A 113728-nucleotide genomic window follows, 5' to 3' on the forward strand; every position below is an offset into this window, starting at 1 on the left:
GCTGTTCCTCCCGCCATTCGCAACGCATCTGCCACAGTTTGCTATACCACCAGTCCGCGCACATCATGCGTAAAAGCGAAGGTGGGATCAGCTCATAAGGTACAGGCTTACGGCGGCGCTTCTTCCTGCGCAGCTTCTCAAATGCTGGCGGGATAACGTCAAGCCGCAAGACTTCTGCAGCCATCCTTTCCCATGCCTGGCGGATTTCTTCTGGTTTAACATCGTCGCTGACAAACAGATCACCGCATGCCGTATCAAGACACATACTCATATGTGTCGCTACCAGCGTTGAAAGGCGCTTGACCTGCTCCTGATTCATTTCAGGCAGTACCAGCAGCCCCTCCAACCCGTCGTGGCTCGCCATGAACCGGAAAGACGCAGACACCTGGCTGTCACGCACGCGCTCCAGCCGCTCAAGACAAGGCCTGATGGTTTCACGCAGGTAGCGGGAAAAGGCTTTTGCTCTGCCCAGACTATGGAAATACTTAATCCGCTCCAGCAAAGGCTTGCTGATATGGGTCGGCATGGCATTAACGTCAGCCAGAATGACCAGATCGGGATTAAAACTCTGCTGCTCGCGCGCCATTTTGGCATGACTAATCAGCCGGTCCTGCTCCATTTCACGCTGGACAGGATCACGGGATTCATTGAAGAAATAGCGTTCCCAGACCTCATCGCTCAGCGCCTCACGGCGCAGCTGCTCCTGCTCGTTATCCGCAGCGTAAAGAGCGATCAGGTTTGAAAGCGCAGACTCCGGCGCAACCTCCGCCGGGTCCAGATAGGGATTAACCGCTTTTTTAGGGTTATTCCATGAAAAGGCCACGGCGGACTCATTCGAGCCGCCGGTGGTTGGTGCATTATGTAATGTGATTTTACTCACTGCCACGCCCGCACCTCAGTTTCCACCGAGATATCTGGACCGGACGCCAGATCGACACCAAACCAGCCTGCTGATTTTGTGGCGATGATTTCAGCTGCAGATTTACTCTCACCGGCAGCCACACCCATGCTGCGCTTTGCAGTGATGCGATGGCGGGTAAAATTACGATAAAGCGAACGGGTCAGGGACGTGTCGCTGTTGGACACGATAACCGGATGACCTTCTGATGACCGGCGCTCAAGAATAGACACCAGATGATACTGATCGTCCTCTGTAAAACCGGCAGTGTGATAACCGCTAAATGTGCCATCGTATGGCGGATCACAATAAACAACATCACCAGCCTGCAGCAGCGCCAGGGTTTCATCATAACTGGCACAAATAAACGTTGCGCGTTGAGCCTTTTCTGCAAAAGCGAGTATTTCACTTTCAGGAAAATAAGGACTTTTATAGTTACCGTATGGAGCGTTAAACTGCCCTTTCTGGTTATAACGGCATAATCCACGATAACAATGGCGATTAAGATAAAGAAACATAGCTGCGCGCCATTCTGCGGGAAAGTGGCGATCACAATTAAATTCCTTACGTATACCGTAATAATCTTCTGCGGTGTTATTCTTATCAAATAACCCTTTCGCAATAGTAATTAGTAATTCACACTCGTTTTTAATGACGCTGTAAAGGCTGATTAGGTCAGGGTTAATATCTGCGACAAGATAATGAGGATAGTCTGTCGCCATCATCACAGCGCACGAACCCGCGAAAGGTTCAACCAGTCGCGGGCCAGCAGGAAGGTGCTTAATCAGTTCCGGCATGATGGCGGTTTTATTTCCCGCCCATTTCAGGATAGTGCTCATACAACACCTCCGTTGTAGTGTTTGCCTTTCCGTTCTGCGATTTCCTGACAAGTGACGCAGCACTGCACGCCCGGAATGGCGCGGCGGCGAGCTGGCGGGATCGGTGCATCGCAATCAATGCAGAGAACACGGGAAACGCCCGGCGCTTTATTGCGGGCGGTGTGGATGTGGCGCTGGCGTTCTTCTTCAACGCGCTGCTGTACGAGGTCCATTGAATCAGCCATCAGTGGATCTCCTGCGCTTCATTCTGAATCTTCACAGCTTCCTGACGCAGCAGCTCAGCCGCTTCCGTGTGGTTAAGCTGACGTGACACGATACGAGCAGCTAAAGAATCCAGACGCGCAGCCATCACATCTGCGCGTCCCCGGCGTTCTTCTTTGCGTGCCTCAGTCAGCAACAGGTTGAGTCCAGCATCATCTGGTCCGGTTTTAGTGGTACGGGTTTCAATATTTCGCATCGTTCGTTCTCCTTAATTTGGGCAAAAGAATGCCCGGCGGGTTTACGCCATTAATTTCTGTTGTGGATTAATTCGGCATGGTTAGCCGTTTGGGAAATAAGCTCACCACTGCACGAAAATGATTCATTGCTTTCACCAGTTCCCGCTTTTCGTCAGTAGTCAGATCACTAATATTGACGCCGTGACGTTCTGCCGGAATTTTTGCCATATAAAAAATGGCTGCCAGTGCCCGCTCATTCTGTTTATTATTTACGTCGCGTGGATCGCGCATATCTTTAATAAACCTTTCAAGCTCCGGCTCAATATTCAGACCAAACACTTTAGCCCTCAATTCCGCAATATGGTTCAGTCCATCCAGGCGTTTACCGGGGCTTAATGGAACAGTCGCCGTAGCGCCTTCAATAGCCATGATTTCCCCTGTTTGGTTGTGGACAGATCAGCCAGCAGTTCATCCTGAGAGCGGCACGGGTGCCAGCGTTTGCCATCCTTCCCCATGATCCAGCCATGACCGTAGTGCATTGCCGGGCTTTGCTTTAGGAGAAGTGACGCGAAAGATGGTTCTTTAGTCAGCATAACCACCTCAGATCAGACCGAACGAAGCGCCGAGGCCCGTCACGGTGTCCACCGCGCTTGCCATCGCCGGGTTAGCCTGTAAACGCGCCTGCATCGAAACTGCAGCCAGTGCCATCAGACGAGTAACAGAGTTAATACTGCTAATAACATCGCGGCGGCCTGCGGTAGTTTTCACATCACCCGATACGGCACCGGCAGCAACACGTCCGATTTCCGCAGTAGCGCTCATGACGTAATGAGGTAGCTTCTCTTTTGCTACTTCGTTCAGCGGCACGCAAGGCAGGCAATGAATTTGGGCAAGGAAGCCATCAACCAACGTGGAATCCTCAGTGATATCCGTCAGCAGCCAGATCTCCGGCGGTGTCAGTTGGTGCGGCTGGTCCGGGTTCAGCTTGTTGCGCAGCGTCTGGACATTCATTCCGGCGCGTTCTGCCAGTTTCGCCATGTTGTGACGTAGTGCGAAAGCCCGGCAGGCTTCGTCAAAGTGTGGATGTTTGGAAATCTTATAATCAAACATGTAACCCCCTTAGAAAGTTCTCATAATTGAACTTACTAACCAACAATGACGCGGAAGTTGGAGTGACCGAGGGATTCACGAACTTGGTCAGTTTTGTACATCAGGTAGCGCAGACTTACGCGACCTTTGTTTTTTTCTTTTTTGACCATGTACTTGGCAAGCTGACCATGGTGAATTTTCTGATAAACAGAGCCACGGGAGATACCTTCCCATTCAGCGAACTCTGCAGGCGTAGCCATCTCTTTTGGTACACGAATTGAAATATCAGTGCTCATAGTGCAATATCTCTCGGTTAAGGTTTGGTTTACGTCGTTTTATCTTGTTTTATTTAATTCAATAATTGATACATCGAGATACTACGATCCAATATTTGATACGTCAATAGGATTAAAAAATGATACAGGTGAAAGCTGGCGAGAATACCGGGGGAAGAGAGGCTATCCATAGGCTAATGGCCGCCTATGATTTCAAGTCCAGACAGCAACTGTGTGATCACCTGGGCGCATCAAAAAGCACTATGGCAAACAGATACTTAAGAGATAGCTTTCCGGCAGAATGGGTGATTCAGTGTGCTTTGGAGACTGGGGTTTCTTTACTGTGGCTTACTACTGGACAGGGCGAGGTAGGTTCAAATATCGAACACAAAGAAGATATTAATTTCGTGAACTCCAGCAAAGTTAAACCCCTTTCTGAGCTTGTTTCCCCCGAAATTGACAAGGCAACTCTCAACGGTGGCTTATTGATCGATGCTGGAAAAGCAATCATTGATAGCAGTCTGCTCCCCTCGGACTCAGGCAACCTATTGCTGGTGAATACTTCTGGAGATTCTTATTTAGTGGACCGCAGCCAAACGCCCCCAGTTAACGGTATGTGGTTGATAGATATCGACGGAATAAAAAGCATCGTGAAGTTAACACGGCTACCAGGAAACAGATTGGTGGTCCATCAAGACGAATCATCCTTTGAGTGCAGCCTTGATGATATCGAGGTAGTAGGCCGCGCATTAAAAATAATTAAGAGCCTTTGATATGACCATCAGAAAGCAGCCAAACGGAAAATGGTTGTGTGAATGCTACCCGAACGGGCGCGACGGCAAGCGTGTGCGTAAACAATTTGCGACGAAAGGCGAAGCCGTAGCATTCGAAAACTTCACCATGGATGAAGTAAACAAAAAACCATGGCTAGGGGAAAAGGAGGATCGGCGGCATCTGTCAGAAGTGATAGAGCAATGGCACTCACTCTACGGGCAGACGCTTGCAGACCCCAAACGCCTGATGGCGAAACTTAGAATTATCTGTAATGGCCTCGGCGATCCCATCGCCTCAGAACTGACCGCCGGTGACTTTACGAAGTACCGCGAAGCACGGCTAAAAGGTGAAGTGCGAAATGAAGATGGCGCGCTTATGTCGCCCGTTAAACCCCGCACGGTAAACCTTGAACAGCGCAACCTATCATCGGTTTTTGGCACACTGAAAAAGCTGGGCCACTGGTCAGCCCCCAACCCGCTTGCCGGGCTGCCAACATTTAAAATCGCAGAGGGCGAACTAGCGTTCCTGACCCCGGAAGAAATTAAACGCCTGCTTGATGCTTGCGCAGATTCTCATAGCTCTAGCCTGTTGATGGTTGCAAAAATATGCCTGGCCACCGGCGCGCGTTGGAGCGAAGCCGAAAACCTACAGGGCCACCAATTATCGAAATACCGGATCACCTACACAAAGACCAAAGGCAAGAAAAATCGAACCGTTCCAATATCTCAGGAGCTGTACAACGAACTACCCAAAAACAGAGGGAAGTTATTCACGCCATGCAGAAAAGCCTTTGAGCGTGCAGTAAAACGGGCAGGTATTGATCTACCCGAAGGGCAATGCACCCATGTTCTACGTCATACGTTTGCCAGTCATTTTATGATGAACGGAGGAAATATCTTGGTGCTACGCGATATTCTGGGCCATGCTGATATAAAAATGACGATGATTTACGCTCATTTTTCCCCTGACCATTTAGAAGATGCTGTGCTAAAAAATCCTTTAGCTAATTTAAGGTAGTAATTCAATGGTTATCAATACTCGAGACGACATAACATTCAATATTGAAATAAGAAAGTTATTTGATACTATTTTGAAAAAATCTTCAATTCGTCCTCCGATTGAAGTTAGTAAGAATAATGATCTCATCAGCGATTTTTCCTCTAAGTGTGAAAAATTCAAGAGCTGTTTAAAAGATTACATTGATGCTAATGATGGACTGTTAGCTCGTAGAGTTCAAAGCAGATTAAGAGTCATAGAATCAATGCAGGAAGGTATAATAAACGCTTTGGAATGTTACCTTTCAGGAGATATCAAGTCAGCTTACGATTCTTTCGAGGAAATGCTTGAGCCAGATTTCGTATCTCGGCACATTAAAAATATCTGCATCCCTTTGACACAGATATGCAGTAGTGAGAAACCGCTTTTTAGGGTAAGGAAATCCGAACGTCCGCTATCCACAAGAAAGGATATCTTTCATATCCCCTTCAAACAGCGCCATTTAGTTAAAGCACAACGCTACTCAGTTGCAGGTCTGCCGTGCCTTTATCTAGGCACCTCATTATATATATGCTGGCGTGAAATGGATAAACCCGATTTTGATAAGTTATATATATCTTCATTTATAACTGAATCCCATGACGAGAAATCACTTCTGTTAAATTTTAGTGCCGACATCCTATATCGAAGAAAATTTTTTGTTGAAGAAAAAAGTAACGGAACACCTAAAGATGAAATTTCAAGTAGGACTATGTTATCCTACCTAGCATTATGGCCTCTCATAATTGCATGCAACTATTTAAAAAAACACAGTGATGCCTCATTTATTCAAGAATATATAATACCAAACTTACTTATGCAGTGGATAAGTAGGGATAACAACAATTACAACATTGTAGGGATTGCATATCGTTCTACAAAACTTCCTGCCAATACTGATAGTGAGAGAGGTGTCAATGTCGTTCTCCCTCCAAAAGCGCGTTATGAAGATATGAAAGAAAACGACTTCTGTCCCGTGCTTTCCGATTTATTTCAATGTACCCCACCAGTTTCGTGGCAGGTTCTGAAAACTCTTGAGTATGTACCATTGCGCCAGTCCTTTTCGGATAGAGAAAAACTAAGTGATAGACTCAGGCGCAAAAAGAACTGGGATGTTATGGGCAATCTTGATGACGAAATTTTGAGCATTTATAAATTATCAGACTTTTACAAGCTAGAAGTTTGTATAGATGAAATTCAAGTTTATGATGATATTTACACGTAAAAAAGTGGCGACACTTTGGCGGCAGAGCGTTAAAAACGCATAAAACGGACAAACACTAAATAACACTAACACAATGATTTACAAAATAAATCACTGTTTTTATTATAGTAATAATAGTATGTAGGAATTTCGGACGCGGGTTCAACTCCCGCCAGCTCCACCAAATCATGATCCGGATACGTCCGATGAAGTACAGAAAGCCCGCATGGCACAAGCCCTGCGGGCTTTTTTGTGTCTGTCGTTGTCCGAGAACATCCGCCTAAATCCGGTGATTATTGGTATACGTTTAGGTATACGGTAGGATGTATACCTAAAAGCGTATACCAATTCATGTAGGAGCGGCCACAGTGGCACGGACAACACGCCCCCTGACCAACACCGAAGTTCTGCGCGCTAAAGCGTTAGAGAAGGATCTAACGCTGCATGATGGCGATGGGCTTTTCCTGATAGTGAAAACCAGCGGGAAAAAGCTCTGGCGTTTCCGTTATCAACGCCCAGCAACAAAGCAGCGAACAATGATGGGGCTCGGTGCATTGCCTGCACTTTCGCTTGCTGATGCCCGAGGGTTAAGAGCTGATTACCTTGCCTTGTTGGCCAACGGAATTGACCCACAAATTCAGGCCGAAGTTGCAGAGGAACAGCAGCAAATCGCTCTGGACAGCATTTTTTCAACGGTCGCCGCTAACTGGTTCCAGCTCAAAAGCAAAAGCGTTACCCCTGATTACGCAAAAGACATTTGGCGCTCACTGGAGAAAGATGTATTCCCTGCTATTGGTGAGATCCCCGTTCAGCAAATCAAAGCCCGGACACTGGTTGAAGTGTAAGTATCCCGGCAAAACGGCCCATTCACTTTTAGAGATCTTCCGACATACTGAGTATGTCCCCTGAGGAGATCGCCATGCGTAAAGCCCGATTCACTGAACACCAGATCATCGCCGTTCTGAAGTCCGTTGAAGCCGGACGTACCGTCAAGGATGTGTGCCGTGAGGCCGCAATTTCTGAAGCCAGCTATTACAACTGGAAAGCGAAATATGGTGGGATGGAAGCGGCCGATATTAAAAAAATCAAAATCCCCAACAAACTCAACCAGCTCCCCCATCAATTACAAGGACGCTAGCACCAAAATTCTCCATCGGTGATTATTAGAGTCATCCGATGAAGTCCTGAGAGCCCGCACGGCGCAAGCCTTGTGGGCTTTTTTGTGCCCTCAATTTGTCCCGTGAAGTCCGAAGAGAACTAATTAAATCCGAACCTTTTAGGCACCTCATAAAGCTTTATTGTTTTTGAGGTGCCTAAAACTATGGAAACCCGGCAAAAGGGACTGAACACACCCCGGTAGACGATCCTGCCAGTCTTATACTACGAATAAAACCCAGCACCATATATAAAACTCATAAAAATATTATCTAACAACTTAAAGTGAATCAATCGCTATATTTTTAAATATAGAAAGACACTATGTAAAAAATTTGCCGATACCTCTCTCGATCATATAAAACATAGTTTTATATAAGCCCAAATTATAGGTTACACCGACAAAACTCACCCGTAAAAAAACCAAAAGCCAAGAAACAAAAATTACTTGTAGAGATTCATTTGCGAATCACGATAATGTTTTTTACTATCGCCAGGTAGATATCAGGGGGCACTATGAATAATGGATTATATATTGTAATGTCGCCAGTTCAGTTGGCGGCAGTAATGTCTGATAAAACAGTGACAGAAGCGGAGACACTACAAAACAGATTGCTAGGTGGGCTCGATGTAGCAATGAGTACTGTTGAATTAGCCGGAGCTACGATTTTATGCGCGGCTCCTGACCCAACTATGTTGACCAAAGCGGCCTGTGTCGTCGTTGGCGCCCATGGACTCGATAGCCTTCATGCATCAATTGACCAAATCATCACAGGCCGCGATACCCGTACAGCGGCTTACCAGTTAGCTGTTGAAACTGCACGTCAGTTAGGCGCCGACGAAAAGACAGCAATGAGCATTGGCCTGACCGTAGATATTGCTGTCCCGGCTGCATTTGGCCTCGCTTTAGGCGCTGCTCGTGTTGCTTATGTCCGCGCAGGAAATTTTAGAATCATAGATCATGAAGCCGTACGCCCAGTAAAAATTGGCGGTCACACGCTATCCAAACACGTATCGATTTCAGAAAAAGAGTTACTGGAACGTCTGGCGCGAAGCCCTCAGATGAGGTCTGTATCATCATTTTATTCTGTACAACATGCGGAAAAGGCTATCAGTAACGCATTAAAAGCCAATAAACTCAAAGTAGTATATTGGGCAAATTCAGGCGCAGGTTCTCGTCCACTTGAATTGACCTATAAAACCGGTAGTGCAATTGGATACGGGTTCCGGCAGGGACTAAATGTCAAAGAAACCAGTTATACTGTCCGTGTAGTGTTACTGAAACAAGTTTATCAGGGGAAACCGTACTATGTTCTCACGTCTTACCCATATATGGGATAAAAAACCGGGTCGTAAGTACCCTGCCATACAGGATATGCTCACTATTTATTTTAGTAACGAGCACGATGATTTTGGCAATTCGATTAATGAGATTATCGACAGATATCGTGACTATAGTATTTCATCAATTGAAGATGCTAAATTAGAAATTTCCTCTTTATTAGAAATCGAAGATGAAGAAGCGCTTAGCTCCATTATGAAGAAAATTGCGAATGACAGGTTCCATCCCGAACCGTGGGGTGAAACATGGCGTAGCTTCCTGGAAAAAATCCTTTTTTTATTAAAACATTAGCATCAAAAAGATCTTATTCAGTAAGTTCTAATCTGCATTAAGAAGATCGCTTACTGTTAATATTATTTCAGAGTATCGAGTTATTTATATTCAGGCCAGATATTTTTGCCTTGTAAGTCCGGTGCTATTTCTGACTATCGTTTATCCAGATATCTGACATACACTGTAGCATCGGGCCATTGGGTATTGCCGGCCACAGGGGAGAAACTAATATGCAACTAACAGAAGCTCAACTGATGACCCGAGTTCCTGTCTGGCACGCATTATCGGAGCTGTTTACCGGACGCGAACTCCAGGACTACGACTACCGATGGATGGCGCAGAAGTTAAAGGAGTCTGGTTTAAGTCGGGAAGAGATCTTTGTGATTCTGGATGAGGAGGTTGCCCCTGCCCTCCAGTCAAATCTTCTCTACAACCCAACGCCGGTGATGGACGGTTGGTCAGAGGAAGATATTAAACAGCTCGTTACAGAGTATGTATATAAGAAGCCGACAATTATCGAGCGCATCATTCCAACCCGCTTACTGCTGAAACAGCGACGTAAACACATTCAGGATGAACTCAACAAGCTTTCCGATGAGCTGGGTAAGTGCTCCTGAAAGAGTTTTAAGCGAGGCAATTGGCATACGTTTAGGTATACACCCAAAAGCCAGGCTCATGCAGTACAGGAAATAAGACGTTGTGAAATTAGAGATGCCGTGAATATATTCACTTTCACCTGATAAACGGACACCCCTCACGGAAGTGTCCGTTTTGTCTTTCAAACGTCAGCTGCGGGTTACGCGCCTACCGGCACATCGTGCGCGGTGTTTTTCAACGCCGGTCCGGTGTACTTCTCGATCTGCAGCTGCGACATCTGGCCACAGTTCCCCTGCGCCAGGCTGGAGGAGCCGACGTCAAAGGTCAGACAGTTGACGTTACCGTTTTTACACAGCGATCCCGGCTGCGACGGATCGGCCGGATCAAACCATGCCCCTTCACTGATGCGCACCACGCCTTCGCGAACGTTATCGGTAATCACCGCTCCGACCAGGATCTGCCCGCGATCGTTAAAGGCGCGAACCAGATCGCCTTCGCTGATGCCGCGTGCGCTCGCATCTTTCGGATGGATCCAGATAGCTTCACGATCGGCCACCGCATATTTCTTGCGCAGAGGCGTATTATCGAGCTGAGAGTGCAGACGGTTAATCGGGTGACCGGTATTGAGCGACAGCGGATATTTCTCGGCCTCTGGTCCGCGATACCACTCGTGCGGCGGCATCCAGGTTGGAATCGCTTTACAGTCCTCGTAGCCCATTTTGGCGATGGCGTCAGAGTAGATCTCGATTTTCCCTGACGGCGTCCCCAGCGGGTTGAGCAGCGGGTTCTCGCGGAAATCGGCGAAACGCACCCATTGGGTGTTCTCTTGCGGGATCGGGAAGCGAATGTAATTGTTGGAAGCCCAGAACATATCAAACGGCGGCAGCGCCACGCGGGCGTTGCGCGCCTGGGCTTTCATCTCGTCATACATGCCCTTCAACCACAGCATCTCATCTTTGCCTTCGGTAAAGGCCTCGTGCACCCCAAGGATCTCGGCAATCCCCGCAAAAACATCAAAGTCGTTTTTCGCTTCGTTCTGCGGCGGTACGCACTGGCGCAGCGGGAAGACATAAAGCTGTGAATAGTCGCCGCCCATGTCCATATCGTTACGCTCGTAGGTGGTGGTCACCGGCAGTACGATGTCGGCGTGTTTCGCCGTCGCCGTCCAGTACGGTTCGTTCACCACCACGGTTTCCGGATGCTGCCAGGCTTTCACCAGGTTGTTGGTATCCTGATGCTGGTGGAAGGTATTACCGCCCGCCACGTACACCATTTTAATATCCGGATAGGTGACTTTCGTGCCGTTATAGTCGATGGTCTTACCTGGGTTCGCCAGCGCATCGGCGATGCGCGCCACCGGGAACGGCGTAATATCTTTCGCCGCCGGCGACGTTGGGCTACCGGCGGAGATCCCCGCCAGAATGCCGCCGCGCGCGGTTGGGCTACCGCCGGAAGAGTAGTGATAACTGAAGCCGAAACCGCCGCCGGGCAGGCCAATCTGCCCCAGCATCGCCGCCAGCGTCACCATCATCCAGTGGGCCTGTTCGCCATGATGCTGACGCTGAATGCCCCAGCCGCCCATGATCATGGTGCGATGCTTCGCCATATCTCGCGCCAGCTGCTTGATGGTCTCAGCATCAACGCCGCTGATATCCGCAGCCCAGTTGGCATCTTTGACGACGCCATCTTCTTTACCGTTCAGGTAGGCTTCAAATTTATCGAACCCTACGGTGTAGGTTTTCAGGAAATCTGGGTTATGTAGATTTTCTGCCAGCAGCGTATGGGCTACCCCCGCCATCAGCGCGCAGTCGGTGTAGCTGCGCGGGGCGATCCACTCGGCGCCTAACTCACGCGCGCTGTCGCTGCGCACCGGGTCGATACAGATCATCCGGGTGCCCTTTTTCTTCAGCGCTTCAAAACCCGTCTGGCCGACGTGATCCGGCAGGTTCCAGCTGTTTTTCAACGTGATCATTGGGTTACAACCGATCATCACCACCAGCTCGCTGTTATCAATCACGTTTGGCCACGCGGTCTGCTGTTCGTAAACTTCAACAGAGCCGACCACGTGCGGCATAATCACCTGCGCCGCGCCGGTGGAGTAGTCGCCGGAATAGCCGACAAAGCCGCCCGCCAGGTTCATCATGCGCTGCAGCAGCGTTCTCGGGTTGTGGAACATCCCGACGCTTTTCCAGCCGTAAGAACCGGCATAAATAGATGATGGGCCATGCTCTTTTTGCAGACGGCTGATTTCACCCGCCACCAGATGCAGGGCTTTATCCCAGCTGACGCGGACCCACTCATCGCGGCCACGCAGCTCCGGCTTACAGTTTTTCGCCCCGCCTTCTAACCAGCTTTTACGCACCATCGGATATTTAATCCGGTTTTCGGCGTGAACCTGATACGGCGCCATGGTAATCAGTTCGTTGGGATACGGATCGTCTTTGATCGGGCGAACGTCAACCATTTTGCCGTCGCGGACGATGGCTTCAAACGCGCCCCAGTGAGCGCCGGTGAGAATCCCACTTTCCGCCTGGCGCAATGCAATAAACTGCGGCATCGCCTGGCTGATGGCCTCCGCCAGCGCCGAACGCGGCCACAGCCCCGCCAGCAGCGGCGCCGCCATCAGGGCGCTGGCGCCAGCCAGAAAACGGCGACGCGTCAGATTCATACCGGATTCCTGGCTCTGATCCGCCATGTCATAATCGTTATTCTTTTTCATCATGGCTCCTTATTGTTTGTCCTGATTGGCCGCTGCTGGCATGTCGCTCGCATGTTTTTGTACGTACTGGGTCAGGAGACGAACCTGTTCCTGAGTCAGTGAAGTACGGCCGGACATACCTTTAACCACCCCAATCCACTGGTTGGCGTTAAAGCGATTCAACTCGGTCAGGCCATGACAGCCGGTACAGTTGTTAGCCATTAATTCAGAAGCGTAACTCCAGATTTTTTGCTGATCGCCAATCAGATTTTTCGCAGGCAGCCAGACCTGCAGATCGACTTCATGCCAGACCTGTTTAGTCTCTTCATCGGTAACGGAGCCAGACACTTTTAACGCTTTGCGAGCTTCTTCGCCCAGCAGCGCGCTCATGATGCGTTTACCGCGCGCGGCGTAGAAGGCTTCGGTAACGCCATCCTGTTGCCAGCCATGAACATCCGCCAGCACCATGTCGCCTTCACGTTTCACCACTTTCACTTCAGTGGAGGCCATCAGGTTACCGTCGTTATGGTCACCCGCTTTCTCGCTCAGCCAGAACGGCTGGGTCTGAATGGTGTAAAGAGTGGTCGCGGTCGCCGGGGTTTTCGCCGCCGCGTTAGCGAGCTCGCTCGCCCCTGCCGCCGCCAGGCCGCTCATGTTCGGCAGAATATGCGCCACGCCTTTATGGCAGTCGATGCAGGTTTCGCCCTCTTTGATCGCGACCGGGTGCTGCTTACGGGCTTCAGGAGTCTGCGCCAGAATATCCATCGCTTTATAGTCGTGGCAGGAACGGCAGGTCGCCGAATCGCTCTTCTTCAACCCATCCCAGACGCTCTGGGCCATCGCCAGTTTATGCGCCTCGTATTTTTCCGGGGTGTCGATTTTGCCGGTCATTTCACCCCAGACATCTTTCAGGGCGCCAATTTTGGTTAGCATATAATCGATCGGCTGATGAGGAACGTGGCAATCGGCGCACTCGGCGCGAATACCTTTATCGTTCTGGAAATGCACGCTGCCCTGATATTCCGCCAGAGGCTGCTGCATGGTATGACACGACACACAAAATTCGGTATCGCTGGTTTTATGCATAATAGTCGCAGTGCCGGCCAGCAACACCACGCCAATAATGATCCCAACCAGCAAGGCGATAAATATAATTTTTCGCCTACCAGAGCGTTCCAGTGAAAGTTTACTCATCTTATTATTTAACCCTTTTCCTAAATGAAAGACGCAAAAGTCCCTGCCAGATGGCAATCGTTATATAAATAAATCTATAACGATTGCACTCACCTTCTAATCCAACTGTGTTTTTGGAGATTTTCGGAGCCAGGATAATCAGCCGGGGATGATTATCCTGTGATTTCAGAGCGATAACCCATTGCAAATCCAATATGCCTTCGAGCAATACTCACGTTATTTTAATTATTTCAGTGTAGCGGCTTGTTCTTTTTTCGCCCGGTCAATACTACGAATGATAATTTCACGTTGAGTATCATCCGCCGGTAACAGTTGCAGCATCAGCTGCCACGCCGCGATCGCTTTGTCATACTGCTGATGTTCAAAGGCGTTAAACGCCGCGAGGCTAAGCACCCGCACATCGTTATGATTATTCTTCAGCAACGTATCGAGCAGTTGCTGGGCTTCACGGCTATCGTTGGGATCCGTAGAGTGAAGTAACGCTTCGGTGTATCCCAGCTGCGCATCGGCGTTGCCTGGCGCCAGCTGTCGTGCCTTATCAAACGCCTGTAACGCGGCGCCTGGATTATTGAGCACCAGTTGCAGCCTGCCGAGCATCGTCCAGCTCAGCTGGTCGGCCGGGTATTGCTGCAGGCGGGTACGTAACCCCAGCGCCAGTCGAAACAGCTCTTCTTCCGACAACGGTTTGCCCTGCGGATCCATCACCCGCTGCATCAGCTGCGGCGTTTGCTGGACAACTTGCTGCCACTCAACCACGCGGGTCATGTAACTCGTTCGGATAAAAACCCCTACGCATAAAGAGGTTAGTATAATAACCCCAAGAATATACACCCAATAACTACTATTTTTGTGATTCGTTTCGGCAGATTCAGGCAAATCTTCCAATAAATTCAAGCGTAAATCGTCAACCAGCTGCTGTTGCTGCGCCGCGTTCACCGCTGAAAGATCCTCATCAAGCTCCTGCAGGCGCGCCCGATAAATCATATGGTTCATGGTATTGCGGTCAACGCGCTGCCTGCCGCTCCACGGAATAAACAGCAGCGCCGCGGTTCCCAGCAGTAACACCAACATGATGAGCAAAGCGACAATCATTTCAGGGTCCTTTTATTGTCATCAAGCAGCGCCTTTAAGCGTTCCTGTTCCTGCGCGCTCAGCTCGCTGATGCGTTCAGCCCGTGAGCGACGGCTTAAACGGAAAATCACCAGCGCGCCGCCCACAACGAAACAAGCCGGCAGCAGCCAGAGGATAATCGTCGCGGGGGTCACCGGCGGTTCGTAGGTCACGAAGTTGCCGTAGCGCGCCACCATGTAATCGGTGATTTGCTGATTGCTTTGTCCCTGCTCCATCAATTGCCAGACCTTTTTGCGCATGTCGGCGGCAATCATCGAGTTCGAATCGGCAATACTGTTGTTCTGGCATTTCGGGCAGCGTAGCTGTTCGGTCAACTGGCGGAACTGCTGCTCCTGGGCTTCATCTTTAAATGGATAGGTATCAATCGCCGCCAGCGCCTGAAACGAGAGCAGCGCCGTCAGTAAAGTGATGAGCAGATATTTCACGCGCCCCCCTGCTGGCTATATTTATTCCACAGCGGCAGAATCTCCTGCTGCCAGACCCGCTCGTTCACATCGCCGGCATGGCGGTAGCGGATAATGCCTTTGCCGTCGATGAGGAAAGTTTCCGGCGCGCCATACACGCCAAGATCCAGCCCCAGCATACCGTCGCCGTCAAACACCCCCAGCGCATACGGGTTGCCCAATTCGTGCAGCCAGTTCACCGCTTTCTGGCGATCGTCTTTATAGTTGATGCCAACGATGCGAATACCCTGCGCCGCCAGGGAGCGTAAATACTGATGCTCCGCCCGACAGGTGGGGCACCAGGTGGCCCAGACGTTAATCAGCACCGGCTTACCATTGATAATGTTAGAGGGATCCAGCATGACATCCGGTTTTTCCAGTGACGCCAGGCGGAAATCCGGCAGAGGCTTACCCACCAGCGCCGATTCAAGCACGGTAGGATCGTCGCCGTCGCTGTTGCGCATTAGTTGCCACATCAGCGCCGCCGCCAGAATCAGAAAGATAGCCAGCGGTAAATATAAGACTTTGCGGTTCATGACGCGTTCTCCGGCAGTGATTTACGTAAGCGGTAACGTGGGTCCAGAATGCACAGCACGCCGCCAAACGCCATTAACATCCCGCCGAACCAGATCCAGCGAACAAAAGGTTTATAGTACAAGCGCACCGCCCAGCTACCGTCGGCCAGCTCTTCACCCAGCGCAGCGTACAGGTCGCGTACCAGCCCGCCGTCGATGGCGGCTTCGGTCATTTCCATCCGGCTGCTGCTGTAAATGCGTTTTTCCGCCCGCAGCGTACTCACGTGACGGCCATTTTGAGAAACTTCGATCACCCCTTCACCGCCGAAGTAGTTCGGCCCGGTGATATCCCGCACGTCACGGAACACAAAGTGATACTGGTGGATATCGACGCTATCGCCCGGCTTCATCCGCACGTCACGTTCGATGCTGTAATTCTGACTGAAGGCGATGCCAATGACGGTGACCACCAGCCCTACGTGGCCGGCGACCATTCCCCAGTGACTGCGTCCGAGGCGGGTCAACCCGCGCCAGAAGGGATGGCGGTCGGTGGCGCGCTCCACCACTTCCATCACGGTAAGCACGAATGCCCATAGCGACATCAGCAGGCCAACCACGGTCATGGCTTTAATACGATCCTGCATCAGCCACGGCAGTGCGATGGCCAGTACGATGGCAACCACCGCGGCAATCAGCAGTCGCTTACGCAGCTTGTGGAATTCATCGCGACGCCAGCGCACCAGCGGCCCGATACCAAGCAGCAGCGAGAACGGGATCATCAGCGCAATAAAGAGGGAATTAAAGAACGGCTCGCCGATAGAAATGCTGCCCAGGCCTAGTAGCTTGTGTATCAGCGGCAGCAGCGTTCCCAGCAGTACCACCAGCATGGCGGCAATCAGCAGCACATTGTTGCCCAGCAGCAGCGACTCGCGCGACCACAGTTCGTGACGCACCCGGGAGCGTACCTTGCCGCCTTTGATGGCGAATAACAGCAGCGAACCGCCGATAGTGATCACCAGCAGCGCCAGAATAAACATGCCGCGCGTAGGATCAGAAGCGAAGGAGTGTACGGAAATCAGTACCCCGGAACGCACCAGGAAAGTGCCCAGCAGGCACAGCGAGAACGCCAGAATCGCCAGCAGCACGGTCCAGGATTTAAAGCTGCCGCGCTTTTCGGTGACCGATAGCGAGTGGATCAGCGCGGTTCCCGCCAGCCACGGCATCAGGGAGGCGTTTTCTACCGGATCCCAGAACCACCAGCCGCCCCAGCCGAGCTCATAATAGGCCCACGCCGACCCCAGCACGATACCGACCGTCAGAAAGCTCCACGCCGCCAGCGTCCACGGGCGTGACCAGCGCGCCCACGCGCTATCAAGACGCCCGGTCATCAGCGACGCAATGGCGAAAGCGAAAGCCACGGAGAAGCCCACGTAGCCCATGTACAGCATAGGCGGGTGGAAGATCAGCCCGATATCCTGCAGCATCGGGTTCAGATCGCGCCCTTCGATGGGGAAATCAGGTAGCGTGCGCACGAACGGATTTGAGGTCAGCAGGATAAACGCCAGGAAGCAGAAGGAGATCATCCCCATCACCGCCAGCACCCGTGAAGAGGCCTCCAGCGGAATATTACGGCTCAGGGCCGCGACCGCGCAGGTCCAGCCGCTCATCAGCAATACCCACAGCAACAACGATCCCTCGTGCGCCCCCCAGGTCGCCGCGACGCGATACCACACCGGCAGCAGCGTATTCGAGTTACTGACGACATACAGAACGGTGAAGTCATTCACCACAAAGGCGTACACCAGAATGAGAAACGCCCCGAGGATGGCGGCAAACATCGCTACCGACAGCGGCTTCGCCAGCGCCATCATCCGCGCATCCTGCCGCATCGCGCCCCAGGAGGGAAATAGCGCCAGCAGGCAGGAAATGCCCAATGCCAGGCACAGCAGGAAGAGGCCGATTTCAGGGATCATTGCGCGGCTCCCTGCGGCTTCTCAGCCGGATGATGATTCTCTTCCATCGCTTCTTTCACTTCCGGAGGGGTGTAATTTTCATCGTGTTTCGCCAGCACTTCTTTCGCGCGGATATGCGTCCCGTCCTGCAGCGTCCCCTGGGCTACGACCCCCTGCCCTTCGCGGAACAACGCCGGCAGGATCCCGGTATAGCTCACCTCGACGACGCCGCGGGCATCATAGAGTTTGAAGGTCACATCGAGGGTTTTATCGTCACGCTTCACGCTGCCGGGCATCACCATGCCGCCGATACGTAGACGCTGCCCCGGCTCTGGCTTCTGGCCATTTTCCCGTTTGCCGTATATCACTTCGCCCGGTGTATAGAAGAGATCGATATTGGAGCTTAATGCATACATCACCAGACCAACGGTCAGCGCCAGCCCCCCAATCACTCCGCAGGCGAGCCAGAGACGTACTTTACGCCGAGGATTCACAACGCATCTCCCTTCATTGACCTTTGCTTACGCGCCGCCGATACCCGGCGCTCGCGCGCCATCTGCCGGCGTATATCCGCCAGTAGCGCCCGGCGCTGCCAGCGGGTGTGGATGAACAAAATCAGCAGCGCGATGACCGTCACTGCAACCGCCAGCCAGACATAAAAGGCGTAGCCGCCCATCTGCCAGAAATCGCTCCAGGAGTGAAAAGCGCTGGTCATGAGTTCTCCTCACGCTTACTTGCGCCAGCCAGCGCCACGACCCACGGGCGGCGGCGCTCCTGCAACAGAATTAAATTACGCATACGCATTAATGTCAGAGTAATAAAGAGGAATAAGAAACCGAAAATGGTTAAACGCAACGGCATGCGCATCGACGGGTCGATGGTTTTCTGCATATTGGTCGAGCCCTGATGCAGGGTGTTCCACCACTCCACGGAATAATGAATAATCGGCAGGTTGACCACCCCGACCAGCACCAGTATCCCGGCGGCGCGCCCGGCCAGCCGGCGATCGTCAAAAGCGTGATACAGGCCAATCACCCCGACGTATAAAAACAGCAGGACCAGTTCGGATGTCAGACGCGCATCCCACACCCACCAGGTTCCCCACATCGGTTTTCCCCACGCGGAACCGGTCACCAGCGCAATAAAGGTATAAACCGCGCCTGGCAGCGCCATCGCCATCACCGCTTTATCCGCCATTTTCATCTGCCAGACCAGGCCGACAAAAGCGGTGACGGCCATTGAGCCGTAAATCCCCATCGACCACATCGCCGCCGGGACGTGCAGATACATGATGCGATAGCTTTCACCCTGTTGATAATCTGCCGGGGCGTAGACAAATCCCCAGACGCAGCCCACCACCAGAAACAGCGCGCTGAGGATAGCCATCAGCGGAATGCATCGTCCGCATACGCTATACAGGCGCTCTGGAATGGCGAGTTGATGTAACACTTTCCACATTTTTTTTGCCTCATTGCCCCGAGGGAACGGGAATTATTGCACGCTAATTCTGAGTGCCGCCGCGGTAGCAAACGGACTTAAAGTGGCGCTTCCTGCCAGAAAGGCGCCAAGGATGGCCATATAGCCGTCAACCGGTAACTGCATCTGCGCCGCGCCCACGGCGGCGGTGGCGAAAATCAGTAACGGAATCATCAGCGGCAGCACCAGCAGGCTCAGCAATACGCCGCCGCGCCGAAGGCCGACGGTCAGCCCCACGCCGATGGCGCCAATAAAGCTCAGCGTTGGCGTGCCCATCAATAGCGTCAGGGCCAGCACCTGCCACTCCGCCGTCGAAAGTCCAAATAACATGGCGATCAGCGGAGAGATTATCAGCAGCGGCAGCCCGGAGACCACCCAATGCGCCGCAATCTTTGCCAGCACCACCAGCGACAGCGGTACCGGCATCAGCATCATTTGCTGCAGCGAGCCATCCAGCCAGTCATCGCGAAACAGCCGGTCCATTGCCAGCAGCGAAGAGAGCAGCGCCGCCACCCACACAATGCCCGGCGCAATCTGCCGGAGCAGCTGCGGTTCAGGGCCGATACTGAGGGGGAACAGGGTGATAATAATCAGGAAAAACCACAGCGGGTTGATAATTTCGGCGTAATTGCGAAAGGCAAGGCGCAGGTCGCGCCAGAATATCTGCTTGATCATGCCGCGATCGCCTCATCGTCGCTCAACATAATCGTGCGTAAGGGAACGCAGAGCGGGCGCAGGGGTTGATGGGTGGTCAGGATGACCGCACCGCCCTGGCCGACGTGCTGCTCCAGCCGGGTGGTCAGCGTTTGTACGCCAGCCGCATCGAGCGCGGTGAAGGGTTCATCTAAAATCCAGAACGTCGCCCGGCTGAGCCATAGTCTCGCCAGCGCGACGCGCCGCTGTTGCCCGGCGGAGAGTTGCGCTACCTGAACATCTTCAAAGCCCACCAGCTCAACCTGCGCCAGCGCCTGCCAGCGCGCCTCAATGGTCGCCTCGGGATGGTAAAAGCGCAGATTTTCGTCCGCCGTGAGCGCCCCTTTCACACCAACCTGATGACCGAGCCATAAGAGCTGCGCGTGCCAGCTATCGCGAGTACGCCGCAGCGGTTTTCCCTGCCAGAGAATTTCCCCTTCTTCTGGCGTCGATAACCCGGTTAAGAGATGTAATAACGAGGTTTTTCCCGCGCCGTTGGGGCCTGAAATTTGAATAATCTCGCCTGGCTGTACCGAAAACGATAAGTGGGTAAAAAGGGTTCGTTCATCCCGCAGGCAGGCGATATTTTGTATGTCCAGCATCAGAAAGCAGGTCCAGTCCGGGCGTCAGCGCATTCAAGTGCCTTATTATAACGAAAGAAAACAATCTGTTTTGCTGAATGTATTAAAAATTTTATACCGGAGCTAAGCGGGTAAAAATGCTAAAAACACATAATCGAACATGCCAGTAGCGGTTGCATTTTCACCACTACCGGCATTCCCTTCTTTAGCGATGCAAGCGTAAGGTGCTGGCAATAGAGGATATTGCCGCAATAGCGCAGGCGAAGCCAAACACATAAACGGCAAACTGTGCGCCGCCTGGGCCGGTTAAGCCGTTCAACAGCGCAATGACCATCGCCACCAGCGCCGCACCGATGGACTGCCCTGTCGTCCTGGCCGTTGATAGTACGCCGGAGGCCGTTACCGTGCGATTTGCTGAAACATTGGCAAACATCTCCTTGTTGTTTGGCGGCAGGAATAAGCCATACCCCACCCCGCAAACGGCAACGCGCCACAAGAAATCATTCACCGTCGCGGCGTGCGGCAATAGCGCCAACGACCCTAAGCCAAGACAAAAGATAACCACCCCGACGGTAGAAATTTGCGTCGGATTAAAACGGTTTGACAGTCTTCCCGCTACCGGGGCGCAGAAGGCGACAGCCACCGGCCACGGCGTAAAGATAAACGCCGATTCAAGCACTGAATAGTGATAGCTATGTTGCAACACAAACGGTAAGCCGACCAGCGCCATTCCCTGAGCCACGAACATAGAGACGGATGAAAGCACCGCAAAGCTATATTGCCGTGAACGAAATATATCAAGCGGCAATAAGGGGTGCTTTGCTCGTGTCTGGACGATAATAAAGAAAGCAAATAACGCCACTGACGCCGCCGCGCAATAGATAAGCGTCAGGCTCTCCCAGCGGCCAATTTGATCGACTGCCACCACCATCAAGCCCAATGCTGCTGCCGAACTCAGAGCCCCTGCCCAATCAAAGCCCTTCTCCTTTTCGTTATCCGCCCCTAATGAAATCAGGGAGAAAATAATCGCAGCGCCGCCAAGCGGGATATTGATATAGAAAAGCCACGGCCAGGAAAGATACGAAATGATAAGTCCGCCCAACGCCGGACCGATTGCCGTGCCAACCGCAAAGGCCAGCGCATTCAGCCCGAATATCGTTCCTAGCGCGCGAGGTGGAAAAATAACCCGATATAATCCCAGCCCCACGCTTATCATGACCGCATAACTTACCCCTTGTAGTATCCGCATGGTAACCAGTACGCCAAAGGTCGGCGCAAGGCTACAGCCCAGCGAAGAGAGCGTAAATAACACCATTCCCGCCGTGTAAAAACGCTTCTCACCGATTCTGCTGCCCAGGGACGCGCAAATCAGCATCGTCGCCGCGCTGGCTACCTGATAGCCGTTGGTGATCCAGATACTGGACGCCGAATCGACCTGTAACGCACTGGCAATGGTGGGCAATGCGATATTGACAATAGAGCTATCCAGCGCCGCCATCAGCACGCCAATTAATATGGCCGCGGCGGCTAAATAGCGCCTCGGCGCCTCAAAACCTTGATCAAGAGTACTACTACTTACCAACGACATATCCGCAGGTCCTTTATTAGAATGAAATTACGCGCACAGACTTTCGCTCGCGACGCTCGCCCCTTCGAGATAGGTCAGCATCCCAAGCATAAGTACCTCCTCAGGCCGGGCGATAACCGGAGAGCGCGGCGTTTTCCACGGCTGCTTGCTGCCATTAATACGGATGCTCCTGAGGAAGCAGTAAGCGGTGAGGACATAAAAGCGATGACGCATATTCTCGCCCATTATCGGCAGCAGCCCGGAAATACCGCCAATTTCCGGAATTTCGCTGAGAATATTGCCGTAATCCTGTTTCGCCAGAACAAACATGAGTGCGTCAGACATCGGTACCATTTTCACTGCGTCTTCAACCTCGGCTGCCAGCTCATGCCAGAACGAAAAAGCAAAGCGCGAAAAGCCGAAAAGGGGATCGAGGCCACTGACGGAAAAATCAGGATCGATGAAATGAGTCAATGAACGTTCTTCGTCATAAAGCACGTTGCCAAAGTGAAAATTGAAATGAGCCTTTTCTACCGATCGAAATTCTTCACCACGCGCCATCTCGATCGCTTTTTCGATAACCTCTCTGGCGGTAATGCTAAAACGGACGCCATTCAGTAAAACCGGTTTATCAAACAGATCGTGCGCAAATCGCGTAGCTTCCCACTCCTCCTGCAACCTGGCAGGCATATCGCTGACCCGTGCAGGTTGGTTTTCTATCTCCAGTCCAATCGCGGTTTGGATGTTCTCCAGGGCATTCAGAACTATTTTGCGCCGCGCCGCGAGCGTCCTTTGTTCATCAAGCACGATAGCCGATAGCGGAAGTGAGGCTTTCTTTTCCAGAACATAAAACTGACGTCCGGCGGCAACTCCCTCGTGTAACACCGGCACCATCAGTTCCGGATAAAGAGCATGTAACGCGCGGATTTGCTCAACCTCAGCCTTTAGCTTGCTATTAAAATCAGGAGACATGGCGGTTTTCACCACAAAACCAGAATTTAAAAAATCAACGGTATGGGAACGTGTCATTTTTCAATCTCCTGAAAGGTTGCCACCGGTAGACCTTGGGCAATATTGCGCGCAACGGCGCGAACAACTGCGGTATACCCTACCGAATTGTTAACAAAGGACTGGATAATCACTTCGCTCAGATTCTGCTTCGCCAGATATGCGGGTCGAAGAATGAGTAAATGGTTAGCGTCAGAGAGAATTGTCGAACAGCGGCGCTCATAAGCATAAGCGCGTCCCCCAAGAGGCGACCGCGAGGCCATCACTACATGAGGATGCAGCTTGTTCACGCGCTCAATAGCGGCTTCAATTAAACCAGTCGTTAAAGCACCGTTATCTTCGACGATAAAGCGGTTAATCTGATAGCCAGGGGCATGAACTGGCGCGCGAAGCGACACCGTATTCACCAACGGCGCCCACGGCATAACTTTTTTCTGGCTCATGGCAATTTGCGAGAAGCTGGGACGCAGATTGTCGCGAGCATCCTGCATACGGCCTTCAAAGGAGCGAGTGCCAAGTACGCCATTCGGCGTATCTGGATGCACAATATCGGTTTCAACCGACACAATTTGCGAAGCGTTGCCATGGATAGCATTTAGTGCCTCAACCACAACACGTAATGAAGCATGCATCCCATTGGTCTGGCAGGAACCCAGACAGTACATACCAGAACTTACTACCTTACGCTGAATCGTACTGATATCGTCACTCGTCAGATCGCCAAGGCAGCCATAAATACTTTTTAGGCTATCAGCCTCAGCGACACCCAGCACTACATTAGCCAGCTCCTGCATGTTGCGAGCCACAGGACTGTGCTGATCCATATCCTGTTTGCTGGTGGCAATAAAACCGATATCAAAGCGCCCGTTAACGGGTGGGCACACTTTGGCTAAATCGCCAAAGAAGAAATGAATTTCACGACCGTCAATTTGCAGCGTATCGTCATTTATTATCTCGACCCGGGATTGAATGCCAGGTTGCGCCATCGCCAGACGCGCCACAATGCCATCAATCGGACGTAACTCCGGATAGTGTTTATCAGTAGCAGGCGGATTCGTTACTACGGTCTGCACCACGAAACCATCATTCTGCGGATCGTTTTGAATCAACAGATTTGCGCCAATCTCTGCACCACAGCCAACCAGTATTGCCTTTTTCACTTCATTCACCTTTAGCGTTATAAATTTATGTCAATGATTCAGAAATGGATTAATGCCAGGAAAAAAGTTTCAGGAACTCATTAACAGACATAGTCTCAAGCGCCGGGCCAGTGGTCAGGATATCGGCCAGTCTGTCCGCCCGATCGCGGAGCGGGCTGTCTGAAAGATTCAGATGGAATTTGGTTAACAGTGCGTCAAAACACTCCTCACGACGGCGGACGTGACCAAGCGGATATTCAATAAGCTCGGCAATCTCCTCCGTCATTCCACGACATTTAATGTACAGCGCATTCGGGATCGCGCGTTTTTCTGGGTCGTAGTAGCTTTCGGTAAAAGAAGGACGTTCAGTGCAGGTAATTTTGTGGCGTAAGGCTTCCAGTTGCGGATCGCAGGCCAATGGCTCATGGAAATCCCTAATCGTCAGATTTCCAGTTTGTAGCCCTACCGCTACCATATATTGCAGGCAGTGGTCGCGATCGGCTGAGTTATTCAGCACACCTGATTTATCAATAATTTGAATCGCCGGACGCGTCGTTTCTACGCGAACATATTCGATTGATTCAGGTGAATAACCGGCGGCAAGTATTTTTCCACGCAGGTTAATTGCCGCCTCGACCGCGGTCTGAGCATGATATTCAGCAGGATTGGGAACTTTAAACAATATATTATTGATGACGAAGTCTGAGAGATCTCGCGTCAGGTTGAACGACTGACCGCGTAGCACCGCGTCATCAAATCCCCAGCGTTTAGCCGTTAACGCCGTCGGATACCCCATTTCATCTGCCTGGGCAAACAGCGCCAATTGCAGTCCGCGAGCTGTGGCATCGCCGGCGGCCCATGATTTACGGGTGCCTGCATTAGGTGCATGTCGGTAAGTTCTGAGCGCATGGCCATCAATAATCACGTTGGAAAGCGCACTCAGCGCCTGATCCTTCGATAATCCCATGATCTGTGCGGCTGCAATCGCCGAAGCCACCTTGACCAGCACGACATGATCAATACCTAGCGCATTAAAACAGTTCGACAGGCACAGTACGCCATGAATTTCATACGCCCTGATCATGGTGTTCAGAACCGCCGCCATACTTACCTCTGGCTGGGCGCTATCGGAGAGGCTCCGCCACGCGGCAGCGGCCAGGATTGCCCCAAGGTTATCGGACGGATGTCCCCACTCTTGCGCCAGCCAGGTATCGTTAAACTCAAGCCAGCGGATCATCGAACCAATTTGAAAAGCCGCTTCGATTGGCCCTAACCGCAATGGCGTCCCCATGACCGGGACCCCCTGAGGGTTGCGACTGAATTGCGCGCTGCGCATGAGTCTGGAACAGTCGGCATCTGTAGAGGCGGCTATCGCGCAGCCAATTGAATCCAGCAGACAAAAACGCGCCATCCGGAGCGTCTCATTATTAAAGGCTGTTTGCTCGTAGGCATAATCAACCAGATCGATCATTATTTTATCAAACTCAGCGTGCGCCATGTTTTATCCCATAAACGAAATGAAGGTTTCATCAATACGAGTAATAAAGGCCAGAAAAGCGAGATGACTGAATACAAGAGGATGCGTAACCACTTGATTATAAAATGAATAATTGGCCTTACTGAATAAATCGTAATTGGCGCAGCAATAAAAAACCAGCGAATAAAATCGAGGTATTCATCGAAAAGATTGATACCTTAATGATATTCAACAGAGCATGGCTCATTGCAATGGAGATTCAGGGCATACGAATTGATATACGAATAAGCTTATTGATGTCGAACGTCTTCGCTGTGACGCTCTCTTGCCAGCACTACCAACACTGGCAATTAGAAACATGATGACAAAACAAACGTCACAAATTATAAATACCATTGCAACATTAAACTAACCTTTAGCATGAGGTCTCAAATGAAGCTAAGTGAACTTCTTGCGTTCGTGACGGTGGTGGAGACAGGGAATATAACCCAAGCCGCAGAGCGCCTGAATCGAGTGCAATCAAGCATTTCCCACCGAATACGAAGTCTCGAGGACAACCTGGATGTCACCCTGTTAGACAGGAAAACCGAAGGATGCACTCCCACAGCGCAAGGCCAGATACTTTATGAGTATGCACTCAAAATTCTGAACCTGGCGGACGATTGCAAAAACAACATTTCCTACTCTAAAAGCAGTCAGTTGACGATAAGAGTTGGAATAATTGAATGTTTACCCCCCTATATTATTAGTTCCTTGATTGATTTAGGCCAGGAGCTGGGCTGGAACATCGACATATCAATCGGCAACACAATTAGTTTGCTCAGCGCCTTTGATAAAAACGAATTTGATGCGGTAATTATTGGCGCCGGATTTTCCAATACACAACATGCACGTTCCATATTGCTCTCAAGCGAGCTGGTAATTATCACCGACAAAAATCAACCTCCCATTACTGATATCTCCAGTCTGGATGGCGAAGTCTTTTTGCTCAGTAGTAAAAAATGTGCAACGTCTACGCGCAACTTCAATGTGCTGTTCAATGAAGGCAATATCACGCCAAAACGTGTCGTTGAATGCGGATCTTATCCAGTGCTGTTCTCAAGCATTGCCGCGGGTAAAGGGGTATCGTTGGTGTTGCGCTGTTCTATTAGTAGTGAAGTTAAGAGCAAGATTAAGATTCATCAGCTCTCCGGGCAGTTCAATGACTTCAAAATAGAGTTGGTGTACCGAACAGACTGTGCCTATCTGGATATCGCCAAATTCACCGGTATGATGACCTCTGTGTTCCAGGATCCTCGGCTGCGCGATATCGGTTATTAACTAACTCATATGAACTGCATAAATTATGCTCGCACCACATTATAAAATACACCTACCTATTGAAGACGATCGGTAAAGGTGATTAGCGGGGATATGTTGTCATTCAAGGAAAATCTTGTAGAAAGCTGCGGCTTTCATACTGATTAAGCAGTAAAGCGTGGGAGTGCATCTCATTGACGCATGCCTCCCACCAGAAATGCTGAATATTCAATCTGTTATCATGAGGGTTCGCGCAGGCTGACCAACCTTCTTTCCCGAAACTTTGCCAGAATCGTTTTCATCATCGGTACTTCGAAGTATTTGTATAAAAAAGCGGCGAAAGCAATTGACAGAACCAGAGCAACAGCGATAAGCCCAATCCCTTCAGCTAAATCAAACTTTCTCCCTGCCGTTAAATTCAAAAAATAAAACAGTACTAAGAAATGAACCATATAGAATGCATAAGAGATCTCTCCTAACCAAACCGAGGTTGGCGAATTCAATGCAGTTTTCCTGGTTTTCAAGTCATCGCCGGCAAAAGAGGTAATTAACAAGCAAACAGGAATGATAAATACGACACTCATACTAAATTGGTATGGAATATACATAGAAGCAATATACGTTGCCACCAGTAAGGCAAGTGATACCGTTTTCGACAACATAATTGCCCGGCCATTGATGAGTAGTCGTGCAGCAAACATACCGGCCAGAAACTCAAAAATACGTGCCGGAGGGAAAATATACGAAATCCAGAAATGATGTTGAGAAATAGGGAATGCTCCCATCATTTTATTCGGTTCAGCCCACAGATAGATCGCAACCTGGACTGCTAACGATGCCATTGTGACCAACAACAGAGCAAATAAATCATGCTTTGTCGGGATCGTCTTCATAATCCGGTAAAGGAATGGAAAAGAGAGATAAAACATAGCTTCGATGCATAAAGACCAACTCGGCCGGTTACCAACGAAAAAGTAATGTACATCGTTAAACCAGGTATTCACCAACAGCAGATTGGTCGACCATAATTTATATTGATAAATACTGACTGCACCAATTAAAAATGCAACCAACCATGTCAGGAAATGTGTTGGATAAATTTTAGCAAAACGCCGCAGATAAAAATCACCAACGGTATCCGTATCTTTCGCGGACCATACCATGATAAACCCGCTCAAAATAAAGAAGTATGACACTCCCAGCCAACCAGCTTTACCGACAATAACGGTATAGATATGTTGAATCGTCGGATTGGCGAATGGGGCGAGATCGCTGGGCAGTGATGCATGAAATAAAAAAACTAAAAAAGCAGCCCAAAACCTGCTTCCGGTGATGGAAGGAAGCTTAGGCCGCACTGAAAATGCTCCTGCCGCTATTGATTGCATCCCTGGCGTGATATGTGCTTCACCGTAAAGCTTATCACTACTCATTTCTTTTGTTATTACAGAACTCATTACACTCCTCCACAGATGGTATTTTTATATCACCAAGTTATTCTGAAATAGAAAGATGATTACTGGTATAAAAATTAATAACGGCAAAGCAGCATCGACTCAGATTAATGTCTATTACTCATCGGTAATAATGCAATATCCTGTGTTAAGCTTTTTAATATAACCAAAACCCTGCTGACCAAAATGCATACCGCCAACAAGAACTTGATCGGAGCTGGCCATCTCAAGGATGCGCGCACGCGTCTCCGCTGCCAACTGTGGATCATAATCAAAGGCGATAGTGACATCCGGCTTTAATAGCTGAATATGTGGGAAATGCACAATATCCCCCCAAATCAATAGGCTGTTATGACTCCCGACAATGCTATAGCCGGTATGTCCAGGTGTATGGCCTTTCAAGGGAATAGCATGTATGCCGGCAAGCACTTCACCATCATCAATTAACTGAAGCCGATCTTGATACTGTTTAAAAACGCTGCGCGCCAACAGGAAATTACCTTTAACGCGATCGCTGACCGTCGCAAACTGGTTATCGTCTTGCAGATAATCATATTCATCACGACTGATGAATAGCTCCGCGCGAGGAAATATAGCTTCTCCCTGAGCATTAACCAGGCCACCAATATGATCGGGATGAGCATGAGTGAGTAGAACGGCATCAATATCATCTGGTTGCAAGCCCAGTTTAGCTAAATTCTTAACTAAACCGCCCCCCCAACCTTTAATGCCACCAGCACCGCTATCAATGAGGATATTCTTCCCCTGCTGTTGCACTAAAAAGGTATTGATATGAACTGAATTTGGTTCCTCAGGACAGGATTTTTGCTGAATGGCCCTGCACTCCGTTTCATCTACATTTGCCAGTAGCCCGAAGTCAACCTGCAAGTAGCCATCGCTAACCGCAGTCACTAAGACATCCCCAAGGTCCTTCATTGGCAATTTTTCATTCATATTTTATCCTTTAATTTTTAGCGAAAATATTATTGGCTTGATAAAGGAAACAGCGAATTCTCGCCACAACGCCGATCCTCTCTTTAATTAACAAATCTACCTGATGTAAAAATTCATTCATCACCGGCTCGCTACGAAATATTTCTTGTCTGAGTTTTGCCTCGACATAAACCGGCGTACCATAGCCGATTTCAGCAGTGAGATAAGTAATGTGGATATTATTGTCTTTAGCTTGCAGTATCTCTTTGGCTAAATTTGCCAAGGCAATCGAAAATTCAGCAAAGGCGGCGGAATCCAACCGATATCTTGCTGATGTAGATACAGTAATACTGGGCATTTAGAAACTACTCCTGCAACAGGTATTTTAGCAACGTGGAACTACACGGTATGGGTAGTCACCAGACGCATGCGTTTAATCACATCCGGATTAACCACCGTGCCCAACTCGGCATCACCACGGCGGAGTTTATCCACCCATTCCATTCCTTTGGTAACCTGACCAAAGACGGTATAGTTTTGATCTAAATATCGAGCGCGGGTTGAGGTGATAAAAAATTGATGGCAAGCACTGTGCGGATTTCGCGATCTGGCCATGCCAATAGTGCCGCGTTCAAACGGCAAATGATTAATCTCCGCAGCCAGTTTTGGCATTACGCGGGGATCAAACCGTGTATTTTGTAGCGGCTCACCAGTTTGCGCCATAAACCCATCAATAACCCTGGAAAAAGGCATACCATCATAAAATTTAGACTGTACGAGTGTCTTAATCCGCGCCACATGATTAGGGGCAATATCAGAAAATAACTTTATCGTGACGATGCCACTATCCAACTCCATCTCAATAGTATCATCTGCAGAACCTAGCCATTTTAACGCGGCAGGCAACGCGACGGCGCCCGCACATAATCCCAGGCAGCCGCCAATAAATAACCGACGATTCATATCATTTACTCCATTCTGGCGACAGAAATTAACGCCTGTCGCTGCATTTGCTCATTAGCCGCGCTGATTGGCCCCTTATCGCGGCATTGATCTATTAATGTGTTTGCGTTTTCTCAATAAATGTAATGATCTCATCGGTAAGCGCATCCGGTTTTTCTAAATTAGGTAAATGTGAAGCGCCGGGGATAACATGTAATTCGGCATTACGCTTTTTCGCCAGACGTTGCGCGTAGTCTTGCGGAGTCAGCTTATCTTCCGCTCCCCTGACTATAACCGCACTAACCCCATGGATATCCATATTAGTCAAATCAGTATCGGCAATAGCTAAAGAACACCCGGAGAAAGCTTCGACCGTTGTATTGCGCAGCATTTTCCTCAGACCGTCAGCCTCAGGCGAGTCGATAAATTGCGGCGTGACCCAATTACTGATAATTCCTCTCTCAAGGTGCTCAAGACCATGCTGGAAAACATCCTCCGCCCTTGCGCGCCATAGCGAGGGCGGAGCGGCATTCACCAGCGAAGTATCAATAATCACCATTCCCTGTACGCGTTGCGGTAATTTGAAGCCAATCCATTGTGCTATCGTGCCGCCAATTGAAACACCGACGACATAGAACTTATTGATGTTCAGATGATCGACGACAGCAATAACATCATCGGCAAGATCTTCCATTGAAAAAGGCAACGCGTCGACGGCACTGAGTCCATGTCCGCGAATATCCAGGCGGACTACTCGATAACGCTCGGTTAATCGCGGCATTTGCAGATCCCAAAGATGCATATCCGTTCCTAACGAGTGAAGAAGAATCACTGTCGTCACATTTTCTGGGCCCTGTACATCGACGTGCTGAGTTAATTTCAGTGGTCGGATAAACATTTAAAATCTCCGTATGCTTATTTTTACTTTTATCATTGACTCCGGATGCCGGTACACAGGCTCAGACGCACGGTTATACCAAAGGAATGTTTATCTGTTTAAGCTATCCCGCAAGCGCACTCATCAGGAAAAACGTGAGGTTATTTCCCGCATTAACATCGGATAAATGTTCTTATCTTGTTAGTACTGCTAGTATTATTAGAGTAATTTAATCCTGTGCTCTAACGGATAATTTCGATATCGCTATCGAATTTGTTGATGTGGTAAAGCCCCCCAATTCCCACCTGCTACGCTTACTACTCCATTCCATAAAAAAGGCTCAACCATGAATATTGATTTATCGGGGAAAGTCGCGCTGGTGACGGCGTCCACGGCCGGTATTGGTTACGCCATTGCGAAGGGGCTGGCGGCCAGCGGCGCGGAAGTGATTATCAACGGCCGCAGCGAACATAGCGTTAATGCGGCGATGGCGCGGCTGCAACAGGAGGTGCCGGGATTCAGGCCCTATCCCGCAGTGGCCGATCTCAGTGACGCCGCCGGGGTTAGTCAACTGCTGCAGGCGGTGAATGAAGTCGATATCCTGGTGAATAACGCCGGTATTTACGGCCCGCAGGATTTTTACGCCACCGATGACGCCACCTGGGAAAACTACTGGCAAACCAACGTGATGTCCGGCGTTCGCCTGTCACGCGCGCTGTTGCCCGCCATGGTGCGTAAAGGCTGGGGACGGGTGGTCTTTATCTCCTCCGAATCGGCACGCAATATTCCCGCCGACATGATCCACTACGGCGTGACCAAAACCGCGCAGCTGTCGCTGGCCCGCGGGCTGGCGAAATACGTCGCCGGCAGCGGCGTCACCGTAAACAGCGTGCTACCCGGCCCGACCCTCTCAGACGGTTTTGCCGAAATGATGAAAGAGGAAGTCGCCCGCACCGGTAAGCCGCTGGAACAACTGGCGAAAGAGTTTGTTATGGCGCAGCGCCCCGCTTCCGTTATTCAGCGTGCGGCCTCGGTGGACGAGGTGGCCAATATGGTGGTCTACGTCTGTTCGCCGCAGGCTTCTGCCACCTCCGGCGCCGCGCTGCGGGTCGATGGCGGCGTGGTCGATGATATTGTCTGAATTACCCGCTAAGCAGGGGGAGAAAGCTCCCCTGAGATTGATGACAAACCTCATGCAACCGTTGGACTTACAGATTGCAAGAGACAAATAACAAGGAAAATCAATTTATTGGTTTTCGGCTGATAACCACAAAGAAGGAAAAAACACGCTTTTTCCTTCTTTGTCAGCAGTCTGGGGGGAGCAAAGCTCCCCTTTCTCACCTGCAGTTGCGCTATTTAGCGCTAAATAGCTCAAAAGGTTTAAAACACGCCGCGATGTCGCACAAAGTGAACAGGAAGTAGCATTCATGATACTTATCATTGCTGTTTTGAACATAAATAGTGGTGTTAATGTCTGTCATCAGAAGCTTACTTTTCTTTCTCGGCGCGGCGGTGGCTTCCGCCATCGCGGTACTTTGTTTGTGGGTGGATATCCGGGTATTTGGCAACGATATCCCGGAGGTTTCGCTTACCGAAATAGTGCAGGAGGGCGTGCTGGCGATAATCGTGCTGATTCACTTCCTGCTGGCGAAAAAATATGAGCTCCTGCGCTACTGTAATATCCTCGTTGGCGGCTTCTTCCTGGCGATGCTGATCCGCGAACTGGACGCGCTTTTTGACCTTATTTCTCACGGTAGCTGGGTATGGTTCGCGCTGGCAACGACGATAGCCGCGCTAATCGTTCCACTGCGCCACTCTCGTCAAACGCTGTCGCAACTGGCGCAATACACCCGCACGCCATACTACGGCATGATGATAAGCGGCCTGCTGGCGATTCTGGTCTTCTCACGGCTGTTCGGAATGCATGGCTTATGGTACGCCGTACTTGATGAGAACTACGCGCGGGTGGTGAAAAACACCGTTGAAGAGGGTAGCGAGTCGTTCGGCTACATGCTTTGCCTGACCGCCTCGATTGGCTACTACTGCTACTTCCGCTATCAGGCGCGACAGAAAAGCTAATCCACTGCGCCGCCAGAATCTGATGCTCTGGCGGCAGCGCGAATCATGAATTACCCCTGAATTTTCCACTTCCGCTTGAGCACATTTTTGTCCTGGCTGTCCAGCCAGTGGTTCACTTTCTCAAGCAGCGCCGGATTATCCTTATTCATCATATAGACCTTATAGCTGGCGGTACCGGGAAACGGCGTCTCATTCGCTACGCAGAACACGCCGGGCTCCTTGCTCTGGTAATACTCCCCTTCAATCAGGTCGGTCACCATCATATCGGCCGTTTTTTGCCGTAGCGCCTGCAGATTATCGACATTGTTCTGCACGCGAATGATCTGCGCATGCTTGATGTGCTCATCAACGAAACTTTGGTTAGTGCCGCCGGGGTTCACAATCACCTTCACATTCGGCTGGTCGATTTTTTCAAGGCTGCCGAGCGCTGGCGCGGCGCTGCAGTTAGCGAGGGCGATTTTGCCATTGGCCACCACCGGATGGCTCAGGGAGAAATCTTTCGCCCGTGCCGCCGTCTCCGTTACGCCGCCCATGGCGATATCAAACTTATCGGCTTTTAAATCAGTCGATAACGTTGGCCAACTGGTGATGATAAACGTCACCTTCACCCCCAGCGTTTTACCCAGATCGTGCGCCATATCGACGTCGTAGCCGATAAGTTCGCCAGCGCCGTTATGAAACGCCAACGGCGCGTAGTCCCCCGGTACGCCGACTTTTAACTCGCCGCTTTGTTGAATCGACTGCATGTCGCGCGCATGGCCCGCCAGTGCGGCCAGGGATAGCGTCAGGGCAAGCACCGCCTTCACTTTCATTTTATGATCCTTTTTTAATCATCAGTTTTTTGGTTATCACTCTGTCTGTCGCTGACGGCAAGCAAAATTATCTCTCTACCGCTCCGGCCCACAACCACGTTGTTAACAATATGTTTTATTTTTGTGATGCACAACCAGGATTCATTGCACCTGATTTGTGCAATGAATAACCAAACCCTACGCTCAGGATCCGCTCACCTCCCAATAGATTAGCGATATTGCTGGAAATACTATTTCCCGCAATAGCTGGCACACATCGTGCTTTGTTAATTGAGTATCAGAATTCTGTTAAATGAGAGCGAACTATCATTAAGGGCAGAGATGAACGATAGCAACGGCTTGTTTCACATTATTGAATCCACTTTCAGCCAGCTCACGCCGAGCGAAAAACGTATTGGCAGTTGGCTGTTAAGCCATCGGGAGCATATCCCGTTTGAGACCGCCGACAGCATTGCGCAGGCCACCGGCACCAGCGGGATAACCGTAGGCCGCTATCTGCGCAAGCTGGGCTATCGCAATCTCGATGACGTGAAGCACAGCCTGAAAGAGCCCGCATCAACGCCCTATCGCCAGTGGGGAGTGATTGACCGGCTTGACTCCTGGTCACAGCAGCAGACGCAGCCGGATCGCGCCAGCCTGTCGTTGCAGATGGAGCTGGATGCCATTCGCTATGTCTACCAACTGGCGCAGGAACCGACCTTCGCCCGCGTCAGTCAACGCATCGCCGAGGCCGACGCGGTTATCATCATTGGCATTCAGTCGACTCGCGGCATCGCCAACACGTTCTTCAGCCATCTGGAATACCTGCGCCCGCGCGTGACCTACGCCGACGGCAGCTCTGGTAGCTGGCTGGAATCATTGAATTCTGAATACCAGCACCCCTATGTGGTGCTGACCGATACCCGCGCTTACTCCGTCGCCGCGCGCCAGTTTTGCCGGGTCGCCTGCGAACGCGGAGTTGCCACCGCGCTGGTCACCGATATCTGGTGCCCGTGGGCGCGCGACTATCCGGTTGATTTACTACAGGTGAAAACCGATACCGGCCACTTCTGGGATTCGCTGGCGCCGATCGGTTGTCTTTTTAATCTGCTGCTCTCCGCGGTGGTGGAACGGCTGGGGCCGAGCCTCTCCAACCGCCTTGCCGCGAACCGCGCGCTGCAGCAGGAATTTGGTCAGTTTGAACGTTAAGGAAATTTTCGATGAGCCATCTTTCCCTGGTGGATATCGCCGCGCGTTTTCCCACGCTGCCTGTCGACCTGAAATACGCCACCGCCGATAACATTACCGGCCAACCGATTTATCGCGAAGCCCGCTGCCTGCTGCACCCCGATGCGGCCGTCGCGCTGGAGAAATCCATCGCCATCGCTGCGCTTGCGGGCTATCGCCTGCTGGTGCTTGACGCCTATCGTCCACAGCGCGCCCAGCAGCTGCTATGGAATGCCTGCCCGAACCAGGATTACGTCGTGCCGGCCGATATCGGTTCCAACCACAGCCGCGGCACCGCCATCGATGTAACGCTACTCGATGACCACAACAACCTACTCGACATGGGCACCGCCTTTGACGAAATGGACGATCGCTCGCATCCCTACCACCCGGCGGTGGCGCAGGAGGCGCAGCGTAATCGCCTGTTGCTGAACGCCATTATGTTCGGCGGCGGCTTTAAAGGCATTACCACGGAATGGTGGCACTTCGAACTACCGGGCGCGGCCGGTTATCCGCTACTCGACGATGTTTTCGCCTGTTTCTCCCCCGCTCAGATTGACGGAGTTTCACCATGAACATGACTCGCCCAGCATCCTTAGGTTTTCGCCCGTTACTGTTAGCCGCCGCGCTCTGCGCCGCCATCCCTTCCGCCTTTGCCGCGGTGCCGAAAGATATGCTGGTGATCGGCAAAGCCGCTGACCCGCAAACGCTCGACCCGGCCGTCACCATCGATAACAATGACTGGACGGTGACCTACCCGGCCTATCAGCGGCTGGTCAAATACAAAACCGATAATGGTAAAGGTTCCACCGATGTCGAAGGGGATCTCGCCGAAAACTGGCAGGCCTCCGACGACGGCAAAACCTGGACCTTCGCCCTGCGCAAAGGCGCGCAGTTTGACGACGGCTCGCCGGTGACGGCAGAGGCGGTCAAACTCTCTTTTGAACGCCTGATGCGTATTAAACAGGGGCCATCGGAGGCGTTTCCCAGCGGGCTGAAGGTAGATGTCGTCGATCCGGCCACCGTTCGTTTCACGCTGCCGGAATCTTTCGCGCCGTTCCTGCATACCCTCGCCAATGACGGCGCCTCCATCATTAACCCGGCGGTGCTGAAAGCCAACGCCGCCGATGACGCCCGCGCCTATCTGGCCGAGCACACCGCGGGCTCCGGCGCGTATAGCCTGCAGCGCTGGCAGAAAGGCCAACAGTTGGTGCTGGTGCCCAACCCGCACTTCAGCGGCAATAAGCCGGCCTTTAAGCGCGTCACGGTGAAAATCATCGGCGAAAGCGCCGCCCGTCGTCTGCAGTTGACCAAGGGCGACCTGGATATCGCCGACGCGCTGCCGGTCGATCAGTTTGCGGCGTTGAAGAAAGAGGACAAGGTGGCGGTCTACGACTACCCGGCGCTGCGCGTCACCTATCTGTATCTCAACAACAGCAAAGCGCCGATGAACCAGGCGGATCTGCGCCGCGCGGTGTCGTGGGCAACAGACTATAAAGGCATGGTCGACGGCATTCTCGGCGGTAACGGTAAGCAGATGCGCGGGCCGATCCCCGATGGCATGTGGGGCTACGACGCCAGCGCCATGCAGTATTCATTAGATCTCGACAAAGCCAAAGCGGCGCTGGATAAGGTGGCGGATAAGCCGAAAACGCTGACGTTCCTCTACTCCGATAACGATCCGAACTGGGAGCCGATTGCGCTCTCCACCCAGGCCAATCTGCAGGCGCTGGGTATCCAGGTCAAGCTGGAGAAACTGGCCAACGCCACCATGCGCGAGCGCGTGGGTAAAGGTGATTACGACATCGCTATCGGTAACTGGAGCCCGGACTTCGCCGACCCCTATATGTTTATGAACTACTGGTTCGAGTCGGACAAAAAAGGGCTGCCGGGAAACCGTGCGTTCTACGACAACCCGCAGGTTGATGCGTTGTTGAAACAGGCGGTCGCCACCACCGATCAGGCGGCGCGAACCAAAGGTTATCAGCAGGCGCAAAAGACCGTCATTGATGACGCCGCCTACGTCTATCTGTTCCAGAAAAACTATCAGGTCGCCATGAACAAAGAGGTGAAAGGCTTCGTTTTCAACCCGATGCTTGAGCAGATTTACAATATCGCCGACATGCACAAGTAGCGGGCCGTCTCTCCATCTTGTCTGGTCGGGCCGTCACAGGCCCGGCCGAGGAGCGTCATCATGAGTTTCTGGGGTTTAATACGACAGCGCTGTTGGGGGCTGATATTAGTCGTCGCCGGCGTCTGCGTGATTACGTTTATTATTTCGCACCTGATTCCCGGCGACCCGGCGCGGCTGCTGGCGGGCGATCGCGCCAGCGATGAAATCGTCCGCCATATTCGCCAGCAGCTGGGGCTGGATTTACCGCTCTGGCAGCAATTTGCCCGCTACGTTGACGCCCTGCTCCACGGCGATCTCGGCACCTCGATTCGCACCGGCCGCCCGGTACTGGAAGATTTAAAAACCTTCTTCCCGGCGACGCTGGAGCTGGCCTTTTGCGCGCTGCTGATTGCCCTGCTGGTTGGCATCCCGCTCGGCGTGCTGTCGGCGGTATACCGCAATCGCTGGACCGATCACCTGGTGCGCCTGATGGCGCTGACCGGCATCTCGACTCCGGCATTCTGGCTCGGTCTCGGAGTAATCGTCTTGTTTTACGGCAAGCTCGACTGGCTGCCCGGCAGCGGCAGGCTCGATGACTGGTTCGATCCGCCCACCCGCGTCAGCGGTTTTTATCTGCTGGATTCACTGCTGGAAGGCAATGTCGAGGTCTTCTTCAATGCCCTGCAGCACCTCATTTTACCGGCGGCCACCCTTGCCTTCGTTCATCTTGGCATCGTCGCCCGGCAGATCCGCTCGGCGATGCTCGAGCAGCTCAATGAGGACTACATTCGTACCGCGCTGGCCAGCGGCCTGCCGAAATTCACCATTGTGGTGCGCTATGCGCTACCCAACGCGCTGATCCCCTCTATCACCGTGCTCGGGCTGGCGCTGGGCGATCTGCTGTACGGCGCGGTGCTCACGGAGACGGTGTTCGCCTGGCCGGGGATGGGCGCCTACGTGGTGTCTTCGATTCAGGCGCTCGATTTCCCCGCCGTGATGGGCTTCGCCATCGTGGTCTCCTTTGCTTACGTACTGGTCAACCTGGTAGTCGACCTGCTCTATTTATGGATCGACCCGCGCATGGGTCGGGGAGAAAGCTAAGTGATGATGACTCAGGAACAACCGCTTCCACGGCCAAAGGCTGAAAAAAGCGGCCACTGGAAGCGTCGTTGGTGGTTGATCCGCCAGAGCCCGCTAACGCTGATTGGCGCGGCGATCATGCTGGTTATGCTGTTTTTAATGATCTTCTCGCCGTGGCTGACGCCGCACGATCCTAACGCCATTAATCTTGCCGCGCGTCTGCAGGCGCCGTCGTTCGCTCACTGGTTTGGTACCGACGAGGTTGGCCGCGATCTGTTCAGCCGCGTGCTGATCGGCAGCCAGCAGTCGGTGGCCGCCGGGCTGGCGGTGGTATTGATCGCCGGGATCAGCGGTTCGCTGCTGGGCTGCCTATCCGGGGTATTGGGCGGGCGCAGCGACGCGCTAATTATGCGCTTGATGGACATTATGCTGTCGATTCCGTCGCTGGTGCTGACCATGGCGCTGGCGGCGGCGTTAGGCCCGAGCCTGTTCAACGCGATGCTGGCGATCGCCATCGTGCGTATTCCATTTTACGTGCGACTGGCCCGCGGCCAGACGCTGGTCGTGCGTCAGCATACTTTCGTCGAGGCCTCGGTGACGTTTGGCGCCTCGCGCTGGCATCTGATCAGCTGGCATATTCTGCGTAACGCCCTGCCGCCGCTGGTGGTGCAGGCCTCGCTGGATATCGGCAGCGCGATCCTGATGGCCGCCACGCTCGGTTTTATTGGCCTCGGCGCCCAGCAGCCTACCGCGGAATGGGGCGCGATGGTCGCTAACGGTCGCAACTACGTGCTCGATCAGTGGTGGTACTGCGCCTTCCCCGGGGCGGCGATCCTGATCACCGCCGTCGGCTTTAACCTGTTTGGCGATGGCATCCAGGATCTGCTGGATCCCAAGGCCAGAGGGCGCAACTAATGGAAAATAGGGTCTTAACTATCGATAACGTTCGCCTGAGTTTCCCGGTCTATCAGGGCCAGGTCAACGTGCTGAATAATATCTCGCTGCACATCGATCGCGGCGAAATCGTCGGCGTGGTGGGCGAGTCGGGTTCCGGTAAATCGGTGACCGCGATGCTGGCGATGCGTCTGCTCTCCGCCGGCAGCTATCATATTCATAGCGGCGCTATCACCCTGATGGGCCACGATATGCTCACCCTGACGGAAAAAACGCTACGCGATATTCGCGGCAGCAAGGTCGCGATGATTTTTCAGGAGCCGATGACCGCGCTTAACCCCACCCGACGCATCGGTAAGCAGATGGTAGACGTCATCCGCCAGCACCGTCCCATGTCGCTGCGTGAGGCGCGCGCCCGCGCCGTCGAGCTGCTGGCGGATATGCAAATCGCCGACCCGCAAAGCGTGCTCAAGCGCTATCCTTTCGAACTCTCCGGCGGCATGCGCCAGCGGGTGATGATCGCTATCGCCTTTTCTTGCGAGCCCGACCTGCTGATTGCCGACGAACCGACCACCGCGCTGGACGTCACCGTGCAGCGTCAGGTGTTGCGCCTGCTGAAGCAAAAGGCCCAGGCGACCGGCACGGCGGTGCTGTTTATCAGCCACGATATGGCGGTGGTTTCTCAGGTGTGCGATCGGCTGTACGTCATGTACGCCGGCGCGGTCATTGAAAGCGGTAAAACCGCAGAGGTGCTGCAACATCCCCAGCATCCCTACTCTATCGGTCTGTTAAACAGCGCCCCCGATAATGGCGAACCGCGCGCGCCGCTACGTTCTATCCCCGGCACCGTACCGAATCTGGCGCGTCTTCCCGCCGGCTGCGCCTTCCGCGAACGCTGCTTCGCCGCGGGTGAAGCCTGCGGTATTACCCCTACGCTGCAGGCTCATGATAACGCCGCCGACAGACAGGCTGCCTGCTGGTATCCGCAACGGGAGAATGCCCATGTCTGAGACGCTATTAACCCTCAATGATGTGCACCTGACGTTCGCCGCGCAGAAAAACTGGCGCGGGAAAGTCATCGAACGCGTCTATGCGTTAAATGGGCTGGATATGACGGCCAGACGCGGCGAAACCTTAGGGATCGTGGGCGAATCCGGCTGTGGGAAAAGCACCCTGGCGAAGCTGCTGATGGGCATGCTAAAGCCCTCTTCCGGCCACTTCACCCGCACGTCGGCGCGCGGCGAAAACCAGAGTGGACGCATGCAGATGGTGTTCCAGGATCCGCTCTCGTCGCTGGATCCGCGGCTACCGGTCTGGCGCACCATCACCGAACCGGTGTGGATCCAGTCGCGCATGCCTGAAAAGGCGCGTCGCGATCTCGCCGAGCAGCTGGCGCTACAGGTGGGGATCCGTAGCGAATATCTCGATCGGCTGCCGCACGCTTTTTCCGGCGGCCAGCGCCAGCGTATCGCCATCGCCCGCGCGCTCTCGTCGCAGCCGGAGATTATCGTGCTCGATGAGCCGACTTCGGCGCTGGACATCTCGGTGCAGGCGCAGATCCTTAATCTGCTGGTCGAACTGCAGCAGCGGCAGAATCTCACCTACGTGCTGATTTCGCACAACGTCTCGGTGATACGTCATATGAGCGATCGGGTGGCGGTGATGTATCTCGGGCAAATCGTTGAAATGGGCGAGGCGCGGCAGGTGCTGGATAATCCTGCGCATCCTTATACCCGGCTATTGATGGAGTCGGTACCGCGCATCGGCTCACCGTTAGGCGAAGGCGTGCGCAATACCGAACTACCGGGCAACCGCCGGCTGCCGACGGGCTGCTACTTTCGGGAACGCTGTCCTCACGCCAGCCAGGGCTGCGAACGGCCTCAGCCGCTGGAGGCGCAAGCGAATGGCGCGCAGGTCCGCTGCTGGAAAGCGCAAACAATAAGATGAGACCGGGCGCCGCCCGGTGCTACTGTTATCGGTTTGCAACGGTTTTGTGTACGGAAAACATGTGCTTTGTGTTAATTCAGAGCACATTGCGCTCCCGATATTTCTTCTGCGTTATGGCTCTCATGGTGCAGGGAGCGCACAGAGGGCGGCCAGTCGCCGCCGCCCTCTGTACTCCCGGGCTCTGGCCGCCAAAATCGCCACTTCGTGGTACCTTCGACTTATCCCTGCAGGCTCCGGGTCGGGCCGAGGCTGCGTCCCTGCAAGTCACGGCCCTCAGCCCGCATCCATGCGGGCTGCCCCGGCCTTCCGGGAACGTCTCAGCGATTTTGAGGCCACCAACACCGGCAGTTTCAGCCAGCATGGTGAATAAATTAAAGGCAGGCCGCACAGACCGTAGGCCGGATAAGGCGAAGCCGCCATCCGGCGCAAAAGCGGCGCCTTATCCGCGGATATTGCCCGGCGGCGCTGCGCTTGCGCGGGCCTACAGATCCAGTGCAATGGGTGGCCCAGTGCCATAGGTAGCCCGGGGAAGGCGCTTACGTCGCCCCCGGGTCAGCCGTTATAAATGAATCAGAATAGCCCCAACGGCGCGGTGCCGTAGCTCACCAGCAGGTTTTTGGTCTGTTGATAGGCTTCCAGCGCCATCTTGTGGGTTTCCCGCCCGACGCCGGACTGCTTATAGCCGCCAAACGCGGCATGCGCCGGGTAAACGTGATAGCAGTTAGTCCACACTCGTCCGGCCTTGATGCCGCGCCCCATGCGGTACGCCAGGTTGGTATCCCGCGTCCATACCCCGGCCCCTAAACCAAACTGCGTCTGGTTAGCAATCGCCAGCGCCTCAGCCTCGTCCTTAAAGGTGGTCACGCCGATGACCGGGCCAAAGATCTCCTCCTGGAAGCTGCGCATCTCGTTGTGCCCTTTAATCAGCGTCGGCTGAATATAGAAGCCGCTATCCAGCTCGGCGGTAATGCTCGCGCGATCGCCGCCGGTGAGGATCTGCCCGCCTTCATCACGAGCGATCTTGATATACGACAGGATCTTATCGAACTGCTGGCGTGATGCCTGAGCGCCGATCATCGTTTCGGTATCAAACGGATCGCCGCGACGGATCTGCATCACTTTCGCCATTACCCGCTCCATAAACGGCTCGTAGATCGATTCGTGGATCAACGCGCGCGATGGACAGGTACAAACTTCCCCCTGATTGAAGAAGCCCAGTACCAGCCCTTCCACCGCCTTCTCGATGAACTCCTCCTCACCATCCATTACGTCGGCGAAATAGATATTCGGCGATTTGCCGCCCAGCTCAACGGTACAGGGAATAATATTCTCCGCCGCGCAGGCCATAATATGACGGCCCACCGGCGTCGAACCGGTAAAGGCAATTTTGGCGATCCGCTTGCTGGTGGCTAGCGCTTCGCCGGCCTCTTTGCCAAAGCCCTGTACCACGTTCAAGACCCCAGCCGGGAACAGATCGCCGATGATTTCCATCAGCAAAGTAATACTTAGCGGCGTCTGCTCCGCCGGTTTTAAAACCACGCAGTTGCCTGCCGCCAGCGCGGGCGCCAGTTTCCATGCCGCCATCAGCAGCGGGAAGTTCCACGGAATAATTTGCCCGACCACGCCCAACGGTTCGTGGAAATGATAAGCCACGGTGGTGTCATCAATTTCGGCGGTACTACCTTCCTGCGCGCGCAGACAACCGGCGAAATAACGGAAATGATCGACCGCCAGCGGCAGGTCGGCGTTCAGGGTTTCGCGGATCGGTTTACCGTTATCCCAGCTCTCCGCAACCGCCAGATACTCCAGATTCTCCTGAATGCGGTCGGCAACCTGCAGCAGAAGATGGGAACGCTGCTGTACCGAGGTTCGCCCCCAGGCGTCCGCCGCCCGGTGTGCCGCATCAAGGGCAAAATCAATATCTTTGGCGTCGGAGCGAGGAAACTGCGCAATGTTGCTCCCATCGACGGGAGAAGTATTCATGAAATATTCGCCGCTTAACGGCTCGACGAATTTACCGTCTATGAAGTTGCCGTAGGCCGATTTGAATGAAACCAAAGCGCCCGGTTTGCCAGGATGAACATAACGCATAGCAATCTCCTTCTGTAGGGTTAAGGCGCAGCGGCGTGGTGTTTTTTGCTATTGTCCGCTGCACGCTTTCTCCTGTAGCAGGGGTTATGCCAACTTTATGCACTCCTAATAAACTTAATAATTTTCAAATAATTAAATATATCCCCTTGCCAATTCGCGTCCTCTTTGTCGCACAGGATCCCGCTTCTGTGTTGCGAATCGCAACACCAATAAAACCAAATAGCTACAATATTGCAACACAACCCAGCCGACCACGAGGTGCGCCGTGCAAGGAAATCCGTTCACTATCACCCCCGAGGCGCAGTCCAGCACGCTGCTGAGCGACTCCTGGCAACGCAGCCAGCGCTACGGCCTGCAGCCAACGAGCGACGAGTTTCCGCGCCTGCGCGGCGGCGAACTGGCCGACGTGCTGGAAAGCAACCGCAGCCTACAGCGGCTGGCGCAACCGGTGGCGACGCCGCTGGCGCAACGTGCCGCCGGGCTGCAATCGGTAGTGATTCTTTCCGATGCCAGCGGGCTGGTGCTCCAAACCTTCGGCAATAGCGCGGCAATGAAAAAAGCGCAAAGCTTCGCGCTGGAGCCTGGCAATATCTGGAGCGAAAGCGGTCGCGGTACCAACGCTATCGGTACCGCGCTGGCGATTGACGACAGCTGCGAAGTCGAAGGCCGTCAACACTATTTAACCCGTAATCAGGATTTGTACTGCGCGGCGGTACCCCTACAAAGCCCCGATGGCCAGATTGCCGGGGCGCTGGATATTTCCGGTCCGGCGCATATCCCGCATCCCCACTCTCTGGCGTGGATTAAAGAGGCCGCCAAACAGATTGAATATCTGTGGGTGAAACAGAGCCTGCATCCGCAGCAGTGGTTAATGAGCCTGCACTCGCGGGTGCAGAAGCTCGATAGCGCTGAAGAGCTGCTGCTGGTCTTCTCCGATAACCTGCTGACCGCGGCCAATCGGCTGGCCATCCGCGAACTGGGCCTGCAGGCCGGACAGATAGGGCAAATGACCTTCCAGCAGTTGTTCCCCCGCCTGACGCAAACGGCGGTTAGCGTGCCGCTGCCGATGACCTTCCAGCAACGTGGCTACTACTACCGTCTGCGCGCGCCAACCCGCGCCAGCGTCGCCGTCCCCGCGCAACCAGCGCTCAACCTGCCGTTTTGCGCGTCCGGCGAAGGCGAGAAAATGGTCCGCTTACTCAACGCCGGTATCGCATTGTGTATCGAAGGGGAAACCGGCTGCGGTAAAGAGTTCCTCAGCCGTGAGCTGCATGCGCATAGCCGCTGGCGCAGCGGTAAATTCGTCGCCATCAACTGCGCGGCCATCCCCGAATCGCTGATTGAATCGGAGCTTTTCGGTTATCAGGCGGGGGCCTTTACCGGCGCGAATAAAAACGGCTATATCGGCAAAATTCGCGAAGCCGATGGCGGAGTGCTGTTCCTCGATGAAATCGGCGATATGCCGCTGGCTCTGCAAACCCGACTGCTGCGGGTACTACAGGAAAAAGAGGTCATGCCGCTGGGTGGGAATCGCAGCGCGCCGGTGAACTTCGCCTTGATTTGCGCCACCCACCGTCATCTCGCGCAGCGCGTCGCCGAAGGCGCGTTTCGCGAGGACCTGCTCTACCGCCTGCGCGAATACGCTTTTACCATCCCGCCGCTACGCCAATGGCCTGAACTCAAACATTTTATTCCTGCGCTGTGGCGCTCGCTTGGCGCGGCAGAACGCCATATCACGCTCTCCGATGCGCTGATTCATCAACTGACATTATGTCGTTGGCCGGGTAACGTGCGTCAGTTGCAAAGCCTGCTCAAAGTCCTGTTGGCGCTGGCGGACGATGGCGAATGCCTGGGCGTCGCGGCGCTGCCCGAGGAGTATCAAAGCGCGCAGCAAACCAGCGCTCCAGGCGGGCTTCAACAACATGACGCAAAGCTGATTGCCGATACGCTGGCCCGCTTTAACGGCAATGTGAGTAAAGCGGCGCAGGCGTTAGGCGTCGCGCGCAGCACGCTGTATCGACGGGCCGCGCGCGTACAAAGGAAGTGACTACGGCGTAAAGCGCGCCGGCAGCCAGGAGAAGAGACGGCGACTCAGCGCTTCGCACAGCGCCACCAGCGTCTGCCCCAGCCGTTGCCACACCACTTTTGCCACGCAGAGGCCCAGTGCTGAAATCAGCGCCGCGCCCAGCATATCCAGCGGGAAATGGACGCCGAGAAAAATACGCGCCCACGCTACCGGTAGCGCCGCCGCCAGCACCAGCAGCCCCATGCCGCGCAGGCGTAATGACAGCAGCGCGAAGGCGGCGCTGAACATTACGGTGCCGTGATCGCTTGGGAAAGAGTTATCCGCCGGGTGGCTTATCCAGGTATGGCCCAGCGGCATCATAAACGGCCGCGGATGGAACCACAGCGTTCCACAGGCAAACCCCAGCCCTAACGCTATCAAAATCGTCATGGCGCAAAACAGCGCCTGTCGATGCCCCTGCCGACCGCCAAGGAACCATAATCCCAGCAATATCGCCGGGACTAAAAGGATAATCCAGCTGGCGGAGAATCGCGCCAGCAGCAATAGGCTGTCCGGCGTACCAGGCCCGGCATTCAGCGCGAGGAAGGCGCTCTGGTTAAACGTTTCTAACAGGTTCATGGCGAGTTCTCGTCACAGTCATCATGCTGTCATTATCGCCAGAATACCTTAAGCCCGGATTAACCTGACGCTGAAGAATCCTCCTGGTTTTTACCACCGGCTAACTGCTGCGGCAGCCGCGCCAGCAGTTCATCTACCACTACGCGAATTTTCTGCGGCACCCATGCCGCTTCCGGCCAGACGGCGCTGATCGCAAAGCTGCCGCTGACCGACGACGGCAATATTTGCTGGAGTTCTCCCCGCGCTAGTTCGTCGGCCACCAGCCAATCCGGCAGCCAGGCGATTCCCAGCCCGCTTTTTGCCGCCGCGGCGATGGCGGCGAAATCATCCATTGCCAGTCCGGGCTGAGGGCGAAACGCGAGCACCGCTCCCTGCGCATCGCGCAAATGCCATTTCTGCATCTGCCCGGCGTAGAGATAGCCAATAGTAAGATGCTCGTGCAGTTCTTCCGGCGTCTGCGGCGCTGGCCGATGTCGTAGATATAACGGCGATGCGCAAAGAATCATGCCGTGCTGGCCTAAACGCCGGGCCTTAAGAAAGCTGGAGTCGCTCAACGCGCCGATACGTATCGCCATATCGAACCCTTCTTCAAACAGATTAACCTGGCGGTCGCTAAACGACAGCTCGAGCTTAAGCTCAGGATAACGTTGGCTAAGAGGAAACAAGATCGGCGCCACGCAGCGCTGGCCAAACAGCACCGGCAGGCTGATTCGCAGCCGCCCTTGCACCTGGGTTTTCCCGCGCTGAATTTCATTTTCCGCATCCCGCAGGTTATCCAGCGCCCGGCGGGATTGCAGATAAAAGACCTCGCCTTCTTCGGTCAACGCCTGCCGACGCGTGGTGCGCTGAAACAGCGCGACGCCAAGCCGCTGCTCCAGCCGGGAAATGGTCTTGCCGACGGCGGAGCGCGTCACGCTCAGCTTCTCGGCGGCTTGCGCAAAGTTGCCGCACTCGACGACGGCGACAAATACCGGGATCGCATTTAAATCACTGCGCATTGATTGGTTCCTGAGTGGATACAATGATAAAAAATAATGTCACTACTGGAGAAAAATAGACAGTGTTACCCTGCGGACCATCAACTTTATAAGGAGTCCGTCATGAGTAACGTATTGATTTTAAAATCCAGCATCAACGGCCCGGCGTCGCTAACCAACCAGCTAATAGATGAATATATGCAGACCCGCCGCGAGGCCGGTCATCAGGATTCGGTCGTCGAACACGATCTGACCACCCTCGCCTTGCCGAAACTCGACGGCGCGCTGTTTGCCGCGCTGCGCGGCGCGCAAGACTCGCGTCCGGCGATTCAGCAAGGGGTTGCCCTCTCTGATTCACTCATCGGCGAGTTAAAGGCCAGCGATCTGCTGGTGATCGGCGCGCCGATGTATAACCTCAACGTGCCAACCGATCTCAAAAACTGGTTCGATCTGGTGGCGCGAGCGCGGGAAACCTTCCGCTATACCGAGACCTGGCCGCAGGGGTTGGTTGAAGGCGTGCGTGCGGTGGTTATTAGTTCGCGCGGCGGCGTCCATGACGGGCAACCCAGCGATGCGGTCACCCCTTACCTGCGCGCGGTGCTGGGATTGATGGGGATTAGCGACGTCGAATTTATCTACGCCGAAGGGATGGATATTCGCCCGCACGGCCGTGATGCAGGTATCGCCCACGCCCGCCAGCATATTGCCAGGGCCGCTCAGCTGGCGTGAGATCCGCTGCTTCTGCGGGCTGGTAAAGGGTCAGCTTTTATTTTAGAATAATCTAAATTTAGAAAAGACTAAAATAAAATGACCACAGCACAACAACTGCAGGCCAGCGCCGGGGAAGCCGCTGTCCTGCTGAAAGCGATGAGTAATCCCCACCGGCTACTGATTCTGTGCATGCTCTGCGAAGCCCCGCGAACAACCGCGGGAGACCTGGCGCAAATCACCGGCCTGAGCCCTTCCGCCACCTCTCAGCATCTCGCGCGGATGCGCGATGAGGGGCTTATCGACAGCGAACGCGACGCCCAGCGCCTGCGCTATTTCATTACCCATCCCGCCGTTCAGCAGGTTATCGCCACGCTGAAAACCATTTACTGCCCGTAAGGAGTCCTTATGACTATCGCCACCGTTACAGCCAACGAAGCCCAGGCGCTTATCGCCCAGGGCGCACGGCTGATTGATATCCGCGCTGCCGACGAATACGCTCGTGAGCATATTCCAGCGGCGACGCTGCTGCCATTAGAGCAACTGACTCACGGCGCGGCGCTCAATGCGCAGCCGGGAGAAACAATCATTTTTCACTGCCAGGCCGGCTCGCGCACGCAAAATAACGCCAGCCTTCTGGCCGCCGCCGCCGCGCCCGCGCAAGTTAAGCTACTGGCTGGCGGTATTCAGGCATGGCGGGCGGCGGGATTGCCGATAGTCGAAGATAAATCCCAGCCGCTGCCGCTAATGCGCCAGGTGCAAATCGCCGCCGGCGCGCTGATTTTGCTGGGAGTAGTGCTGGGATACGCCGTCAACAGCGGCTTTTTCTTGCTGAGCGGTTTCGTTGGCGCGGGGCTCACTTTCGCTGGCCTCACCGGTTTCTGCGGCATGGCGCGCCTGCTGGCGGTCATGCCGTGGAACCGACGTTAAAACGCCTGCCAGATGAGTAGCGCAATGCCGCCGAAAAGTAGCCATTTGACGATGTAGTAAACCGTTTTATTCCATTTTTTCAAACGCTTGCCGACAATGCGGATTTGATAAATGTAGCGGAAGCTGCGGTTAATCCCGCCGGTACGGTCGCCGATATCGTTCGGCGCGGCGGCGGCGCTCATTAAATTTCGCCCCAGCCAGTGGTTCACCTTCTGCGCCCAGCGGTAACGCATGGGCCGTTCGATATCGCAAAACAGAATCAGCCGGTTCTCACCGCTGGTATTTTCCGCATAGTGAATATAGGTTTCGTCAAATAGCACGCCTTCGCCATCGCGCCAGCTATAGCGTTCGCCGTCCACTTCAATAAAACAGCGATCGTCATTCGGCGTCGCCAGCCCAAGATGAAAACGCAGCGACCCGGCATAAGGGTCACGGTGGCGAGGCAAACGGCTACCATCAGGTAACGTGGCGAACATTGCCGCTTTAACCGAAGGAATGCCGCGCAGCAGTTCAGTCGTTTTTGGACATAGCTGGCTTGCGGAGGGATGCGCGTCTTCATACCATTTCAGGTAAAACCGTTTCCAACCGGTTTTAAAAAATGAGTTAAATCCGGCATCATTATATTTTTCCGCCGCTTTTATTTGCTCCAGACGCTGCAGATTAATCCCCTCTTCACGAATAACCAGCCAGTTCTTTTGTAATATCGCAAGTTCCGGAAACGTCTCCGGACGCAGAAACGGGGTATTCGGCACACGCGAAAAGAGGTACATAAACCCGTTAAGAGGAGCGGTAAAAGTTGAATGGTCGGAAAGCTGACGCCAGAAACGATAGCGAACTTTTCCGCGATAATGGACGTAGAGCACAGCAATTATAATAATAAGTAAAATGATATACTTCATATTCGCTTATCTGACCATGTTCTGTTTTGAATCATTCTGCGCCAGCAGTCTCAGTTTCACTCACCGCAGCGCCACAAAAACCATTAACAAAGATAATACATCTACCCATAAATTGTTTTAACAAAAAGCAGCACGATCGTTGAATCCGTCAGCATCGTTGAGCTATCGTTTAGGTTCTTAGTTGTTACCAATGCTCAGGAGAGACACCATGTTTACAACAGGCGATCTGGTACAACCGCGCGTCGGCGGGCCAAAATTGAAGGTAGTGGAAGTGAATGGCGATAGCCTGATCGTTGTTCAGGCGAGTAACGAGCAGGGTGAGAAATTTACTCTGAAAGCGGTTGATGTTACGCCTTATACCGAAGAAGGCGATTTCGGCGTTTGCTAAGCAAAACGGTGGGTTTCCCCACCGTTTAAACAATCTCTGTTTAGATCAGGAAGCTCTCAAGTGATTGCCCCTGCGCGACGGCCAAAGCGATCGGCTTGGGCATACGGCCCTGGCCAGTCCAGGTTTTTTCTGCGCCGGTATGATCGGTATAACGATATTTAGCCGGGCGCGGCTGACGTTTTTTACTGCTTTTCGCCGGGGCCATTTCATGCAGCGCTAATTCATCAGGTGAAATACCGTCAGCAACCATTAATTCCAGCCAGGTATTAATTTTTTCCTGATATTCCGCCTGCTGCTGTTGCGTCTTCTGCTGCTCTTCACGTTTTTCTTCAGTGACGATCCTGAGTTTTTCCAGCATCTCTTCAAGCACGTCAGTGGAGAATTCACGCGCCATAGCACGCAGTGAGCGAATATTATTCAGTTTTTGTAACATAAAAGACATAAAGATCAAAAATCCCAAATCGAAAAAATAAAACAAGAATTACCTGGTCAGTTTAATAGATATGTATATTTATTTCCAGCCTTAGCTTATTCAAATAAATATGTACAGGATTACGCCTATGAACGCGCTGAAATTTATTGGTGGGCAATATCGAAATAGAACACAAACTCTGACTGGCGCGGATGAATAATGCATAGCGCGACATAATAATATTCATAATATTATATTTATAGCCACGTCAGTGAGTTATAAAATCATCGCCGGTAAAACAGGAACGCCAATGGCTTTGCGGTGATGAATGAAAATTCACATAATCCGAATAAAAACCTTTTTTTACATACAGCAGTAAATGCTAATGAACCGGTATTTATACGGTAAATAACGCCAAAAGCGACAGCCATCACATAACGCATTCAGATACCCGCTTTATCCACCACACTTCTCCTGCCACGCCCGATCGCCATCTGACAAAGCGAAATCATATCTATTTGATATAAAACGAAATAATCAAACAAAGGAACAAAAGTAGCGCAAGTTAAACAAAATGCCAGCTCGCAGAGTGTTTTATCGACAAAAAGGCGATAAATAAAAATTTATAGCTAGTTGTCACTTACTATGCAGAGATATACTCTACACACATCAAAACAGGCAGCCCAAAACCGCTACACCGTGCGCACTTTTCGGCGTTATTGACTTCATTTTTCGAGGAGCATACCGATGTTCTCTGCTCAATCCCGCTTGCGTCATGCGGTAGCAGACACCTTTGCAATGGTGGTCTACTGCACCGTTGTCAATATGATGATCGAAATTTTCCTCTCCGGAATGACTTTTGAGCAGTCGTTATCTTCACGACTGGTCGCGATCCCGGTCAACATTATTATTGCGGTGCCTTATGGCTTCTATCGCGACTTCGCTATGCGCCAGGCGCGCCGAATCAGCACCTCGGGATGGATGAAGAACATTGCTGATGTCGTCGCGTATGTGACTTTCCAGTCGCCGGTGTATGTATTAATTCTGCTGTCGGTAGGCGCAGACTGGCATCAAATTGCCGCCGCGGTCAGTTCAAACATTCTGGTATCAATGATGATGGGTGCAGTATACGGCTACTTTCTCGACTTCTGCCGCCGCCTGTTCCGCGTCAGCCCTTATCAGCAAGCTAAAGCCTGATCCTCATCTTTCGGCGACTGGCCGCTGCCAGTCGCCTGCTTCAAAGCAGCCCGCATTAGATTATTCAGCCGTGAGACATCTGCGGCTGCGCCTCGCCAAACAGACCGTTCAGAAAACGCTCAAGCGCCATCCGCGAACTAAAACCATGTGGAATACCGTAATGCTGCTGCGCATCACCCGCCAAATAGAGCGGGAACTGTTCATAATGGTCGCAAGTTTTAATCTCGCTGGCGGGTTCCGCCAGTGAATTACTGCGCTCTTTAAGCGCCGGATGAATAACTAAAGCGGTACGCCCCATGCGCGCTTCGCGGTTCACATAAACATAATTATCGCCACGGCGATATCCATACGCTTTTTGCGTCACAACATCCATGGTGAAGCCGGCTTTTTCAAGAACACGCGCCACCTCATCGGGTCTTAAATACATACTGATTCCTCGTTATCTTTTACCGCACATTTACCTTACCTTATTCACGAATAGCAGCGCTTTCAGAAAATTCCATAAACTCCCGCAAAAGCATAATGCAAAATCATGTCCTACACTTAATAACTCGAATGGAAAAGAGGGAGAAACCAATGGCTAACCGTGTGAACCGCAACGACATTGATGAAAGCGCCGAGGATATTCATAACGAAGTCAGCCAATTAGCGGATACGCTGGAAGAAGTGCTGAAATCATGGGGTAGCGATGCGAAAGATGAAGCAGAGAACGCGCGTAAAAAAGCGCAGTCGCTGCTGAAAGAGACGCGCGCCCGCCTGAACGGCAATACCCGCCTGCGCCAGGCGGCCTATGATACCGTTGAACGCGCCCGCGATGCCGCCGGCTGCGCCGACAGCTACGTGCGTGATAAACCCTGGCAGAGCGTTGGCGCCGCCGCCGCCGTTGGGGTGTTTATTGGCGTTTTGCTTAATTTGCGTCGATAATAGTATCGATAGACTACATGTGAAGATAACAAATACGCGTCTGACCCTGCGTCCCAATGGTGCGCAGGGTTTTTTATTATTCCACGCTGGCCAGCGCTTGCTTAAGTTCGCCTACCACTTCACGTGCCATCACCGCCGACGTGATATTGGTAAAACTCATCAATAGCCCGCCCTCACCACGGCTAAGCATGCGCCAGTCGCTCAACGCCTGCACCGCCAGCCCGGCACGTTGGCAGCGACGGGCCTGCTCGCGATCGTCCCCCTTCACCGCCATCACCAGTTGGATCCCGCCGGACTGCGGTACCACCTGAAAACCCTGCGCCTGCAGCGCCGACTCCAGCCACTGCCTGCGCAACGCGTAGCTGGCGCGCATTTTTTTTAGATGACGCCAGAAATGCCCGTCATTGATGAAGTCCGCTAACGTCTGCTGCCATAAGGTCGGCACATTACAGTGGCTCAATTCGGCCTGACAACGAAACCGCGCCGCCAACGGCTGCGGTACCACCAGCCACGCGACGCGCAGCGCGGGAAACATCGATTTACTAAATGACCCGGCGTACAGTACCCGCTGTGGCGCATCGAGGCTTTTCAGCGGCGGTAGCGGCTTCCCCTGATAGCGAAATTCACTGTCGTAGTCATCTTCAATAATCCAGCTATCGCGCTGCGCCGCCCACTGTAATATCTGTCGACGTCTCTCCAGCGACAGGGCCACGCCGAGCGGGCTTTGATGCGCTGGAGTTAACAGCGCAAAGCGCGCCTGAGGATAGTGTGTCTGCGCCCAGTCGATATTCATTCCCTGTTGGTCAACCGGTACCGGATCGATATTGACCCCCGCCGCGCTAACCACCGGGCGAATGAACGGATATCCCGGATCCTCCATCCACATATGCTGCCCCGGCTGCGCAAGGGTACGCAAAATCAACGCCATCGAGGCCGCATAGTTGCCGCTAATCACAACCTGCTCCGGCTGGCACTCGATGCTGCGCGACAGGCGCAAATAGTCGACAATCGCCTGACGGAGAACCGGTTCGCCGCAGGGATCGCCGGGCGCGAGGTCGAAGCGCGATTGCGTCCGTAGCCGCCGCCCCATCACTCGCGCCCACAGCCCGCGCGGAAAAAGATCCAGTGCCGGCAACCCCATTTGAAAAGGCAGCGGCGCGGAGGATCCCCGGCCCGTCGCCGGTCGCTGAGCCGTGACCTGCCGCGGGCTCAGCCGCTCGCTGACAAAGGTGCCCGCCTGGCCGCGGCGCTCCAGCCAGCCCTGTGCCACCAGCTCGCCCCAGGCATTTTCAATCGTCGCCCGCGATACGCCAAGCTCCTGCGCATAAACTCTGCTCGCGGGCAGACGGCTTCCCGGCGCCAGCTCGCCATTCTCAATCGCTGATTTCAGCTGGCGGGCGATACGCTGGTAGTGCGGCACTTTTTTGGCTTCCATTATGGTCTGCTTTTTTCATCACAATATGGCTATCTAATGCAGTCCATTATAGTGCTATTTTGCCCGGGTCTTAGAGAGGAGAACTGCAAGATGACCACATTACGTCAGCCGTATAGCGAACTGAGCCCGGAAATCTATAAGGGGTTGGTTCAGGCCAGCATAGCGCTGGAAAAAAGCGAATTGGGCAGCACGATGGTGGAGCTGGTCTATTTGCGGGTGTCGCAAATTAACGGCTGCGCTTTTTGCCTTGAGATGCACAGCAAAGCGCTACGCAAAGCCGGCGTTGACCAGAGCAAACTGGATGCGCTGGCAGGCTGGCGCGTAAGCGCCCACTTCAGCGCTGCGGAACGCGCGGCCCTCGCATGGGCGGAATCGGTAACCGATATCGCAGCCAGCCACGCCGAAGATGAGGTGTACCTGCCTTTAGAAGAGCATTTTACCCCACGCCAGATTAGCGATTTAACCTTCGCCATCAGCCTTATGAACGCCTTTAACCGTCTGGCGGTCGCGATGCGGATGTAATTTTCGCGTATCGACTTCCCTCCCCCGCCGGGCTAGTTGGTGGGGGATAACTTATCGAAAAACTCTATATATTGCGTGGTTGAAGTTTTAAATAACTACATCTAGTATTTCCTGAACGGTAAGCCCATAACGTTCGGCGCGATGTTTTACGCCGTCTTGTTATCTTAAATGGAAATACGAATCATGCGCATTATTATTTACACTCGAAATGACTGCGTGCAATGCCATGCCACCAAACGCGCGATGGAGAGCCGCGGTTTCGCCTTCGATATGGTCAACATCGACCAACACCCGGAAGCCATCGACATGCTGCGCGAGCAGGGATTCCAGCAATTACCGGTGGTGATAGCCGGGGAAACCCGCTGGTCGGGCTTCCGCCCCGATATGATTAATCGCCTGCGTCCCGCCGCGGCTACGGCCAGCCTATGAGCCTCATCGTCTACTTCTCCAGCAGCTCTGAAAATACGCATCGCTTTGTGCAGCGTCTGGCGCTGCCTGCCGTGCGCATCCCGCTCAACGAGCGCGAGCGAATTCAGGTAGACGAACCCTATATTCTCATCGTCCCCAGCTACGGCGGCGGCGGAACGGCAGGCGCCGTGCCGCGCCAGGCGATCCGCTTTTTAAACGACCCGCATAATCGCCGGCTGATTCGCGGCGTCATCGCCGCCGGTAACCGTAACTTCGGCGAGGCCTATGGCCGGGCGGGAGAGGTCATCGCGCAGAAATGCGGCGTGCCGTATCTGTATCGTTTTGAGCTGATGGGTACCCAGCAAGATGTCGACAACGTGCGTAAAGGAGTAAGCGAATTTTGGCAACGACAACCGCAGAACGCGTAACCGCCGGGGCGTCTGATTTCCACGCCCTCAATGCGATGCTGAACTTATACGACAGCAATGGCCGCATTCCCCTGGAAAAGGACCAACAGGCGGTCGAAGCATTTATCCATAGCCACGTGCGCCCCAACAGCGTACCGTTCGCCGGTCTGGAGGAGAAACTGCAATGGCTGAGCGACGAAGGTTATTACGATCCGGCAGTGCTGGCCCGCTATGAACGTCGTTTCGTGCTGGCCCTCTTCGCCCACGCGCATCAACACGGTTTTCGCTTCCGTACTTTCCTCGGCGCGTGGAAGTTCTACACCAGCTATGCCTTACGCACTTTCGACGGCAAACGCTACCTGGAGCATTTCGCCGACCGCGCCTGCATGGTGGCGCTAACCCTGGCCCAGGGTGATGAAACCCTGGCGCGACAGCTGGCCGATGAGATCCTCTCCGGGCGCTTTCAGCCAGCGACGCCGACCTTCCTCAACGCCGGTAAACAGCAGCGCGGCGAGCTGGTCTCCTGCTTCCTGCTGCGTATCGAAGATAATATGGAGTCGATTGGCCGGGCGGTGAACTCCGCCCTGCAGCTGTCAAAACGCGGCGGCGGCGTGGCATTTCTGCTCTCCAACTTGCGCGAAGCGGGCGCGCCGATTAAACGTATCGAAAACCAATCCTCCGGGGTGGTGCCGGTGATGAAAATGCTGGAAGACGCCTTCTCTTACGCCAATCAGTTGGGAGCGCGTCAGGGGGCCGGCGCGGTTTACCTGCATGCTCATCACCCCGATATTTTACGTTTCCTCGATACCAAGCGGGAAAACGCGGATGAGAAGATCCGCATCAAAACCCTGTCGCTGGGAGTGGTCATTCCGGATATCACCTTCCAGCTGGCGAAAGAAGACGCGCAGATGGCGCTGTTCTCGCCCTATGACGTTGAGCGGCTGTACGGCAAAGCCTTTGGCGATATCGCCGTCAGCGAGATGTATGCGCAACTGGTGGCCGATGACCGCGTTCGCAAACGCTGGATCCGCGCCCGCGATCTGTTCCAGCGGCTGGCGGAAATTCAGTTTGAATCCGGCTATCCGTACATCATGTTCGAGGATACGGTGAACCGCGCCAACCCGATCGCCGGGCGCATTAATATGAGCAACCTGTGCTCGGAGATCCTGCAGGTCAACAGCGCCTCCACCTTTGACGAAAATCTCGATTACGCCACCGTTGGCGAGGACATTTCCTGCAATCTCGGCTCGCTGAATATCGCCCACGCCATGGATTCGCCGGACTTCGCCCGCACCGTCGAAGTGGCGGTCCGCGGCCTGACGGCGGTCTCCGATATGAGCGATATCCGCTCGGTGCCATCGGTGGCGGCGGGTAATGCCGCATCGCACGCCATTGGCCTTGGGCAGATGAACCTGCACGGCTATCTGGCCCGCGAAGAGATCGCCTACGGCAGCCCGGAGGGGCTGGACTTCACTAATCTCTATTTCTACACCGTCACCTGGCACGCCCTGCGCACCTCTATGGCGATGGCGCGCGAGCGCGGAGTACGTTTTGCCGGGTTTGAGCAGTCGCGTTACGCCAGCGGCGACTATTTCCAGCAGTATTTGCAGGGTGAATGGCAGCCGAAAACCGCCAGGGTACGCGAACTGTTCGCCCGCGCGGGCATTACCCTGCCCGATCGTGAGATGTGGCGACAGCTACGCGACGACGTGATGCGCTACGGCATTTATAACCGCAATTTGCAGGCGATCCCGCCGACCGGTTCGATCTCTTATATCAATCATGCCACCTCCAGCATTCATCCGATTGTGGCGAAAATCGAGATCCGTAAAGAAGGTAAAACCGGCCGCGTGTACTATCCGGCGCCGTTTATGACTAACGACAATCTGGCGCTGTATCAGGATGCCTGGGAAATTGGCCCGCAAAAAATTATCGATACCTATGCCGAAGCCACGCGACATGTCGATCAGGGGCTGTCGCTGACGCTGTTCTTCCCGGATACCGCCACCACCCGCGATATCAACAAAGCGCAAATCTACGCGTGGAAGAAAGGTATCAAGACGCTGTATTACATTCGCCTGCGCCAGCTGGCGCTGGAAGGTACCGAAATCGAAGGCTGCGTGTCCTGCGCGCTGTAAGGAGAACAGGATGACCCACTTATCGCGCATCAGCGCCATCAACTGGAACAAAATCGAGGATGACAAAGACCTCGAGGTGTGGAACCGCCTGACCAGCAACTTCTGGTTGCCGGAGAAGGTGCCGCTGTCCAACGACATTCCACACTGGCAGACTCTGACGGCTCAGGAGCAGCAGTTGACCATCCGCGTCTTTACTGGACTGACGCTGCTCGACACCATCCAGAATACCGTCGGCGCCCCGGCGTTGATGACCGACGCCCTCACCCCACATGAAGAGGCGGTGCTGTCGAACATTAGCTTTATGGAAGCGGTGCATGCTCGCTCCTATAGTTCGATATTCTCCACCCTGTGTCAGAGCAAGGATGTCGATGCCGCCTACGCCTGGAGCGAGGAGAACGCTCCCCTACAGCGCAAAGCGCAGTTGATGCTCAATTACTACCAGGCCGATGAGCCGCTGAAGAAAAAAATCGCCAGCGTGTTCCTCGAATCTTTTCTTTTCTATTCAGGGTTCTGGCTGCCGATGCATTTTTCCAGCCGCGGCAAGCTGACCAATACCGCCGATTTAATCCGTCTGATTATTCGCGACGAAGCGGTGCATGGTTACTATATTGGCTATAAATATCAAAAAGGGTTGGAAATCGTCAGCGCCGCGAAGCGCGAAGAGTTGAAAAATTTCGCCTTTGATCTGCTGATGGATCTGTACGATAACGAACTGGCCTATACCCGCGAATTGTATGCCGACAGCCCGTGGCTCGACGACGTCAACGCGTTCCTCTGTTACAACGCCAATAAAGCATTGATGAACCTTGGCTATGAGGCGTTATTCCCGGCGGAAATGGCCGCCGTAAACCCAGCCATCCTCGCGGCGCTGTCGCCAAACGCCGATGAAAATCACGACTTTTTCTCCGGCTCCGGTTCTTCTTATGTTATGGGTAAAACCGAAGCAACCGCCGACGACGATTGGGACTTTTAACCGCGCGATCGCTGGGGAATATATCAACATATTCTCCAGTGATCTATTTCACATTATTCTTTATTATCACACAAATAATCTACTGACTATTCCCTCGTCATATTTCCTTCATTTAAGCCAATTTTCCCATTCATTATTCATGCATAATCAAAAAATATCATCAGCCGTATATGATGGCTCAGCCCTTATATCATGGGCAATTCAGCCAGAGTTCTCCTTTCAGATTTTGGCTAGCTATTCACATCGAGGGTTGTCACAGAATCTCAGTATGTTAGGGTGTAAACAGGTAATAAACTTCACCAGGTACGATATCGATATAATTAAAGACAGGAAATCATTTATTGCATGGCAATTAAATTAGAAATTAAGAATCTCTATAAGATATTTGGCGAGCACCCGCAACGCGCGTTCAAATATATTGAAAAAGGACTTAGCAAAGAGCAAATACTGGAAAAAACGGGGCTATCGCTTGGCGTTAAAGACGCCAGTCTGGCCATTGAAGAAGGCGAGATATTCGTCATCATGGGACTTTCCGGCTCAGGAAAATCCACCATGGTTCGCCTTCTCAATCGCCTGATTGAACCCACCCGCGGACAGGTGCTGATTGACGGCGTGGATATCGCCAAAATCTCAGATGCCGAGCTTCGCGAGGTGCGCAGGAAAAAGATTGCGATGGTTTTCCAGTCATTCGCCCTGATGCCGCATATGAACGTGTTGGATAACACCGCCTTCGGTATGGAGCTGGCCGGCGTTTCCGCCGAAGAGCGCCAGCAGAAAGCGGTGGATGCGCTACGTCAGGTGGGGCTGGAAAATTACGCTCACGCCTATCCCGACGAGCTTTCCGGCGGGATGCGCCAGCGCGTCGGCTTAGCCCGCGCATTAGCGATCAACCCCGATATTCTGCTCATGGATGAGGCCTTCTCAGCGCTTGATCCGTTAATTCGTACTGAAATGCAGGATGAGCTCACCAAATTACAGGCGAAGCATCAACGTACCATCGTCTTTATTTCCCACGATCTTGATGAAGCTATGCGTATTGGCGATCGTATTGCCATTATGCAAAATGGCGAAGTGGTGCAAATTGGCACCCCTGACGAAATTCTGAATAACCCGGCGAATGATTACGTTCGTACTTTCTTCCGCGGCGTGGATATTAGCCAGGTATTTAGCGCTAAGGATATTGCCCGCCGTAGCCCGGTTGGCCTGATTCGTAAAACCCCCGGTTTCGGCCCGCGTTCGGCGCTGAAATTATTGCAGGATGAAGACCGCGAATATGGTTACGTCATTGAACGCGGTAATAAGTTTGTCGGCATTGTCTCCATCGACTCTCTGAAAAGCGCGCTGAGCGAAAATCAGGGGCTTGATGCGGCGTTAATTGACTCCCCGCAGCCGGTGGAAGCACAAACGCCGCTCAGCGACCTGCTCTCCCACGTCGGCCAGGCGCCCTGCGCCGTCCCGGTGGTGGATGAAGGGCACCAGTATCTCGGCATTATTTCAAAACGCATGCTGCTACAGGCTTTAGATCGCGAGGGGGCAAACAATGGCTGATCAATCGAATCCATGGGATACCGCTGCGCCAGCGGATAACGCGGCGCAGTCCGCCGACGCCTGGGGCAACCCAACACCCGCGCCCGCTGACGGCGGCGGCGCCGACTGGCTTAATAGCGCGCCTGCGCCGCAGCCAGAACATTTTAATATTATGGATCCGTTCCATAAAACGCTGATCCCGCTTGATAGTTGGGTCACCCACGCCATCGACTGGATCGTGCTGCACTTCCGTCCGCTGTTCCAGGGGATCCGCGTGCCGGTGGATTATATTCTCAGCGCTTTCCAGCAGCTGTTGCTGGGGATGCCGGCGCCGGTGGCGATTATTCTCTTCGCCCTGATCGCCTGGCAGATCTCCAGCGTCGGCATGGGTATCGCCACTCTGGTCTCGCTGGTAGCCATCGGCGCTATTGGCGCATGGTCGCAGGCGATGGTCACTCTGGCGCTGGTGCTTACCGCGCTGCTGTTCTGCATGATAATCGGCCTGCCACTGGGGATCTGGCTGGCGCGTAGCCCGCGAGCGGCGAAAATCATCCGCCCGTTACTTGACGCGATGCAGACCACACCGGCGTTCGTCTACCTGGTACCGATCGTCATGCTGTTCGGTATCGGCAACGTTCCGGGCGTGGTGGTGACCATTATCTTCGCCCTGCCGCCAATTGTCCGCCTGACCATCCTCGGGATTAACCAGGTACCGGCAGACCTCATTGAAGCTTCACGCTCCTTCGGCGCCAGCCCGCGCCAGCTGCTGTTTAAAGTCCAGCTGCCGCTGGCGATGCCGACCATCATGGCCGGCGTCAACCAGACGCTGATGCTGGCCCTGTCGATGGTCGTTATTGCCTCGATGATCGCCGTCGGCGGCCTCGGTCAAATGGTGCTGCGCGGTATTGGCCGCCTGGATATGGGGCTGGCGAGCGTCGGCGGGGTCGGGATCGTTATCCTCGCGATTATCCTCGACCGCCTGACCCAAGCCGTCGGCCGTGATTCCCGTAGCCGCGGTAATCGCCGCTGGTACGCCACCGGACCTCTGGGGCTGATTACCCGCCCTTTCTGTAAATAAGAGAAGGAATAACGATGCGACATACTACACTCCTTGCCACAGCGTTTACCGCCCTCGTCACGACCAGCACGTTTGCTGCCGAGCTGCCGGGTAAAGGCATCACCGTGAAACCGGCGCAGAGCACCATTTCGGAAGAAACCTTCCAGACGCTGCTGGTCAGCCGCGCGCTGGAAAAACTGGGCTATACCGTCGAAAAGCCGAGCGAAGTCGACTATAACGTCGCCTACACCTCCATCGCCTCTGGCGATGCCACCTTTATCGCCACCAACTGGCAACCGCTGCACGATGATATGTACACGGCGGCGGGCGGCGATAAAAAATTCTACCGTGAAGGAACCTTCGTTACCGGCGCGGCACAGGGCTACCTGATCGATAAGAAAACCGCCGAGCAGTACCATATTAAGTCCATCGACCAGTTGAAAGATCCGAAGATCGCCAAACTGTTCGATACCAACGGCGATGGCAAAGCCGACCTCACCGGTTGTACCCCAGGCTGGGGCTGCGAGGCGGTCATCAACCATCAGATTGATGCCTACGGGCTGAACAATAAAGTGGTCCATAACCAGGGCAACTACGCGGCGATGATGGCCGATACCATCGCCCGTTATAAAGAAGGCAAACCGGTTCTTTATTACACCTGGACGCCGTACTGGGTCAGCGACGTGCTGAAACCGGGTAAAGATGTGGTCTGGCTGCAGGTGCCGTTCTCCTCCCTGCCGGGAGAACAGAAAGATATCGACACCAAGCTGCCGAACGGCGTCAACTATGGCTTCCCGGTGAACACCATGCACATCGTCGCCAACAAAGCCTGGGCCGAGAAGAACCCGGCGGCGGCGAAGCTGTTTAGCCTGATGAAGCTGCCGATTGCCGATATCAACGCCGAAAACGCGATGATGCATGCGGGTCATGCTTCAGAAGCCGACATTAACGGCCACGTTGATGGTTGGATTAAGGCCCACCAGCAGTTGTTCGACGGCTGGGTGAAAGAAGCGCTGGCGGCGCAGAAGTAATTTCTTCCCTCTCCCCACGGCGGTTTGCCGTCGTGGGGCTGCCCTTTCCCCCATAGCAGCATGAAACGAATATGCCTAAAAAAGCGGATATTCTGATTTCCCATTTTCGCGATTGTGAAGCCATCACGCCGTCTGCTAAGGTGAGCAAATCTTTCCAGGCGTAATTTTCACCAGCGTTATCAATAAGTCACCGATATGGAAACGCCTGCTCCCCGACGTCAGCGCCATTGGCTACCAACACGGGTAGGTTGCGCCGCGTTCAGGTTGAGCTTACAGACGACGAACAGCATTATTATCCCTACGCAACTCAGCGCTTTAGCCTATGGTTTGGCATGGAAAATCGGCGTCTCGCCGGAGATTTTAAGTATTAATAGTGACCGATAATTCATTTGCTTTATTTGTCACAATAGTTATTATATCGGCTGTAATTAATGAGGTTATACCCAAATGGATAGTTCGTTTACTCCCATTGAGCAGATGCTCAAATTCCGCGCCAGCCGCCATGAAGATTTCCCTTTCCAGGAGATTCTCCTCACCCGTCTCTGTATGCACATGCAGGGTAAGCTGCTGGAAAACCGTAACAAAATGCTGAAAGCGCAAGGGATTAACGAGACATTATTTATGGCGCTGATAACGCTTGAGTCTCAGGAAAATCACAGCATTCAACCTTCCGAGCTGAGCTGCGCGCTGGGTTCGTCACGCACTAATGCCACCCGTATCGCCGACGAACTGGAAAAACGCGGCTGGATCGAGCGTCGTGAAAGCGACAACGATCGTCGCTGCCTGCATCTGCAGCTAACCGACAAAGGTCATCAATTCTTGCGCGAGGTATTACCTCCGCAGCACAACTGCCTGCACCAGCTGTGGTCTTCTTTGAGCACTGCGGAAAAAGACCAGCTGGAGCACATCACCCGCAAACTGCTTGGCCGCCTCGACCAAATGGAAGAAGACGGCGCGCTGGCGGGATCCCTGCGCTAAGCACGGAGCCGCACAACATTTTGAGTTGCAAGGAACACGGTCAGGCCAGCAGATTTTCTGCTGGCCTTTCTGGTAAACAGGTCGGCTCAGCCGATGTGAAATAATAAGAATGTAAAATTGTGGAGAATCAGATGAGCGAAAATGCGGCGAGCCAAACTCCGCAGCAATCAGGCAGCAAGAAAGGGAAACGCAAAGGCGCCCTTCTGCTCCTGACCTTGCTCTTTGTTATTGTGGCCGTAGCCTACGGCATTTATTGGTTTTTAGTCCTGCGTCATTATGAAGAGACCGATGACGCTTATGTGGCAGGGAACCAGGTACAGATCATGGCGCAGGTTTCCGGTAGCGTCACCAAGGTCTGGGCCGACAACACCGACTTTGTGCAACAAGGCGATCCGCTGGTCACCCTCGACCAGACCGACGCCCAGCAGGCGTTTGAAAAAGCCAAAACCCAGCTGGCGGCAAGCGTGCGCCAGACTCGCCAGCAGATGATCAACAGCAAGCAGCTGCAGGCGAATATTGACGTCAAAAAAACCGCCCTCGCCCAGGCGCAGGCAGACCTTAATCGCCGTATCCCGCTGGGCGCCGCGAACCTGATTGGCCGCGAAGAGCTGCAGCACGCTCGTGACACCGTCGCCAGCGCCCAGGCCGAACTCGACGTCGCTATTCAGCAGTACAACGCCAACCAGGCGATCGTACTGGGCACCAAACTGGAACAGCAGCCTGCGGTGCTGCAGGCGGCGACCGAAGTCCGCAACGCCTGGCTGGCGCTGCAGCGTACGCAAATCGTCAGCCCGATTAGCGGCTACGTTTCCCGCCGCTCGGTGCAGCCTGGCGCGCAGATTGGCACCACTACCCCGCTGATGGCGGTGGTTCCGGCCACCAACCTGTGGGTTGACGCCAACTTTAAAGAGACCCAGCTTGCCCATATGCGTATCGGCCAGCCGGCGACCATCGTCAGCGATATCTACGGCGATGACGTGAAGTACACCGGTAAAGTGGTCGGCCTGGATATGGGTACCGGCAGCGCCTTCTCCCTGCTGCCGGCGCAAAACGCCACCGGCAACTGGATCAAAGTCGTCCAGCGTCTGCCGGTTCGTATCGAAATAGATGCTAAACAGCTGGCGCAACATCCGCTGCGCATCGGCCTGTCGACGCTGGTTGAAGTAGACACCAGCAATCGCGAAGGCGAGATGCTGGCAAGCCAGGTACGTAGCTCGCCGGTCTATGAAAGTAATGCCCGTGAAATCGGCCTTGAGCCGGTAAATAAACTGATCGACGGTATCATCCAGGCCAACGCCGGATAATTCGGGGTGAGCGTAATGCAACAGCAAAAACCGCTCGAAGGCGCGCAACTGGTCATCATGACCATTGCGCTGTCGCTGGCGACTTTCATGCAGGTGCTGGACTCCACTATCGCCAACGTGGCTATTCCGACCATTGCCGGTAACCTTGGCTCGTCGCTAAGTCAGGGGACCTGGGTCATCACCTCGTTTGGGGTGGCGAACGCTATCTCCATCCCAATTACCGGCTGGCTGGCTAAGCGCGTCGGCGAAGTGAAACTCTTCGTCTGGTCGACGGTGGCATTCGCCATCGCCTCCTGGGCCTGCGGGGTGTCAAATAGCCTGACGATGCTGATTTTCTTCCGCGTGATTCAGGGGATCGTCGCCGGTCCGCTGATCCCGCTATCGCAGAGTCTGCTGCTCAGCAACTACCCGCCAGCGAAGCGCTCAATCGCGCTGGCGCTGTGGTCGATGACGGTCATCGTCGCGCCTATTTGCGGCCCGATTCTCGGCGGCTATATCAGCGATAACTACCACTGGGGCTGGATCTTCTTCATCAACGTGCCGATTGGCGTGGCGGTGGTTCTCATGACGCTGCAAACCCTGCGCGGCCGCGAAACCCGCACCGAACAGCGGCGTATCGACGGCGTCGGGCTGGCGCTGCTGATTATCGGGATCGGCAGCCTGCAGGTTATGCTCGACCGCGGTAAAGAGCTCGACTGGTTCGCTTCCAACGAGATTATCATCCTGACCATCGTGGCGGTGGTGGCGATAAGTTTCCTCATCGTCTGGGAGTTGACCGACGATAACCCGATAGTCGACCTGTCGCTGTTTAAGTCGCGTAACTTTACCATCGGCTGTTTGTGTATCAGTCTGGCCTATATGCTCTACTTTGGCGCCATTGTATTGCTGCCGCAGCTTCTACAGGAGGTATACGGCTACACCGCCACCTGGGCCGGTTTGGCTTCGGCGCCGGTCGGGGTGATCCCGGTCATTCTGTCGCCGATTATCGGCCGCTTTGCCCATAAGCTCGATATGCGGCGGCTGGTGACCTTCAGCTTTATTATGTATGCGGTGTGCTTCTACTGGCGCGCGTGGACCTTCGAACCGGGAATGGACTTTGGCGCATCGGCCTGGCCGCAGTTTATCCAGGGCTTTGCGGTAGCCTGTTTCTTCATGCCGCTGACCACCATCACCCTCTCTGGCCTCCCGCCGGAGCGGCTGGCGGCGGCATCGAGCTTGTCGAACTTTACCCGAACCCTTGCCGGCTCCATCGGTACCTCAATTACCACCACCATGTGGACCAACCGCGAGGCGCTGCACCATGCGCAGCTCACCGAGTCGGTGACGCCGTTCAACCCCAACGCCCAGCAGATGTACGATCAACTACAGGGCATGGGAATGACCCAGCAGCAGGCTTCCGGCTGGATTGCCCAGCAGATAACCAACCAGGGGTTGATTATCTCCGCCAACGAAATCTTCTGGGTCTCAGCGGGGATCTTTATCCTTCTGCTAAGCCTGGTGTGGTTCGCCAGACCGCCGTTCAGCGCCGGCGGCGGTGGCGGAGGCGCGCACTAAGTATCAACAAAAGGGACCTACGGGTCCCTTTTTTATTGCCGCGACCTTGTCCATTTCGCGCTAGCTTCTGTCCATTTCGCTAAAGCCGCCGATGCGTTATGTCATGCAGGATAAAGCTCCGACTACAGGAGAACATCATGCTGACCAATCCTTGCGAAAAATACAGCCCTTATCCGCCTATCGCCCTGCCCGATCGCCAGTGGCCCGAGCGGCAAATCACTACCGCGCCGCGCTGGCTTTCCACCGATTTGCGCGACGGCAACCAGGCGCTGGCCGAACCGATGGATGCCGCACGCAAGCTGCAGTTCTGGGATCTGTTGCTTGAGTGCGGTTTTAAAGAAATAGAGGTCGCCTTCCCCTCCGCCTCGCAAACCGACTTCAACTTTGTGCGCCAGCTGATTGACGAGCAGCGCATCCCTGAAGATGTCACCATTCAGGTACTGACTCAGGCGCGGGAAGAACTCATAGCGCGAACCTTTGAAGCGCTGCGCGGCGCCCGACAGGCAACCATCCATCTCTACAATGCCACCGCGCCGCTGTTTCGCGAGCTGGTTTTCGGCATGGAAAAGGCCGAAGTGATCGAGCTCGCCACTCGCGCCACCCGGCTTATTCGTCAGCATTGCGAACAGCAGCCGGACACCCGTTGGCAATATGAATATTCACCGGAAACCTTCTGTTTTACCGAGCCGGAATTCGCCCTTGAAATCTGCGAAGCGGTGGCGGAAATCTGGCAGCCCTGCGGCGAACGGCCAATGATTATTAATCTTCCGGCAACGGTCGAAGTCAACACGCCGAACGTCTACGCCGATCGGATTGAATATTTTTGCCGCCACTTCTCGCGCCGCCAGGATGTGTGTATCAGCGTGCATCCGCATAACGATCGCGGTACCGGCGTCGCCAGCGCCGAACTGGCGGTGATGGCCGGCGCCGATCGCGTGGAAGGCTGTCTGTTCGGCAATGGCGAGCGCACCGGCAACGTCTGTCTGGTCACGCTGGCGATGAATCTCTATAGCCAGGGCGTGGATCCGCAGTTGCGCTTTACGCAGATGAATCGGGTAGTGGAGATCGTCGAGAATTGCAACCAGCTCCCGGTACATCCACGGCATCCCTGGGCAGGCAGTCTGGCCTACACCGCCTTTTCCGGTTCGCATCAGGATGCCATTAAAAAAGGGTTTGATGCCCGTAAGCCGGGAGATCGCTGGCAAATGCCGTATTTACCTATCGATCCACAGGATATCGGCTGCAGCTATGAAGCAGTGATCCGCGTTAACAGCCAGTCAGGTAAAAGCGGCAGCGCATGGCTGATTGAGCAGAACCACGGTCTTAAGCTGCCGCGGGCGTTGCAGCAGGACTTCAGCCAGTACGTTCAGCAAGAAACGGATAGCCATGGTAAAGAAATGACCCATAACGCGTTATGGCAGCTGTTTCGCAGCCGTTACGGCCTGCTGGCGCAGCCGACGCTGGCGTTACTCGACTATCAGAGCGACGGCCAGCAGGATGGCGAACTGACGTTACAGGCTGCGCTGCGGATGAATGGCGAAACCCGCCGCCTGAAAGGACGTGGTAACGGTTTGTTATCCGCCGCCGCCAACGGCCTGAGCGCGCTGTTAAAACGTCATTTCGTTATCAAGGATTACCACGAGCATACCCTTGGGGCGCGCAGCGACAGCCGCTCCGTTGCCTATATTCGCTGCGTCTTTGCCAATGGCGAAAGTCGATGGGGCGTAGGCATTGATAATGACGTTGCCCGCGCCTCGTTACAGGCGTTGTGTAATGCCGTTCACGCCAGGGATTAATCCAACGGGCGAAAATAGTCGCTGGGCGCGGTCCCCATGACCCGGCGGAACATGGCGCTAAAAGCGCTGTGGCTGCCGTAACCCAGATCCAGCGCCACCCTTAGCACCGACTGCCCCTGCGCCAGGCGAACCAGCGCCTCCATCAGCTTCGCCCGGCGCACCCATTCGCTCCAGGTCAGGCTGGTCTGCTGTTGAAAATGGCGGTTCAGCGTACGCTCGCTCATTCCGCCAGCTTGCGCCGCCTCACGGCTGCTCCACGGCTCACCGGGCGCTTCGCGCACCCGCTGGCACAACCGACGCAGGCTATCGCTATGCGGTTCCGGCAAACCGAACGGTAATACCGACATTCCACGAATTTCATCCAGCATCAGCTCATAGATACGTTCGTCGCGAGTCCCGGGGAAATAGCGCTCTTCCAGCGACAGCGACGCGACGATAAGCTCACGCAGCAGCGGTGAGATCTGTACGATCTGGCAGGTAGAGGGCAGATCGGCACGGGCCAGCGGATCGATAAATAGCGTCCGCGCGGCCACATTGCCGGTTATACGTAACGCGTGCGGCGTATGTGCCGGTAGCCAGACGCCGCGCCCCGGCGGTACGACCCAGAACCCGACCGGCGTTTCCACCCGAACCACGCCGCTGAGAATATGCAATAACTGAGCGCAGTCGTGGCAATGCATCGGTTCGCTATCGCCGTGGGCGTAATCATGGGCAAATGGCACCAGCGCGCGGTGCTGGAAGGAAAAGGAGAGCGTTGTCGACATGATAGGCGAAGAGCGGCCCGACGCGATAGCCGGGCCGACGCAGGCGCACTAGATGTGTAGTTCTTGCAGTTTTTCTTTCGGCAGCGCCAGCTCATCGTTGCTGTTGATGCGAACATCACGCTCAATGATGTGGCGGGCAATATCCTGCGCTTCTTCCAGCGAGTGCATGGTGTAGGTTCCGCACTGGTAGACGTTCAGCTCAGGGATCTGATTCTGATCTTTGACTTTCAGCACGTCAGCCATCGCCGCTTTCCAGGCATCGGCCACGCGTTGCTCTTCCGGCGTGCCAATCAGGCTCATGTAGAAACCGGTACGGCAGCCCATCGGAGAGATGTCGATAATTTCCACGCCATTACCGTTCAGGTGATCGCGCATGAAACCAGCAAACAGGTGCTCCAGAGTATGAATGCCGCGCTCCGGCATCACTTCCTGGTTCGGTACGCAGAATCGCAGATCGAAAACGGTGATTTGATCGCCGTGCGGCGTGTTCATTTTCTTCGCGACGCGCACCGCAGGCGCTTCCATTCGGGTATGGTCGACTGTGAAACTATCTAACAACGGCATTCTTCACCTCCGATAGTGATTTTTTTTAAAATAAAATGAACTCTTCGTTCAACAGCGAGTCTGAGTATATGAAAGACGCGCATTTATTATCATCATCATCCCTGAATCAGAGATGAAAGTTTGGCCACAGTGATGTGGCCTTTTTCTTTTGTAGCGCTTTTTACTACGCGTGTCGTGCTAAAAGTGCCTCGAACGGCTCGCTATCTTCCGCTTCCACTTTCTTCTGCCGCGCGACCGACGCATCACGTTCGGCGATAAAATCATCTTCGCTTAAAATTTCCAGCGGTTCATCGCGCAGCATCGTACGATACTCATCAGCTAGCTTACGCCCGGTACCGCCAATCCCTTCTTCAATCATAGAACGCAGAATGCGCGCTGAGAAAGTTAATTCCGGATCGTCGAAGCAGGCTAATAGCTCATCGCACACCTGTTGATACGCCTCGCCGCCGTGGATGCTGTCCAGCGTTTGCGCCACGCGGCGTAAATCACGGAACAGATCTTTACCCACCTGCGCCAGCGGGAACTGCGCGCTTTCGCAGCCAATTCCCAGCGTCAGGCCCGGTTTGCGGCCTTCAAGAATCACCCGGTTCCAGTTAGTACGGGTACACAGCAGTTCGCTGCTGCTCATCTCCGGCGCATCGGCCAGCACGCACCAGACCATAAACAGATCGAGGAAGCGCACCTGCTGCTCATCCACGCCAATCGGCGAGAATGGGTTGATATCCAGCGAACGCACTTCGATATACTCAATGCCGCCGCGCAGCAGCGCATCGGACGGCGTTTCACCGCTACGGGTCACCCGTTTCGGGCGAATCGGCGCGTACAGCTCGTTTTCAATCTGCAGAATATTGCTGTTGATCTGCAGATGCTTACCGTCTTTCTCAAGCCCGATTTTAGCGTACTCTTCCGATGGCGTTTTAATCGCCCGCTTCAATCCTGCCACATACTCGTGCAGATCGTTAAACGTAATTCCGAGATTGCTTTGCGACTTATTGGTATAACCGAGGTCGCTAAGACGCAGAGAAGTGGCGTATGGCAGGTAGTACATGCCGTTTCCGGCCTTCTCAAACGGCAGAGTCGTCGGTTTGCCTTGCAGGAACGAGGAGCAAATCGCCGGCGACGCGCCGAACAGGTACGGAATTACCCAACCGAAACGGTAGTAGTTACGAATCGAGCGGAAATAACCGGCCGAGATCGCCTCTTTGCCGCTTTCCGCGTCTTCCACGCCGCACTTGGCCTGCCAGAACGCCATCGGCAGCGAGAAGTTATAGTGCACGCCAGAAATGGTTTGCATCAGCGCGCCGTAGCGGTTTTTCAGCCCTTCGCGATACAACGTCTTCAGACGGCCAACGTTAGAGGTACCGTACTGCGCCAGTTCAATTTCCTGACCCGGCGCGATATAGCACGGCATGCTCAGCGGCCACATCCGCTCGTCTCCGAGCTGGCGGGCGGTGAAGCGATGCACATCGCGCAGGAAAGTCAGCATATGATCGACATCGCCATCCACTGGGGTAATAAACTCCAGCAGGGCTTCGGCAAAATCAGTGGTAATCCATTTATGGGTCAGCGCCGAACCTAAAGCTAAAGGATGGCCGGTAGTGGCCAGCGTGCCGTCGGCGTTAACGCGCAGCGTTTCGCGCTCAAGCCCACGTTTAATGCCTTGCAGCGCCTGCGGATTTTTTTCCAGCCAGGCCAGCGCCTGTGATACATCCGGGATCAATTTGACCTCCCGCCTGTCGAAATCGTTTGAATTAGCATAATTGTAATGGTTGAACAATCAGTCCAATTAGTGCCACCACGTCATGCCCTGAAGGGTTGCCGCCGCAATGACGATATAACGCAACGCCTTACCAAGGCATAAAAAAAAGAGCACTGGTCCCCAGGAAATGCGCATCCATCCCGCCAGTAAACACAGCAAATCGCCTATAACAGGCGCCCAGCTCAATAATAATGTCACCGCGCCATAGCGTTTAAGCCAGCCGGTTGCCCTCTCCTGCCAGCGCGACTGCTTGCGCAGCGGAAACAGGCGCCCCAGAATAACGTTAGTTACCCCTCCAAGGCTATTGCCGATTGTTGCTATTAATACCAGCAGCCACGGTTGACTTGCCCCCGTAAGAAGCATAGCAACCAGCAACACTTCCGAGTTGCCGGGCAGTAAAGTGGCGCTTAAAAAGCTGCTGGCAAAAAGCGACAGGAGCGACAGTGCGTCGCTCACAACAGACGCACATCCACAGCATCCATACCCGCGCGCTTCGCCGCTTCGAGACCGAAGTCGGCATCTTCAAAGACCACGCAGGTTTCCGGCGCGACGCCCATGCGCTCCGCGCATAGCAGGAAGGTATCTGGCGCAGGTTTATGTTGCGTCACGTGATCGGCAGCCACCACCGCGGAGAAGTAGTGGCGCAGGCCGAGATGCGCCAGTAGCGCTTCGGCGACGGCGCTTTCGCTACCGGTGCCGACCGACATCGGGCGACGGCCATGCCACTCCTTTACCACGTCAATGAGCGGTAACGGGCGCACGCTATCCAGCAGCATCGCTTTAACGGCCACAGTTTTTTCCTGCGCCAGACGATGCGGATCTAAATCAGCCTGATTCAGCTCAATGATCGCCTGGGCAATACGCCAGGTTGGAGAACCGTTGAGCGCGACCACGGCCTGTTCATCGAAACGCATACCGTAACGGCCCAATACTTCACGCCATGCCTTACGATGCGTCGGCTCGGTATCGAGGATGGTGCCATCCATATCGAAAATCAGTCCTGCGTAACGTTGGTACATCGTGTTCTCACAAACAGGATAAGGAAACGTTACTGTATCGCAAAAGGCGGGTTTTGTCGCGGGGGGCCAGAGACCGCAAAGGCGCCCGCAGGCGCCTTAAGTAATTAGGGAGTGCAAAAATCGCTTTATTTGATTCGCAGGTCGTTCTCAACCACGCGCACGCCCTGTACGCGACGGGTGACCTCTACCGCACGTTTAGCGCTCTCAGCCGACGATACAAAACCGCTCAGCTGTACGCGGCCTTTAAAGGTCTGCACGCTAATTTCTGAGGATTTGATATCTTTTTCGTTAAACAGCGCGCTTTTAACCTTGGTGGTTACCACGGTATCGTCAATATAACCGCCGGTGCTTTCTTTGGTGGACGATCCGGCACAGCCTGCCAGAGATACGGCGACCAGAAGCGTTGCGCAAAAGGCAGGTATTGCTTTGAACCATTTCATTGATTTCTCTCCTTGCATTCATCACACCCGGTTCAGGTAGATCTACAGGGATAAATTATAGTGGAAAGAGCGACTTGCCAATAAGAAATGTGTTGATTATCGAGGAGATAAAATGCGTCGTACTGAGGAGATGAAAATTGGAGAGTTTTATTGAAGAGAAGATGGTGCATCCGGGAGGATGACTCGGCTGCGTCTCGCCCTACGGGCCGTTGCTAACGCAACGTTATCCTCCCTGGTACTCGCGATAATTTCGCATACCATGCAACATTGAGATTGCTGTTACTAAGGAGAATATGGTGCATCCGGGAGGATTCGAACCTCCGACCGCTCGGTTCGTAGCCGAGTACTCTATCCAGCTGAGCTACGGATGCATCGGGAAAGCTATTTAACTGCGAGGTTATTCTGTTGCAAATCTCATGGCGAGAAGATGGTGCATCCGGGAGGATGACTCGTCTACGCCTCGCCCTACGGGCCGTTGCTTACGCAACGTTATCCTCCCTGTGCTTGCGATAATTCCGCAAACCATAAAACAACGTCGTCGCTGTTACTAAGGAGAATATGGTGCATCCGGGAGGATTCGAACCTCCGACCGCTCGGTTCGTAGCCGAGTACTCTATCCAGCTGAGCTACGGATGCATCGGAATAACTAGTTTACTACAGAATTCATCTGAATAATTCAGAATCAGGCAAGAATGGTGCATCCGGGAGGATGACTCGTCTACGCCTCGCCCTACGGGCCGTTGCTTACGCAACGTTATCCTCCCTGGTGCTGACGAAAATTTCGCAGACCATGTAACAACGATATTGCTGTTACTAAGGAGAATATGGTGCATCCGGGAGGATTCGAACCTCCGACCGCTCGGTTCGTAGCCGAGTACTCTATCCAGCTGAGCTACGGATGCATCGGGAAACTTGCTTTACTACGCGTCAGTGTCACAACTAACACATGCCACACTGAGTATGATGGAGTAATCGGTAGAGTGACTCGATTACGCCTCGCACTGCGGCGCCGCTGCTTTCACAGCGTTCTTCTTTCTGTTTACAGAGAGAAGATGGTGCATCCGGGAGGATTACTCGGCTGCGCCTCGCCCTACGGGCCGTTGTTTACTCAACGTTATCCTCCCTGGTGTTCGCGATAATTTCGCAAACTTTGCAACAACGATATCGCTGTTACCCTGGAGAAGATGGTGCATCCGGGAGGATTCGAACCTCCGACCGCTCGGTTCGTAGCCGAGTACTCTATCCAGCTGAGCTACGGATGCAAAATGGCGGTGAGGCGGGGATTCGAACCCCGGATGCAGCTTTTGACCGCATACTCCCTTAGCAGGGGAGCGCCTTCAGCCTCTCGGCCACCTCACCACACAACACGCCTCTTGCGAGTGCTTCGAAGAACTTGTTTCTGCTCTTCGTCGCTGCGATGGCGCACATATTACTTTCTGAGACTTATAAGTCAAACAATTTTTCGAGAGCTTTTTCCGTTTGCACACTTCACGCGCAATTAGCCTGCAAAAACGGCAAAAAGAGTATTTTATCAACAGGAAATAGCCCTTTACGGCCACTCAAAAGCGACAACGAAAAATGACGCACGGCGAATAAAAACAAAAGAGAGGATGTCGCGAGAGAAGAAAAAGGAGAAGAAAAGAGAAAAACGACCGCCGGAGGGATGCGCCTCACAATAAAGCGAGGCGCGGAAAGCTTAGTAACTGGACTGCTGGGATTTTTCAGCCTGGATACGCTGGTAGATTTCTTCACGATGTACAGAGACTTCTTTAGGGGCGTTGACACCAATACGTACCTGGTTACCCTTAACCCCTAAAACTGTCACAGTGACCTCATCTCCAATCATGAGGGTCTCACCAACTCGACGAGTCAGAATCAGCATTCTTTGCTCCTTGAAAGATTAAAAGAGTCGGGTCTCTCGCATCCCGGCATTATCCATCATATAACGCCAAAAAGTAAGCGATGACAAACACCTCGCGGTGTAAGCAGTCACGGCATCACATTCTGTTAAACCTAAGTTTAGCCGATCTACACAACTTCAACCCGACTTTATCGTTATCAGTACTTATGACGCAAGATGCCGCTCCCATCAGGTTACGGCACCTATACCCGTCATACTTCAAGTTGCATGTATGTTGGCTTTCCTCACTCACCCCAGTCACTTACTTGAGTAAGCTCCTGGGGATTCGCTGCGTCGCCGCCTTCCTGCAACTCGAATTATTTAGGGTAAATGCGTTTATAGTTATTACAGTTTTGCGCTGACCCAGCCTTTCACACTGGCTAACGCAGCAGGGAGAGCAGACGCATCGGTACCGCCGGCTTGCGCCATATCCGGACGACCGCCCCCTTTACCGCCCACCTGCTGGGCGACCATACCAACCAGCTCCCCTGCTTTCACGCGGTCTGTCACATCCTTAGACACACCTGCAATCAGAGAAACCTTACCATCCGCTACCGTAGCTAATACAACGACCGTCGAACCGAGCTGGTTTTTCAGATCATCAACCATGGTACGCAGCATTTTCGGCTCAACGCCGGCCAGCTCGCTAACCAGCAGCTTAACACCGTTAATTTCTTCCGCTTTACTGGAGAGATTAGCGCTCTCCTGCGCCGCAGCCTGCTCTTTCAGCTGCTGCAGCTCTTTTTCCAACTGACGGGTACGCTCAAGCGCCGCGCGAACTTTATCGCCGATGCTGTGGCTATCGCCCTTCAGCAGCTGGGCGATATCGCTGAGCTGATCGCTCTGCGCATGCAGGCTGGCAATCGCCCCTTCGCCGGTCACCGCTTCAATACGGCGCACGCCTGCGGCGGTACCGGATTCAGAGGTAATACGGAACAGGCCGATATCACCGGTACGCGCCGCGTGAGTACCGCCGCACAGCTCGGTGGAGAAATCGCCCATCCGCAGTACGCGAACGCGATCGTCGTATTTCTCGCCGAACAGCGCCATGGCGCCGGATTCACGCGCGGCATCGATATCCATGATATTGGTTTCGATAGCCAGGTTACGGCGGATCTGGGCGTTCACCAGATCTTCCACCGCTCTAATTTCTTCCGGCTTCATCGCTTCAAAATGCGAGAAGTCAAAACGCAGCGCTTTATCGTTAACCAGCGAGCCTTTCTGCGCCACGTGGGTACCGAGAACCTGGCGCAGCGCCGCGTGCATAAGGTGCGTCGCGGAATGGTTGAGACGAATACGCTGACGGCGAGCCTGATCGACATCGGCCTGCACCGCGTCACCCACTTTCAGGGAACCGCTGGCGACTTTACCGATATGACCAATAGCCTGGCCGTACTTCTGCGTATCGCTGACCGTGAAGGAGAAGCCAGCGCCTTTCAGTTCGCCTTTATCGCCTACCTGACCGCCGGATTCCGCATAGAATGGCGTCTGGTCGAGGACTACAACCGCATCCTGACCCGCGCTGACGCTATCAACCGCTTTGCCGTCGATGAACAGCGCAGTAACTTTGCCGTTCAGTTCCAGATGATCGTAGCCTTTAAATTCCGATGCGCCGTCAACGCGAATCATCGCGTTATAGTCAGCGCCGAAACCGCTGGACTCGCGCGCGCGGCGGCGCTGCTCTTCCATCGCGGCTTCAAAGCCTGCTTCGTCAACCTTGATGTTGCGCTCGCGGCAGACGTCCGCCGTCAGATCAACCGGGAAGCCATAGGTGTCATACAGACGGAAGGCGGTTTCGCCGTCCAGCGTGTCGCCTTTAAGCTTCGACAGTTCCTCGTCCAGCAGCGCCAGTCCGCGCTCCAGTGTGCGCGCAAACTGCTCTTCTTCGGTTTTCAGCACCTGCTCTACCAGAGCCTGCTGCTGTTTCAGCTCTTCACCGGCGGCGCCCATCACGTCGATAAGCGGAGCAACCAGTTTCCAGAAGAAGGTGTCCTTCGCGCCCAGCATGTTGCCGTGACGAATCGCGCGGCGAATGATACGACGCAGCACGTAGCCGCGGTTTTCATTCGACGGGATCACGCCATCAGCAATCAGGAATGCGCAAGAACGAATGTGGTCGGCGATAACACGCAGCGACTTGTTAGTCAGATCGGTCGCGCCGGTGACTTTCGCCACGCTCGCAATCAGATTGCGGAACAGGTCGATGTCATAGTTGGAGTTAACGTGCTGCAGAACAGCGGCAATACGCTCAAGCCCCATACCGGTATCAACGGACGGCTTCGGCAGCGGCTCCATGGTACCGTCAGCCTGACGGTTGAACTGCATGAAGACGATGTTCCAGATCTCAATGTAACGGTCGCCATCTTCTTCCGGGCTTCCCGGAGGGCCGCCCCAGATGTGATCGCCATGGTCAAAGAAGATTTCGGTGCACGGGCCGCACGGACCGGTATCGCCCATCTGCCAGAAGTTATCAGAAGCAAACGGCGCGCCTTTGTTGTCGCCGATGCGGATAATACGCTCGCGCGGAACGCCCACTTCATTGGCCCAGATGTCGAAAGCTTCGTCATCGGTCTCGTAAACGGTAACCCACAGTTTTTCTTTCGGCAGGGCGAACCAGTTCTCACCGGTCAGCAGTTCCCATGCATATTTGATGGCATCCTGCTTGAAGTAATCGCCGAAGCTGAAGTTGCCCAGCATTTCGAAGAAGGTGTGGTGGCGCGCAGTGTAACCGACGTTTTCCAGATCGTTGTGTTTACCGCCCGCACGCACGCAACGCTGCGCGGTGGTCGCGCGCGAATAATTACGTTTGTCGAGACCAAGGAAGACATCCTTGAACTGGTTCATCCCGGCGTTGGTAAACAGCAGGGTCGGATCGTTGTGCGGCACCAGGGAGCTGCTGGCAACTACCTGATGTCCCTTACTATGGAAAAAGTCGAGAAACGCCTGACGGATCTCAGCGGTGCTCTTGCTCATAATTATCCTGAAATCAAGCTACACTTCATCCTTCAAGTCGCCTCTGACCTGGCGGAACGTCCTCTCCCGGTAGTGAACTCACGTACGCCCCAGAAGCTGTTCTCTCTTGCCGCCGTGATGCAGCTTGAATGATTTTGTGTATAAGGAATAATCGCCCTGGACGCTGATTATGCAATCACAAGCAGCGGCCCGACGGAATAAAGTGGGAATAAGATAAGTTTTCTTTAGAGGGAAGTAAAATCCCCGATGGGTCAATCTGCAAAATTTCGCCAGATTTCCTGGATATCTTCCATCAGATAGCCGCGGTAGAGCAAAAAGCGCTGGATTTTAACTTTTTCAGTAAAGGCGGAAGGTAACGGTTCGCCGTATTTACGCTGCGCCTGCTCTTTGGCCAGCGCCGCCCAGTCGATTTCACACTCGCGCATCGCGCTTTCGATGTCGCTGCGGCCAATGCCCTTTTGATTCAACTCCTGGCGGATACGCGCCGGGCCGTAGCCCTTGCGGCTCCGGCTGGCGATAAACTGGCGTACAAAACGTTGGTCATCAAGATAGCGGTTTTCCAGGCACCAGCCGACCACCTGCTCGAGCTCTTCCGGCGTGATGTCCAGCTTTTCAGGGCCGTTTTTACTCATTACCGGCGCCGCCAGCTTACGCCGCAGTTCCTGTTCGCTATGATCGCGCATCGCCAGAATACGAATTGCGCGATCCAACAGACGCGCGTAGCCGGAGCGGCGTGGTGAAGTCTCAGTCACAGGCACCTCGATAATCTTAGAAAAGCAAAAGGGCCGCATCAGCAGCCCTTTGTCACTCTTTTAGACGATATCAGAAATCTTGTTCGGTTTCTTCTGCGTCGTTGCCGTCAACCGCGAAGTCCGGCGTGGAATCCTGGTTGTTGAGCAGCAGTTCGCGAACTTTCTTCTCAATTTCTTTCGCCGCCGCCGGGTTATCTTTCAGCCAGGAGATAGCGTTCGCTTTACCCTGGCCGATTTTGTCGCCGTTGTAGCTATACCAGGCGCCCGCTTTTTCAATCAGCTTCTCTTTCACGCCGAGGTCAACCAGCTCGCCGAAGAAGTTGATACCTTCACCGTAGAGGATCTGGAATTCAGCCTGTTTGAACGGCGCGGCGATTTTGTTTTTCACCACTTTCACGCGGGTTTCGCTGCCGACGACGTTGTCGCCCTCTTTCACCGCGCCGATGCGGCGAATGTCCAGACGCACGGAGGCATAGAACTTCAGCGCGTTACCGCCGGTGGTGGTTTCCGGGTTACCGAACATCACGCCGATTTTCATACGGATCTGGTTGATGAAGATCAGCAGCGTGTTGGACTGCTTCAGGTTACCAGCCAGTTTACGCATCGCCTGGCTCATCATACGCGCCGCGAGGCCCATGTGAGAGTCGCCGATTTCGCCTTCGATTTCCGCCTTCGGCGTCAGCGCCGCCACGGAGTCGACGACGATAACGTCTACCGCGCCGGAACGCGCCAGCGCGTCACAGATTTCCAGAGCCTGCTCGCCGGTATCCGGCTGGGAGCACAGCAGGTTGTCGATATCAACGCCCAGCTTGCGGGCATATACCGGATCCAGCGCGTGTTCGGCATCGATGAACGCACAGGTTTTGCCTTCACGCTGCGCTGCGGCGATAACCTGCAGCGTCAGGGTAGTTTTACCCGATGATTCCGGCCCGTAAATCTCAACGATACGGCCCATTGGCAGACCGCCTGCGCCGAGCGCGATATCCAGAGAAAGCGAACCGGTGGAGATGGTTTCCACGTCCATGGAACGGTCTTCACCCAGGCGCATGATGGAGCCTTTACCGAATTGCTTTTCGATCTGGCCCAGTGCTGCCGCCAACGCTTTCTGTTTGTTTTCGTCGATCGCCATTGTTACTCCTGTCATGCGAGGTGAAGCGCGTTCGCTTCGCCGTTAATATTTGTTCAGTTGAAGCAATTATACTGTATGGTCATACAGTATCAAGTGTTTTGTAGAAATTGTTGCCAGAGCAGATTTAACGCATAGGCCGTCGCCTGACGACGCACCGCTTCGCGGTCTCCGGCAAAGCATTCGCGGCGGGTCACGCCCTGCCCGTTCGCACAGGCGACGCCGAACCACACGGTGCCGACGGGCTTCTCCGCGCTGCCGCCGTCCGGGCCGGCGATACCGCTGACCGAGACCGCATAGGTGGCGCGAGCCGCGCGTAGCGCGCCAATCGCCATCTCGACAACCACCGGTTCGCTCACCGCGCCGTTATCCAGTAACGTCACTTCACTCACGCCAATCATCTGCGATTTGGCTTCGTTGCTATAGGTTACGAAACCGCGCTCAAACCACGCTGAGCTACCGGCAATATCGGTCAGCGCTTTGGCTATCCAGCCGCCGGTGCAGGACTCCGCGGTGGTCACCGTCGCGCCCTGCGCTTTCAGCGCCAGCCCAACCTGTTCGCTTAGCTGCATTAATTCTGAATCGGTCATTTTGCCCCGCTTAAGCCAGATAAAGAGGCCATCAAAGATAGCACTTTCGGCAGAGATATGGGGACGAGGTGGTGATTTTACGAGGGGGGATCCAAAAATGGGCCGTCCCGCTGCAACCGGGACGACCAGACAACCAGTTACTTCATACTGTTGGCGATGAGTTCGACGTTATGGCGCAGCATTTTAACGTAGCTATCGGCTACACCCCCCGGCTTAGACAGCGCTTCCGGATAGAGTTCGCCGCCCGGTTGCGCCCCCGTTGCGCCAGCGATTTGCTGCACCAGACGCGGGTCCAGCTGGTTTTCCATAAACCAGGTATGCACGCCATCGGCTTTGATTTGCTTAATCAACGCCGCCACCTGCGCCGCGCTGGCTTCGCTCTCGGATGAGAGCCCCTGCGGCGCGAGGAACGTCACGTGGTAAGCGCGGCCAAAATAGCCGAAAGCGTCATGGCTGGTCAGCACTTTACGCTTCGCCAGCGGAATAGCGCTAAACTGCGCCTTCGCCCAGCCGTCAATTGCCGTCAGCTGCTCGATATAACGCTTACCGCTGCTCTGGAGCGCCGCTTTATCCTGCGGGTCGGCTTTCACCAGGCCATCAAGGATATTCTGCGCGTACAGCGCGCCATTGGCGGCGCTATTCCAGGCGTGGGGATCGGTCACCGTTTTCCCGTCTTCATCGAGGGTATGCGTCTTAACCCCTTTTGACGCCACCACTAATTCGCCCTTAAAACCGGATGCTTTCACCAGCCGATCCAGCCACCCTTCCAGACCAAGCCCGTTGACCACCACCACGTCGGCTTTGCTGAGCAGCGCGCTATCCTTCGGTGAGGGTTCAAAGGTGTGCGGATCGCCATCCGGCCCTACCAGCGTATCGACATGAACATGCTCGCCGCCGATCTGCTGCGCCATATCGCCCAGCACCGAAAAGCTGCTTACCACGTTCAGCGTTTTTGCCATCGCCCCCTGCGCCATCAGCCCCACGGCTAACGCCATCACCACTGCACTTCGTTTCATCATTTCCTTACCCCATTAATTTGCGCCAGCCAACGACCAGCCGGCTGCGCGTGCCAAAAAACACTGAAATAAAAAACAGTACGCTGGCGGTCAGCACGATGGCGGGCCCGGCGGGTAAATTCACTGCCCACGAAAGGCTCAATCCCATCCAGGCGCAAAACGCGCCGATCGCCGCCGCCAGCAACAAAATGCCCGGCAGCGTCCGCGCCCAGCAGCGCGCCGCTACCGCGGGCAACATCATCAGCCCTACCGCCATTAGCGTGCCGAGCACCTGAAACCCCGCCACCAGGTTCAGTACCAAGAGCGCGAGAAACAGGCCGTGCAGCAGCGCCGGTAGCCGCCGCGCGTTGACCTGTAGCCAGGCGCTATCGAACGCCTCGCTGACCAGCCCGCGATAAAACAGCGCAATGCACAGCAGCGTCAGGCTCGCCACGCCGGTGACAAAGAACGCCGCGTCGCTATCCACCGCCAGAATCGAACCGAACAGCAGATGCAGCAGATCGACGCTGGAGCCGCGCAGCGAGACCAGCGTGACGCCAAGGGCCAGCGAGCCGAGGTAAAACCCGGCAAAACTGGCGTCCTCTTTGAGCGGCGTTCGCCGGCTGACCCAGCCTGCCACCAGCGCCACCGCGATCCCGGCGATAAATCCGCCGACGCTCATCGCCAGCAGCGACATACCATTAAGGAGATAACCCGCCGCCACCCCCGGCAGAATGGCGTGCGACAGCGCATCGCCCATCAGGCTCATCCGCCGCAGCAGCAATAGCACGCCCAGCATGGTGGTGCTCAGCGACAGCGCGAAGCACACCACCAGCGCCCGGCGCATAAAGCCAAATTCAATAAAAGGTTGAAAAAAGGTATGCCAGATCATGCCTGCCTCGCGGTGTTGAAGGCGGGAAGCACGCTTGACGTCTCGCCCCAGCGCGCGTGCTGGGGTTCAAGTAGCAGCGTCTCGGGAAAGAAATCGGCCACGCACTGGTTGTCGTGCAGCACCGCCAGAATCGTTTGCCCCTCGCGATGCATATCGACGATAAGCGCCATCAGCTCGCGGCTGGTGGCCTCATCGACGCCGGTAAACGGCTCGTCCAACATCACCAGCGGCGTCTGTTGCACCATCACCCTGGCAAAGAGCATGCGCTGGAACTGGCCGCCCGAGAGTTCTTCAATCGGCGTATTGGCCAGCGCGCTGAGCCCCACCCGCTCCAGCGCCGCCGCGATGCGCCGACGCTCGCCGCCGCCCAGACCGCGCAGCAGCGAGACCCGCGGCCAGGCCCCCTGGCTGACGACATCGTGCACCAGCAGCGGAAACTGTGATTCCAGGGCATGGCGCTGCGCCAGCCAGCCGACCACGGGCCGCCCTTTGCGCCAGTTCAGCCGGCCGCTAACCGGCGGAATAAATCCAGCCAGCGTTTTCAGCAGCGTCGATTTACCGCAGCCATTAAGGCCGACTATCGCCGTCAGGCTTCCGGCCGCAATCACGCCGCTCATCGCCGGAGTGATTGCCATGCCCTCATACCCGGCAACCAGATGATCCAGCTCAATCATGGCAGCGCCACCGCCCACCATGTGGCCAGCCATAGCGCCGCCAGCAGTACGCAGGCAATTGCCACGCGCGCCGCGCCGGATGCCATAAAAACCGATGTGAACATATTCCTGCCTCATTAAAATGTTATAACATAACAATATGAGATTCAGAAAAGAATGTAAATCTGCGTCAACGAGAGGAAATGTAACAAAGGTCAACAAAAGGCATGCAGACGGGAAAAAACGGAGGATAAGCGCGGCGTCACGGGGAAGATGTCCCCGGTCGCGCTGCGCTTACCGGGGCTACCAAACGGATACCTGACCGTAGCCCGGATAAGGCGCTACGCGCCGCCATCCGGGGAACTCGAAATATGTCGGCTGGATGAAAGGATCAATACCCGCCGCGGGCCTGCGAAACCGCCAGCCCCAGCTGCCAGACAGCCATCGCGTAGTGGGTGCTGTGGTTATAGCGGGTGATAGTGTAGAAGTTCGGCAGGCCATACCAGTACTGGTACCCGGTGCCGATATCCAGCCGCAGCAGGCTGGCCTGCTGATGGTTGCCCAGCGGCTGCGTTGGGGTTAACCCCGCCGCCGACAGCTGTGAAATGCTGTATTTGGTTTTAAAGCCGTTATCCAGACCCGGCGCCTGGCCCAGCGCCTGCACCGCAACGTTATCGCCGCTCACCCAGCCGTGCTGTTTAAAGTAGTTCGCCACGCTGCCGATGGCATCAACCGGATCCCACAGGTTGATATGTCCATCGCCGTTGAAGTCCACCGCGTATTGCTTATAGGACGACGGCATAAACTGGCCGTAGCCCATCGCGCCGGCAAAGGAGCCTTTCAGATCCAGCGGGTCATCGCTTTCGCTGCGCGCCATCAGCAGGAAGGTTTCCAGCTCAGAGGAGAAGTATTCCGCGCGGCGCGGATAGTTGAATGACAGCGTCGCCAGCGCATCGAGGATGCGCGTTTTGCCCATCACCCGGCCCCAACGGGTTTCCACGCCGATAATGCCGACGATGATTTCCGGCGGTACGCCGTAGACCTGATACGCGCGGTTCAGCGCGTCCTGATACTGGTTCCAGAACACCACGCCGTTCTGCACGTTATCCGGCGTAATAAACTGTTTCTTATAGCGTAACCAGGCGCCGTTTGGCCCGGTCGGCGGCAGCCCGCTCGGCGCCTGGCGATCCATCAGTCGCAACACGTAGTCCAGGCGCTTGGCCTGCGACAGGATCTCCTGGAGCTGCTGTCTATCGAAGCCGTGCTTCGCCACCATCTTATCGATGAACTGCGCCGCCGCTGGGTTATTGGCGAAATCGCCGCCCATCTGCATCACGTTATGCTGCGGTTCCAGCAAAAAGCCGCCGGTTCCGCTCGCCATCTCCGCTTCCGCGGGGGTCTTAGGTTTGCTGCTGCAGGCAGCGAGAAGTGCACATAAAGGGAGTAAAGCCAGATAGCGACGCTTCAACATGGGAATTCCATTTAACAAAATCGGCAAAGGGTAATTATGGTAAAGCATGCGCCCGCCAACAAGGAAGCGGCAATACATTTGCAGACAAAATAGTTCTTTTTTTGCACGTTCTCCGCATTCGATCCGCACGTTAATTTTTTCACTCATCGCGCACAAACTTTCAAAATAAAATATTTATCTTTCATTTTGCGATCAATTTAACACTTTTAAACCTTTCAAAGTGATTAAAATCAGCCTCCAGTTAGCAAGAAAAATAATACGCTGAAGGAGAGAACAATGATTGAAATCGTTACCCACGGCGCTGAGTGGTTCATCGGCCTGTTTCAGAAAGGCGGCGAGGTGTTTACCGGTATGGTGACCGGTATCCTGCCGCTGCTGATAAGCCTGCTGGTGATCATGAACGCGCTGATCAACTTTATCGGCCAGCAGCGGATCGAAAAGCTGGCGCAGCGCTGCGCCGGCAACCCGCTTACCCGTTACCTGCTGCTGCCCTGCATCGGCACCTTTGTCTTCTGCAATCCCATGACCTTAAGCCTTGGCCGCTTTATGCCGGAGAAATACAAACCGAGCTACTACGCGGCGGCCTCCTATAGCTGTCATTCGATGAACGGACTGTTTCCGCACATCAACCCCGGCGAGCTGTTTGTTTATCTCGGCATCGCCAACGGCCTCACCACGCTAGGCCTGCCGCTTGGCCCGCTGGCGGTGAGCTACCTGCTGGTTGGCCTGGTAACCAACTTCTTCCGCGGCTGGGTCACCGACCTGACCACCTCTATTTTCGAGAGAAAAATGGCGATTCAACTTGACCAGAAAGTGCGTCTGTCAGGAGCGACATCATGACCCGTATTCGTATTGAAAAAGGGACCGGCGGTTGGGGCGGCCCGCTTGAGCTCGACGTCGTTGAGGGCAAAAAGATTGTCTATATCACCGCAGGCACCCGCCCGGCGATCGTCGATACGCTCGCCAGCCTGACCGGCTGGCAGGCGGTTGATGGATTTAAAGAGGGTGAACCGGCGGAAAGCGAAATCGGCATCGCCATTATTGACTGCGGCGGTACCCTACGCTGCGGCCTCTATCCGAAGCGCCGTATTCCGACCATCAACATCCACGCCACCGGTAAATCCGGGCCGCTGGCGCAGTACATCGTCGAAGATATTTACGTCTCCGGAGTAAAAGAAGAGAACATCAAACTGCTGGAAGATAGCGGCGAGACGGCAGCGCAACCACTCCCCGCCGCGGGCCGCGATTACGATGCCAGCAAGAAGATTACCGAACAGAGCGACGGCCTGCTGGCTAAGGTCGGAATGGGGATGGGTTCGGTGGTCGCGGTACTGTTCCAGGCCGGGCGCGACACCATTGATACGGTGCTTAAAACCATTCTGCCGTTTATGGCCTTCGTCTCGGCGCTGATCGGCATCATCATGGCCTCCGGTATCGGCGACTGGATTGCCCACGGCCTGGCGCCGCTCGCCAGTCATCCGCTGGGGCTGGTGACGCTGGCACTGATCTGCTCCTTCCCGCTGTTATCGCCGTTTCTCGGCCCCGGCGCGGTGATAGCCCAGGTGATCGGCGTGCTGATTGGCGTCCAGATTGGCCTTGGCAACATTCCACCGCACCTCGCCCTGCCCGCGCTGTTTGCCATTAATGCCCAGGCCGCCTGCGATTTTATCCCGGTAGGTCTGTCGCTGGCCGAAGCCCGTCAGGATACCGTGCGCGTCGGCGTGCCGTCGGTGCTGGTCAGCCGCTTCCTCACCGGCGCGCCAACCGTGCTGATCGCGTGGTTCGTTTCCGGATTTATTTACCAGTAAGAGGTTCCTGAAGATGACCGTCATTTACCACACCACCATTACCCGTATCGGCGCCTGCGCGGCGACGGCGCTGGAAGAACAGATGCTCATTACCTTCCGCGAAGGCGCCCCGGCCGATATCAAAGAGTACTGCTTTATTCACAACCACGGCGAGCTGTGCGGCGAGCTGCGCCCGGGCGCAGAGCTACAGCTCGGCGATCGGCGTTACCCGGTGACCGCCGTCGGCGAGGTCGCCGAGCAAAACCTGCGCGAGCTGGGCCACATCACCCTGCGCTTCGACGGCCATCGTCAGGCGGAGTTTCCCGGAACCGTTCACGTCGCGGGCCCGGTGCCGGACGCCATCGCGACCGGCTGTGTACTGAAATTTGTTGCATAGAAGGAGAGAAAGATGAATCAGGTTGCTGTTGTCATTGGTGGCGGACAAACCTTAGGAGAGTTTCTGTGCCGCGGTCTGGCCGCCGAGGGCTACCGCGTGGCGGTGGTCGATATTCAAAGTGAAAAAGCCAGCCGCGTCGCCCAGGAGATCAACGCTGAATATGGCGAAGGTACGGCATACGGCTTCGGCGCCGACGCCACCAGCGAAGCCAGCGTCACGGCGCTGGCCCACGGCGTAGATGAGATTTTCACGCGCGTCGATCTCCTGGTCTACAGTGCCGGTATCGCTAAGGCCGCGTTTATTAGCGACTTCGCGCTGGGCGATTTTGACCGCTCGCTGCAGGTCAACCTGGTGGGCTATTTCCTCTGCGCCCGCGAGTTCTCACGGCTGATGATCCGCGATGGCATTAAAGGTCGCATCATTCAGATTAACTCGAAATCCGGCAAAGTCGGCAGTAAGCATAACTCAGGCTATAGCGCGGCGAAGTTCGGCGGCGTCGGGCTGACCCAGTCGCTGGCGCTGGATCTGGCGGAATACGGCATTACCGTGCATTCGCTGATGCTCGGCAATCTGTTGAAATCACCGATGTTCCAGTCGCTGCTGCCGCAGTACGCCACCAAGCTCGGCATTGATGAGAGCGAAGTCGAGCAGTACTACATCGATAAGGTGCCGTTGAAACGCGGCTGCGATTACCAGGATGTGCTGAACGTATTGATGTTTTACGCCAGCCCGCAGGCGTCGTACTGCACCGGGCAGTCGATTAACGTCACCGGCGGCCAGGTGATGTTTTAAAAGGTTCCCGGATGGCGCTGCGCTTATCCGGGCAAAAAAACCATAGATACTGTTATCGGTTTGCAACGGTTTTGGTTGGGGAAAAACAGTTGTTTTTTATTATTTCAGAGCAGATTGCGCTCCCGATATTTCTTCTGCGTTATGGCTCTCATGGCGCAGGGAGCGCACAGAGGGCGGCCAGTCGCCGCCGCCCTCTGTACACCCGGGCTCTGGCCGCCAAAATCGCCACTTCGTGGTACCTTCGACTTATCCCTGCAGGCTCCGGGTCGGGCCGAGGCTGCGTCCCTGCAAGTCACGGCCCTCAGCCCGCATCCATGCGGGCTGCCCCGGCCTTCCGGGAACGTCTCAGCGATTTTGAGGCCACCAACACCGCAGTTTCAGTAGCCATGGTTACAAGATAGAGATCTTAAGCTCACAATGGCACGGACCGTAGGCCGGATAAGGCGCAGCCGCCATCCGGCGCGAAAGTAGCTCTTTACCCGCGGTTATTGCCCGGCGGCGCTACACTTGCGTGGGCCTACAGACCATATGCCGGCGTAGGTCGGGTAAGGCGTTAGCCGCCACCCGACAAAAAACGGTACCCGGGTTGTACCCGGCATCACACCTTCAGGAGACATTATGGTTACCGCACTCATTACCGTCGCCGCTATTGCCTGGCTTTGCCAACTGGCTTTCGGCGGCTGGCAGATCCGCCGCTTCAATCGCGCCTTTGATAGCCTTTGCCAGCAGGGCCGCGTTGGCGTCGGCCGTTCCTCTGGGCGCTTTAAACCGCGCGCGATTGTCGCTATCGCCGTCGATGAAAACGATCGTATTTGCGATACGCTGTTGATGAAGGGCCTCACCGTCTTCGCCAGCCCGCGAAAAATCCCCACGCTTACCGGTAAACATCTCGAGGAATTGCAGCCTGATGTGATCTTTCCCAATGATCCGCTCTGTCAGAATGCACTATCATTAGCGCTTAATCCGAAACATGCATAATTTCGTTGTGAAAGTTAATATCTTGCGAAATTATCACTTCGAAACTTAAACGCAGGATACAACGCCTATGAAACCACGTCAGCGCCAGGCAGCCATTCTCGAGCACCTGCAATCGCAGGGCAAATGCTCGGTCGAAGAGCTGGCGCAACACTTCGACACCACCGGCACCACTATCCGCAAGGATCTGGTGATTCTGGAGAATGCCGGGACCGTCATCCGCACCTACGGCGGCGTAGTGTTAAATAAAGACGAGGCCGACCCGCCTATCGACCACAAGACGCTGATCAACACCCACAAGAAAGCGCAGATTGCCGAGGCCGCCGTGCGATACATCCACGATGGCGATTCAATTATCCTCGACGCCGGCAGCACCGTGCTGCAGATGGTGCCGCTGCTGAGCCGCTTCAATAACATCACGGTGATGACCAACAGCCTGCATATCGTCAACGCGCTTTCCGAGCTCGATAACGAGCAGACTATCCTGATGCCGGGCGGCACCTTCCGTAAAAAATCGGCCTCTTTTCACGGCCAACTGGCGGAAAATGCCTTCGAACAATTCAGCTTCGACAAGCTGTTTATGGGCACCGACGGCATTGATCTGGTGGCGGGCGTCACCACCTTTAACGAGGTCTATACCGTAAGTAAGGCGATGTGTAACGCCGCCCGAGAAGTGATCCTGATGGCCGACTCATCAAAGTTTGGCCGTAAAAGTCCCAATATTGTCTGCGGCCTTGAGCGCGTGGATAAATTGATTACCGATGCCGATATTGACCCTGAATTCCAGCGGGCGCTGGAAGCAAAAGGTATTGAAGTCATTATTACTGGAGAACATCATGAGTAACTTTTTGTTAGAGGCCGGACGCCAGACCCTGATGCTTGAACTACAGGAGGCGAGCCGCCTGCCGGAGCGCCTGGGCGACGACTTCATCCGCGCGGCGGAAACCATCATCCACTGCGAGGGCAAACTGATTGTCTCCGGTATCGGTAAATCCGGCCACATCGGTAAAAAGCTGGCGGCAACCTTCGCCAGCACCGGCACCCCGGCCTTTTTCGTCCATCCGGCGGAAGCCCTGCACGGCGATCTCGGCATGCTCGATAGCCGCGACGTGATGCTGTTTATCTCCTACTCCGGCAGCGCGAAAGAGCTGGATCTCATCGTGCCGCGGCTGGAAGAGAAATCCATTCCGCTGCTGGCGATGACCGGCAAATCCACCTCGCCGCTGGCGCTGGCGGCGAAAGCGGTGCTGGATATCGCCGTGGAGCGTGAAGCCTGTCCGATGCATCTGGCCCCGACCTCCAGCACCGTCAACACGCTGATGCTGGGCGACGCGCTGGCGATGGCGGTGATGCAGGCGCGCGGTTTCAATGAAGAAGATTTCGCACGTTCCCACCCGGCGGGCGCCCTCGGCGCGCGTCTGCTGAACAAAGTGCATCACCTGATGCGCCGCGACGAAGAAGTGCCGCGGGTCAATATCGAGGCTAACGTCATGGACGCCATGCTTGAACTAAGCCGAACCGGACTTGGCCTGGTGGCGGTCTGCGATGAAGCCAACCGCGTGCAGGGCGTTTTCACCGACGGCGACCTGCGCCGCTGGCTGGTTGCTGGCGGTACGCTCAACGATAGCGTCACTCAGGCGATGACCCGCAACGGCGTGACGCTGCAGGCGGAAAGCCGCGCGGTGGAAGCCAAAGAGCGGTTGATGAAACACAAAATCAGCGCCGCGCCGGTAGTGGATGAAAACGGCCAACTGGTCGGCGCCATCAACCTGCAGAACTTTTACCAGGCGGGGATCCTTTAAGCCCCAGACGTTTCGCCAGCCGATGCAGGTTGGCGACGTCCAGTTCCAGCGCACGGGCGGTCGCCGCCCAGTTGCGCTGGTTCGCCTCCAGCGCGCGGCTAATCGCTTCTCGCTGAAAAGCTTCGGTCGCCTCGCGCAGATTGACGTTTCCCGTCGCGGGCGCCGCTGCCGCCGTCTCAGTCGGCAACATCGGCGCCGCCACCGCAAACTGGAAATGCTGCGGCTCCAGCACCACTTCATCGCCGGCCTGGGTGGCCCGCGCCAGCACCACCGCCCGGTGAATAGCATGCTCCAGTTCGCGCACGTTGCCCGGCCAGGACCACTGCTGCAGCCTGTTTCGCGCCGCCTCAGCCAAAATGACCCGCGCCAGCCCCATCCGCAGGCGACACTGCTCACAGAAATAACCCGCCAGCAGCACCACATCATTTTCTCGCTCGCGTAGCGCCGGAACCGATAGCGGGAAGACGCTCAGCCGATGGTACAGATCGGCGCGAAAGCGCCCTTCCACCACCTCCTGGCGCAGATCGCGGTTAGTCGCCGCCAGCACCCGCACATCGACCCGCAGGCTGCGGTCATCGCCGACGCGCTGAATATCGCCATACTGCAGCACGCGCAGCAGTTTCGCCTGCAGCGCCAGCGACAGTTCGCCGATTTCGTCAAGGAACAGGGTGCCGTTATCAGCCATCTCAAATTTACCGCTGCGGTTGCTGATAGCCCCGGTAAACGCCCCTTTTACATGGCCGAACAGCTCGCTCTCCGCCACGCTTTCCGGCAGCGCCGCGCAGTTGAGATAGACCAGCGGATTAGCTGCTCGCGGCGACCCCTGATGCACCGCCTTCGCCACCAGCTCTTTACCGGTGCCGGTTTCGCCGCTAATCAGCACGTTTAAATCCGAGGCGGCGACGATATCGATCTCTTTTTTCAGCTGCAGCATAGGCGCCGACAGGCCGATAATCTCCTGACGCTCAGGCTGCGCGTAATTCACCGGCTGCGCCGGCAACACGTTTTGCGCCTCAAGGCGGGCGATGAGCAGCGCGTTATTCAAGGCGCCAGCCACCAGCGCGGCAATCAGCCGCAGCTCTTCATCGCTGAAACTATCGAAACGGTCGGCATCCATCCCGTCCAGGGTCAGCGCGCCAATCAGCGTCTGCCCGGCAAACAGCGGCAGGCCAACGCAGGCGTGAACCTTCAGGCTCTCATGACCGGGGATCAGCCCGTCGTAGGGGTCGGGCAAGTCGCTATCCGCCGGGAAGCGCACCACATCCCCGGCACGCGCAATCGCCTCAAGCCGCGGGTGCCCTTCCAGGGCAAAGCGCCGACCTAGCACATCCTGCGCCAGGCCATCAATCGCCAGCGGCACAAACTGATGCGCCTCATAGCGCAGCAGCGCCGAGGCATCGCAGCCGAGAATCTGCCGCAGGGTAGTAATCAGGCGCGAAAAACGGTCGCTGTGACCGATATCGCTTTGTAAATCAATGGCGATTCTCGCCAGCGCATCGACGGAAAAACTCATTGCCGCTCCATTGTCATTTTGACAATACACATTGTCATATCGACTATTTTAACAATAGTCATTTTGACAGCAACCAAAATCAGCAAAAATTAAAAATAGCTAATTATCAATGAATTGAAAAGTTGGCACGCAACTTGATATAAGCCAATCAACTGAGTTTAAACACACTGTATTGATTGAGGTTGCTATGTCTATTGCGGTTAAAAATAACATTCTTTGGGTTGGCCAACGCGATTGGGAAGTGCGTGATTTCCACGGTACCGAATATAAAACGCTGCGCGGCAGCAGCTATAACAGCTATCTCATCCGCGAAGAGAAAAACGTGCTGATCGATACCGTCGATCATAAATTCAGCCGCGAGTTCGTGCAGAACCTGCGCTGTGAAATCGATCTGGCTGACCTCGACTACATCGTGATTAACCACGCCGAAGAGGACCATGCCGGCGCGTTGACCGAACTGATGATGCAGATCCCGGATACGCCGATTTACTGCACCGCCAACGCCATCGACTCGATCAACGGCCATCATCATCATCCGGAGTGGAACTTCCACGTGGTGAAAACCGGCGATACTCTCGATATCGGTAATGGTAAACAGCTGATCTTCGTGGAAACGCCGATGCTGCACTGGCCTGACAGCATGATGACCTACCTGACCGGCGACGCGGTGCTGTTCAGCAACGACGCCTTCGGCCAGCACTACTGCGACGAACACCTGTTCAACGATGAAGTGGACCAGATTGAACTGTACGAACAGTGCCAGCGCTACTACGCCAACATCCTGACGCCGTTCAGCCGCCTGGTGACGCCGAAAATTACTGAAATCCTCGGTTTCAACCTGCCGGTGGATATGATTGCCACCTCCCATGGCGTGGTCTGGCGCGATAACCCGACGCAAATCGTCGAGAAATACCTCGAGTGGGCAGCGGATTATCAGGAAGATCGCATCACCCTCTTCTACGACACCATGTCCAATAACACTCGTATGATGGCGGACGCCATCGCTCAGGGGATCACTGAAGTCGACCCGCGGGTGGCGGTGAAAATCTTCAACGTCGCCCGCAGCGACAAAAACGACATTCTGACCAACGTTTTCCGCTCGAAAGGCGTACTGGTGGGCACCTCCACCATGAACAACGTAATGATGCCGAAAATCGCCGGGCTGGTGGAAGAGATGACCGGGCTGCGTTTTCGTAATAAACGCGCCAGCGCCTTTGGCTCGCACGGCTGGAGCGGCGGCGCGGTAGACCGCCTGTCCACCCGCCTGCAGGATGCCGGTTTTGAGATGTCGCTGAGCCTGAAAGCCAAATGGCGTCCGGATATCGACGCGCTGGAACTGTGCCGCCAACACGGTCGCGACATCGCCCGCCAGTGGGCCCTCTCGCCGCTGCCGGTTGCTGAAGCAGCGACAACGCCGGAACCACAGGACTGCGCCTGTGCCGCCGCCGCGGCCGATCTCGGTCCCATGATGCAGTGCAGCGTGTGCCAGTGGGTCTATGACCCGGCGAAAGGCGAACCTAACCAGGATGTACAGCCGGGCACGCCGTGGAGTGAAGTGCCGGACAATTTCCTCTGCCCTGAGTGTTCTCTTGGCAAAGATGTCTTTGACGTACTGGCGACGGAGGCAAAATGAGTGATGGCATCGTCATCATCGGCTCGGGCTTCGCGGCCCGCCAGCTGGTGAAAAATATTCGTAAGCAGGATACGCAAATTCCGCTGACGTTAATCGCCGCCGATAGCATGGATGAGTACAACAAACCGGATCTCAGCCATGTCATCAGCCGCGGGCTGAAAGCCGACGATCTGACCCTGCAAAGCGCCGGCGAGTTCGCCGAGCAGTATAATCTGCGTCTGTTTCCCCATACCTGGGTAAGCGATATCGACGCCGAAAACAGGTTAGTGAAGAGCCAGGATAACCAGTGGCGCTACGACAAACTGGTGCTGGCCACCGGTGCGACGCCGTTTATCCCGCCGGTGCCGGGGCGCGAGCTGATGCTGACGCTGAACAGCCAGCGCGAATATGGCGCGGCGCAGAGCCAGCTGCACGACGCGAAGCGCGTGCTGATCGTCGGCGGCGGCCTGATTGGCTGCGAACTGGCGATGGATTTCTGCCGCGCCGGTAAAGCGGTAACGGTCGTCGATAACTCAGCCAGCGTGCTGGCGGCGCTGATGCCGCCGGAGGCCAGCAGCCGCCTGCAGCATCGGCTTACCGAGATGGGCGTACATCTGATGCTCAAAACGCAGCTTGAGGGGCTGGAGCAAACCGCCGACGGCGTTCGCGTCAGCCTCGACCGCCAGCGCGCGATAACCGTCGATGCGGTCGTTGCCGCCGCCGGCCTGCGCCCGGAAACGTCGCTGGCGCGCCATGCCGGATTGCGGATTAACCGCGGCGTGGTGGTCAATAGCCAACTGCAAACCAGCGATCCGGCGATTTATGCGCTCGGCGACTGCGCGGAAATCAACGGTACGGTACTGCCGTTCCTGCAGCCGATTTTACTCAGTGCCATGTGCCTGAGTAAAAATCTACTGGCGCAAGCGGGCGAGCTCACCTTGCCGCCAATGCTGGTGAAAGTGAAAACGCCGGATCTGCCTCTGCATCTGGCCGGCGACACCCGCCGCGACGATCTGACGTGGAATATCGTGGCCGCCAAAGAGGGGCTGGTGGCGAAAGGTCTGGATACCGAAAACCAGCTGCGGGCCTTTGTGGTGAGCGAAGATAAAATGAAGGAAGCCTTTGCGCTGCTCAAGCAACTGGTGAGGTGATTACCGTCCAGGCGACCCTGTTATGCCGGGTGGCGCTACGCTTACCCGGCCTACGGTCCATGCGGCCTGCCTTTAATTTATTCACCATGCTGGCTGAAACTGCCGCTGTTGGTGGCCACAAAATCGCTGAGACGTTACAGGCAGGCCGGGGCAGCCCGCATGGATGCGGGCTGAGGGCCGTGTTTTGCAAGGAGGCTGCCTCGGCCCGACCCGAAGCCTGCCGGGATAAGTCGAAGGCACCACGAAGTGGCGATTTTGGCGGCCAGAGCCCGGGGGTACAGGGGGCGGCGGCGACTGGCCGCCCCCTGTGCGCTCCCTGCGCCACGGAAAACATATTGCAGAAAAATTAACCGGGAGCGCAATATCCTCTGAAACGACACGCGATAAACGTTTTTCTAAAGCGAAAAGTTGCAAACCGATAACAGTATCTACAGTTCTGGTGAGGTGATGGTTTTCCCGGCTCGCGGCGTAAACGCCTTAGCCGGGCTACAGTCGGGCTACAGTATTGTCCTGGTAGCTCGGCTAAGCGCAGCGCAAGCCGGGAAAATAACCAGCCTAGCGCGCCAGATTATCGTAGCCGCGCCAGCGATAATTTAGCACCGACAGCGCCCAACAAACGACGAACAGCCCCACCACCACAAACCCGGCATCGCCGAGGTTATCGTTTAACGCCCCTACCCAGCGCCACACCCCGCCGCTTAAGGCGAACTTATCCATTAACAGCCCCAGCGCCTCCAGGCCGCCGATAAACAGCGCCACCACCACCGAGGTACCGGTGATGGTCATATTGTAATAGAGCTTGCGCTGCGGCTTACTGAACGCCCAGCCGTAGGCGCCGACCATCAGCACATTATCAAGCGTATCCACCAGCGCCATACCGCTGGCGAACAGCGCCGGGAAGACCATTATCGACCAAATCGAAATGCCGCTCGACGCGCCGGCGGCGGAAATACCCAGCACGCCGATTTCGGTGGCGGTATCAAAGCCGAGACCAAACAAAAAGCCCACCAGATACATCTGCCAGCTGCGGCTTATCAGCCGGAAGGTTTTGCCAAACAACCAGCTCATCATGCCGCCGCCGCTAACTATCTCATCGCTGACCTTTTCACCGCGCTTCCACGCCTGGAAGCTGCGCCACACGCTGCGCAAAATCACCAGATTGACCAGCGCCATTGCCAGCAGGAACAGCGCCGATACCGCGGTGCCAATCACGCTGCCGGTATCGTGTAGCCAGCTCATCTGCTGGCTGAAGGCGGTGGCCGTCGCGGCAATCGCCGCCGACGCCAGCACTACGATCGACGAATGCCCTAGCGAAAACCACGCCCCGACGCCAAACGGCCGCCGCCCCTGCTGCATCATCTTGCGGGTGACGCTATCAATCGCCGCAATATGGTCGGCGTCGACCGCATGGCGCAGACCGTAACCCCAGGCCAGCAGACTGGCGGCCATCAATGCCCCGCTATCGCCAAACGCCTGAAACGCCCATAGCCAGGCCAGGGCGTTCGCGGCGATAAGTCCCAGAACCAGCGCCGCCGCACGCGGCTGTTGGCGTAAAATCATCGTTATCATCTTAAATCCTTTGAGACTGCCAGCGGGCGGCGGCCACCACCGCCTGACCGTAGGCGATCGCGCCATCGCCAGCGGGAAGCTGCTGCGGCAAAAACAAAGTAAAATCAGAAAGGTAATCGCTGAGGCGGGCGGCGAGCAGCTGATTATGCAGTACGCCGCCGCTACAAACGATTGTCGCGATCCCGCGGGAAGCGGCGCAGTCACGCGCCATCGCCGCCAGCCCCCAGGCCAGCGCATCATGAAAGGCCCAGGCTTTCTGCGCGGGCGTCGCCTGCCAGCGCAACCACTGTCGCCAGAAGGTGGATAAGTCCAGCTCGCCGCCGCGCCAGGGCAGCGTGACCGGATGGCTGACGCCCGGACAGCTGGCGGCCAGCGCCTCCAGCCGACAGGCCGCCTCGCCTTCGTAGCTCAGGCTCTCCGGCGCGCAATCCAGCGCGCAGGCAACGGCATCAAACAGCCGTCCGCAGGAAGAGGCGCGCGGCGAATTAATGCCGCGTTCGATGGCCTGCGCCAATAGCGGCCAGTTTCGCTGCCCCAGCGCGGCGGTTGGCGGGTATGACTGCCAGTCGGGAATAAATGCCAGGCACTGGGCCAACAAATTTCGCCACGGCTGGCGTGCCGCCAGATCGCCGCCCGGCAGCGCGACGGCCGGGAGGCCGCCAAGATGTTCGCATTCGCGGTAGTTCACCCGCAGGCATTCGCCGCCCCACAGCGCGCCGTTTTCCCCCATCCCGATGCCATCAAGGGTCAGGGCGATCACATCGCCGCCGTCGAGCGGCCAGCGGTGTTCCGCCAGGCAAGCCGCCGCGTGGGCATGGTGATGCAGTACCGGCTCGACCGGTAACGACATTGACGCCGCCCACTGCGTCGAGCGATAGCCGGGATGGGCGTCAACCGCCACCCGCTGCGGCGCAAACACATAAATGCTCTGCATTAACCGCAGCGCACTGCGCCACTGTTGCTCGACGCCCTCCTCGCCGAGATCGCCAAAATGCTGGCTCAGCACCGCTTCGTCGCCGCGCGCCAGGCAGAAGGTATTTTTCATATCCGCCCCCAGCGCCAGCAGCGGCGGAATATTATCCAGGCCCGGCGGCAGCGGCAGCGCATCCGGCACGTAGCCACGGGCGCGGCGCAGCATCTCACCGCTTGAGCGCACCAGCGAATCGTCCATACGTTGCACGATATCGCGATTATGTAGCAGAAAACCGTCGGCTATATCGGCTAAGTCGGTGAGCGCTTCTTGATTACTCAACGCCGGAGGGCGGCCGCTGAGGTTGCCGGAGGTCATCACTATCGGGCGCGCCAGCGCCTGCAGAAGTAAATGCTGCAGCGGATTAGACGGCAGCATCACCCCGACTTCCGCAAGCCCTGGCGCAATCTCGTCACACAGACCGGGAACCTGCGCTTTAGCCAGCAATACAATCGGCGCGGCGGGCGAGCGCAGCAGCGCCGCCGCCGCCGCGGGTAACTCCGCTGCCGTCGGCAGCATTACCGCCAGCGGTTTTGCCGGGCGCCGTTTTCGCGCGCGCAGCGCTGCCACCGCCACGCTATTGCCGGCATCGCAGGCCAGATGAAAACCGCCAATCCCTTTTATCGCCACAATATCGCCCGCCGCCAGCCGCGCGATGGCCGCCTGCAGCGCCGCTTCAGCGAATAGCGTTAGCGTTCCCGCCCGCCACTCCAGCTGCGGGCCGCAATCGGCACAGGCCACCGGCTGGGCGTGAAAACGGCGATCGGCAGGCTCCCGATACTCGGCAGCGCAGCGCGGACACAGCGGGAACGGCGCCATCGCGGTAAAGGGGCGATCGTAGGGCATGGCGCGAATAATGGTGAAGCGCGGCCCGCAGTGGGTACAGTTGATAAAGGGGTAGCGGTAGCGGCGTTCTTGCGGATCGTTCATCTCCGCCAGGCACGCCGGGCAGGTTGCAGCATCGGGAACAATCTGCGTGCGCATACTGCCGCCGCCGCTGTGGCGTATGGTGAAATCCTGAGGAAGCTTATGCCAGTGAAACGGGGTGCAGTCGGTGCTGTCAATACGCGCCAGCGGCGGACAGTGACGGGCCAACGCGGCGGTAAAACCACCGTCGTCGCCGATCAGCCTGACCAGCACGCCGTCGCCATCGTTACAGACATCGCCGCCGCGCGCCATTTGTCGCGCCAGCTGCCAGACGAAGGGGCGGAAACCCACCCCCTGCACTTTGCCGCGAATGCGGATTTGCACCCCGTTCATGCGGCGTATTACCAGGCCAGCGCCGTACGGCGACGTTTTTCGAGGTTCATCTGCTCAAGCTTGTTGCGGTCAACGCAAACCAGCGCGTGCGTCGGACAGGCTTCAATGCAGGCCGGGCCGCTATCGCGCTGGTGGCACAGGTCGCACTTGTTGGCTTCGGCTTTTTCCGCCATGACGTTCAACCCGGCGCCGCTGTGGCGAACGACCGGGCGCACCACCACTTCCATCGCCCCATACGGGCAGGCGACAACGCAGGTTTTACAGCCGATGCAGCGCTCCTGCATCACGTGGACAAAGCCTTTATCGCGGCTGATGGCGCCGTTCGGGCAGACGTTGGCGCATGGCGCGTCTTCACATTGACGACAGGCCGTCGCCGTCGACACATTGACGCCTTTGATCACGTGAATACGCGGCAGGAACGACTGCGGCGTCAGCGCGGCGCAATCCTGATTTTCCTGATGAGAGACCACGCAGGCCACTTCACAGGTGCGGCAGCCGATGCATTTGCTCGCATCGGCGATAATGAAACGGTTCATCCATTTCTCCAGCGGAAAGAAGTTAACGCGCCGGATTATGCATAATACGTTCCAACTTTTATTTGATTGAAATTTAAGGGAATTAAATTAACAGCTGCTGTCATCGTCACAACTGACGATGACAGATGACGACATCAGGCATGCGGGCCGCGCGCCAACGACTCGCGTTCAATCAGCTCGCCGGGGAAAGTTTGCTGATATTTAAATTCGCCGCCGTCGAGCATAAAGATCAGCCTGTTGATGCTCTCTTTCATCATTTCGGTGACCGGAATTTTAACGCTGGAGAGCGAGGGGATCACATACGGCGCCAGCGTGATGTCATCGAAACCGATCACCGATACCTGCTGCGGCACCGCGATCCCCTGCTGGTGCAGTTGCTTAATCGCGCCGATCGCCATGTCGTCATTACTGGCGACCAGCGCGCTGAAACTGACGCCGCGTTGGCTGAGCGCTTCGACAGCGGCGGCACCGGTGTGCGGCGTCCAGCGCCCTTCGACGATCAGTTCTTGCCGTACGGGAAGCCCCTGGCCTGCCAGCGCGTCTTTATAACCAGAGAGACGCTCAACCCCGGTAGGCGAATCCAGCGAACCGGTGATAAACGCAATGTCGCGATGACCGCTGGTAATTAACTTTTCAACCGCCATCCGCGCCGAGGCTTTGTGATCGGACCATACGCAGTGGCTGGCGTGGCGGCGCAGGCGACGGTTCAGCACCACGATCGGCTGCTCATGATTGTCGATGATCTCATCCATTTCATCGACGCTTAGAAAGCGCGGATAGATGATGATCGCGTCGCAGCGCAGGTCGAGCAGATACTGAATCGCCTCGCGCTCTTCTTGCGCGCTGTGTTTGCCGTCGGCAAGGATCAGCTGCCGCCCCTGATCTTCCGTCAGCCGCGCCACGTGAAACAGCAGTTCGCTGAAATAAACGCCGTGATAAAGGGTGTTGGTTACCACCAGCCCGATGGTCTGGCTTTTTTTGGTCGCCAGATTGCGCGCCAGCAGATTCGGCCGATAGCCGCTTTCGGCAATTGCCTGAAATACCCGGTCTTTGGTTTCCTGGCTGACATAGCCGTTGCCCGACAGCACCCGCGAAACGGTCGCCTTTGATACTCCCGCGCGCTTCGCAACCTCCAGCATCGTTGCCATGGGGTTCTTCCTGTAACTTAAGTTGCCTGCAGTGTACTGCACGTCTCGCCGTTTTTCAGCAGTCGGCATCGCCCTGATGTTGCTCTGCCCCTGCTTATAAAGCGATCAAAATCACAAATTTGCAAAGTGAGTTTTTTAGTTCTTGTATGACTCAATGAAACTCATCATGATTTTGTGGAACCGGTTTCCTATGCATATACCGCGCATAGCCGCCGTCAGGCGCTGGCGTGTAATCAGTACCCTATTGATAAAACAGGATAAAATCCGATGTCTAAAAATTATGCAGCCCTGGCGAACCAGATCCTGACGGCGATCGGCGGCGCAGATAACGTCGTTGCCGTGACCCACTGCATGACCCGCCTGCGCTTCGTGGTGAAAGATAATCAACGCGTGGACGCCCCGGCGCTGAAAGCGCTGCAAGGGGTACTTGGCGTCGTGCGTAGCGATAACCAGTGCCAGGTGATCATCGGCAATACCGTCTCGCAGGCGTATCGCGAGGTGCTGAATTTGCTGCCCGGCGAGTTGCGCCCGGCGGAGCCGCAAGGGAAACCGCCGCTGACCTTAAAACGCATCGGCGCCGGGATCCTTGATGCGCTGATCGGCACCATGTCGCCGCTGATCCCGGCGATTATCGGCGGATCGATGGTCAAACTGCTGGCGATGATCCTGGAGATGAGCGGCGCGTTGCCAAAAGGCTCGCCGACGCTGACCATTCTGACGCTTATCGGCGACGGCGCGTTCTTCTTCCTGCCGCTGATGGTTGCCGCTTCCGCGGCGGTAAAATTCAAAACCAATATGTCGCTGGCTATCGCCATCGCCGGGGTGCTGGTGCATCCGGGGTTCATCGAATTAATGGCTAAAGCCGCGCAGGGCGAGCACGTTGAATTCGCCTTCATTCCGGTTACCGCGGTGAAATACACCTACACGGTGATCCCGGCGCTGGTGATGACCTGGTGTCTCTCTTATATCGAGCGCTGGGTCGATCGCATCACCCCGGCGGTGACGAAAAACTTCCTTAAACCGATGCTGATCGTGCTGATTGCCGCGCCGCTGGCGATCCTGCTGATTGGCCCGCTCGGCATCTGGATCGGCAGCGCAATCTCCGCGCTGGTGTACACGATCCATAGCTATCTCGGCTGGCTGTCGGTGGCGATCATGGGTGGACTCTGGCCGCTGCTGGTGATGACCGGGATGCACCGCGTCTTTACGCCAACCATCATTCAGACCATCGCCGAAACCGGCAAAGAAGGCATGGTGATGCCATCGGAAATCGGCGCCAACCTGTCGCTGGGCGGATCGTCGCTGGCGGTGGCGTGGAAAACCAAAAACCCGGAGCTGCGCCAGACCGCATTAGCGGCAGCGGCATCGGCGATTCTGGCCGGGATTTCCGAACCGGCGCTGTACGGCGTGGCGGTACGTCTGAAACGCCCGCTGGTCGCCAGCTTAATCAGCGGCTTTATTTGCGGCGCGGTGGCGGGGATTGCCGGGCTGGCCAGCCATTCGATGGCGGCGCCGGGGCTGTTCACCAGCGTCCAGTTTTTCGATCCGGCCAATCCGATGACTATCGTTTGGGTCTTTGGCGTGATGGCGCTGTCGGTGGTGCTCTCCTTTGTGCTGACGCTGCTGCTCGGTTTTGAAGATATCCCGGTAGAAAATGCCGCCGCCGACGCCAGACAGCGCCAGGGCGCGGCCACTCACGCCTGAACACTTTTTTGAACGCGAGGTAACGCATGTCGAGTTTTCCACACGGATTTTTATGGGGCGGCGCTCTGGCCGCCAACCAGTCTGAAGGCGCTTATCTTGAAGGCGGCAAAGGGCTGACGACCGTTGATACTATTCCGCACGGCGCCCATCGCCTGGCGGTGAAGCTGGGCCAGGAGAAGCGCTTTACGCTTCGCGAAGATGAATTCTACCCAAGCCACGTGGCGATCGATTTTTACCATCGCTATAAAGAGGATATCGCCCTGATGGCGGAGATGGGGTTTAGCGTCTTTCGTACCTCTATCGCCTGGAGCCGCCTGTTCCCGCGCGGTGATGAACAACAGCCAAACCCGGAAGGTATCGCTTTCTACCGTGCGATGTTCGAGGAGTGCAGAAAGTACGGGATCGAACCGCTGGTCACCCTGTGCCACTTTGATGTACCGATGCATCTGGTGACGGAATATGGCTCCTGGCGTAATCGGAAGATGGTCGATTTCTTCAGCCACTATGCGCGCACCTGCTTTGAAGTATTTGACGGTCTGGTGAAATACTGGCTTACCTTCAATGAAATCAACATCATGCTGCATAGTCCCTACTCCGGCGCCGGTCTGGTGTTTGAGGAGGGAGAAAATCAGGAGCAGGTGAAATACCAGGCCGCGCATCACGAGCTGGTGGCTAGCGCGCTGGCGACAAAAATCGCCCATCAGGTCAACCCGCAAAACCAGGTCGGCTGCATGCTGGCGGGCGGTAACTTCTACCCGTATTCCTGTAAGCCGGAAGATGTCTGGATGGCGCTGGAAAAAGATCGTGAAAACCTGTTCTTTATCGATGTACAGGCACGCGGCGCCTATCCGGTGTGGGCCGCGCGGGTATTCCGCGAGAAAGGCGTCACTATTGCCAAACAGCCGGGCGACGACGAAATCCTTAAAAACACCGTCGATTTCGTCTCCTTTAGCTATTACGCCTCGCGCTGCGCGTCAGCGGAGATGAACGCCAGCAACACCAACGCCGCCAATATCGTCAAGTCGCTGAAGAATCCGTATATTGCCGCCAGCGAATGGGGCTGGGGCATCGATCCGCTCGGCCTGCGCATCACCATGAACATGATGTATGACCGCTATCAGAAACCGCTATTCCTCGTGGAAAACGGGCTCGGCGCGCGCGATGAGATCGACGCCAACGGCGAAATCAACGACGACTACCGCATTAGCTATCTGCGTGAACACATCAAGGCGATGCGCGACGCCATCGATGATGGCATTCCGGTCATCGGCTATACCAGCTGGGGCTGTATCGATTTGGTCTCCGCCTCCACCGGCGAGATGAGCAAGCGCTACGGTTTCGTGTATGTCGATCGCGACGATGCCGGAAACGGCACGCTTGCGCGCAAGCGCAAGAAATCGTTCTGGTGGTATAAGAAGGTCATCGCCAGCAACGGGGCGGATCTGGAGTAGTCGGTATTGCCGGGTGGCGGCTTACGCCTTACCCGGCCTACGGTCCGTACGGCCTGCCGTTATTTTATTCACCACGCTGGCTGAAACTGCCGGTGTTGGTGGCCTCAAAATCGCTGAGACGTTCCCGGAAGGCCGGGGAACGCCTCTTCCTCGGCCGCTTCCAGCGCGGCAAAACCGCCCTGCTCCTGCCAGCCATCAAGCCGCGCGTATACCGTCGCGACGGCATCCTTAACAGGCTGAGTCATCGGGTAATAGAAACCGACTATATCGGGCTGAATGCCCACAAAAATCACCTCGCCAACATCCTCTTTTAACTGATCGATAAGATAGTTAAGCGGCATATTGTGGGTGGTCATCATAAACATGTCGGCGATATCGTCCGGGTCGACAATACGGATTTCGCCGGGATTAAGCCCCATATCGGTCGCGTCGACGATCAGTAGCCGGGTCGGGCGCAGCTCGCGGATGGCGACGATATCGTTTTCCGGCGCGCTGCCGCCGTCAATCACCACCCAGCCGCCGACCGGATTGGCCGCGCACATTTCCGCCAGCAGCGGGCCTGCGCCGTCATCGCCCATCATGCTGTTGCCGACACACAGTAAAACGTCAGTCACGTAGTCTCCTCACCATCAGATAGATGGCGCTTTCCTGGTGAATATCGTGCAGCATGCTGAGCAGGGTTTTACTCCACGCCTGCTGCTCCGGGGTCTGCGCGGACTGCGCTTTATCAAAGGCGTTAGCCAGCATCGCCACGTGATTACTGTCGATAACGATCTCGCCATACTTCGGTACGCCTTCCATTTTGCGCCGCGCGGCGCTGCCCGCCTCCAGCGTGCCGATCCACGCCAGATAGTCCTCCCACGGGCAGCTTAACGCCGCTTCCAGGCAGTCGATGACGCCGAGGTGGTGGCCAATCGCCAGGCTGTAATAGACCACCTGCTGCGCCTGATCCGGCGTCGCGTCGTTCTCATCAATAAATTTACGGCTCAGCTGACTGAACACCACCGTCTCGCTCATCGGATACGCGCCCCCTCGACCACCTGATTCAGGTGCGTAACGATCTCGGTCAGACGCGGATCTTTCTCCGCCTCCAGCCAGCGCAGTACCTGATTATCTCCCTGCCCCAGAAGACGCATATAGTCGTCGGCGATCTGGCGGCCATAGCGATAGCCGGCCAGACGGCGCGCTTCGCGATCGATACGTACCCGCAGCGGCTGAACCATGTTGGGATGCAGCAATTCGGTTGGCTGGTCGTCAAGCTCGCCCGGCTGACGGGCGTGGATTTTTTGCTCCAGCAGACCGAGCGCCATCGCAAAACCGTACAGCGTGGCGGCAGGCGTCGGCGGACAGCCCGGAATATAGACATCGACCGGCACAATTTTGTCGGTGCCGCCCCATACGCAGTACAAATCGTGGAAGATACCACCGCTGTTGCCGCAGGCGCCGTAAGAGATGCAGATTTTCGGATCCGGCGCCGATTGCCAGGCGCGCAGCGCCGGCGAACGCATCGCGCGGGTCACCGCGCCGGTAAACAGCAGAATATCGGCATGGCGCGGCGACGGAACTACTTTAATTCCGAAGCGTTCGGCGTCGAATAGCGGCGAAAGGGTGGCGAAAATCTCGATTTCACATCCGTTACAGCCGCCGCAGTCGACGCGGTAAACATAGGCGGAACGTTTGATTTTTTTCAGCAGCGAGGCCTTCATGCTGGCGATGGATTCATCCACCGTCATCGGCAGCGGAATGCCGTTTTCATCGCGCGGGCCTAATAAATTGCTCATCAGCTGGCCTCCCTCATGTGGCGAGTCAGTTCAATACGATCGGACGGCACCAGGCATTTCTGGCGTTTGCATTCCGGGCAGGTCTCAAAACTTTCGCGGTGCAATTCGGCGCGGGTATCGCCGTTGTGCTTAAGCAGCGCAATGGCGTAGTCGATCTCTTTTTGTACCGCGAAAGGCCGCGCGCAGACCCGACAGTGGCAAATGGCAAAGCGCGATTGCTGGAGGAAATCCTCTTTTTTCCACACCGCCAGTTCATACTCCTGCGACAGCTTAATCGCCGCCGTCGGGCAGACCTCTTCACAGCGGCCGCAGAAAATACAGCGCCCGAGGTTGAACTGCCACGCCAGCTGGTTAGTCGCCAGATCGGTCTCTACCGTCAGGGCGTTAGACGGACAGGCATTCACGCAGGCCGCGCAGCCGATGCACTGCTGCGGATTGTGCTCCGGTTTGCCGCGGAAGTTTTTATCCACCGGCATCGGCTCCAGCGGATAGGAGTGGGTCGCGGTGCCGGTCTTGATGACTTTTTTAATAAAGGTAAACATTGTTGCTCCCAGGTTGTGTGCGGCCTTTTTCCCTCACCCTAGCCCTCTCCCTGAAAGGGAGAGGGGACAGTTGTGCACGGTCAGTGAATTCGCACTCGTTCTGCCCTTCCTTCTCTCCCTTGTGGGGAGAGGGGACAGTTCTGCCCTTCCTTCTCTCCCTTGTGGTGAGAGGGGACAGCTCTGCCCTTCCCCCTCTCCCCTGTGGGGAGAGGGTCGGGGTGAGGGGCCCCACGCAATGGCTCAATTATTTCAGCGGCGAGTTTTTACGCTCGATGCTGTAGCGCTCCAGCTCTTTGTACGGCACCACTTTGCTTTTCTTCTTACGCACATCGACCACCGTCATGCGGTCGGTACAGGAGTAGCAGGGATCGAGGCTGCCGATAATCAGCGGCGCGTCGGAGACGGTGTTGCCGCGCAGCATATAACGCAGGGTCGGCCAGTTGGCGTAGGTGGCCGCACGGCAGCGCCAGCGGTACAGTTTTTGGTTATCGCCGGTCATGCTCCAGTGGATATCGTCGCCGCGCGGCGCCTCCGAGAAGCCCAGCGCAAAGCGGTGTGGAATATAGGTGAAGCCATCCACCATCAGCGGGCCGCCGGGCAGATTGTCGAGACCGAAATCAATCATATTCAGCGCGGTATAAACTTCGTTGATACGCACCTTGAGGCGAGAAATCACGTCGCAGCCCTGCTCACTATGGACTTCCATCGGCAGCAGACCGTAACCGACGAACGGGTGATCGGCGCGGGTATCGCGGGCGTGGCCGCTGGCGCGGACCATCGGGCCGACGTTACTGAAGTCGCGGGCGATTTCTGGATCCAGACGGCCAATACCGACGGTGCGCTGTTCCATGTTCGGCGTGCTGAGCAGCATATCCACCAGTTCCTGCACATCGCGACGCATCTGCTGCGCCAGCTGGCGGGTCTGGATCATGTCCTCTTTCAGCAGATCGCGGCGAATCCCGCCGATCAGGTTCATGCCGTAGGTTTTACGCGCGCCGGTGAGGATCTCCGCCATCTTCATTGAGGTTTCGCGCACGCGGAAGAACTGCATAAAACCGGAGTCAAAACCGGTGAAATGGCAGGCCAGGCCAAGGTTCAGCAGGTGCGAGTGCAGGCGTTCCACTTCCAGCAGAATGGCGCGGATCATCTGCGCGCGCTCCGGCACCACGATGCCCATCGCGTTCTCCACCGAGGTGGTATAGGCGGTGCTGTGGGCGAAGCCGCAGATGCCGCATACCCGATCCGACAGGAATGTCACCTCGTTGTAGCCCATGCGGGTTTCCGCCAGCTTTTCCATGCCGCGATGGACATAGAACAGGCGGTAATCGGCGTCGATAATGTTCTCGCCGTCGACAAACAGACGGAAGTGTCCAGGCTCATCGGAGGTGACGTGCAGCGGGCCAATCGGCACCACGTTGTTTTTCTTACTGCCGAGCTCGTTAATGAACTCGTAGGTCTCCGCGTCGGTGGTCGGCGCCGGGCGCTGGCGGTAGTCCATGCTGTCTTTACGCAGCGGATAGAGTTCATCCGGCCAGTCGTCCGGCAGCACCAGGCGGCGCTCGTCCGGCAGGCCCACCGGCACCAGACCGTACATATCGCGTACTTCGCGCTCGCCCCATACCGCCGCCGGCACGCGCGGGGTCACCGACGGATATTCCGGTTTGTTGGCATCGACTTCCACGCGCACGGTGATCCAGCATTTAGTGCCCTGCTCCATCGACAGCACGTAGTAAACCGCATAGTGGCCGTTCAACTTACGTTCGTCGTTGCCGAACAGTACCGACAGCCAGCCCCCCTGCTTGTAGTACAGGAACTCGACCACTTCCGGCAGGTAGTTAACCTTCACGGTGACGGTTAGCTGATCTTTGGTCTGCCAGGCTTCGTCCAGCACCACGCCAGGAAAGGCCTGGTGCAGCGCCGCAAGATAGTGTTGACCGATTTTTTCTTCAGACATGCTCAAATTCTCTTAATCACGCCACCAGCAAGGAGACGAAAGCTAAAAAGGCGAAACCAAACCCGGCCCAGGTGACGCGGGAGGTGGCACAAAAACGCAGACGCGCCATGCTGTTTTCGAATAGCGCGATAATCAGCACTCCCGCCACCAGCTTGACGATGGCGACCACCAGCGCCAGCAGCAGGCCTGGCGCGCTAAAGCTGGTCATCTGTCCCCACGGGATAAATACGCCGACGAACATCTGCAGCACCACCAGCTGTTTCAGGCTGATGCCCCACTTCAGCACCGCAAAACCGCTGCCGCTGTACTCGGAAAGCGGCCCTTCCTGCAGCTCCTGTTCGGCCTCGGCTAAATCGAACGGCAGTTTGCCCATTTCGATAAAGGTGGCGAAAGCGCAGGCGCACAGCGCCAGGATCAGCGGGATGCTGCGCGCGGCGGGCCAGTGGTAAATGGTGTCGGTAATCGCGCTAATATGGGTGGAGCCGGCTACCTGCGCCGCGACCCACAGCCCAAGCAGCAAGATCGGTTCGACCAGCACGCCGAGCATCGCTTCACGGCTGCTGCCGATAGCGGTGAACGGACTACCGGTATCCAGGCCGGAAATGGCGAAGAAGAAACGGGCGATGGCGAACAGGTAGATAAGCGTAATCAGGTCGCCCAGCCCCGGCAGCGGTGAATCTACGGTCACTACCGGCAGCGCGGCGGCGATGGTCAGCATCACGCCGACCATCACAAACGGCGTCAGGCGGAATACCCAGCCGGAAGCGTCCGGGCCCACGCTCTGGCGACCCAGCAGTTTCAGGATATCCCGATACTCCTGCAGTACGCCCGGCCCGCGGCGGTTATGCAGGCGCGCGCGGGCAACGCGGGTCAGGCCGGACAGCAGCGGCGCGACGGCAAACAGTACCAGCGCCTGTATTAATGCAACGAATAGGTTCACTCTCAGGCTCCTCGCGAAATCACAATCACCACCAGTACCGCCAGCTCGATCAGCGCCACGCCGCGCAGCAACGCGGGCGCGGCGGCGTTCTGCCAGCCGGGCACCAGCCGTACCGGATTCAACCAGTGACGCAGCTTCAGCAGCGGCGCAAAGGCTTCTTTCACCGGCATGGCGAAGCCGTGGGCGGTGACCACCATCGCTTGTTCATGATCGTAGCCGCAGACCCACGCCGCGCCGCGCGAGCGCGCCGGCAGGCGGTCGCCTTTGAAGAAGATCATCAGCAGGAACGGCAGCAGCGGACAGGCAATCAGCAGAATGGCGATCAGCGGCTGCGATACGACGCTTGTGGTCTGCGCCGGAACCGGAATGACGTGGCCGACCAGCGGCAACAGCCACGGCGCCGCCACGCCGCCGATGACGCAGCACGCGGCGGCCAGCACCACGCTTAAGGTCATCAGCCAGGGCGCGCAGGTGGCGTTTTCCGCCTCTTGACTGCGCGGCGCGCCAAGGAAGGTGACACCGTAGACTTTGGCCATACACATCACCGCCAGCGCCCCGGTAATCGCCAGGCCAACCGCCAGCAGCGGCCCCAGCAGACGGCCGATAAACGCCTCGCCGGTGCTCAGCTTGAAGAAGGATTGATAGATAACCCATTCGCCGGCAAAGCCGTTCAGCGGCGGCAGCGCGGCCATCGCCATCAGCCCCACCAGCATGGCGAGTGAAATCAGCGGCATTTTTTTACCGATGCCGCCCAGCTTCTCGATATCGCGATGCCCGGTACGGAACCACACCGCCCCCGCGCCAAGGAACAGCGTGGTTTTGAACAGGCTGTGGTTGATCAGGTGGTACATGCCGCCGATAAAGCCCAGCACCATCAGCGCATTGTTGCCGGTGGCAATACCGGTGACGAAGGCGCCGAGGCCAAGCAGAATAATGCCGATGTTTTCCAGAGTGTGGTAAGCCAGCAGGCGCTGGATGTTATGTTCCATCAGCGCGTACAGCCCGCCGATAAAGGCGGTAATCATCCCCAGCACCAGCAGCAGCACGCCCCACCACAGCGGCGGTACGCTACCGGCCAGCGACACGGTCAGGATCCCGTACAGACCGACCTTCATCACCACCGTTGAAAACAGCGCGGCGGCCGGGGCGCTGGCGCCCGCATGCGCCTGCGGCGCCCAGCCGTGCAGCGGGATCACCCCGGCGAGCAGGGCAAAACCGAGCAGACCCGGCAGCCACAGCGCCATGTTCTGCGGCGCGCCGGCGGCCAACTGGCTAATCGCCGCCAGATCGAGAGTGCCGTAGAACGACCACACCAGCCAGCAGGTCCACGCCAGCAGCAGGGTACCGAGACGCCCCAGCGCAAACCACAGTTTGCCGGACTGTGCGCAACCGGTGAGAAACGCGGCGCACAGCGCCATGATTTCCGCCATCACCACCAGGCTGCCGAAGTTAGTCACCACCACCGCGCAGGTGGCGGCAGCCAGCAGCAGGTTAACCAGCAGGCCATTCGATTTGACCTGCGGATGACGATGCCAGGAAATGTTAAACAGCGAAATCGGCAGCGCCGACAGGCCGATGGCCAACAGCCACAGAGCGTTAATCCCGCCCACCCGCATCGCCAGATGCAGATACTGCAGCATGCCGCCGTTGATCCGCTCCGGCGCGATCAGCGCCGAGAAGCCGGCGACGATTAACATCGCGCTGGCGACCGCGCCGCCGATCCCGGCAATCGCGCCGCTCAGCGGTTTACGCAGACTAAACAAAAACGCCAGCACCGCGCTGGCGGCATACCAGGCAACCGCCTGATTCACTAATGCAACCACGCTCATTTCACGCCCCCTTGTTGCGCCTGAAACAGCGACAAATCGCCGAGGTCGGTATTAAAGGTCAGTTCGCGCTTACGCTTGCTGGACTTAGCAATATCGCGAATATCCACCAGCAGTAAGGCTTTGGTCGGGCAGGTCCGCACGCAGGCCGGGCCCTGCTCATCAAAGTGGCAGAGGTCGCATTTCACGGCGATAGCGCGAACGCCAGGCACCCAGTCGAGCAGCGAGCTGACGCGGGCCGGAGCCGGCGGCGCGGCGGGCGCCATCGGCGTGTTAGCGTTGGCGGGAATATCCAACGGGCGGCTGCCGGAGAATTCAATCGCGCCGAACGGGCAGGCGATGCCGCACAGTTTGCAGCTCACGCACAGGCTTTCATTGAGCTGTACCGCGCCGTCAACGCGAGTAATGGCGTTGACCGGGCACACCGCGGCGCAGGGCGCGTCTTCGCAGTGGTGGCACATCTGCGGCGCAGACTCTTTTTCATTACGCATGACCTGCAGGCGCGGCATACTTTGCAGGCCATACTGGCGGTGCGTCTCGGAACAGGCGGCTTCGCAGGTGCGGCAGCCAATACAGACGCTGGAATCAGCAATTACAAAACGGTTCACCGGGTCATCCTCGGGTGAAAGTCACTTTTGACGAAATCAGGCCGCGCAGGTGTCGGTTTCGACACTTGTCGACACTTCACAATTAATGGACCTGCGCCAGATGGTTTAAATCCACCGGCTGGTCACGCTCCATGGCCTCATACAGGCGGTCATAGACGGTGGCGATGATCGCCAGGTAGTGTTCCAGCACCGCTTCGCGGGAACGGTTACTGATGCGACCGTCAATTACGCCTTCCGCATCCAGCGTCGCCTGGGCGATCAGCCGTTTGTCATCGCCATTTTTGCTTTCTACGTAGTATTCGATGGTGTGGCTGTTAAAGCCTTCCGCCAGCGCGACATATACCTGAAAGTGGCCGAACAGCACGAAGCACAGCTCTTTGTCCGGCGCGCAGCTCATCGCGTGATGCAGACGCGCTTTCGACAGGGTGATGCCCTGAACCAGCGAGTTGCAGTAGGTGTGCCACTGCTCCTGATGCTGGCGGTGACGATCGGCGATGTAGTCCGCCTTTTCACTTAATTCCCAAATTGTCATCCCGGATCCTCCCGTTACATGAGATGCACCGGTTAAGCATTTTCCATGCCAAAATTTATTTATTTGAATCTAAAGGAATTATTAAAAACTCGCGCGCCATCACGACATGTCGATGACAGCCGCACGTCGTCGTCATCGACAGTTCCCCCGCCGTTTATGGTCTCCTGGCATCGTTATTGCATATAGCCGCCATAGTATTAACGGAGGCCAACATGCACGAAATCACGCTAAGCCAGCGGGCGCTGGAAATTATTGAGCAACAGGCGCGGCAAAACGGCGCGCGCCGGGTCACTGGCGTGTGGCTGAAGGTCGGCGCGTTTTCCTGCGTGGAGGCCAGCGCCCTCACCTTCTGTTTTGAACTGGTGTGCCGCGGCACGCTGGCGGAAGGCTGCGCGCTGCACATTGCCGAACAACAGGCCGAATGCTGGTGTGAACGCTGTCAGCAGTATGTGCATCTTGTCTCTCAGCACGTCCGCCGCTGCCCGCACTGCGATAACGACCAGTTGCAGATCGTGGCGGATGATGGCTTACAGATTCAGCGCTTAGAATTGGAGTAAAAGATTATGTGTACGACATGCGGCTGCGGAGAAGGCAACCTTTATATCGAAGGCGATGAACATAACCCGCACTCGGCGTTTCGCAGCGCCCCCTTCGCCCCCGCCCCGCGCCAGACCATGACCATCACCGGCGTGAAAATCGATAACTTTGCCCCGACCCGCAGCGCGCAAGGCGATCTGCATTACGGCCACGGCGAAGCGGGTACCCACGCGCCGGGGCAAAGCCAGCGGCGGATGCTGGAAGTCGAAATCGACGTGCTGGATAAAAACAATCGCCTGGCGGCGCGCAACCGCGCGCGCTTCGCGGCGAACAATCAACTGGTGCTGAATCTGGTCTCCAGCCCCGGCTCCGGTAAAACCACCCTGCTCACCGAAACCCTGACCCGCCTAAAAGGCATCGTCGACTGCGCGGTCATTGAAGGCGATCAGCAGACGGTCAACGATGCCGCGCGTATCCGCGCCACCGGCACGCCGGCGATTCAGGTCAATACCGGCAAGGGCTGCCATCTCGATGCGCAAATGATTGCCGACGCCTCTGCGCGTCTGCCGGCTGGCGATAACAGCATTCTGTTTATCGAAAACGTCGGCAACCTGGTCTGCCCGGCCAGCTTCGACCTTGGCGAACGTCATAAAGTGGCGGTGCTGTCGGTCACCGAAGGGGAAGATAAACCGCTGAAGTATCCGCATATGTTTGCCGCCGCCAGCCTGATGCTGCTCAACAAAGTCGACCTGCTGCCGTACCTCAACTTTGACGTCGAGAAGTGCCTCGCCTGCGCGCGGGAAGTGAATCCGCATATCGAGATTATTTTGCTCTCCGCCACCAGCGGCGAAGGCATGGACCAGTGGCTCAACTGGCTGGAGACGCAGCGATGTGCATAGGCATTCCGGGGCAAATTCGCACGATTGACGGCGTGATGGCGAAGGTTGAAGTGTGTGGCATTCAGCGCGAAGTCGATCTGACGCTGGTCGGCGCCGTCGACGAGCAGGGCCAGCCGCGCATCGGCCAGTGGGTGCTGGTACACGTCGGGTTCGCCATGAGCGTGATTAACGAAGCCGAAGCGCGCGATACCCTCGACGCGCTGCAAAACATGTTCGAGGTTGAACCGGACGTAGGCGCGTTGCTATACGGCGAGGAGCGATAATGCGTTTTGTTGATGAGTACCGCGCGCCGGAGCAGGTGCTGCAGCTGGTCGAACATCTGCAGCAACGCGCCCGGCTGCTGGACTATAGTGAAGCCCGCCCGCTGCGGATGATGGAGGTCTGCGGCGGTCATACCCACGCCATCTTTAAATTCGGCCTCGACCAGCTATTACCGAAGAATATTGAATTTATTCACGGCCCCGGCTGCCCGGTGTGCGTCCTGCCGATGGGCCGCATTGACGCGTGTATCGAGATAGCCAGCCGCCCGGAGGTGATTTTCTGCACCTTTGGCGATGCGATGCGCGTGCCGGGAAAAAACGGGTCGCTGCTGCAGGCGAAGAGTCGCGGCGCCGATGTGCGAATCGTTTACTCGCCGATGGACGCCCTGCGGCTGGCGCAGCAGAATCCGCAGCGCGAGGTGGTTTTTTTTGGTCTCGGTTTCGAAACCACTATGCCCGCCACCGCGCTGACGCTGCGTCAGGCCCGCGAGCGCAACGTCGACAACTTCTACTTTTTCTGTCAGCACATCACCTTACTGCCGACGCTACGCAGCCTGCTGGACCAGCCGGACAACGGTATCGATGCGTTTCTCGCCCCCGGCCACGTCAGTATGGTGATTGGCACCGACGCCTACGGTTTCATCGCCAGCGACTATCATCGGCCATTAGTCGTTGCTGGATTTGAACCACTTGATCTACTGCAAGGCGTGATCATGCTGGTTGAGCAGAAAATAGCGCAGCGCAGTCAGGTAGAGAATCAGTACCGTCGCGTGGTGCCGGATGCCGGTAACGCGCTGGCGCAGGCGGCAATCGCCGAGGTCTTTTGCCTGAGCGGCGATAGCGAATGGCGCGGCCTGGGGACGATCAACGATTCCGGCGTTTGCCTGACGCCAGATTATCAACGCTTTGACGCCGAGGCCCATTTCCGCCCGGCGCCGCAGCGCGTTTGCGACGACCCGCGCGCCCGCTGCGGTGAAGTGCTGACCGGGCGTTGTAAACCACACCAGTGCCCGCTGTTTGGTCGCGTCTGCAACCCGCAGAGCGCCTTTGGCGCGCTGATGGTCTCCTCAGAGGGCGCCTGCGCCGCCTGGTATCAATATCGCAGTCAGGAAAATAAAGCATGAAAAGCATTCAGTTAGCTCACGGTAGCGGCGGTCAGGCGATGCAGCAACTCATTGGCGAGCTGTTTATGCAGGCCTTCGCCAACCCCTGGCTGGCCGAACAGGAAGATCAGGCGCGTTTAGATCTCGCCGGGCTTGCCGCCCAGGGCGATCGGCTGGCCTTCTCAACGGACAGCTACGTCATTGATCCGTTATTTTTCCCCGGCGGCGATATCGGCAAACTGGCAATTTGCGGCACCGCCAACGACGTCGCGGTCAGCGGCGCCGTGCCACGCTATCTCTCCTGCGGGTTTATTCTCGAAGAGGGGCTGGAGATGGCGACGCTGGAAGCGGTGGTGCGCAGCATGGCAACTACCGCTCAGCAAGCTGGAATTGCCATTGTGACCGGCGATACCAAAGTGGTGCCGCGCGGCGCGGCAGATAAAATATTCATCAATA

General features: G+C 55.6%; 116 protein-coding genes, 5 tRNA genes and 3 pseudogenes (2 of these 124 cut by a window edge). 54 read left to right on the forward strand and 70 right to left on the reverse strand.

Translation table 11 applies throughout. The features are described 5' to 3' along the window. The 8 genes from PGR09_RS10555 to PGR09_RS10590 all read right to left on the reverse strand — a co-directional run. Positions 1-886, reverse strand: partial view of a replication endonuclease gene (locus PGR09_RS10555; RefSeq protein ID WP_430916129.1) — the 5' end (the start) only. It extends 1523 nt beyond the left edge of the window; the window shows 886 of its 2409 coding nt (coding positions 1-886); its start codon is at positions 884-886; the stop codon falls past the left edge of the window. Then, positions 877-1737 carry a DNA adenine methylase gene (locus tag PGR09_RS10560; RefSeq protein ID WP_430916130.1) on the reverse strand — a complete coding sequence of 287 codons (861 nt, stop codon included), beginning with the start codon at positions 1735-1737 and terminating at the stop codon, positions 877-879. The genes PGR09_RS10555 and PGR09_RS10560 overlap by 10 nt, the downstream gene beginning before the upstream one ends. Further along, a complete protein-coding gene (locus PGR09_RS10565) occupies positions 1734-1961 on the reverse strand; it encodes a TraR/DksA family transcriptional regulator (RefSeq protein ID WP_142426300.1) in 228 nt (75 codons plus the stop codon). The genes PGR09_RS10560 and PGR09_RS10565 overlap by 4 nt, the downstream gene beginning before the upstream one ends. Then, positions 1961-2194, reverse strand: coding sequence for a DUF2732 family protein (locus PGR09_RS10570; RefSeq protein ID WP_001744223.1), 234 nt, complete (start codon positions 2192-2194; stop codon positions 1961-1963). The genes PGR09_RS10565 and PGR09_RS10570 overlap by 1 nt, the downstream gene beginning before the upstream one ends. Before the next feature lie 67 nt (positions 2195-2261). Next, the gene (locus PGR09_RS10575) at positions 2262-2603 is read right to left on the reverse strand and encodes a DUF5347 domain-containing protein (protein ID WP_013098807.1); all 342 of its coding nucleotides are present in this window, start codon (positions 2601-2603) and stop codon (positions 2262-2264) included. Further along, the gene (locus tag PGR09_RS10580) at positions 2567-2767 is read right to left on the reverse strand and encodes a phage filamentation protein Fil family protein (RefSeq protein WP_032413916.1); all 201 of its coding nucleotides are present in this window, start codon (positions 2765-2767) and stop codon (positions 2567-2569) included. The genes PGR09_RS10575 and PGR09_RS10580 overlap by 37 nt, the downstream gene beginning before the upstream one ends. Before the next feature lie 7 nt (positions 2768-2774). Further along, positions 2775-3284, reverse strand: coding sequence for a phage regulatory CII family protein (locus PGR09_RS10585; RefSeq protein WP_047049525.1), 510 nt, complete (start codon positions 3282-3284; stop codon positions 2775-2777). A gap of 35 nt (positions 3285-3319) precedes the next feature. Next, positions 3320-3559, reverse strand: a complete 240-nt coding sequence (locus PGR09_RS10590; protein ID WP_000102104.1) for a hypothetical protein — start codon at positions 3557-3559, stop codon at positions 3320-3322. 119 nt (positions 3560-3678) lie between these two features. Here PGR09_RS10590 and PGR09_RS10595 point away from each other — a divergent pair, with 119 nt between their 5' ends. From PGR09_RS10595 to PGR09_RS10630, 8 genes and pseudogenes are all read left to right on the forward strand, one after another. Continuing rightward, positions 3679-4311 (forward strand): phage repressor protein CI, encoded by a 633-nt coding sequence (locus PGR09_RS10595; RefSeq protein ID WP_430916131.1) that lies wholly within the window; start codon positions 3679-3681, stop codon positions 4309-4311. Between the two features lies 1 nt (position 4312). After that, entirely contained in the window at positions 4313-5329 is a 1017-nt protein-coding gene (locus tag PGR09_RS10600) for a site-specific integrase (RefSeq protein WP_142426303.1), read from the forward strand. Positions 5330-5336: 7 nt separating this feature from the next. After that, positions 5337-6572 carry a hypothetical protein gene (locus PGR09_RS10605; protein WP_228303435.1) on the forward strand — a complete coding sequence of 412 codons (1236 nt, stop codon included), beginning with the start codon at positions 5337-5339 and terminating at the stop codon, positions 6570-6572. Between the two features lie 347 nt (positions 6573-6919). Beyond that, positions 6920-7390: pseudogene (locus PGR09_RS10610) on the forward strand (integrase arm-type DNA-binding domain-containing protein); the annotation flags it as partial. Between the two features lie 80 nt (positions 7391-7470). Then, positions 7471-7641: pseudogene (locus tag PGR09_RS10615) on the forward strand (transposase); the annotation flags it as partial. 581 nt (positions 7642-8222) lie between these two features. Then, positions 8223-9047, forward strand: a complete 825-nt coding sequence (locus PGR09_RS10620) for an RNase A-like domain-containing protein (protein ID WP_047044416.1) — start codon at positions 8223-8225, stop codon at positions 9045-9047. After that, positions 9016-9339, forward strand: a complete 324-nt coding sequence (locus tag PGR09_RS10625) for a contact-dependent growth inhibition system immunity protein (protein WP_047044412.1) — start codon at positions 9016-9018, stop codon at positions 9337-9339. The genes PGR09_RS10620 and PGR09_RS10625 overlap by 32 nt, the downstream gene beginning before the upstream one ends. A 212-nt stretch (positions 9340-9551) precedes the next feature. Continuing rightward, on the forward strand, positions 9552-9938 hold the full coding sequence (locus tag PGR09_RS10630) for a DUF7079 family protein (protein ID WP_042893184.1): 387 nt from the start codon (positions 9552-9554) through the stop codon (positions 9936-9938). Between the two features lie 179 nt (positions 9939-10117). Here the strand turns inward: PGR09_RS10630 and torA are convergent, their stop codons facing one another. From torA to PGR09_RS10705, 15 genes are all read right to left on the reverse strand, one after another. After that, positions 10118-12637, reverse strand: a complete 2520-nt coding sequence (torA, locus tag PGR09_RS10635) for a trimethylamine-N-oxide reductase TorA (RefSeq protein ID WP_315711282.1) — start codon at positions 12635-12637, stop codon at positions 10118-10120. A gap of 9 nt (positions 12638-12646) precedes the next feature. Beyond that, on the reverse strand, positions 12647-13810 hold the full coding sequence (locus PGR09_RS10640) for a NapC/NirT family cytochrome c (protein ID WP_006798114.1): 1164 nt from the start codon (positions 13808-13810) through the stop codon (positions 12647-12649). A 225-nt stretch (positions 13811-14035) separates the two neighbouring features. After that, positions 14036-14902: a c-type cytochrome biogenesis protein CcmI gene (gene ccmI / locus PGR09_RS10645; protein ID WP_045395133.1), complete on the reverse strand. Its 867-nt coding sequence runs from the start codon at positions 14900-14902 to the stop codon at positions 14036-14038. Then, the gene (locus PGR09_RS10650; RefSeq protein WP_015370116.1) at positions 14899-15366 is read right to left on the reverse strand and encodes a cytochrome c-type biogenesis protein; all 468 of its coding nucleotides are present in this window, start codon (positions 15364-15366) and stop codon (positions 14899-14901) included. The genes ccmI and PGR09_RS10650 overlap by 4 nt, the downstream gene beginning before the upstream one ends. Next, positions 15363-15920 (reverse strand): DsbE family thiol:disulfide interchange protein, encoded by a 558-nt coding sequence (locus tag PGR09_RS10655; RefSeq protein ID WP_015370115.1) that lies wholly within the window; start codon positions 15918-15920, stop codon positions 15363-15365. Before PGR09_RS10655 ends, PGR09_RS10650 begins: the two co-directional genes overlap by 4 nt. After that, on the reverse strand, positions 15917-17872 hold the full coding sequence (locus tag PGR09_RS10660; protein WP_047066758.1) for a heme lyase CcmF/NrfE family subunit: 1956 nt from the start codon (positions 17870-17872) through the stop codon (positions 15917-15919). Before PGR09_RS10660 ends, PGR09_RS10655 begins: the two co-directional genes overlap by 4 nt. Then, positions 17869-18345 carry a cytochrome c maturation protein CcmE gene (gene ccmE, locus PGR09_RS10665; protein WP_015703212.1) on the reverse strand — a complete coding sequence of 159 codons (477 nt, stop codon included), beginning with the start codon at positions 18343-18345 and terminating at the stop codon, positions 17869-17871. The genes PGR09_RS10660 and ccmE overlap by 4 nt, the downstream gene beginning before the upstream one ends. Then, positions 18342-18566: a heme exporter protein CcmD gene (gene ccmD, locus PGR09_RS10670; protein ID WP_045395139.1), complete on the reverse strand. Its 225-nt coding sequence runs from the start codon at positions 18564-18566 to the stop codon at positions 18342-18344. Before ccmD ends, ccmE begins: the two co-directional genes overlap by 4 nt. Then, entirely contained in the window at positions 18563-19309 is a 747-nt protein-coding gene (locus tag PGR09_RS10675; RefSeq protein ID WP_045378274.1) for a heme ABC transporter permease, read from the reverse strand. The genes ccmD and PGR09_RS10675 overlap by 4 nt, the downstream gene beginning before the upstream one ends. A gap of 33 nt (positions 19310-19342) precedes the next feature. After that, positions 19343-20002, reverse strand: a complete 660-nt coding sequence (gene ccmB, locus PGR09_RS10680; protein ID WP_045378271.1) for a heme exporter protein CcmB — start codon at positions 20000-20002, stop codon at positions 19343-19345. Further along, a complete protein-coding gene (gene ccmA / locus PGR09_RS10685; protein ID WP_430916132.1) occupies positions 19999-20622 on the reverse strand; it encodes a cytochrome c biogenesis heme-transporting ATPase CcmA in 624 nt (207 codons plus the stop codon). Before ccmA ends, ccmB begins: the two co-directional genes overlap by 4 nt. Positions 20623-20806: 184 nt before the next feature. Further along, a complete protein-coding gene (locus tag PGR09_RS10690; RefSeq protein ID WP_047050258.1) occupies positions 20807-22189 on the reverse strand; it encodes an MFS transporter in 1383 nt (460 codons plus the stop codon). Positions 22190-22216: 27 nt separating this feature from the next. Continuing rightward, a complete protein-coding gene (locus PGR09_RS10695; protein WP_047044398.1) occupies positions 22217-23197 on the reverse strand; it encodes a hypothetical protein in 981 nt (326 codons plus the stop codon). Beyond that, positions 23194-24336 (reverse strand): hypothetical protein, encoded by a 1143-nt coding sequence (locus PGR09_RS10700; protein ID WP_045395149.1) that lies wholly within the window; start codon positions 24334-24336, stop codon positions 23194-23196. The genes PGR09_RS10695 and PGR09_RS10700 overlap by 4 nt, the downstream gene beginning before the upstream one ends. A gap of 49 nt (positions 24337-24385) precedes the next feature. Next, positions 24386-25813, reverse strand: a complete 1428-nt coding sequence (locus PGR09_RS10705; protein ID WP_047044395.1) for a bifunctional 2-methylcitrate dehydratase/aconitate hydratase — start codon at positions 25811-25813, stop codon at positions 24386-24388. A 411-nt stretch (positions 25814-26224) separates the two neighbouring features. Between PGR09_RS10705 and PGR09_RS10710 the strand changes: the two genes are divergently transcribed. Further along, positions 26225-27112 carry a LysR family transcriptional regulator gene (locus tag PGR09_RS10710; protein WP_045395153.1) on the forward strand — a complete coding sequence of 296 codons (888 nt, stop codon included), beginning with the start codon at positions 26225-26227 and terminating at the stop codon, positions 27110-27112. A 218-nt stretch (positions 27113-27330) separates the two neighbouring features. Here the strand turns inward: PGR09_RS10710 and PGR09_RS10715 are convergent, their stop codons facing one another. The 5 genes from PGR09_RS10715 to PGR09_RS10735 form a co-directional block, all read right to left on the reverse strand. Next, complete coding sequence (locus PGR09_RS10715) at positions 27331-28545, reverse strand: acyltransferase family protein (protein WP_047078457.1); 1215 nt, start codon at positions 28543-28545, stop codon at positions 27331-27333. 114 nt (positions 28546-28659) lie between these two features. Continuing rightward, entirely contained in the window at positions 28660-29496 is an 837-nt protein-coding gene (locus PGR09_RS10720) for an MBL fold metallo-hydrolase (RefSeq protein ID WP_047044388.1), read from the reverse strand. Between the two features lie 10 nt (positions 29497-29506). Then, a complete protein-coding gene (locus tag PGR09_RS10725) occupies positions 29507-29833 on the reverse strand; it encodes a hypothetical protein (protein WP_045395158.1) in 327 nt (108 codons plus the stop codon). A 41-nt stretch (positions 29834-29874) separates the two neighbouring features. Next, the gene (locus PGR09_RS10730) at positions 29875-30438 is read right to left on the reverse strand and encodes a peptidylprolyl isomerase (RefSeq protein WP_047078456.1); all 564 of its coding nucleotides are present in this window, start codon (positions 30436-30438) and stop codon (positions 29875-29877) included. A 94-nt stretch (positions 30439-30532) separates the two neighbouring features. Then, complete coding sequence (locus tag PGR09_RS10735; RefSeq protein WP_380377614.1) at positions 30533-31315, reverse strand: alpha/beta fold hydrolase; 783 nt, start codon at positions 31313-31315, stop codon at positions 30533-30535. A gap of 325 nt (positions 31316-31640) precedes the next feature. Here PGR09_RS10735 and PGR09_RS10740 point away from each other — a divergent pair, with 325 nt between their 5' ends. Further along, positions 31641-32435 carry an SDR family NAD(P)-dependent oxidoreductase gene (locus PGR09_RS10740; RefSeq protein ID WP_045395163.1) on the forward strand — a complete coding sequence of 265 codons (795 nt, stop codon included), beginning with the start codon at positions 31641-31643 and terminating at the stop codon, positions 32433-32435. 329 nt (positions 32436-32764) lie between these two features. Further along, a complete protein-coding gene (locus PGR09_RS10745) occupies positions 32765-33373 on the forward strand; it encodes a hypothetical protein (RefSeq protein WP_047044380.1) in 609 nt (202 codons plus the stop codon). A 50-nt stretch (positions 33374-33423) separates the two neighbouring features. Here the strand turns inward: PGR09_RS10745 and PGR09_RS10750 are convergent, their stop codons facing one another. Beyond that, positions 33424-34185 (reverse strand): transporter substrate-binding domain-containing protein, encoded by a 762-nt coding sequence (locus tag PGR09_RS10750; protein ID WP_047044377.1) that lies wholly within the window; start codon positions 34183-34185, stop codon positions 33424-33426. Positions 34186-34506: 321 nt separating this feature from the next. Between PGR09_RS10750 and PGR09_RS10755 the strand changes: the two genes are divergently transcribed. From PGR09_RS10755 to PGR09_RS10785, 7 genes are read left to right on the forward strand one after another with little or no spacing between them, the layout of a single operon-like run. After that, positions 34507-35373, forward strand: a complete 867-nt coding sequence (locus PGR09_RS10755; protein WP_430916133.1) for a MurR/RpiR family transcriptional regulator — start codon at positions 34507-34509, stop codon at positions 35371-35373. Positions 35374-35384: 11 nt separating this feature from the next. Continuing rightward, complete coding sequence (gene ddpX / locus PGR09_RS10760) at positions 35385-35966, forward strand: D-alanyl-D-alanine dipeptidase (protein ID WP_045378241.1); 582 nt, start codon at positions 35385-35387, stop codon at positions 35964-35966. After that, a complete protein-coding gene (locus PGR09_RS10765; protein WP_430916134.1) occupies positions 35963-37525 on the forward strand; it encodes an ABC transporter substrate-binding protein in 1563 nt (520 codons plus the stop codon). The genes ddpX and PGR09_RS10765 overlap by 4 nt, the downstream gene beginning before the upstream one ends. Before the next feature lie 60 nt (positions 37526-37585). Next, on the forward strand, positions 37586-38605 hold the full coding sequence (locus tag PGR09_RS10770; RefSeq protein ID WP_047044374.1) for an ABC transporter permease: 1020 nt from the start codon (positions 37586-37588) through the stop codon (positions 38603-38605). Then, on the forward strand, positions 38606-39499 hold the full coding sequence (gene ddpC / locus PGR09_RS10775; protein WP_430916135.1) for a D,D-dipeptide ABC transporter permease: 894 nt from the start codon (positions 38606-38608) through the stop codon (positions 39497-39499). It abuts the gene before it with no gap. Continuing rightward, entirely contained in the window at positions 39499-40488 is a 990-nt protein-coding gene (locus PGR09_RS10780; protein WP_047044369.1) for an ABC transporter ATP-binding protein, read from the forward strand. Before ddpC ends, PGR09_RS10780 begins: the two co-directional genes overlap by 1 nt. Beyond that, entirely contained in the window at positions 40481-41425 is a 945-nt protein-coding gene (locus PGR09_RS10785) for an oligopeptide/dipeptide ABC transporter ATP-binding protein (RefSeq protein ID WP_430916136.1), read from the forward strand. Before PGR09_RS10780 ends, PGR09_RS10785 begins: the two co-directional genes overlap by 8 nt. 570 nt (positions 41426-41995) lie before the next feature. On the opposite strand, the gene exaC is transcribed toward PGR09_RS10785, so the two are convergent. Next, on the reverse strand, positions 41996-43516 hold the full coding sequence (gene exaC / locus PGR09_RS10790; RefSeq protein WP_045395180.1) for an acetaldehyde dehydrogenase ExaC: 1521 nt from the start codon (positions 43514-43516) through the stop codon (positions 41996-41998). 265 nt (positions 43517-43781) lie between these two features. On the opposite strand from exaC, the gene PGR09_RS10795 reads away from it, so the two are divergent. Further along, complete coding sequence (locus PGR09_RS10795) at positions 43782-45563, forward strand: sigma-54-dependent Fis family transcriptional regulator (protein ID WP_430916137.1); 1782 nt, start codon at positions 43782-43784, stop codon at positions 45561-45563. Here PGR09_RS10795 and PGR09_RS10800 read toward each other — a convergent pair whose 3' ends face one another. Together PGR09_RS10800 and PGR09_RS10805 are read right to left on the reverse strand one after the other, a co-directional pair. After that, positions 45564-46160 (reverse strand): undecaprenyl-diphosphatase, encoded by a 597-nt coding sequence (locus PGR09_RS10800; protein ID WP_045395183.1) that lies wholly within the window; start codon positions 46158-46160, stop codon positions 45564-45566. Positions 46161-46219: 59 nt separating this feature from the next. After that, the gene (locus PGR09_RS10805) at positions 46220-47158 is read right to left on the reverse strand and encodes a LysR family transcriptional regulator (protein WP_380377624.1); all 939 of its coding nucleotides are present in this window, start codon (positions 47156-47158) and stop codon (positions 46220-46222) included. 102 nt (positions 47159-47260) lie between these two features. Between PGR09_RS10805 and PGR09_RS10810 the strand changes: the two genes are divergently transcribed. The 3 genes from PGR09_RS10810 to PGR09_RS10820 all read left to right on the forward strand — a co-directional run bounded on the left by PGR09_RS10810 (position 47261) and on the right by PGR09_RS10820 (position 48775). After that, positions 47261-47866 carry an FMN-dependent NADH-azoreductase gene (locus PGR09_RS10810; protein WP_045395187.1) on the forward strand — a complete coding sequence of 202 codons (606 nt, stop codon included), beginning with the start codon at positions 47261-47263 and terminating at the stop codon, positions 47864-47866. Between the two features lie 78 nt (positions 47867-47944). Then, entirely contained in the window at positions 47945-48244 is a 300-nt protein-coding gene (locus PGR09_RS10815; protein WP_047044355.1) for an ArsR/SmtB family transcription factor, read from the forward strand. A 9-nt stretch (positions 48245-48253) separates the two neighbouring features. Continuing rightward, positions 48254-48775, forward strand: coding sequence for a rhodanese family protein (locus PGR09_RS10820; protein ID WP_063447421.1), 522 nt, complete (start codon positions 48254-48256; stop codon positions 48773-48775). Here PGR09_RS10820 and lpxO read toward each other — a convergent pair. Next, the gene (gene lpxO, locus PGR09_RS10825) at positions 48772-49674 is read right to left on the reverse strand and encodes a lipid A hydroxylase LpxO (protein WP_045395192.1); all 903 of its coding nucleotides are present in this window, start codon (positions 49672-49674) and stop codon (positions 48772-48774) included. The genes PGR09_RS10820 and lpxO overlap by 4 nt on opposite strands. Positions 49675-49882: 208 nt before the next feature. Between lpxO and PGR09_RS10830 the strand changes: the two genes are divergently transcribed. Beyond that, complete coding sequence (locus tag PGR09_RS10830; RefSeq protein WP_045395194.1) at positions 49883-50062, forward strand: hypothetical protein; 180 nt, start codon at positions 49883-49885, stop codon at positions 50060-50062. A gap of 40 nt (positions 50063-50102) precedes the next feature. On the opposite strand, the gene stpA is transcribed toward PGR09_RS10830, so the two are convergent. Further along, the gene (gene stpA / locus PGR09_RS10835) at positions 50103-50504 is read right to left on the reverse strand and encodes a DNA-binding protein StpA (protein WP_045395232.1); all 402 of its coding nucleotides are present in this window, start codon (positions 50502-50504) and stop codon (positions 50103-50105) included. Between the two features lie 717 nt (positions 50505-51221). Between stpA and alaE the strand changes: the two genes are divergently transcribed. After that, positions 51222-51671 carry an L-alanine exporter AlaE gene (alaE, locus tag PGR09_RS10840; RefSeq protein ID WP_015370082.1) on the forward strand — a complete coding sequence of 150 codons (450 nt, stop codon included), beginning with the start codon at positions 51222-51224 and terminating at the stop codon, positions 51669-51671. 64 nt (positions 51672-51735) lie between these two features. Here the strand turns inward: alaE and PGR09_RS10845 are convergent, their stop codons facing one another. Further along, positions 51736-52098, reverse strand: a complete 363-nt coding sequence (locus PGR09_RS10845; RefSeq protein ID WP_015370081.1) for a DUF2002 family protein — start codon at positions 52096-52098, stop codon at positions 51736-51738. A 149-nt stretch (positions 52099-52247) separates the two neighbouring features. On the opposite strand from PGR09_RS10845, the gene PGR09_RS10850 reads away from it, so the two are divergent. Beyond that, on the forward strand, positions 52248-52595 hold the full coding sequence (locus PGR09_RS10850) for a DUF883 family protein (RefSeq protein ID WP_015370080.1): 348 nt from the start codon (positions 52248-52250) through the stop codon (positions 52593-52595). Between the two features lie 76 nt (positions 52596-52671). Here the strand turns inward: PGR09_RS10850 and PGR09_RS10855 are convergent, their stop codons facing one another. Next, the gene (locus PGR09_RS10855; RefSeq protein ID WP_047044346.1) at positions 52672-54030 is read right to left on the reverse strand and encodes a PLP-dependent aminotransferase family protein; all 1359 of its coding nucleotides are present in this window, start codon (positions 54028-54030) and stop codon (positions 52672-52674) included. A 90-nt stretch (positions 54031-54120) separates the two neighbouring features. Here PGR09_RS10855 and PGR09_RS10860 point away from each other — a divergent pair, with 90 nt between their 5' ends. The 13 genes and pseudogenes from PGR09_RS10860 (at position 54121) to leuA (ending at position 67725) form a co-directional block, all read left to right on the forward strand. Beyond that, positions 54121-54552, forward strand: coding sequence for a carboxymuconolactone decarboxylase family protein (locus tag PGR09_RS10860; protein ID WP_047044343.1), 432 nt, complete (start codon positions 54121-54123; stop codon positions 54550-54552). Positions 54553-54735: 183 nt separating this feature from the next. After that, positions 54736-54981, forward strand: coding sequence for a glutaredoxin-like protein NrdH (gene nrdH / locus PGR09_RS10865; RefSeq protein WP_047044340.1), 246 nt, complete (start codon positions 54736-54738; stop codon positions 54979-54981). Further along, positions 54978-55388 (forward strand): class Ib ribonucleoside-diphosphate reductase assembly flavoprotein NrdI, encoded by a 411-nt coding sequence (gene nrdI, locus PGR09_RS10870; RefSeq protein ID WP_045395202.1) that lies wholly within the window; start codon positions 54978-54980, stop codon positions 55386-55388. Before nrdH ends, nrdI begins: the two co-directional genes overlap by 4 nt. Beyond that, positions 55361-57505 carry a class 1b ribonucleoside-diphosphate reductase subunit alpha gene (gene nrdE, locus PGR09_RS10875; RefSeq protein ID WP_430916138.1) on the forward strand — a complete coding sequence of 715 codons (2145 nt, stop codon included), beginning with the start codon at positions 55361-55363 and terminating at the stop codon, positions 57503-57505. Before nrdI ends, nrdE begins: the two co-directional genes overlap by 28 nt. 10 nt (positions 57506-57515) lie before the next feature. Beyond that, a complete protein-coding gene (nrdF, locus tag PGR09_RS10880; protein ID WP_015370074.1) occupies positions 57516-58478 on the forward strand; it encodes a class 1b ribonucleoside-diphosphate reductase subunit beta in 963 nt (320 codons plus the stop codon). 345 nt (positions 58479-58823) lie between these two features. Beyond that, positions 58824-60026: a glycine betaine/L-proline ABC transporter ATP-binding protein ProV gene (proV, locus tag PGR09_RS10885; RefSeq protein WP_430916139.1), complete on the forward strand. Its 1203-nt coding sequence runs from the start codon at positions 58824-58826 to the stop codon at positions 60024-60026. Continuing rightward, the gene (gene proW, locus PGR09_RS10890) at positions 60019-61083 is read left to right on the forward strand and encodes a glycine betaine/L-proline ABC transporter permease ProW (protein WP_045395210.1); all 1065 of its coding nucleotides are present in this window, start codon (positions 60019-60021) and stop codon (positions 61081-61083) included. Before proV ends, proW begins: the two co-directional genes overlap by 8 nt. A 14-nt stretch (positions 61084-61097) precedes the next feature. Then, positions 61098-62093, forward strand: a complete 996-nt coding sequence (gene proX / locus PGR09_RS10895) for a glycine betaine/L-proline ABC transporter substrate-binding protein ProX (protein WP_430916140.1) — start codon at positions 61098-61100, stop codon at positions 62091-62093. A 228-nt stretch (positions 62094-62321) separates the two neighbouring features. Continuing rightward, positions 62322-62477 (forward strand): annotated as a pseudogene (locus PGR09_RS10900) (hypothetical protein); the annotation flags it as partial. A gap of 63 nt (positions 62478-62540) precedes the next feature. Further along, the gene (gene mprA, locus PGR09_RS10905; RefSeq protein WP_015370069.1) at positions 62541-63071 is read left to right on the forward strand and encodes a transcriptional repressor MprA; all 531 of its coding nucleotides are present in this window, start codon (positions 62541-62543) and stop codon (positions 63069-63071) included. A gap of 131 nt (positions 63072-63202) precedes the next feature. Then, positions 63203-64375, forward strand: coding sequence for a multidrug efflux MFS transporter periplasmic adaptor subunit EmrA (gene emrA, locus PGR09_RS10910; protein WP_015370068.1), 1173 nt, complete (start codon positions 63203-63205; stop codon positions 64373-64375). A gap of 15 nt (positions 64376-64390) precedes the next feature. Next, complete coding sequence (gene emrB, locus PGR09_RS10915; RefSeq protein ID WP_045395214.1) at positions 64391-65929, forward strand: multidrug efflux MFS transporter permease subunit EmrB; 1539 nt, start codon at positions 64391-64393, stop codon at positions 65927-65929. A 137-nt stretch (positions 65930-66066) separates the two neighbouring features. After that, complete coding sequence (gene leuA / locus PGR09_RS10920; protein ID WP_430916141.1) at positions 66067-67725, forward strand: 2-isopropylmalate synthase; 1659 nt, start codon at positions 66067-66069, stop codon at positions 67723-67725. Here leuA and PGR09_RS10925 read toward each other — a convergent pair. From PGR09_RS10925 to mltB, 20 genes are all read right to left on the reverse strand, one after another. Beyond that, a complete protein-coding gene (locus PGR09_RS10925; protein ID WP_045395217.1) occupies positions 67722-68489 on the reverse strand; it encodes an AraC family transcriptional regulator in 768 nt (255 codons plus the stop codon). The two genes, leuA and PGR09_RS10925, sit on opposite strands and share 4 nt — an antisense overlap. 48 nt (positions 68490-68537) lie before the next feature. Next, on the reverse strand, positions 68538-69053 hold the full coding sequence (gene luxS / locus PGR09_RS10930) for an S-ribosylhomocysteine lyase (protein ID WP_015370064.1): 516 nt from the start codon (positions 69051-69053) through the stop codon (positions 68538-68540). Positions 69054-69216: 163 nt separating this feature from the next. Beyond that, a complete protein-coding gene (gene gshA, locus PGR09_RS10935; RefSeq protein ID WP_045395218.1) occupies positions 69217-70773 on the reverse strand; it encodes a glutamate--cysteine ligase in 1557 nt (518 codons plus the stop codon). Between the two features lie 66 nt (positions 70774-70839). Then, a complete protein-coding gene (locus tag PGR09_RS10940; protein ID WP_045395221.1) occupies positions 70840-71268 on the reverse strand; it encodes a YqaA family protein in 429 nt (142 codons plus the stop codon). Then, positions 71265-71831 carry a fructose-1-phosphate/6-phosphogluconate phosphatase gene (yqaB, locus tag PGR09_RS10945; RefSeq protein ID WP_045395223.1) on the reverse strand — a complete coding sequence of 189 codons (567 nt, stop codon included), beginning with the start codon at positions 71829-71831 and terminating at the stop codon, positions 71265-71267. Before yqaB ends, PGR09_RS10940 begins: the two co-directional genes overlap by 4 nt. Positions 71832-71956: 125 nt before the next feature. Next, positions 71957-72271 (reverse strand): BON domain-containing protein, encoded by a 315-nt coding sequence (locus PGR09_RS10950; RefSeq protein ID WP_015370060.1) that lies wholly within the window; start codon positions 72269-72271, stop codon positions 71957-71959. Positions 72272-72565: 294 nt separating this feature from the next. Then, positions 72566-72642, reverse strand: a tRNA-Arg gene (locus PGR09_RS10955). Positions 72643-72830: 188 nt separating this feature from the next. Next, positions 72831-72907 (reverse strand) — tRNA-Arg (locus tag PGR09_RS10960). 189 nt (positions 72908-73096) lie between these two features. Then, a tRNA-Arg gene (locus PGR09_RS10965) sits at positions 73097-73173 on the reverse strand. 283 nt (positions 73174-73456) lie between these two features. Next, positions 73457-73533: transfer RNA gene (locus tag PGR09_RS10970), tRNA-Arg, on the reverse strand. A gap of 4 nt (positions 73534-73537) precedes the next feature. Next, positions 73538-73630: transfer RNA gene (locus PGR09_RS10975), tRNA-Ser, on the reverse strand. Between the two features lie 337 nt (positions 73631-73967). Beyond that, entirely contained in the window at positions 73968-74153 is a 186-nt protein-coding gene (gene csrA / locus PGR09_RS10980) for a carbon storage regulator CsrA (RefSeq protein WP_000906486.1), read from the reverse strand. Between the two features lie 363 nt (positions 74154-74516). Next, entirely contained in the window at positions 74517-77144 is a 2628-nt protein-coding gene (alaS, locus tag PGR09_RS10985) for an alanine--tRNA ligase (RefSeq protein ID WP_045395419.1), read from the reverse strand. Between the two features lie 251 nt (positions 77145-77395). Continuing rightward, positions 77396-77896, reverse strand: coding sequence for a recombination regulator RecX (gene recX / locus PGR09_RS10990; protein ID WP_015370056.1), 501 nt, complete (start codon positions 77894-77896; stop codon positions 77396-77398). 70 nt (positions 77897-77966) lie between these two features. Beyond that, complete coding sequence (gene recA / locus PGR09_RS10995) at positions 77967-79025, reverse strand: recombinase RecA (protein ID WP_015370055.1); 1059 nt, start codon at positions 79023-79025, stop codon at positions 77967-77969. A gap of 89 nt (positions 79026-79114) precedes the next feature. Beyond that, on the reverse strand, positions 79115-79612 hold the full coding sequence (pncC, locus tag PGR09_RS11000) for a nicotinamide-nucleotide amidase (protein WP_020078118.1): 498 nt from the start codon (positions 79610-79612) through the stop codon (positions 79115-79117). 137 nt (positions 79613-79749) lie between these two features. Next, positions 79750-80628: a metal ABC transporter substrate-binding protein gene (locus PGR09_RS11005; RefSeq protein ID WP_047044137.1), complete on the reverse strand. Its 879-nt coding sequence runs from the start codon at positions 80626-80628 to the stop codon at positions 79750-79752. 7 nt (positions 80629-80635) lie between these two features. Further along, positions 80636-81499, reverse strand: coding sequence for a metal ABC transporter permease (locus tag PGR09_RS11010; protein WP_015370052.1), 864 nt, complete (start codon positions 81497-81499; stop codon positions 80636-80638). Then, positions 81496-82206: a metal ABC transporter ATP-binding protein gene (locus PGR09_RS11015; protein WP_430916142.1), complete on the reverse strand. Its 711-nt coding sequence runs from the start codon at positions 82204-82206 to the stop codon at positions 81496-81498. Before PGR09_RS11015 ends, PGR09_RS11010 begins: the two co-directional genes overlap by 4 nt. Positions 82207-82543: 337 nt before the next feature. Further along, entirely contained in the window at positions 82544-83623 is a 1080-nt protein-coding gene (mltB, locus tag PGR09_RS11020; RefSeq protein ID WP_047079016.1) for a lytic murein transglycosylase B, read from the reverse strand. 276 nt (positions 83624-83899) lie between these two features. Between mltB and srlA the strand changes: the two genes are divergently transcribed. The 7 genes from srlA to gutQ all read left to right on the forward strand — a co-directional run bounded on the left by srlA (position 83900) and on the right by gutQ (position 89376). Further along, the gene (gene srlA / locus PGR09_RS11025; protein ID WP_015370048.1) at positions 83900-84463 is read left to right on the forward strand and encodes a PTS glucitol/sorbitol transporter subunit IIC; all 564 of its coding nucleotides are present in this window, start codon (positions 83900-83902) and stop codon (positions 84461-84463) included. Further along, the gene (srlE, locus tag PGR09_RS11030; RefSeq protein ID WP_045377322.1) at positions 84460-85431 is read left to right on the forward strand and encodes a PTS glucitol/sorbitol transporter subunit IIB; all 972 of its coding nucleotides are present in this window, start codon (positions 84460-84462) and stop codon (positions 85429-85431) included. Before srlA ends, srlE begins: the two co-directional genes overlap by 4 nt. Positions 85432-85444: 13 nt before the next feature. Then, entirely contained in the window at positions 85445-85807 is a 363-nt protein-coding gene (gene srlB, locus PGR09_RS11035; RefSeq protein ID WP_430916143.1) for a PTS glucitol/sorbitol transporter subunit IIA, read from the forward strand. A gap of 12 nt (positions 85808-85819) precedes the next feature. Beyond that, entirely contained in the window at positions 85820-86599 is a 780-nt protein-coding gene (gene srlD, locus PGR09_RS11040; protein ID WP_008806161.1) for a sorbitol-6-phosphate dehydrogenase, read from the forward strand. Between the two features lie 618 nt (positions 86600-87217). Continuing rightward, positions 87218-87577, forward strand: coding sequence for a transcriptional regulator GutM (gutM, locus tag PGR09_RS11045; protein ID WP_047067140.1), 360 nt, complete (start codon positions 87218-87220; stop codon positions 87575-87577). 67 nt (positions 87578-87644) lie between these two features. Then, positions 87645-88418: a glucitol operon DNA-binding transcriptional repressor SrlR gene (gene srlR, locus PGR09_RS11050; protein ID WP_020078110.1), complete on the forward strand. Its 774-nt coding sequence runs from the start codon at positions 87645-87647 to the stop codon at positions 88416-88418. Next, entirely contained in the window at positions 88411-89376 is a 966-nt protein-coding gene (gutQ, locus tag PGR09_RS11055) for an arabinose-5-phosphate isomerase GutQ (RefSeq protein ID WP_430916144.1), read from the forward strand. The genes srlR and gutQ overlap by 8 nt, the downstream gene beginning before the upstream one ends. On the opposite strand, the gene norR is transcribed toward gutQ, so the two are convergent. Beyond that, the gene (gene norR / locus PGR09_RS11060; RefSeq protein ID WP_430916145.1) at positions 89339-90889 is read right to left on the reverse strand and encodes a nitric oxide reductase transcriptional regulator NorR; all 1551 of its coding nucleotides are present in this window, start codon (positions 90887-90889) and stop codon (positions 89339-89341) included. The two genes, gutQ and norR, sit on opposite strands and share 38 nt — an antisense overlap. Positions 90890-91076: 187 nt before the next feature. Here norR and norV point away from each other — a divergent pair, with 187 nt between their 5' ends. Further along, positions 91077-92522 carry an anaerobic nitric oxide reductase flavorubredoxin gene (gene norV / locus PGR09_RS11065; protein ID WP_047079012.1) on the forward strand — a complete coding sequence of 482 codons (1446 nt, stop codon included), beginning with the start codon at positions 91077-91079 and terminating at the stop codon, positions 92520-92522. After that, positions 92519-93652, forward strand: a complete 1134-nt coding sequence (gene norW, locus PGR09_RS11070; RefSeq protein ID WP_430916146.1) for an NADH:flavorubredoxin reductase NorW — start codon at positions 92519-92521, stop codon at positions 93650-93652. The genes norV and norW overlap by 4 nt, the downstream gene beginning before the upstream one ends. 555 nt (positions 93653-94207) lie before the next feature. Here norW and PGR09_RS11075 read toward each other — a convergent pair. From PGR09_RS11075 to PGR09_RS11090, 4 genes are all read right to left on the reverse strand, one after another. Next, complete coding sequence (locus tag PGR09_RS11075) at positions 94208-95221, reverse strand: HoxN/HupN/NixA family nickel/cobalt transporter (RefSeq protein WP_047044127.1); 1014 nt, start codon at positions 95219-95221, stop codon at positions 94208-94210. Position 95222: 1 nt separating this feature from the next. Beyond that, positions 95223-97451, reverse strand: a complete 2229-nt coding sequence (hypF, locus tag PGR09_RS11080; RefSeq protein ID WP_430916147.1) for a carbamoyltransferase HypF — start codon at positions 97449-97451, stop codon at positions 95223-95225. Positions 97452-97459: 8 nt separating this feature from the next. Beyond that, entirely contained in the window at positions 97460-97987 is a 528-nt protein-coding gene (gene hydN, locus PGR09_RS11085) for an electron transport protein HydN (RefSeq protein ID WP_015370036.1), read from the reverse strand. A gap of 134 nt (positions 97988-98121) precedes the next feature. Continuing rightward, positions 98122-99135: a LacI family DNA-binding transcriptional regulator gene (locus PGR09_RS11090; RefSeq protein WP_430916148.1), complete on the reverse strand. Its 1014-nt coding sequence runs from the start codon at positions 99133-99135 to the stop codon at positions 98122-98124. A gap of 267 nt (positions 99136-99402) precedes the next feature. Between PGR09_RS11090 and ascF the strand changes: the two genes are divergently transcribed. Beyond that, positions 99403-100839 carry a PTS cellobiose/arbutin/salicin transporter subunit IIBC gene (ascF, locus tag PGR09_RS11095; protein ID WP_047044120.1) on the forward strand — a complete coding sequence of 479 codons (1437 nt, stop codon included), beginning with the start codon at positions 99403-99405 and terminating at the stop codon, positions 100837-100839. Positions 100840-100865: 26 nt separating this feature from the next. Further along, positions 100866-102290, forward strand: a complete 1425-nt coding sequence (locus PGR09_RS11100; RefSeq protein ID WP_430916149.1) for a 6-phospho-beta-glucosidase — start codon at positions 100866-100868, stop codon at positions 102288-102290. Between the two features lie 104 nt (positions 102291-102394). Here PGR09_RS11100 and hycI read toward each other — a convergent pair whose 3' ends face one another. The 9 genes from hycI to hycA all read right to left on the reverse strand — a co-directional run bounded on the left by hycI (position 102395) and on the right by hycA (position 110473). Then, a complete protein-coding gene (hycI, locus tag PGR09_RS11105) occupies positions 102395-102904 on the reverse strand; it encodes a hydrogenase maturation peptidase HycI (protein ID WP_047064112.1) in 510 nt (169 codons plus the stop codon). Continuing rightward, positions 102897-103307, reverse strand: coding sequence for a formate hydrogenlyase maturation HycH family protein (locus tag PGR09_RS11110; RefSeq protein ID WP_045395386.1), 411 nt, complete (start codon positions 103305-103307; stop codon positions 102897-102899). The genes hycI and PGR09_RS11110 overlap by 8 nt, the downstream gene beginning before the upstream one ends. Further along, positions 103304-104071: an NADH-quinone oxidoreductase subunit B family protein gene (locus tag PGR09_RS11115; RefSeq protein ID WP_015370030.1), complete on the reverse strand. Its 768-nt coding sequence runs from the start codon at positions 104069-104071 to the stop codon at positions 103304-103306. The genes PGR09_RS11110 and PGR09_RS11115 overlap by 4 nt, the downstream gene beginning before the upstream one ends. Continuing rightward, positions 104071-104613: a formate hydrogenlyase complex iron-sulfur subunit gene (locus tag PGR09_RS11120; protein ID WP_032715695.1), complete on the reverse strand. Its 543-nt coding sequence runs from the start codon at positions 104611-104613 to the stop codon at positions 104071-104073. Before PGR09_RS11120 ends, PGR09_RS11115 begins: the two co-directional genes overlap by 1 nt. A 244-nt stretch (positions 104614-104857) precedes the next feature. After that, the gene (hycE, locus tag PGR09_RS11125; protein ID WP_015370028.1) at positions 104858-106567 is read right to left on the reverse strand and encodes a formate hydrogenlyase subunit HycE; all 1710 of its coding nucleotides are present in this window, start codon (positions 106565-106567) and stop codon (positions 104858-104860) included. Between the two features lie 16 nt (positions 106568-106583). Next, positions 106584-107507: a respiratory chain complex I subunit 1 family protein gene (locus PGR09_RS11130; RefSeq protein WP_045395381.1), complete on the reverse strand. Its 924-nt coding sequence runs from the start codon at positions 107505-107507 to the stop codon at positions 106584-106586. Between the two features lie 2 nt (positions 107508-107509). Then, the gene (gene hycC, locus PGR09_RS11135) at positions 107510-109336 is read right to left on the reverse strand and encodes a formate hydrogenlyase subunit 3 (protein WP_320482820.1); all 1827 of its coding nucleotides are present in this window, start codon (positions 109334-109336) and stop codon (positions 107510-107512) included. Further along, a complete protein-coding gene (locus tag PGR09_RS11140; protein ID WP_047044110.1) occupies positions 109333-109941 on the reverse strand; it encodes a 4Fe-4S dicluster domain-containing protein in 609 nt (202 codons plus the stop codon). The genes hycC and PGR09_RS11140 overlap by 4 nt, the downstream gene beginning before the upstream one ends. A gap of 82 nt (positions 109942-110023) precedes the next feature. Next, positions 110024-110473 (reverse strand): formate hydrogenlyase regulator HycA, encoded by a 450-nt coding sequence (gene hycA, locus PGR09_RS11145; RefSeq protein ID WP_015703262.1) that lies wholly within the window; start codon positions 110471-110473, stop codon positions 110024-110026. A gap of 212 nt (positions 110474-110685) precedes the next feature. Here hycA and hypA point away from each other — a divergent pair, with 212 nt between their 5' ends. The 5 genes in view from hypA to hypE are tightly spaced (at most 6 nt apart) and all read left to right on the forward strand, a layout consistent with a single transcriptional unit that may run on beyond the window. Next, positions 110686-111030 carry a hydrogenase maturation nickel metallochaperone HypA gene (gene hypA, locus PGR09_RS11150; RefSeq protein WP_015370023.1) on the forward strand — a complete coding sequence of 115 codons (345 nt, stop codon included), beginning with the start codon at positions 110686-110688 and terminating at the stop codon, positions 111028-111030. A gap of 6 nt (positions 111031-111036) precedes the next feature. Then, positions 111037-111909: a hydrogenase nickel incorporation protein HypB gene (gene hypB / locus PGR09_RS11155; protein WP_430916150.1), complete on the forward strand. Its 873-nt coding sequence runs from the start codon at positions 111037-111039 to the stop codon at positions 111907-111909. Beyond that, positions 111900-112172 carry a HypC/HybG/HupF family hydrogenase formation chaperone gene (locus tag PGR09_RS11160; RefSeq protein WP_015370021.1) on the forward strand — a complete coding sequence of 91 codons (273 nt, stop codon included), beginning with the start codon at positions 111900-111902 and terminating at the stop codon, positions 112170-112172. The genes hypB and PGR09_RS11160 overlap by 10 nt, the downstream gene beginning before the upstream one ends. Next, positions 112172-113293, forward strand: coding sequence for a hydrogenase formation protein HypD (gene hypD, locus PGR09_RS11165; RefSeq protein WP_047044106.1), 1122 nt, complete (start codon positions 112172-112174; stop codon positions 113291-113293). The genes PGR09_RS11160 and hypD overlap by 1 nt, the downstream gene beginning before the upstream one ends. Continuing rightward, positions 113290-113728 carry the start of a hydrogenase expression/formation protein HypE gene (gene hypE, locus PGR09_RS11170; RefSeq protein ID WP_289578205.1) on the forward strand. 572 nt of this gene lie beyond the right edge of the window, so the window shows 439 of its 1011 coding nt (coding positions 1-439); its start codon is at positions 113290-113292; its stop codon lies beyond the right edge, outside the window. Before hypD ends, hypE begins: the two co-directional genes overlap by 4 nt.

Source organism: Klebsiella sp. 141251, assembly GCF_050600725.1.
In the GTDB taxonomy this organism is placed as follows: domain Bacteria; phylum Pseudomonadota; class Gammaproteobacteria; order Enterobacterales; family Enterobacteriaceae; genus Klebsiella; species Klebsiella aerogenes.

Bases quoted from the DNA above. Each gene is read 5' to 3' on its own strand.
- PGR09_RS10800 (WP_045395183.1), bottom strand. From the start codon at position 46,160: ATGAACCTGTTAGAAACGTTTAACCAGAGCGCCTTCCTCGCGCTGAAT.
- gutQ (WP_430916144.1), top strand. From the start codon at position 88,411: ATGAGTAACTTTTTGTTAGAGGCCGGACGCCAGACCCTGATGCTTGAA.
- PGR09_RS10820 (WP_063447421.1), top strand. From the start codon at position 48,254: ATGACTATCGCCACCGTTACAGCCAACGAAGCCCAGGCGCTTATCGCC.
- PGR09_RS10770 (WP_047044374.1), top strand. From the start codon at position 37,586: ATGAGTTTCTGGGGTTTAATACGACAGCGCTGTTGGGGGCTGATATTA.
- PGR09_RS10630 (WP_042893184.1), top strand. From the start codon at position 9,552: ATGCAACTAACAGAAGCTCAACTGATGACCCGAGTTCCTGTCTGGCAC.
- PGR09_RS10590 (WP_000102104.1), bottom strand. From the start codon at position 3,559: ATGAGCACTGATATTTCAATTCGTGTACCAAAAGAGATGGCTACGCCT.
- PGR09_RS10675 (WP_045378274.1), bottom strand. From the start codon at position 19,309: ATGTGGAAAGTGTTACATCAACTCGCCATTCCAGAGCGCCTGTATAGC.
- norV (WP_047079012.1), top strand. From the start codon at position 91,077: ATGTCTATTGCGGTTAAAAATAACATTCTTTGGGTTGGCCAACGCGAT.
- luxS (WP_015370064.1), bottom strand. From the start codon at position 69,053: ATGCCGTTGTTAGATAGTTTCACAGTCGACCATACCCGAATGGAAGCG.
- PGR09_RS10855 (WP_047044346.1), bottom strand. From the start codon at position 54,030: ATGGAAGCCAAAAAAGTGCCGCACTACCAGCGTATCGCCCGCCAGCTG.
- emrA (WP_015370068.1), top strand. From the start codon at position 63,203: ATGAGCGAAAATGCGGCGAGCCAAACTCCGCAGCAATCAGGCAGCAAG.
- ccmD (WP_045395139.1), bottom strand. From the start codon at position 18,566: ATGACCAGCGCTTTTCACTCCTGGAGCGATTTCTGGCAGATGGGCGGC.
- PGR09_RS10720 (WP_047044388.1), bottom strand. From the start codon at position 29,496: ATGAATGAAAAATTGCCAATGAAGGACCTTGGGGATGTCTTAGTGACT.
- proV (WP_430916139.1), top strand. From the start codon at position 58,824: ATGGCAATTAAATTAGAAATTAAGAATCTCTATAAGATATTTGGCGAG.
- hycA (WP_015703262.1), bottom strand. From the start codon at position 110,473: ATGACAATTTGGGAATTAAGTGAAAAGGCGGACTACATCGCCGATCGT.
- PGR09_RS10765 (WP_430916134.1), top strand. From the start codon at position 35,963: ATGAACATGACTCGCCCAGCATCCTTAGGTTTTCGCCCGTTACTGTTA.
- hypB (WP_430916150.1), top strand. From the start codon at position 111,037: ATGTGTACGACATGCGGCTGCGGAGAAGGCAACCTTTATATCGAAGGC.
- PGR09_RS10750 (WP_047044377.1), bottom strand. From the start codon at position 34,185: ATGAAAGTGAAGGCGGTGCTTGCCCTGACGCTATCCCTGGCCGCACTG.
- PGR09_RS10850 (WP_015370080.1), top strand. From the start codon at position 52,248: ATGGCTAACCGTGTGAACCGCAACGACATTGATGAAAGCGCCGAGGAT.
- PGR09_RS11090 (WP_430916148.1), bottom strand. From the start codon at position 99,135: ATGGCAACGATGCTGGAGGTTGCGAAGCGCGCGGGAGTATCAAAGGCG.
- PGR09_RS10950 (WP_015370060.1), bottom strand. From the start codon at position 72,271: ATGAAATGGTTCAAAGCAATACCTGCCTTTTGCGCAACGCTTCTGGTC.
- PGR09_RS11005 (WP_047044137.1), bottom strand. From the start codon at position 80,628: ATGAAACGAAGTGCAGTGGTGATGGCGTTAGCCGTGGGGCTGATGGCG.
- PGR09_RS10655 (WP_015370115.1), bottom strand. From the start codon at position 15,920: ATGAACCGCAAAGTCTTATATTTACCGCTGGCTATCTTTCTGATTCTG.
- PGR09_RS10565 (WP_142426300.1), bottom strand. From the start codon at position 1,961: ATGGCTGATTCAATGGACCTCGTACAGCAGCGCGTTGAAGAAGAACGC.
- PGR09_RS10715 (WP_047078457.1), bottom strand. From the start codon at position 28,545: ATGAGTTCTGTAATAACAAAAGAAATGAGTAGTGATAAGCTTTACGGT.
- hypD (WP_047044106.1), top strand. From the start codon at position 112,172: ATGCGTTTTGTTGATGAGTACCGCGCGCCGGAGCAGGTGCTGCAGCTG.
- PGR09_RS11120 (WP_032715695.1), bottom strand. From the start codon at position 104,613: ATGTTTACCTTTATTAAAAAAGTCATCAAGACCGGCACCGCGACCCAC.
- exaC (WP_045395180.1), bottom strand. From the start codon at position 43,516: ATGCGTTATGTTCATCCTGGCAAACCGGGCGCTTTGGTTTCATTCAAA.
- pncC (WP_020078118.1), bottom strand. From the start codon at position 79,612: ATGACCGATTCAGAATTAATGCAGCTAAGCGAACAGGTTGGGCTGGCG.
- norW (WP_430916146.1), top strand. From the start codon at position 92,519: ATGAGTGATGGCATCGTCATCATCGGCTCGGGCTTCGCGGCCCGCCAG.
- PGR09_RS10570 (WP_001744223.1), bottom strand. From the start codon at position 2,194: ATGCGAAATATTGAAACCCGTACCACTAAAACCGGACCAGATGATGCT.
- ascF (WP_047044120.1), top strand. From the start codon at position 99,403: ATGTCTAAAAATTATGCAGCCCTGGCGAACCAGATCCTGACGGCGATC.
- yqaB (WP_045395223.1), bottom strand. From the start codon at position 71,831: ATGTACCAACGTTACGCAGGACTGATTTTCGATATGGATGGCACCATC.
- proX (WP_430916140.1), top strand. From the start codon at position 61,098: ATGCGACATACTACACTCCTTGCCACAGCGTTTACCGCCCTCGTCACG.
- csrA (WP_000906486.1), bottom strand. From the start codon at position 74,153: ATGCTGATTCTGACTCGTCGAGTTGGTGAGACCCTCATGATTGGAGAT.
- PGR09_RS10640 (WP_006798114.1), bottom strand. From the start codon at position 13,810: ATGAGTAAACTTTCACTGGAACGCTCTGGTAGGCGAAAAATTATATTT.
- srlB (WP_430916143.1), top strand. From the start codon at position 85,445: ATGACCGTCATTTACCACACCACCATTACCCGTATCGGCGCCTGCGCG.
- PGR09_RS11075 (WP_047044127.1), bottom strand. From the start codon at position 95,221: ATGATAACGATGATTTTACGCCAACAGCCGCGTGCGGCGGCGCTGGTT.
- PGR09_RS10595 (WP_430916131.1), top strand. From the start codon at position 3,679: ATGATACAGGTGAAAGCTGGCGAGAATACCGGGGGAAGAGAGGCTATC.
- PGR09_RS10625 (WP_047044412.1), top strand. From the start codon at position 9,016: ATGTTCTCACGTCTTACCCATATATGGGATAAAAAACCGGGTCGTAAG.
- hypF (WP_430916147.1), bottom strand. From the start codon at position 97,451: ATGAACGGGGTGCAAATCCGCATTCGCGGCAAAGTGCAGGGGGTGGGT.
- hycE (WP_015370028.1), bottom strand. From the start codon at position 106,567: ATGTCTGAAGAAAAAATCGGTCAACACTATCTTGCGGCGCTGCACCAG.
- PGR09_RS11110 (WP_045395386.1), bottom strand. From the start codon at position 103,307: ATGAGCGAGACGGTGGTGTTCAGTCAGCTGAGCCGTAAATTTATTGAT.
- PGR09_RS10560 (WP_430916130.1), bottom strand. From the start codon at position 1,737: ATGAGCACTATCCTGAAATGGGCGGGAAATAAAACCGCCATCATGCCG.
- PGR09_RS11115 (WP_015370030.1), bottom strand. From the start codon at position 104,071: ATGAGCAATTTATTAGGCCCGCGCGATGAAAACGGCATTCCGCTGCCG.
- PGR09_RS10860 (WP_047044343.1), top strand. From the start codon at position 54,121: ATGACCACATTACGTCAGCCGTATAGCGAACTGAGCCCGGAAATCTAT.
- PGR09_RS10660 (WP_047066758.1), bottom strand. From the start codon at position 17,872: ATGATCCCTGAAATCGGCCTCTTCCTGCTGTGCCTGGCATTGGGCATT.
- PGR09_RS10755 (WP_430916133.1), top strand. From the start codon at position 34,507: ATGAACGATAGCAACGGCTTGTTTCACATTATTGAATCCACTTTCAGC.
- PGR09_RS10575 (WP_013098807.1), bottom strand. From the start codon at position 2,603: ATGGCTATTGAAGGCGCTACGGCGACTGTTCCATTAAGCCCCGGTAAA.
- gutM (WP_047067140.1), top strand. From the start codon at position 87,218: ATGGTTACCGCACTCATTACCGTCGCCGCTATTGCCTGGCTTTGCCAA.
- stpA (WP_045395232.1), bottom strand. From the start codon at position 50,504: ATGTCTTTTATGTTACAAAAACTGAATAATATTCGCTCACTGCGTGCT.
- PGR09_RS10925 (WP_045395217.1), bottom strand. From the start codon at position 68,489: ATGTCGACAACGCTCTCCTTTTCCTTCCAGCACCGCGCGCTGGTGCCA.
- PGR09_RS10830 (WP_045395194.1), top strand. From the start codon at position 49,883: ATGTTTACAACAGGCGATCTGGTACAACCGCGCGTCGGCGGGCCAAAA.
- srlE (WP_045377322.1), top strand. From the start codon at position 84,460: ATGACCCGTATTCGTATTGAAAAAGGGACCGGCGGTTGGGGCGGCCCG.
- ccmB (WP_045378271.1), bottom strand. From the start codon at position 20,002: ATGATCAAGCAGATATTCTGGCGCGACCTGCGCCTTGCCTTTCGCAAT.
- PGR09_RS10815 (WP_047044355.1), top strand. From the start codon at position 47,945: ATGACCACAGCACAACAACTGCAGGCCAGCGCCGGGGAAGCCGCTGTC.
- recA (WP_015370055.1), bottom strand. From the start codon at position 79,025: ATGGCGATCGACGAAAACAAACAGAAAGCGTTGGCGGCAGCACTGGGC.
- nrdF (WP_015370074.1), top strand. From the start codon at position 57,516: ATGACCCACTTATCGCGCATCAGCGCCATCAACTGGAACAAAATCGAG.
- srlR (WP_020078110.1), top strand. From the start codon at position 87,645: ATGAAACCACGTCAGCGCCAGGCAGCCATTCTCGAGCACCTGCAATCG.
- PGR09_RS11015 (WP_430916142.1), bottom strand. From the start codon at position 82,206: ATGGCTGGCCACATGGTGGGCGGTGGCGCTGCCATGATTGAGCTGGAT.
- PGR09_RS10735 (WP_380377614.1), bottom strand. From the start codon at position 31,315: ATGTTTATCCGACCACTGAAATTAACTCAGCACGTCGATGTACAGGGC.
- alaS (WP_045395419.1), bottom strand. From the start codon at position 77,144: ATGAGCAAGAGCACCGCTGAGATCCGTCAGGCGTTTCTCGACTTTTTC.
- PGR09_RS10740 (WP_045395163.1), top strand. From the start codon at position 31,641: ATGAATATTGATTTATCGGGGAAAGTCGCGCTGGTGACGGCGTCCACG.
- mprA (WP_015370069.1), top strand. From the start codon at position 62,541: ATGGATAGTTCGTTTACTCCCATTGAGCAGATGCTCAAATTCCGCGCC.
- PGR09_RS10705 (WP_047044395.1), bottom strand. From the start codon at position 25,813: ATGGCGCACGCTGAGTTTGATAAAATAATGATCGATCTGGTTGATTAT.
- hycC (WP_320482820.1), bottom strand. From the start codon at position 109,336: ATGAGCGTGGTTGCATTAGTGAATCAGGCGGTTGCCTGGTATGCCGCC.
- hypA (WP_015370023.1), top strand. From the start codon at position 110,686: ATGCACGAAATCACGCTAAGCCAGCGGGCGCTGGAAATTATTGAGCAA.
- norR (WP_430916145.1), bottom strand. From the start codon at position 90,889: ATGAGTTTTTCCGTCGATGCGCTGGCGAGAATCGCCATTGATTTACAA.
- PGR09_RS10745 (WP_047044380.1), top strand. From the start codon at position 32,765: ATGTCTGTCATCAGAAGCTTACTTTTCTTTCTCGGCGCGGCGGTGGCT.
- mltB (WP_047079016.1), bottom strand. From the start codon at position 83,623: ATGTTGAAGCGTCGCTATCTGGCTTTACTCCCTTTATGTGCACTTCTC.
- PGR09_RS10845 (WP_015370081.1), bottom strand. From the start codon at position 52,098: ATGTATTTAAGACCCGATGAGGTGGCGCGTGTTCTTGAAAAAGCCGGC.
- PGR09_RS11160 (WP_015370021.1), top strand. From the start codon at position 111,900: ATGTGCATAGGCATTCCGGGGCAAATTCGCACGATTGACGGCGTGATG.
- PGR09_RS10695 (WP_047044398.1), bottom strand. From the start codon at position 23,197: ATGACACGTTCCCATACCGTTGATTTTTTAAATTCTGGTTTTGTGGTG.
- PGR09_RS11010 (WP_015370052.1), bottom strand. From the start codon at position 81,499: ATGATCTGGCATACCTTTTTTCAACCTTTTATTGAATTTGGCTTTATG.
- PGR09_RS10605 (WP_228303435.1), top strand. From the start codon at position 5,337: ATGGTTATCAATACTCGAGACGACATAACATTCAATATTGAAATAAGA.
- PGR09_RS10810 (WP_045395187.1), top strand. From the start codon at position 47,261: ATGAGTAACGTATTGATTTTAAAATCCAGCATCAACGGCCCGGCGTCG.
- PGR09_RS10805 (WP_380377624.1), bottom strand. From the start codon at position 47,158: ATGCGCAGTGATTTAAATGCGATCCCGGTATTTGTCGCCGTCGTCGAG.
- torA (WP_315711282.1), bottom strand. From the start codon at position 12,637: ATGAAAAAGAATAACGATTATGACATGGCGGATCAGAGCCAGGAATCC.
- PGR09_RS10730 (WP_047078456.1), bottom strand. From the start codon at position 30,438: ATGAATCGTCGGTTATTTATTGGCGGCTGCCTGGGATTATGTGCGGGC.
- hydN (WP_015370036.1), bottom strand. From the start codon at position 97,987: ATGAACCGTTTCATTATCGCCGATGCGAGCAAATGCATCGGCTGCCGC.
- ddpX (WP_045378241.1), top strand. From the start codon at position 35,385: ATGAGCCATCTTTCCCTGGTGGATATCGCCGCGCGTTTTCCCACGCTG.
- PGR09_RS10785 (WP_430916136.1), top strand. From the start codon at position 40,481: ATGTCTGAGACGCTATTAACCCTCAATGATGTGCACCTGACGTTCGCC.
- leuA (WP_430916141.1), top strand. From the start codon at position 66,067: ATGCTGACCAATCCTTGCGAAAAATACAGCCCTTATCCGCCTATCGCC.
- lpxO (WP_045395192.1), bottom strand. From the start codon at position 49,674: ATGAAGTATATCATTTTACTTATTATTATAATTGCTGTGCTCTACGTC.
- PGR09_RS11100 (WP_430916149.1), top strand. From the start codon at position 100,866: ATGTCGAGTTTTCCACACGGATTTTTATGGGGCGGCGCTCTGGCCGCC.
- PGR09_RS10580 (WP_032413916.1), bottom strand. From the start codon at position 2,767: ATGCTGACTAAAGAACCATCTTTCGCGTCACTTCTCCTAAAGCAAAGC.
- emrB (WP_045395214.1), top strand. From the start codon at position 64,391: ATGCAACAGCAAAAACCGCTCGAAGGCGCGCAACTGGTCATCATGACC.
- PGR09_RS10710 (WP_045395153.1), top strand. From the start codon at position 26,225: ATGAAGCTAAGTGAACTTCTTGCGTTCGTGACGGTGGTGGAGACAGGG.
- PGR09_RS10690 (WP_047050258.1), bottom strand. From the start codon at position 22,189: ATGTCGTTGGTAAGTAGTAGTACTCTTGATCAAGGTTTTGAGGCGCCG.
- nrdH (WP_047044340.1), top strand. From the start codon at position 54,736: ATGCGCATTATTATTTACACTCGAAATGACTGCGTGCAATGCCATGCC.
- proW (WP_045395210.1), top strand. From the start codon at position 60,019: ATGGCTGATCAATCGAATCCATGGGATACCGCTGCGCCAGCGGATAAC.
- ccmI (WP_045395133.1), bottom strand. From the start codon at position 14,902: ATGATTGTCGCTTTGCTCATCATGTTGGTGTTACTGCTGGGAACCGCG.
- PGR09_RS10725 (WP_045395158.1), bottom strand. From the start codon at position 29,833: ATGCCCAGTATTACTGTATCTACATCAGCAAGATATCGGTTGGATTCC.
- PGR09_RS10585 (WP_047049525.1), bottom strand. From the start codon at position 3,284: ATGTTTGATTATAAGATTTCCAAACATCCACACTTTGACGAAGCCTGC.
- PGR09_RS10600 (WP_142426303.1), top strand. From the start codon at position 4,313: ATGACCATCAGAAAGCAGCCAAACGGAAAATGGTTGTGTGAATGCTAC.
- alaE (WP_015370082.1), top strand. From the start codon at position 51,222: ATGTTCTCTGCTCAATCCCGCTTGCGTCATGCGGTAGCAGACACCTTT.
- PGR09_RS10780 (WP_047044369.1), top strand. From the start codon at position 39,499: ATGGAAAATAGGGTCTTAACTATCGATAACGTTCGCCTGAGTTTCCCG.
- srlD (WP_008806161.1), top strand. From the start codon at position 85,820: ATGAATCAGGTTGCTGTTGTCATTGGTGGCGGACAAACCTTAGGAGAG.
- PGR09_RS10620 (WP_047044416.1), top strand. From the start codon at position 8,223: ATGAATAATGGATTATATATTGTAATGTCGCCAGTTCAGTTGGCGGCA.
- nrdI (WP_045395202.1), top strand. From the start codon at position 54,978: ATGAGCCTCATCGTCTACTTCTCCAGCAGCTCTGAAAATACGCATCGC.
- ccmA (WP_430916132.1), bottom strand. From the start codon at position 20,622: ATGCTGGACATACAAAATATCGCCTGCCTGCGGGATGAACGAACCCTT.
- srlA (WP_015370048.1), top strand. From the start codon at position 83,900: ATGATTGAAATCGTTACCCACGGCGCTGAGTGGTTCATCGGCCTGTTT.